Below are 113,391 nucleotides of genomic sequence, written 5' to 3' on the forward strand. Positions count from 1 at the left end.
CGGGTGCGAGGTAGGGAGACAGCTGGTGGAGGCCCCGCTCGAACAGGCGCGCGACGCCTACGCCGAGTTCCGCTGGAAGGACGCCTATGCGCAGTTCCGCGCCGCGCGGGAGGCGGGGGGACTCGGTATCGAGGACCTGGCCGCGCTGGCCGACGCGGCGTGGTGGCTGGGCCGCAACGACGAGTCCCTGACGCTGTCGGAGCAGGTCTACCGCGGCCACCTGCAGTCCGAGGATGCCGCCCGAGCCGCGCAACTCGCTGTGGAGGTCGGCTTCCTCTGGCTGCTCCGGGGCGAGCCGACCATCGGCTCGGGGTGGCTCAGCCGCGCCAACCGCCTCCTCGACGATGTCCCCGAATGCGGGGCGCACGGCTACCTGCGCCACCTTGAGGCGGCCGAAGCATTGGACCAGGGCAGGCTCGCGGACGCGCTCCAGGCGGCCCGGTACATACGCCGGGTGGCCGACCGGTGCGACGATCGCACGCTATACGCGGGGGGACTCGTCACCGAGGGCATCGCTTTCGTCAAACAGGGGCGTGTCGCCGAGGGCCTGGCGGTGCTCGACGAGGCGATGCTGCCGGTGCGCGCGGGAGAGGTCGCGCCCAAATGGGTGGGCAACCTGTACTGCCAGCTGATGAGTCTGTTCATCGAAACGGCCGACGTCCGCCGTGCACGCGACTGGACCGCGGCGACGGAGCGCTGGTGCGACCGGCACAGCAGCCCCGCGATGTTCGCGGGCGTCTGCCGGCTACACCGCGCGCAGCTGCTGCGCCTCGCCGGGGCGTGGCGCGACGCCGAGCAGCATGCGGCGCAGGCGTGCCGGGACCTCGCCGACATGAACGTCGAAGTGGTCGCGGAGGGCCACTACGTGCTCGGAGAGCTGTGTCGACTCCGTGGCGACCTCGCCGGCGCGCAGGCCGCCTACGACAGCGCGGACGAACTCGGCCGGGATCCGCAGCCGGGCCGGGCTCTGCTGCAGCTCGCCCGGGGCAACGGCGCTGCTGCCGACAGGGAGCTGCGCACCGCCCTAGCCGGGACGGACCAGCCGCTCGGTCGGGCGCCCCTGCTCAGCGCGCAGGTCGATGTCGCGGCAGCCGCAGGCGACGCCGACCTGGCCCGCCGAGCCGCCGGCGAACTGGGGGACGTCGCCGACCTCTACGGCACGGCCGGTCTGGTGGCCGCCGCGCGGCAGGCCTGGGGGACGGCACGACTGGTCATGGGCGAGGCGGAGCGCGCCCTGCCGCTGCTGCGGGACGCGACGCGCCGGTGGCGCGCACTGGACGCCCGATACGACGCGGCGCGGGTCCGGTGCCTACTGGCGCGGGCGCTCCACACCCTCGGCGACGGAGACGCGGCGGTGCGCGAGCACGCCACGGCGTCAGCGGCGTTCGCGGAGTTGGGCGCGGCGGACCCGGCGCGTGGGTTCGCCGCAGCTCCCGAGGCCGACGCCGCAGGCGAGGGGGTGCTTCCCGGCGGCCTGTCGCCGCGGGAGGCCGAGGTGCTCACGTGCGTGGCGGCGGGCCTCGCGAACCGCAGGATCGCGGGCACGCTGGCGATCAGCGAGCGGACGGTCGAACGTCACCTCGCCAACATCTTCCGCAAGCTCGGCGTCGCGTCGCGCACCGAAGCGGCGGGCTACGCGTTCGAGCACGGGCTGGTCCACCCGCGCGGCTCATAGCCTGCGCAGCTGCCGGGTTGCCGGCTGGTGCGGTCGGCGCTGCGTGGAAACACCCACGGATCGGCCCGGCGGATGCGTGGTTTCGCGGAAGTCGTCGCGTGTCGCCCACGCGCATGCTGGATCCGACCGGAAGCGACCGACCGCCGACGAACCGGAGGTGTTGTCATGACCGCGACGACGATCGACGAGCAGCGGGTCCAGCAGTGCGTCGAGCGCTTGTTCGGGGCGTACGTGGAAAGCATGCTCGTGCTGATGATCGACCTGGCAGACCGGACCGGCCTGCTGGATGCGCTGGCCGCGGAATCCGGGACGAGCGCGGAGGTGGCCGGCCGCGCGGGTCTCGCCGAGCGCTACACGCGCGAGTGCCTCGGCGCGCTGGTGACCGGAGGTCTCGTCGAGTACGATCCCGCTTCCCAGCGGTACACGCTTCCGCCCGAGCACGCCCTGTGCCTCACCGGGGACGGGGCGACGAACGTGGCTCCGGTGAGCCGGATGCCGACGCTGCTCGCCCACTACGTCGCCGACGCGGCGACCGTGGCCCGCGAGGGCGGCGGCATCCCCTACGATCGGTTCCGGCCGGAATTCACCACGGTTATGGACGGACTCTCCCGCGCGACGTTCGACCAGCATCTCGTCGAATCCATCCTGTCGGCGGCCGACGGTCTGACCACCGGACTCCACCGCGGAATCCGGGTCGCCGACATCGGCTGCGGAACCGGCCACAGCACCGTCGTCCTTGCACGCGAGTTTCCGGAGTCGGAGTTCGTCGGCTACGACTTGAGCGACGACGCACTGGCCGCCGGGCGCGCCGAGGCCGCCGAGGCCGGGATCGCGAACGTCCGGTTCGAAAACCTCGACATCGCCCGGCTCCCCGACGACCCGCCGTTCCATGCGATCGTCGGCTTCGACGTCATCCACGACCAGGCGGACCCGGCCGGCGTCCTCCGCCGGGTGCACCGCGCGCTCGTACCGGGCGGGGTGTTCCTGATGATGGACATCAAGGCCTCCAGCAGGCTCGAGAACAACGTCGCCAATCCGCTGGGGCCACTCCTGTACTCCGTCAGTACGCTGCACTGCATGACGGTCTCGCTCGCCCAGGGCGGAGCCGGGCTCGGCACGGTGTGGGGCGAGGAGCTGGCCCGGCAGATGCTCGCCGAGGCCGGCTTCGCGGACGTCACCGTCCACGAGGTGCCGGACGACCCGCTCAACCAGGTCTATGTGGCGCGTACGGCGACCGCGTGAACCGAACGGGGGCACGTGATCCGGTGGGTGGTGACCTCCAGTGCCCCCGCTCCGGCGACACCGGGGTTCCACGACCGCTGTGGAACCCCGGAAACGCGTTTGCAGCCGAGTGCAGCGCCTGTGCAAGGGCCGGCGTCCTCACCCGCGCTGCGGACCCGATACGAGGGGGACCGGGTTCGCAGGCCCCAACGGGAGGTGGCATGCGGCCGTGTGCGTCGGGTCGGCGCCGTGTGCCTCATTGGGGGGAACCTCCTCGGCGCACACGTCCTCGGCACGCCAGCACCGGGTGCGGAACCGGCATCCGGACGGCGGATCGATCGGCGAAGGCACCTCGCCGCGCAGCAGGATGCGCCGCCGGGAGGTGCTCCCGGAGCCCACGGGGGACGGCGCCGAGGACAGCAGCGCCGCCGTGTAGGGGTGGCTCGGGTTCGCAAAGATCTCCTCGGTGCGGCCCGTCTCGACCACCTTGCCCAGGTACATCACCGTGACCCGGTCGGCGACGTGGCGAACCACCGACAGGTCGTGGGAGATGAACACATACGACACGCCCAGTTCGGCCTGCAGCTCCGCCAGCAGGTTCAGCACCTGCGCCTGCACGGACAGGTCCAGGGCGGACACGGGCTCGTCGCACACGATGGCGTCGGGCTTCATCGCCAGCGCGCGGGCGATTCCGACGCGTTGCCGCTGCCCGCCGGAGAGCTCCTGCGGGTAGCGGCGGGCGTCGCCTTCGCGCAGCCCGACCATCTCCAGCAGCTGCCGCACCCGCCGGTCCCGGCCGCCGCGAGGCACGAGGTCGCGGTGGGTGCGCCAGGGCTCACCGATCAGCTCGGCGACGTTCAGCCGCGGGTTGAGGGAGGCGAACGGGTCCTGGAAGACCATCTGCACCCGCCGACGCCAGGCCAGCAGTTCCCTTCCGCGTAGCGAGAGCGGGTCGACGCCGTCGAAGCGCAGCGTACCCCGATCGGGCCGCTCCAGCAGGAGCAGCACGCGAGCCAGCGTGGACTTGCCGCAGCCCGACTCGCCCACGAGCCCCAGGGTCTCGCCGCGCTCCAGGCTGAGGTCGACTCCGTCGAGGGCGCGCAGCCTGGTGGTGCCGGATGTACTCTTGGGCACCTTGAAGCTTTTTGTCAGGCCGCCGGCCTGAAGCAGGGGCCCCGGCCGCGGCACGGTGTCAGGCATGGGCCGCCTCCTTCCAGTAGTGGCAGGCCGCCGCGCGGCCCGCGCCGGTCTCGGACAGCTCCGGCCGGTGCGTGGCGCAGTCCTCGCGTGCGATCGGGCAGCGGGCGCGGAACGCGCAGCCGGTGGGTACCGCCCGCAGGTCGGGAGGACTTCCGGGGATGAACCGCAGCGGCTCTTCTCGGTTCCGGCTTCCCGGCACCGAGTCCAGGAGTCCGCGCGTGTAGGGGTGCCGGGGGTCGGCGAAGACCTCCCCCACAGGGCCGGACTCCACAAGGGATCCGGCATACATCACGCCTATGTGGTCGGCGTGCTCGGCGGCGACCGCGAGGTCGTGTGTGATAAGGACCAGCGCCGTGTCCTGCTCGCTCCGCAAATCGTGCAGCAGCTGCATGATCTGGGCCTGCACTGTGACGTCGAGGGCCGTGGTGGGCTCGTCGGCGATGAGTACGGAGGGCCGCAGCGCCACCGCCATTGCGATCAGCAGGCGCTGGCGCATGCCGCCGGAGAACTGGTGCGGGTAGGCGTCCGCGCGGGAGCGCGGCTCGGGGATGCCAACCCGCTCCATGAGTTCCACCGCCTTGGTCTTGGCCGCTTTGCGGGACAGCCGCTCGTGGATGCGGAAGGGCTCGGCGAGCTGCGTCCCCACGGTGAACACCGGATTCAGCGCGGTCAGCGCGTCTTGGAACACGATGGCCAGGCCGGGGCCGGCGAGGCGGCGCCGCGCCGCGGCGCTCAGCGACAGCAGGTCGGAACCGTTGAGCCGGATCTCTCCGCCGACGACGTCGGCGACCGGTTCGAGCAGCCCGGCGATCGCCTGCGCCGTCATGCTTTTGCCGCACCCGGACTCGCCCAGCAGCGCCAGCGTCTCGCCGGAGCGCACGGAAAAGCTCACGTCGCGGACGACGTGCGCGGTCCCTTCGGGGGTGCGGATGTCGACCGAGAGCCGATCCACTTCCATCGCCGCCGTGGCGGGCGGCGGCGCCGCTTCCGGTGTCGCGCTCATGCCTGTGCCTCCTCGGTCGGGGCCTCGGCGCGGCGCCTACCGCGCGGCACGGTCAGCCGCCACCGCTGTGCCGGGTCGGTCGCCAACCGCGCCCACGAGGCCAGGGTGGTCGCCGAGATGGTGGTGATGACGATGGCCAGCCCCGGAAAGACCGCGGTCCACCATGCCGTCTGCAACTCCTGGCGGCCCTGCGCCACCATCAGGCCCCAGCTCAGATCCGGCGGCTGGATGCCGATGCCGAGGAAGCTCAACGACGACTCCGTGAGGATCACGAAGCAGAAGTCGAGTGTGGCGACGGTGAGCAGCGTGGGCAGCACGGTCGGCGCGACATGGCGCCGGATGATGTCACCGCTGCCTGCGCCGAAGGTGCGGGCCGCGTCGACGAACAGCCGGCTCTGCAGCTCGGCCGACTCGGCGCGGGCGGTGCGCACGTAGACCGGCAGCCGTGCGATCGCGATGATCAGGACGAGGTTGGCGATGCTGGGCGAGAACACGTAGAGGACGACGACCGCCAGCAGCAGGGAGGGGAAGCTGAGGATCACGTCGGCGATCCGCATCGACACGCTCTCCCGCCAGCCGCGGTGGTAGCCCGCCCACATGCCCCATACCGAACCCAGCGTCAGCGACAGGGCCACGGCGGGTACCGCCACCAACAGGGTGGTTCGAGCGGCGACGACCAGCCGGGCCGCGACGCTGCGGCCCAGCGAGTCGCTGCCGAGCACGAACGGCCAACCGTTTTCCAGAGTGAACGGCGGCAGGCTGGTCGAGCGCAGGTTCTGCTCGGTGGCGAGTTCCCCGAGCAGGAAGGGTCCGATCGCCGCGCCGGCGGCGACGGCCACCAGTACCAGGGCCGCCAGGCAGGCGAAGCGGTCCTTGAGCAGCAGTGCGAACAGTCGCGGCGGCTGCGGCGCCGGCGGCGCCTCGGCCGTGGAGGCCGCGGAAGCGGCGGAGCCGAGCCCGAGATCTGCATCGGCTTCGCTGTGCGTGCCGTCTCTGCGGGCCTCGTTTCCGTTCGTCATGCCATCACCCCCTGGCGGACGCGCGCGTCCAACAGCGCGTAGCAGACGTCGATGAGGATGTTGAGGGCGAAGATCGCCAGCGCGGTCAGCAGCACCGCCGCCTGTAGCACCGCGAAATCACGCTCCAGGATCGAGTCGATCATCAGCTTGCCGATGCCCGGCCAGCCGAAGATCGTTTCGACGACGACAGCGCCGTTGATCATGCTCACGGTCAGATCTCCGGCGACCGTGAGCGCCGGGGCGGCGGCGTTGCGCAACGCGTGGCCGAAGATGACGCGCTTCTCGTCGGCGCCCTTGCTGCGCGCCACTTTGGTGTAAGGGGCCGACAGCGCCGAGACCATGGAGCCGCGCACCACCTGGACGAGGACGCCGAAGGGGCGGATGAGCAGCGTGAGGATCGGCAGCACCCACGCCGCCGCCCCGTCGGTGCCCGAGGTGGGCAGCCAGTTCAGTGTCACGGAGAACACCAGCACCAGCATGATGGCGAACCAGAAGTCCGGCACGCTCGCCGACGTCGACGACAGGAAACTGGCGGCCCGGTCTGCGGGCGAGTTCGGGCGGTAGGCGGCCAGGCTGCCGATCACCACGGCGGCCGCGATGGCGATGAGCATCGTCGTCCCGGCCAACTGCAGCGTCGCCGGGAACGCCTGCAGCACCGCCTGGGCGGCGGGCTGGGCGGTCCGCAGCGACTCGCCGAAGTCCAATCGGGCGATCTGGCCGAGGTAGTCGAGGAACTGCACGATGACCGGCTGGTCGAACCCGTTGCGGGCCGCGAACTCGGCCCGCATCTCGGGCGTCGCGCTGAGCGGCAGGTACAGGTTCGCGGGATCGCCGGTCAACCGCGCCAGGAAGAAGACTCCCAGGATCACCACGAGGAGCGGCAGGGCGCTTGAGACGATACGGCGCCTCAGGAAGGCGAGCATGGACCGGAATACCTCCTCAGTCCGCGGGCTGCATTCCGCGCAGCCGCAGCTCGTCGTTGGTCGCCGAGTCCGGCGTGTAGGACACGTCCGGGGAGATCGCCATGACGCCGGTCATGTGCGCGAGCACCGCGTCGCGGACGACCTCGTCGTTCTGGTAGGCGAGTGCATCGGCGAATGCCTGCTGGCGTGCATCGTCCTGGGCGTTCTCGGCCTCCTCGATCATCGAGTCGAGCTTCTCGGTTCCGTAACTGCTCTGCGCCCCCGAGGAGCCGTAGATCTGCTCCATCGTGAAGGCGGCGTCACCGGCCTGGTTGCCGTGCTGGGCCTGCAGCAGCGTCGGCCCCATGTCGGAGGGGAACGGCCGGAGCAGGTACTCCATCCATGCGTTGACGTCGAGCATCTTGATCTCCACCTCGAGCCCGGCGTCGATCAGGGACCGCTGCACGACCTCCATGGCCTCCGACGCCTTGGGGTAGATGCCGTTGCGGCCGATGATGGTGATGGTCGTGTCGACGGGGACTCCGTCGGCGCGTGCCTCGTCGATCAGGGACTCGGCCTTCTTCGGGTCGTAGGGCCACGGTTCGATACCGTCGTTGTGGCCGGTCACACCCTTGGGAACGATCTGCCCGGCGGGTTGGCCGAGGCCGGAGAAGACGGAGGAGACCAGGCCCTCCTTGTCGATCGCGTAGTTGATGGCACGGCGCACGCGGATGTCGTCGAGCGGCTCCTTGCCGGCGTCGATACGCATGTAGGAGGTCTCGTTGTTCGGATACTCGACCGCGTTGTCACCCGAGCTGTCCTGGGGGGCGAGCCCGACGGCGATGTCGGCCTCGCCCTGGGAGACCATCGCGGCCCGGATGCTGCTTTCGGCGCGCCAGACGTAGCGGGCCGCGGCGTAAGCGGGCTCCTCGCCCCAGTAGTCGTCGTAGCGCTGCAGCTTCAGGTCGACGCCCTGGTTCCATTCCTTGATCTTGTAGGGGCCGGTGCCGATGGGCTCGCGGACCTTGTCTTCGGTGTCGGTGCTGGTCGGCACGATCTCGATGAATGACAGCCGCAGCGGGAGGATCGGGTCGGGCTCGGCTGTGGTCACTTCCAGTGTGTGGTCGCCGACGGCCTCGGCGGTGAGTTCGCTGTCGCCGAAGACGTAGCCGTCGACGTTGCAGCCGATGTCGGAGTCGACGGTGCGGTCGATGGAGAACGCGGCGGCTTCGGCGTCGAAGGCCGTGCCGTCGTGGAAGGTGACTCCCTCGCGCATGGTGAACGTCCACGTGTTGTCGGACGTCTGCTCCCAACCGGTTGCCAGCGCGGGTTCGAGCTCGCCGGTCTTGGCAACGCGCTCGGTGAGCGCCTCGGTGATGTTGGAGCGTGTCACGCGGCCGGTGGCGGTCAGTGAGGCGTCGCAGGGCTCGAGTGTGGGCGGCTCCTCGGGAAGGGCGATACGGACCGTCTCCGCGGATCCGCCGTCGTCGGTGTTCGCGACGGCGCAGGCGGTGCCGGTCAGGAGGAGTCCGAAGGCGGCGAAGACGCCCGGGATTCGCAGCGGCCGGGAACCGGGCGCCGGGGGGAGGTGTGGCATGCGCATGGGTTTCTCCTGGGAGGTGGCTGGAGGAAGTCGCGGGGAAGGTCGGGTGTCTCCGGATGCGGAACACGCGTGATCGGGGTCGGTGTGCCGGTATCCCGGCGGCGCCGGCTACGTGCCGCGCAGGGAGCCGGGCAGCAGCGCCTCAGGTGCGTCCTGGAAGGTGACGGGGCGTTGGAACCGCCGTACCGCGGTCCAGCCGACGGAGGTGTGCGCGCTGTCGGAGGTGGCCGGGTACGGGCCGCCGTGAGTCTGCGCGGCGTTGACGGCCACGCCGGTCGGGAAACCGTTGTGCACAACGCGGCCCGCCAGTTCGGCGAGCTCTGCGGCGAGGGGCGCGAGTCCCGCGTGGTCTTCGGGTTCGGCGTGGATGGTCGCGGTCAGGGAGCCCGGCATCAGCCGCACCGCCTCGAAGAACCGCTCTTCGGACCCGACGTCGACCACCACGGCGACCGGGCCGAAGTGCTCCTCCCGCAACTCCGGCGCCGCCGCCAGGTCGTCGAGCCCCGCCAGCAGCAGGACCGGGGCCGCACGCAGGCCGGGGCCCTCGAAGGCATCCCGCCTCTTCGTCACCACCTCGACTCCGGCGGCGCCGGTGCTGGCCGCAAGCCGATCGGCAAGCGCGTCGCGGGTGGCGGTGTTGAGGAGCACGCCCGGCTCGGCGCCGTCGAGGCGGGCCGCCGCCCTTTCGGCGAACTCGCGGCCCCGCGTGGTGAACACGAGGCCGGGCTTGGTGCACATCTGACCGGCGCCGACGGTCATGGAGGCGGCGAAGCCCTCCGCGATCTCGCCGAGCCGTTCCCGCGCCGCGGCCTCAGTGACGAACACCGGGTTCAGACTGCCCATCTCGGCGAACACCGGGATCGGGCGGGGCCGGGCAGCGGCCAGATCCGTCAGGACGCGGCCCCCGGCGAAGGAGCCGGTGAACCCGACTGCGCGGACCTCCGGCGCGGTGACCAGGGCCGCCCCCGTCTCGTTGCCTGCTCCGTGAAGCAGGGCGAAGGTGCCGGGGTGGGCTCCCGCCGCGGCGACGGCGTCGACGACGGCGCGGCCGACGATCTCGCTCGTGGCCGGGTGCGAGGGGTGCGCCTTCACGAGCACGGGGCATCCCGCCGCCAGCGCCGAGGCGGTGTCGCCGCCGGCGGTGCTGAAGGCGAGCGGGAAGTTCGAAGCGCCGAACACCGCCACCGGGCCGACCGGGAGCAGGACGCGGCGCAGGTCCGGACGGGGCGGATTGGCGTCGGGGGCGGCTTCCACGCGAAGCGCCTCCCGGTAGTCGCCCTCTTCCACGACCCGGGCGAACCCGTTCAGCTGGTTGCGGGTACGGGCCAGTTCGCCTTCGAGGCGCCCTTCGCCGATCCCGGTCTCGGCACCCGCCGCCTCGACGATGCTGTCGCGGGCGGCCTCCAGCCGCTCGGCGACGCCCCGCAGCAGGACCGCCTGCCAGCCTTCGGGCAGGGACCGGTTGGCGTCGTAGGCGGTGCGGGCCAGGTCGGCGGCGCGAGCGACGTCGTCCACACCGCAGGAGGTGAATTCCGGTCCGACCGGTGCAGCAGTGGCCGGGTCGACCGCGCGGAACGCGGCACCCGATCCGCGCAGTTCCTCTCCGCCCAGGAAGCCGGTGCCGGCCGCAGGGAGTGCGTTCTCCGTCGAAGGGTTCATGACGCCACGCACGCGCTCGCGACGGCCAGCCCGCGGTCGATGATGTCGGCCAGTTCGGTCCTGTGTTCAGGAGACGGTTCAGCCAGCGGTGGACGCACGGGCCCGGCCGAGCGCCCGCGGATCTCCAGCCCTGCCTTGACCAGCGAGACGGCGTAGCCGGGGGTGGTGTTGCGCAGCTCGGCGAGCGGCACGTAGAACTCGCGCAGCAGCTCGTCCTGGACGGCCTCGTCGCCGCGCTCCGTGGCGGCGAAGAAGGTGGTCGCGACGGCGGGGGCGAAGGCGAGCACCGCGGAGGAGTAGGCGGCGGCACCGACGGCGCGGTAGGCGCGGGCGAAGGTCTCGGCCGTCGGCATGCCGTTGAGCAGTGGGAGGCGGCCCTCGGTGACGGTCCTGATGCGCTGCAGCAGTTCGATGTCGCCGTGCCCGTCCTTCAGCGCGACGACGCGGTCGCTTCGCGCCAGTTCCGCCGCTGTCTCGGGGGTGAAGACCGCGGTGGAGCGCTGATAGGGGATCAGGCCGAGTCCGGTGGCGCCGAGCAGCTCCCTGTAGTGGGAAAGCAGCCCTCGCTGCGGTCCGACCTGCAGGTAGGGCGGGAGCACAAGCGCGCCGTCGGCGCCCTCGCCCTCGGCCGAGCGGAGGTACTCTTTGGCGACCCGGGCGCCGCCGCCGACGCCTGGCAGTACCGGGACCGTGCCGCCGACGTGCTCGACGGCGGTGCGCACCACCGTACGATGCTCCTCCAGAGTCAGCGAGGCGAACTCACCGGTGCCGCAGGCGACGAACAGCGCTCCGGGGTTGGCCTCGAGCATGTCGTCGAGGTGCTCCTTGAAGCGCGGGAGATCGAGCTCTCCCGCGTCGGTGAAGGGAGTGACCGGAAAGCCGAGCAGTCCGGTGAGGGACTCCCCGAGTTCCGCAGGCGATAACGGCATCAGCGACCTCTTGTCTACATATGGATATATGATCTATGCTGGTAGACCAGCACCGTAAGCTGGTGTTTCAGAGCACGTCAAGGGGAGATATGAGGAAATCCGCAACGACGGGGGCGGAACCCGGCGAGGTCACGGGGGTCCGGACGGTGAAATCTGCCGAACGGGCGATCCTGCTGCTGGAGTACCTGAGCGCCGCCAAAGAGCCGCGCGCGCTCCGCGACGTGGCCGACGACCTGGAAATTCCCCGGGCCAGCGCCTACGCCCTGCTGATGACGCTGGTCCACCGCGGGTGGGTGGAGCCCGACGCGACCGGCTCCGGGTTCCGCCTGGGCATCCGGGCCCTGCGGGTGGGGGCCTCCTATGTGGAGCACGACGACGTCGTGCAACGGGCGCACCGCATCATGGACGAGATGTCGCAGGAGTGGGGGGAGACCGTCCACCTCGCCCGCTTGGACGCCCACGAGATCGTCTACCTGGCGACCTGCATCTCGCGCCATTCTCTCGCGGTCGTCTCCCGTCCCGGCCGCCGACTGCCGTGCTGGGGGACGGGGCTCGGCAAGGCGCTCCTCGCCGAACGTCCGTGGGAGGAAGTCGACGCGCTACTGCCCGAGGCGCTCTCGGCCCGCACCGTCAACACCTTCACCGACCGCGAGGCGCTGCGGGCCGAACTGAAGGCGGTGAAGGAGCGCGATTACGCCATCGACGAGCAGGAGTCCACGATCGGGCTTCGGTGCTTCGCCGTCGCTCTGGACTTCGGCGACGGGGCCGTCCCCAAGGAGGCGCTCAGCTTCTCCGTGCCCATCGTGCGCCTGGACCCTGAACGCGAGCGCGATCTCGTGGCGGCCCTCCTCGATGCCCGCGAACGAATCGTGCGCTGACGCAGCCCGGCGTCGGACAGGTACTCGGCCGGAACCGCAGCGAAGCCGCGGCGTCGGCTGGACTCCGGATCGCCCCGGTGCGCCTCGGCACCGGGGGCGGGTCCAGCAGGCGCCGTACCGACGCCCTGCTCGCCGTGCTGCGCGAGGGCGGGTGGAGCCACCCGCCCACTCGATGAGCCCGGCCGCGAGTCCACTCGCAGCAGCGACGGTGGCGCCGGTGATGAGAGCGGTAGCGACCCCGATCCATCGCAAGGCCGGCCAGAAGCGCCCCGGTGGTGCCGAACACGAGTCCGAACCCGAGACCGGCGATCGAACCTCCCGTGAGTGTGCGCTTGAGGAGAACATGTCGGCGCAGTCGTCCGCTTACCTGCCAATCAGCGGCCCCAGGGGGGTTTCGCGACGATGCAGGACCGGCGGCGCCCAGAACCACGGCAGCGCTCCCCCGCCGCCGGCCCTGGCGGGCGTCGCTGAGCAGGGACAGGGAGGCCGCGACGATCATTCCGTCGACCGACACCGGGAACAGGCCGGCGCGCCAGGCGGGCTCCCCGTGGCGCAGCGCCAGCTCGAACATGTGGGCGTAGGAGACCACCGCCGCGATGGCGGTCAGCAGCAGGACGGTGGCGGTGGTGAAAGAGTAAATCCCGGAAGAATCGGCGAACGCAGCCACGCCTGTCTGCTGTCGCGATCGCCGTCGAAGGCCGGGCGCCGAAACCGCGCGCGGAAGTTGCCGCGCCGCAGTTGCCCGCCCCGCACAGCCGGTGAACACCGCCCCGCCCTTTTTCTTAGCAGGTCACCGCAATCCCGACCGCACCGGAGATGGCGGCGCAGGTGGGCCCGGACGGCCGCCGAGGAGCGGGCCTTGTCGCCCAAACCCAGCGGCGCGAACATCGGGGCATCACCCCGCCGGCCCGGGCTGGTCGCCAGAACCAGGGGGCGAACGGTGCTGGTCGGCCAGCAGGTGGAAACAGGCCCTACAAGCCCTGTCCGTCGGGCCCGCCGCCGGCCGCCGAGCACCGGCGCGGTCGTCTCCCGCACGACGTGCCGCAGCCACCGGCGCCGCTGTCACTCCCGGCCCCTACAGTCCCTCCCATGACGCAACCGACCCCGAAACTCGAGACGCGCGGGGCGGGTGCCGCCAGTGGTGAGTGCGCCCTCACGGCCCGCTGTGCTGAATCGCGGCGCCCGCTGCCCGTTTGCTCTCTGACCTTCTTGACTCAGGTGTTGCCGTGACCTCTGAATCGTTCGACAAACTCAGCCGGTTCCGCACGATGGCCCTCGCTGAGGGCATCCCCGCGGATGATGTCGAGCGGTGGCTCGCCACCGCCCGCCCCTGCGCGAGGCTGGATGGGAAGGGGGACGGGCCGGTCGTGGGTCGGCTCGGCGGCCCGTTGATGCTGCCTGCCGGGGCCCCCGACCCCTGGTTCAGGCTCGCCGCCACCATCGACCTTGCCGCACTGCCCGAGGATGCCACGGATCTCCCTTTGCCCACCGATGGCCACCTGCTGTTGTTCGCCCACCCCGATCCCGATCTGGACGATTTCGGTTACAAATCGCTGGGCAGTGCGCTCCACATCCGCGCCGGTACACCGGTGGAGGAACGCCACGTGGATTTCGGTCCGATACTGGGCGAGCTGTTCGGGGAGGAATTCGGGGAGTTCCCGGAGGGCGAGCTGCGTCTGAGGACCGACCTCTCCCTGCCCATCCACGCCGTGGTTCACGACCCCGGTCCCCCTCCCATCACCATGCGGTTCCCGTCTGATCACCGCACCGTGGAACAAAGGCGGGTTTGGGATCGCGTGCTTGGCGCCTGGGAGAGGAGCATGCCGGACGAGATCGTCCATCCGGGACTCCAGCTCGGCGGATACTCCCGAGACGAGAACAACGAGGAGGACCCCGCCGTTCTGGCTGGGCGGGAGGCGGCAGAAGCGGAGAGCACGGGGGATCTGCCGCCATCCGAGACCGACATACGCCCTGAGGACTGGGTGTGTCTCGCCCAGTGGTGGCACGGTATCGAGGGATTGGAGATGGCTTACTTCTCCTGGTCGATCGCCCGGCAGGATCTGGCCGAAGGACGTTTCGACCGGGTCTTTGCCACCATGACCTGGAACCCCTGACACCCGCCGGGAACGGCAAAATCCTCCCCCACGCCCTGCGGGTTGCTTTCATCGGCCTGGCCCTGGCCGCCTTCGGAGAACGCGGCCAGGGCCACCGCTGAGAAGAGGCTTGCCCCTGAGTAGTGGACACCTCTGACAATGGAAACCAAGGAGCCGTCCACCCGCATGGCCTCACCCATAGGGGCCGCCGGGGCGTTCCGGGCCTTGCTCCGGGAGCGCCCCGGATGCCCGCCCCTCAGCGCTCGTTGCGATGGGAGTTGCGCGACCACGGTCGAGCCGAGCCGACTCTCCTCAATCCCTAATGCCCTCACCAGGGGATTTCGGCGCCTTTCCATTGTGTGAAGGTTCCAGAGGGCGCGTCTCCGTCGAGGAGTGCGACTCGGACGATCTCTCGCGCGGCGTCTTCTACGGTGTCGGTGCCTTGGAAGTTGACGAGCGCGGTGTTCGCGAAGCCGGGTGATACCAGGTTGACCTTGATGTCGGTGCTCTCCTGTTCCACCATCATCGCGAGCGTGATCGCGTTGAGCGCAGTCTTCGACGCGGAATAGACCGGCTCGAATCCGCCGTGAAAGGGGAAATCCGGATCTGCCATGGTCGTCAGCGACCCCATTGCGCTGCTGACGTTGACCACGCGCGCATCCTCGGATCCACGCAGCAACGGCAGCATGGCCTGGTAGACGGCCAGCGGTCCGAAGGCGTTGACCTCCCAGACGGCGCGGATCTCGTCGAGCGGCACGACACTCGGCGCGGAGGACGCCAGCAGCTCCGCCATGTCGCGGATCTCGGTGCGAGTGGTGGAGATCGCGGCATTGTTGACGAGCACGTCGAGCCGGCCCGCGGTGTTGTGGATGACCGCTTCCGCTGACGCGATCGATGCCGTGTCGGTCACGTCCAGCTGTACGGCGGTGGCTCCTGAGCCGATCTCGTGAGCGACGGCCTCGCCCCGGGAGGGATCGCGGGAGCCGACGAACACGCGGAGCCCGGCCGTGGCCAGCTCCTGCGCGACGCGTTTGCCCATCCCCTGGTTCGCTCCGGTGACCAGTGCAATACGTCCCTCGGACATATGCTTCTCCGTACGTTGTCGGTGGCTCGAGAGGGCCGAGTGTGTGGACCGCCCGGGCCCTGGCCTCGGCCGCCGGGCTGGTGCCGGCCCCGCTCGGCGCCTTTCGATCCACCCTGCGCCACGGCGACGGGCTGCGGGGAGACTCGCTCGGGGATGGTCCTCTCAGGACCACCCCGCGATCGGGGAGGGAGAATAGGCACTATGCCGACGAAGCCGAGACAAGAGTTCGGACGCTACCTACGCGCGCGCCGGGCGAGCGTGGCGCCCCAAGCGCAAGCAAGCGAGGCCCGTCGTTCCCGCCGACAGGTGCGCGGGCTGCGCCGCCAGGAACTGGCAGCGGTCGCGGAGATCTCCGTCGAGTACCTGATCCGCCTCGAACAGGGCCGGGTCGCGCATCCTTCGCGAGGAGTGCTGTCCTCCCTCGCCCGTGCGCTCGAGCTGCTACCGGGCCAGCGGGATCATCTCTTCCGTCTCGCAGGCGAGCTGCCGCCCGAGCCGACGAGCCCGAGCGAGCAGGTCAGGCCGGGCCTGTCTCATCTGCTCGAAGGCCTCACGACTCCGGCGACCGTTCACGATGGCCGACTGGATGTCTTGGCTCGCAACAGCGCCGCAACCGAACTTCTCGGACAACCACACGGCACAGGCCCCTACGACCGCAATATCGTCTACCAGGGCTTTGCTCCATCGGCTCGGCGCGTCCTCGGGGAAGAGGGAGCCGCTAGGTACGGACGATGGGCGACAGCGGAGCTGCGGACCGCCATCGCGCGCTACCCGCACGATGCCCGACTCCAGGGCTTGGTCAAGGAGCTGACCGCCACCAGTGCGGATTTCCGCCGCCATTGGGGATGCGGCGAAGTCGCGTGCGAACGATCCGGGATCAAGAGACTGCTCCACCCGGCGAAGGGCTGGCACACGTTCCACAGTGAGATGCTGCACGATGCGCAGCAGGATCACTGGGTCGTCATCTACACCCCCACCACGTAGCCCGCGCCGAATCCCGCCGAGGGCTGCACATAGGCAAGGACCTCGACAATCGCCTTCGCGAGAGAAGGCCCGACCCGAGCAGGGCCCGATAGCCGGCACCGAACGCTGCCGGCGGCACCGCCGCCTCCCGGAATCGACCGGCGCCGAACCCCGCGCCCATTCCAGAGTGGCCGCCGGCCGACGCCTACTCCTGCTGGGCAGCCTGCTCAGCGGCACGGCTGAGCCACCTCGACTCCCCTTGGAAGGCGTCCAGTCGCCCGCGGGAGCCCCGCCCGAACGCCTTCTGGTAGTCCTGTGCCAATCGGCGGTACAGCTGCGCCGCGCCGTGGGCGTCTCCGGCCTGCCCCGTCATCTCCGCGTGCTCCATCCGGGCCTTCAGCGTCTCCGGGTGCGTCGGCCCGAGGCGCCGCGCGAGCTCGCGCGCGTCGTTCTCGATCCTGCGCGCGAAATCGTCAGACGCACCGACAGGCGCGTCGTAGGAAGCGGGGAGTCCGCCACTTTCCCTGCTCGGCACCGCGCCGGGAGCGCTATGGGCGGCCGCCCTGGCGCGCTCGGCCACCACTCGGGCGTCCCCCGGCCGATCATCGGGGTCCTTCTGCAATAGGTCCAGGGCGAGGCGGCTCAGCGGCGGCGGGATTCCCGGCGCCAGCCGTCCGGGCGGCACGACGGTCTCCGACCGGTGGGCACGTTGGAGGTAGACCAGCGGCGCCTGATGGGAGCCGAAGGGCGGCTTCCCGGTGAGCATCTCGTAGAGGACGCACCCCACGGCGTAGAGGTCGGTCCGGGCGTCGCCCCGTTCGCCGCGCCAGCGCTCCGGCGCCGCGTAGCAGGCGGTGAGGTGGACACCCGGTGTTGTTGTGGGGCGCCCCAAAAAGCCCGCAATTCCGAAATCCACCAGCTTCGCGTCGCCCTCGTCGGTGATCATGATGTTCGCCGGTTTGACGTCGCGGTGGACGATTCGCCGCTGGTGCGCCGCCGCGAGGCCGCGGCAGATCTGCTCGATCCACCGCAGCAGCGAGGCGTTGGGCGGCCGCGCCTGCTCGCGGAGTTGGTCGCGCAGAGAGCCGCCGCGCACGTATTCCATAATCAGCCACAGATTCGCACCGGTGAGGATGAAGTCGTGTATCGCCACCACGTAGGGGCTGTTGACGTGCGCCAGGGCGGTGATCTCACGGCGGAGCGCCTGCACCTCGTCGTGGGCCGCGTCGGCCGGGCAGTCCTTTACGGCGACGTCGCGGTCGAGCTTGTGGTCGCGTGCGCGCCATACGCGGCCGTGCCCACCGCGGCCCACGACTTCGGTGAGTTCGAACCTGTCGTCCAGCCACGTGGTGGCGGTCATCGCGCCCCCGCCCCTCCGCCGGGGACGCGGACGGCTACACGGCTCCGGTCCTCAGCGCGTGTGCTTCTCCGCATGTTCGACGGCCTCCTCGACAACGGGTGCAGGACCGGCCGCGGTGTGCCGTGCGGTGTCGCCCCGCCCCGGAGACTCGTGGCCGTCCACACGGGTCCAACCGGGGGAGAGCATGACGGTCGGGGGCGCTGCTGATGCGGAGCGCGTCTCGATCTCGTCCAGGACCGCGACCAGAGCCGGCAAGCCCTGGGTCTCTGCCCGCGCCCACAGCATCCGGCATTCCTCGTGTTCGCGCACCACCGCTTCAAGCCGCTCCTGAGCCTCGCGGGTGCGGCTCGCGCGGTAGTAGTCGTTCTCGGCTTCGATGGGCGGGACACGCTTGCGCAGCCGCCCCAGCGCCAAGCGCGCGGCGCCGACAGTGAGCAACGCGGCCAGGACGGCGGAGATCACGTACCCCGAGCCGACGAACAGCGGCATGCCGAGGGTCACCGCCACGAACAGTACGAGGCAGCCGAGAACCACTGCGACATTCAACGTGCGGCGCATCCGCCGCACATTGAGAAGATGGTCGCCAAGCTCGGCCGCCAGCTTCTTTCCGGAGACCGGGGAGGCGGGGTCGGTGGGCAGGGCGTGCTGCCAGTGGCCGACATGCACGACGACGTCCGCGGGCCGCCGTTGGCGGGAACGCATCGAGACGGTCTCGCCCGCGGCCGTGATCCAGTCGCGCGCGCAGCTCACAGCCAGGCGCTTGGCCTCCGCGCCCAACTGCGTGTGCTCGGCCGCGCTGGGGAACGCCGCGTGCGTCAAGAGCGTGGGTAGGTCCATCGTGGTATTGGCGGCCGGGCTGCGGTCGCCTTCGGCGGCCCGCACCACGTCGCCCCCGTACTCGATGATCCTTTTCTGCACGTCGATTTCGCGCTGGAGGGCCGCCTCGTCGTCGGACTGCTGGTTGACCAGGTGGTCGAGCGCGCTGTGCACGATGCCGTCGCCGTAGGCACCGGTCACGATGCCGTTCGCAGTGCCCAGTAGCTCCTCGCGCAGCCGGTCGGCCACGTAGAGGCAGGAACGGGATTGGCGGTAGGCCTCGGCCACCTTCGGCCAGTCGGAGGCGCATTCGGCGAGAGTCGGCGTCGCGTCGTCCAGATGCGGAGTCTCATCGGCGAACAGCTCGATCAGCTTGGCGACCTGGACGCGGTTGGTTTCGTCGGTGAACATTTCGCGACGCCAGCGGCTCAGCGCCTCCTCGGCGTGCGTACGGCAGCTACGCCCCAGCGCGCCGCTCGCAACGGCGTCGAGCAGCACCAGGAAGTCGCGGTCGAGCGCCTCCGGGTCGACGGTCTGCAGGTATCCCTCCAGCCAGAAGGCCGCCCCCTTTTCGTCGTCGGCCCGTGTAAGCGCCAGAGCCATGAACAGCCGCGTCCGCGCTTCGTCCAGAGGCAGGGCCGTACGGCTGGCGAGTTCGTAGCGCTCGTGGTCCTTCAGGTAGGTCGAGGCGAACATCAGGGCCGCCGGCGCGAGCCAGTACCCGGGCGTAGCCAGCGCGACCTGGGTGGTGTACTCCCGCAGGGAGTCGCGATCGATGAACCCGGACTGGACGGCGTCCATGGCGATCTCGTTGATGACGCTCTCGGCCAGTCGGCGGGCTCGTGCCCTGTCGCCGAAGCGGCGCTCCATCTGCTGGGTGAGCTCCCCGATGCGGTGGTGGGCGAGCTGGACGGTGCGTTCGCGGTCGAACTCCGCGCTGAGGCGCTGGAGCGCCTCCAGCGTCTTCTTCGCCGTGGCGGCGGTGGTGCCGAGATCGCGTTCGAGCCGGGCCAGGCGTAGGGACACGTCCGCGCGCAGAGAGTTGATCTCGGAGGCGATGCGGCCGGTGTCAGGGACGGAGGAATTGGTCATGAGGCCTCCTCTTCCGCGGACCGCTCATCGAGGCGGCGCCCTGAGGGATGTGCGAAGGTGCCGACCCTGGTAAGCCGGATCCTATTCCAACTCTGAGACCCGCCGCTCCCGGAATGGGGTGGCATGGAACCCGCATTCGCTGTGCGACTGTCCGTCCGTTTCCGCGTTTTCGTCGGTCGCTCGAACTTCTCATTCCGAATGGGACAGGTGTCGGGCGTTGTTGCTGCTCGGATCGCTGTAGGAGCCGTCGGCCGGAATCGCGAGGGTTCGGCGCCGACCTCGACCTCCTGCGGGAAGAGCCGACCCTGTTCTCTTCCGCCTCGGGCGCGACAAAGCGCTCGCCAAGCGCGTCGCTTCGACAGCAGCGCCCTCAAACGAAAAGGACAGGATGTAATCATGCTTATGTCCGGCGCCGGAGTAGGGGCTGGACTGCCCGGGCCCCGCGTGGGCGCGGAGCAACCGAATGAGCGGCGCGTTTACGGGACAGCCTGTTCACTCCAGCCGAATCGGACGAACCGCACGCCACACCTCCTCGGGGGCGCGGCCTTGGTCGATGTCGCGGGCGACGGCGGATCCGGGGCGCTCCGGGGGGAAGGGCCGGGGCGCCCCGGCGGCTCTTACTCCGCCCGCAGGTTGTCCGGGCGGACGAGCCGGGTCAGGACCGGCAGGCTGAGCAGGACGATGCCGAGAACGACCGCGGCCGCCACGGCGGCGATGGCGGCGATCGCGGCCGGGTCGAACTCCACGGGGTAGTCGAGTACGCGCAGCAGTAGCCCGGCGAGGGTGGCGCCGACCGCGACGGCGACGAGCAGACCCGTGGCGAGCGGTATCGCCGCCTGGTAGAGCACCGACACCGCAAGCGTCCGCTTTCGCACCCCCGAGGCGGCGAGCACCGCCAGGGGCCGCCTGCTCTCGCGCAGCTGCTCGACCGTGGAGATCAGCAGCCCCAGCCCGATGACGGCCAGGGACGCCGAGACCACCGCGGTCAGCACGCCCCTGATCGGGTCGATGACCTCGGCGCCGCCCGGCATCCGGTTGACCTTGGTGTGGGCCAGTGGGCTGATTCCGCGGAGCGCGGTGCGAACCTCGTCCAGGGACTCCTGTGTGGCGGGCTTGAGGTCGAAGGCCAGGTGGACGGCGGTCGGCGGAAGGCCCGCGCCGCTGACGGCCCCCGGCGTGGCCAGCACACCGCCGCCCGAACCGGCCGGCGCGCTCACTCCGGCCCCCTCGGCGGCGTCGTCGGGCTCCGGTGGCGGGACCGTGCGGGTGGCGGCGGGCAGCGTCCACGAGACCTCGGCGCCGAGGCCGGAGATCCGCAGCCGGTCGCCGGCCGCCGCGCGGGCACCGCCGTCTACGACGAAGACGTCCCCGTCGGAGCACGCACCGACGCGGGCGTGCTCGCGCAGCGCCGCGCAATCGCCGACCCGCACCGGCACCTCCCCGGCCGGGGCCGTCGCGGTGAGGTACTCGGTGACCGCACGCACGTCGCGGACCTGCGGCAGCGCTCCCAGTTGAGCGGCGGCTTCGGCAGCGGCCGCGGGCGACCGGTCCGGGATCTTCGCCGAGTAGAGGGGCTCGCCCGGGGTCATCGGGCGGGGGTCGGCGAGGTCCTGCTCCACCCCGGCGAACACCGTCTGCAGCGCGATGACGCCCGCGACGGCCACCACCACACCGGCCACGATGCGCGTTTCCGCGACTCCGTCCGCGCGCAGTCGGCGCACGGCCAGCAGCCGCGCCACACCGCCGCGGCGCGCCCGGGACACCATCATCTGGAACAGCCAGGGGGTCACCGCGGCGGCGCCCAGCAGGAACAGCACCATCCCGGAGACGGTCAGCAACTGGACGGAGCCCGAGCCGAACCCCTCGCTCCCGGTCGCGGCGGGGGCCAGCAGCGCGGCGCCGACCGCGAGCGGCGCGGCACGCCACCACAGCCTGCGGCGCGGCCGGGATGCGCGACGCGTCACCCCGAGCGGGTCGGCGGCCGCCCGCGCGGTGGAGACGAGGGTGACGGCGACCGCGAGCCCGACCACCCCGACCGACACCACGGCCGCGAGAAGGGGGTGGGGCACGATGTCGGCGGCGAACACGTCGATACCGCCCGGCCGCAGCGGCGGCACGGCCTGGCGCAACGGCACGAAGAGCCCGACGCCGACGGCGAGCCCGGCCAGGGCGCCGACGAGGGTCTCGCCGCACGCGGTGCGTGCGGCGGCCCACCGGTCCGCGCCGATCAGCCGCAGCGCCGCGAGCCTGCGGTCGCGCTGGTCGGCGCCGAAGCGCAGCGCTGCCGCCACGAACACGCCCAGCGGGAGCAGGGCGACGACCGTGGCCAGCACCAGCAGCAGCAGGATGGCCGGGTCGGCCGCGGAGTCGGCGCGCGGCCTGGAGAAGTCGTCTATTCGCGTGACCAGCGCCGCCCTCATGTCCGTGGAGAGGACACCGTCGTCGGCGCCGGCGTAGTAGGCGAACTCGTGCGGGCCGAGCAGCCCCGCGTCGCCGATGGTGCCGACGACGCGGTAGTCGAGCCGCTCCCGCAGGAGCCGGTGTTCAGGCGAATCCAGCAGCCGTGCCAGGGCGGGCGAGACCACCATCTCGCCGGGGCCGGGGAGTTCGGCGACGCCGGGCGGCCGGGGCGGGCGCGGGCCCTCGGGCTCGACGATCTGGCCGTAGATCCGGTGGTCGGCGTATTCCGTGGTCGCATAGGCGATGAGCAGCGTCTCGGCCGAGGGCTCGGTGATCCGTGGCGCCGCCATGTCGTAGGAGCGCGCCTCGTCGCGCTGCTTGCGCGCGTCCAGGAGGGTCGGTACGGATGCCGCGGCGAGCAGCAGGGCCACCGCCGCCCCGACGGCCACGGCGATCAGCCCGAGCCGCGCCCAGGAGTCGCGGCCGCCCGACACCGACATCCGCGCGCCGAGGGCGGCCTCGCGGAACCAGCGCAGCGGCGCCGCCTGGCGGCGCGCCCCCCGCCCGGTCATCCGGCGGCGTCCGGAACGAGATCGCGAGTGCGGCCGTCGCGGACGCCGACTTCGCGATCGGCGTAGGCGGCGACTCGGGCCTCGTGGGTGACGAGCACGACCGCGGTGCCGCTGCCGCGTGCGGCGTCGGCAAGCAGCCGCATCACCTTCTCCTCGTTGAGGGAGTCGAGCGCGCCCGTTGGCTCATCGGCGAACAGCACAGCGGGTTCGATGATGAGCGCCCTGGCCAGGCTGACACGCTGTCCCTCACCGCCGGAGACCTCGCCGGGGCGCTGCGTGGCGGTGTGATCGACGCCCAGGCGCGCCAGCCAATCCGCTGCGCGGCGGTGGGCCTTCTTGCGGGAGACGCCGTTGAGGCGCAGCGGCAGGGCTGTGTTCTCCAGGCAGCTCAGCTCGGGGACGAGCCCCCCGGTCTGGAACAGGAAGCCGAAGTCGCCGCGGCGCAACGCGCTGCGCTCGCTCTCCGACATCGCGCCCAGGTCGCGGCCCCGGTAGCGGACCGTCCCGCTGTCGGGGCGGATGATCCCGCCCAGGCAGTGCAGCAGGGTGGTCTTGCCGGAACCGGAGGAGCCCATGATCGCCACGATCTCGCCGGGAGCGGCGTCGAAGGAAGCGCTGTGCAGGGCTGTTGTGGGGCCGTAGGACTTGGCCAGGTCCTGTGCGGTCAGGAGGGCTCGGCCGGGGCTCTCGGAGGAGGCGGTGCGGCTCATGCGCGGACCTCCCGGGCGAGTTCGTCCAGGCGGGCGGCGGTCAGTTCCAGCCAGCGCAGGTCGGCCTCCAGGTGGAAGAGGGCGTGGTCGCAGATCAGGATCTCGGCCAGGTCTCCGCCGGCCTTGCGCCGGGTGAGGTCGCGCATGGCTTCGAGGTGGGCTCCGCGCTGCGCGTCCAGCAGGTCGGCGGCGGGACGGCCGGCCAGCAGGGCGAGGACCACCTTGGCGTAGAGCGTGCTCTGCAGGTACTGCTGGGGCGCTTCGGGTGTGGCCAGCCAGGCGTCGAGATCGGTGACGCCTGCGTCGGTGATGGCGTAGCGCTTGCGCTCGGGCCCGGCCCCGGACTCGGTGGCGGCGACCTCGACCAGCCCTTTCTTCAGCAGACGCGCGAGCGCCGCGTAGACCTGCCCGTAGTGCATCGGCCGGTCGATCCCGAAGCGCTCGTCGTAGGCGCGCTTGATGTCGTAGCCGTGAGCGGGGCCGTTCTCCAGCAGCCCGAGCACGGTGTGTGCGAAAGACATGGCGGCACTATACACCCCATCTATACATCGCGTGTATAGAAAGGTGCCGAATGTGGAGCGGATCCCTCCCCGCCTCGTCTCGCGGCTCGCCCCACAGCGTGCAGGCGGACCGGCACCCGACTTGGCGGGCTGATCCCCGTGCGCGGGACGGCATGGACGCGCTCACCGTCCGCGCGCTCGCTCCCCGGCTCGACGTCGGAGCCCCGGCGCTGTACTGGCATGTCCGCAACAAGCAGGAGCTGCTCGACGAGATGAGCACCTTCGTCATGCGCCGCGTCACCGACGCGCTCTCGAAGGTTCCTCCCGGAGCGAGCTGGCGCGACGATGTAGCCGCCTACGCCCGCGTCCTGCGCTCGGAGTACCTGCTCTACCGCGACGGGGCGCGCATCTTCAGCGGCACGCGGATCGCCGACCCGGACGTGGTGAAGGCGAAGGAGCCCTGGCTCGCGCGCTTGACGGCGGCCGGTTTCACGCTCGCCGCGGCAGACGACGCCCTCGACCTGGTCACCGCATTCGTGGTCGGCTTCGTCATCGAGGAGCAGGAGCGGAACCGATCGACCGAGACCGGCCCGGACCGCTACTCGCTCGCCGAGCGCGACGCGTGGCTGGGCGACGGGGCCGAACTCGTCAAGGCCGCGGGGCACCTCCGCGACGACGGCGACCCGCGATTCGAACGTCAGCTCACCGCCTTACTCGACGGGCTCGCCTAGACCCGGCGAGCGGCGCTCGTTCCCCTACGCTTCAGCAGGCTGCGGCGGCGAGAGCCCTTCGAGCCGCGCGCGCGAAATAGCCACCGCGCGGACGGCGTTGTGGCCTGCACCATGGACGAAGCAGCCGAACCCGAGCGCCCCGGAACGGACCACCGCGCGGCAGCGGAGCGGATTCGCCAGGCCAGAGCCGAAGCGGAGGGACTGGCCGAATCCCTGATGCGCCAGTGGGACGGCGTCGTCGAGGCGGCCGCGTTGACGGGCAACGACGACGAGCACGATCCCGAGGGACCCACGATCGCCTACGAACGCCAGCAGCTCCAGGCCATGCGGGACCACGTGCGCGGCGAGCTCACTGATCTCGAACGGGCCGCCCAGCGGCTGCGCGACGGCGTGTACTGGACGTGTGAGGGCTGCGGAGGTCCGATCGCCGCGGCGCGCCTCAGCGCGCGCCCCACCGCCCGAACGTGTATCGGCTGCGCGTCCCCGGGCACCGCGCAGACCCGCCACCGGAGGTGATCGGCAGCGCTCCCCGCACCGGCGTCCCCGCGTCCTCTGCTCGCCGGTCGTGGCGGAGCGGGCGCTGCGCGCCCCGCAACGACGGCAGGACTCTCCCGGCGAACCGGAGCATCGCCCTGGCCACCGGCGCTGAGCACGGGCTGATCCGGGCACGGCACCACCTCCGGCGCGCGGGTGGCGCGGTGCCGGGCACCGAACCCGCCGGCGAGCGCGCACTCACCGAGTCCGCGGCCCGGCCCCCGCCGTCTGGCGGCTCGACGCCACCCGGATCGGCGCGTTGTCGAATTCACCGCCGTGCGGAGCACGCGGCGGAGGCGGTTCGGCCTGGAGGCCTTCGGCTGACCGGGGCGCGGCTTCACCAGCTGAGCGCGGCCTTCACAGGCAGGTGGTCGCTGCCGGTGGTCGACAGCACCCGCGCGCTCTCCGCCTCCACGCCGCGCACGAGGATGTGGTCGATCCGCGCCACCGGGAACGCCGCCGGCCAGCTGAAGCCGAACCCGGCCCCGGCCTCGTCGTGGGCCGAGTGCAGTCGCGCGGTGAGGCCGTCGAACGCGCGGTCGTCCATGGTGCCGTTGAGGTCGCCGAGCACGACCATCCGCTCGTTCTGCTCGGCGGCGACGGCCTTGGCGAGCGCCTCGGCGTTCCTGTCCCGCGAGTCCGTCCAGAATCCTCCCCTGGGCATGACCCGTACGGACCCCAGGTGCGCCACGTACACCGCCAGCGGCCCCCGGTCCGTGGTCACCGTGGCGCGCAGCGCCCGGGTGTAGCCCATCGTGACCTCGTCCGGCTTGGTCTCCGCCAGCGGCCCGGCGTCCATCTTGATGTCGACCGGCGCGGTGTCGGCGAGCGGCAGCTTGCTCCAGAGGCCGACCGTGCCCTGCACCGTGTGGTGGGGGTACGCCTCCGCCAGCTCCTTCCCGTACACCGGCTGCGCCTGTGCGGTGATCTCCTCCAGCGCCAGCAGGTCCGCCCCGGTGGCGGCCAGGTCGCGGGCGGTGCCGGCCGGGTCGGGGTTGGCGGCGCCGACGTTGTGGCTGACCACCGTGATGTCGCCGCCCGCGTGGGACTTGTCGGCGAGCAGCCCGCCGAAGAGGTTCAGCCAGACCAGCGCCGGCACCAGCAGCGCGGCCACCGCCGCGGCGGAGCGGCGCCACAGCGCCCCCGCCAGCAGCACCGGGATGAACAGGCCGAACCACGGCAGGAAGGTCTCCACGAGGCTGCCGAGGCCCGCGAGCCGATTGGGGATCTGCGCGTGCAGCAGCAGGAGCAGGCTCAGCAGCAGCGCCAGCGCCGCGAGCACCGGGCCGCGCTTCCAGGGCCCGGGCCGGGTAGCGGTGCGAAGTGCCCTGCGGAGGCGCCCGTGCCGGGTGTCCGAGCCGGTCCCGCCGCGATCGGCCTGTTCCTGTCGGGCCTCCGCCGTGTCCGGGCGCGTCTCCGTCTGTCCGCGTCGACTGTCGGTCACTGCTGCGTCCGTCCTCGGGTCGTCGGTGGTCCGGCGCTCGGCCGCGTCCTTCGCGCCCATGGCGGAGTTCGCGTCGTCTCGCAAGCCACGGCGGCGCGGAGCGGCCGATGCGTCCGGGGATCTCGCTACGCCGACGATATGCGGAGGTTCGCAGCCTTCACGGCACGCCTGCGCCTACCGGGTGGCTGCGACGGCCGGTACGGGCGAAACGGCACCGGTCACGCCTCGATGAGGCCCGTGCCGGAAAGCCAGCGGGTGATATCCGGCTCCGCGTCGGCGACCTCCTCCCCGCGGAGGGCGAGTCCCTCGCCGATGACCGCCCGGCCGACGTAGAGGTCCGCGTAGTCGTCGAAGACCCGGCCCTCGCCGATCGCATAGGTCACGAACGGGTGCATCGTCTTGCCGGACAGGTCGAAACCGTCGAGGAACGTGTGCATGATCATCGGGGCGCGGCTGTTCCAGACCGGGCATCCCAGCAGGACCGTGTCGAAGCGGGCGGGATCGGGCAGGCTGCCCGTTATCAGCGGGCGGGCGTCACGGTCCTGCTCCCGCTGGCTTCGCGCCACCGTGGTGTCGAAGTCGTGCGGGTAGGGCTCGGCCTCCTCGATGCGGAACACCTCCACATCGGACAGGGCGGCGACGGTGTCGGCCACCTGCTGGGTGTTGCCGACCGCGAGATCTCTGCGACGCCCGAACCAGTAGTTCTCCCCGGCACGGGAGAAGTAGGCGAGCAGGGTGGCTGAGGCCTCCGCCGGTTCCATGGACGGCTTCCTTTCGGGTGTAATGCGCGAGGTTCCAGGCGCCGAAGAGGCCGCGGGACGGCTGGAGTAGGCGCTGGGAGCCGTCCTCGGCGGGCCCGATGCGCTCCCCGATCGCCGAAGGGTCGCGCCATGTTCCCCTCCCCGCGGCAGCCGGTTCAGGCGGCCGGGTCGGCCGGCCCTGGTCGGCCCGCCGGTGTCCCGTCCTAGATTGGCCCATATCCCCACGTCAGGCGGGTGCGCCTCGCCGACGCGGGCCCGATGGACCTCCGCGTGTTCTCGGTGCCGGGCCCCCGGGCGCCGCTGCGCCGGCGGGTTCCGCGTTCCTCGCCGCGGTGTGCGGGCCGCTGCTGAGCGAGGTCACGATCCCCGGCCGCGCGCTGCGCCCCGGCGTCCGAGGAGGCTCGACGGTGTCGCCCGCCGGGCCCGCAGGGGCTCCGCCGGTGCGTCAACGCCGTATCGCGCCGACACCGGTGAGGACGGCAGCGAGCGGCGCGTGTCCTCCCGGGGCCGGCGCGCGCTGCTGCTGGGCGATGCGATCGTCTGCCCGGTCCGGCTCGACGAGCCCACGCGGCAGTCGATCGGAGACGTCGACCCCGACCTCGCCCGGCGGGTCCGCGAGCGGCTGTTCCGCGAGCTCGAGGACGAGGCCACGCTCGGTTCCGGCGCGCATTTCCCCGAGCGGTTCGAGCGCGTGCTGGCCGGGCAGGCACGGCGCTGGTTCACCTGAACCGGCCGCGGTCAACGCCCCGTGCGCCCGACCGGCGAGGGCGACGGCACGCCGGGGCGAGGGCTGCGGCGCCGCTCCCCTGCTTCGGCGACCGGCGCTCGCCGGGCGACCGCACCGCCGTCCGGTGGTCGTCCTCCGCGACCGCGGAATCGGCCGCCCGCCGGACTCCGGACGCCGGAGGAGGCGCGGGTCATGCGGTTCCGATCCCGATCCGGTCGAGGTCCATGCCGACCACCAGCCGAGACCGGAGTAGCCCTTGCCGGCATCCTCCCACCGCCTCACAGGCGAGGTGGAGGGACAGAAGTCGGCGATCGGTGGTCGCGGGGAGGGTCACTTCGGTGTGAACGCGGCGGCGTAGTCGTGGGCGAAGTCGGTGATGTCGCGTGCTGCGTGCCCGGTGAGGTCGGCGACCGACGTGTGCACCTCGGCGGCCTCCCCGCGGGCGTAGTGGGCGTAGTCCTCGACCAGACCGGCGAGCTGCCACGGCGGGAGCACGCCCTCCAGTGCGGCGGCGAAGTGGTCGGCGGGTGCGTCCTGGAATGCGATGTCGCGCCCGGTGGCGGTGGACAGCGCCTGAGCGATCTGGTCGTGGGTCACGGCCCGGGGCCCGGTCAGGGTGTAGGTGCGGCCGGTGTGCCCCGTGCCGGTCAGTACCGTCGCCGCGGCCTCCGCGATGTCCCTGGTGTCGACGGCGCTGACGGCGGCACCGCTGACAGGCGCGGCGAACCGGCCCTGGGCGATGGTCCCGGCGAAGGCGAGCAGCGCCTGCATGTAGAGGTTGGGGCGCAGCACTGTGTGGTCCAGGCCCAACTGCTGCACGTATGCCTCGACTTCGGCGTGCCAGCGCAGGAACCGCACCGGTGAGTCGGGGCGCGCCGCGTACTGGGAGAGCACCACGAGCCGGTGCACGCCGGCGCCGCGCGCCAACGCGGCGAACCGGGTCTGCAGCGGGGCGGCGTCCTCTGCCGACGGGCTGTTGAGGAAGGCCGCGTCGACGTCTTTCAGCGCGGCGGTGACCGACTCCGGGTTGCGCAGGTCGGCGACGACGTTCTCGGCGCCGGGAACGGGGCGGTCGGGATCGCGGATCATGGCGCGGACGTCGGCGCCGCGGGCTTGCAGCTCGGGGACCAGGGTCGATCCGATGGTTCCGGTCGCACCGGTCACGAGCACAGTAGGGGCGTTCATCGTCGGGTGTTCCTTCCGTCGTGTCGCCGAGGCGTGGTTCTCGGCAAGGCCTGTCCCGGGGTCAGCGCGCGTCCGTGCGGCCGGAGGCCGGCCGCGGGTCGGGGGCGGGCGAGCGACAAAGCGATGGCGATGCAGGCGAGCGCGCCGAGGAACGCGGTCGTGAACGAGATGTCCGCGCCCGCGTGCGTCCCCGCGGCGCCGACGGCGATCCGGCGAGGGCGGCGAGCCCGATCGCGCCGCCCAACTGCTGTGCGGCGTCGACCAGTCCGCTCATCAGGGCCTGATTCCCCTTCGGCGCTGTCGCGCACCGCCGTCGCGGTGGCGTTGACGGAGGCGAGCCCCGGGCCGCCGCCGATCGCCGCCTTCGCCGCTGTGCCCGCCCGGCCGGGCGGGCACAGCGGCGAAGGCGGTTCATCGCTCATCGAGTCGTCATCGTCAGGGGTGGCGGGTTCCGCGTTCCGGCGGCGGCGACGGCCGCGCCCGGGGGTGCGGGGCGAACCCGGTACCGAGCCGCGGGCGAGGCGGTAAGCCGCCGTGCCGTGGGATCGTGTCGCCATGCCATGACGATCGCGCAGACGCACCCGCGTTCGCGTCGGTGACAATCACCTACTTCACCGAGGCGCCGCCGACTGCTGCGGCCGACGACCGTCCGGGCTCAACCGCCGCTTCGGCCACTGCAGCCGCGGCCGGCCTTCGATGTCGGATCCGGGTCGGGCGCCGGTTGCGGGGCAGGCGGGCGCCTCCGGCTCGGCGGTCTCGGCACCGGCTGTACGCGCCGACTGCTCATCCCCGCCGGGCGCGGTGCGTACGCCGCGGGCGTCGATGCGGGACCTGCGCGTTGGCGAAGCGCAGGCGCCCATCAAGGCGAAGGCCGCGCGGCGTGGAGCACCCGCGACAGCGGGGGCCTGCGGCCGCAGTACCAGCCCTACGGGTTGGGTCGGATCCGGGCGCGCGCCGCGGTACGCACCCGATAGCGCGAGAAGCGCCGGTGCCCGCCCGCCGAACGCAGCGGTTCGATCAGCCCGCCCGAACCCGGCGCGCGCGGGAACGCCGGCGTGGTGCCCGCCACCTCCGCCGCCCGCCCCCTCGTGTAGGCGGGAGAGTCGTCGTCATCAAGGCGACCTGCGGCGTCGGAACCGGTCACCGCACACCGTCGACGTCTCCGCGGGCACACCGAGGGCCCCGGCGCCACTGCGGCGCCGGGGCCCGAGAGTTCAACACCATCTACGCACCGGCCCCAGCGGGACCGGCCTGCCGATTCCCGCGCCTGCGGCGCCGGGAATGCGGGGATCGCGGTTGTCTGACCGTGGACCACCTCTTTCGAACCAGGGTCCTGCGGTACCCGCGCGGCGACGTTCCTCGCGCGGGCGATCCTGATGGCATCCGCTCCTCTCGTCGTCCTCACAACGGCGACTGCTTCGACAACTTCTGCTTCACTACTGCGGTTGCGATCCTGCGCTTGCGCTATTCGCCTACTGCGGTCCTACCGGCCCCCGGCGCCGTGCCGCACGTGTGCGCCGGTCGGGCCGACCTGCTCCGCCGATGTCTGCCGGCGGCCGTTCGCGGCCCGCTTTCTCGGCCACAGCAGGAAAATTAGCACCCTCCCCGGCGCATGTCTACTCCGGCCGCAACAGTTTTTCGGTTGTTGCGAGGGAAGACCACGACACGCTTACCCCGGCCGGTGCAGGGCAGCGCCCGGCCGGGGCAAGCGGGCGCCGGGGCGCCGGGCGGATCACAGGCGGCCGGCGGAACCGGCGGCCCGGGCAGCCGGACACGATCCGACCCACGCCCTCCGCACCCGTCGACCCATCGGCCTTCGCGCCACCGCAGGACGCAGGGCGGGATATATGGACTTCTCGTCCATATCATGGTTATATGGACGGACAGTCCACATCACGAATCTCAGCCGAGTGGAGCACCCCATGACCAGCACCACCGCGCGCGTCGCTCTCGTCACCGGCGGCTCCGGCGGCATCGGCAGCAGTGTCGTCGAGCGCCTCGTCCAGGACGGCTTCGCCGTCGCGGTCCACTACTCCGGCAACGCTTCTCGCGCCGAGGAGCTGGCGGCGAAGGTCCGCGGTACCGGAGGACAGGCGATCACGGTCGGCGGCGACGTCGCCGACGAGGCCGCGATGGCGGCCGGGTTCGACACGATCGAGGAGGAGTGGGGCGGCCTCGACGTCGTCGTCAACACCGCCGGGATCATGCTGCTCTCGCCGATCGCGACCCTCGACCTGGCCGACCTCGACCGCATGCACCGGACCAACATCCGCGGCACCTTCGTCGTCTCCCAGCTCGCGGCCAACCGGCTCCGGGCGGGCGGCGCGCTGATCAACTTCTCCACGACCGTGACCCGTACGCGGTTCCCGACCTATGGCGGCTACGTCGCCTCCAAGGCCGCGGTCGAGAGCATGACCCTGGTCCTGGCCCGCGAGCTGCGCGGGAGGGACATCACCGTCAACGCCGTCGCCCCCGGTCCCACCGCCACTCCGCTCTTCCTTGACGGCAAGGACCAGCAGACCGTCGACGAGCTCGCCAAGGCCGCCCCGCTCGAGCGCCTGGGCACGCCCGACGACGTCGCCGAGGCGGTCGCGTTCCTCGCCGGCCCGGCCCGCTGGGTCAACGGCCAGGTCGTCTACGTGAACGGCGGGCTCGCCTGAGGCCCCGGCTCGTCTCCTGCGCGGCCGCCCGCGGAAACCGGCACGGTCTCCGACGAGATCGCCCGGACCGAGGCGCTGCCCAGGGGCGAGCGGCCGACCGGGTTGACATCCACCCCGCGGGCGACGGCTCCGACGAGGTCTCGGAGATGGCCGACCGGATCCGCCGCGTGCAGGCGGTGGGAGCCGGGCCCGGGCGGGGCGGCCTGTCAGGCGGCGGCCCGGTCGGTGACGCGCCGGATGGCCCGAACGGCGAGGTCGGGCTGATCGACGTGGACGCGCGGGGCCGGGCTCGGATCGGGCACCCGCGACCGGCCGGACAGACGGCGGCGGTCGGCGTCACCGCCGGTCAGAGGCATCCGACCGGGGAGCCCCCCGGGTTCCGGGTGCGGCGGACAGGCCTCCGACGAGCAGGTCGACGATGTGGCCGGCCAGTTCCTCCACCTCTTCGGCGGGCTGGTCCTCGATCTTCCGGTACCACATGTCGACGGCGTTCAGGCTGCTCAGCAGGGTCCGGGCGGCCAGCGAGACGTCGACCTGGCGGAGCGAGCCGTCCGCCATGCCCTCGGCCACGACCCGGCGGAACATGTGCTCGTAGTCGCGCCTGAGCCCGTTGAGGGCGCTCAGCGCGTCGCGCTGGCGGATCTTCAGCTCCGAGGAGTCTTGAGCGCGTACGCCCTGGTGGACCACGTGGTGGTACGCGAGGTCCGTCATGAGGTTGAGGAGATGGGCGCGGGACATCGCCGCGAGTCGCTCACGCCCGCTGCCGCCGCTCGCCGCATGGGGCTCGACGCGTTCGCGGACCCGCCGCATCCCCTCTTCGTAGACGGCCAGGAACACGTCGAACTTCGACCGGAAGTGGTAGTAGATCAGCCCTTTGGTGGCTCCGACCTGATCGGCGATGTCATCGAGCGTGGCGCTGGAGAAGCCCCGACGCATGAAGGCTTCGGCGCCCGCGTCCAGGATGCGGTGCCTGGCCTCCGGCGTCCTTCCAACGGCCCCGGTGTCGTGAGCGCTGATGCTCAACGGTCCCCCTCCTCGCGGCCGGCGGTGGCCCCCACCGCCTTTACCGCTGAGAGTGCCCACACTGGCGAATGGTTGACTATTGTGTCCTGGGACACATAATACTGCGTAGTATGACATGCCTGCACGGGGGAGGTCGGGCTCTAGGAGGATTGAGGTTCACATGAACTCAGCGATCGTGTTCATCCTGATCTACTTCGCGCTCATGCTCGGTATCGGCTACTGGGCGAGGTCGAAGGTGAAGTCGTCGAGGGACTTCCTGGTCGCGGGCCAGACACTGGGCTTCCTGGTGATGGCGGTCGGTACGTTCGCCTCCATCCAGAGCGGCTTCGGCATGATCGGCCACACCGCCAACACCTACGCCTGGGGCCTGCAGGCGATCGTCGCGGCGGCGCTCTTCGTGCCGCTGGCCTTCGCCCTGTCCTGGTTCCTGCTCGGAAGCCGGCTGTACCGGCTGGCCCGGGAGCACGACGTCTACTCGATTCCCGACGTCATCCGACTCAGGTACCCGGGCCGCTCGGCGCATCTGGCCATGTCGGTCGCCATGTTCATCGGAGCGGTCGCCTACATGACCGCCCAGGTGACCGCCATCGGCGTGATCGTCGCCCTGATCTTCGACACCTCGACGACCACCGGCGCCCTGATCGGCTCGCTCGTGGTCGCCCTCTACACGATCGTCGGCGGGATGCTCGCCGGCGCCTGGACGGACTTCATCCAGGGCCTGCTCATGGTGGCCACGTCCATCGGCGTCTTCTTCGTCGCCACCAGCACCCTCGGCGGCTGGGGGGCGATGCTCGAAAGCATCGCGGCCCAGGACGTCTCGTTCCTGCGCATCGACGCGACCCAGCCGCTGACGTGGATCTGGGCCTTCGTGATCCTGGCCGTCCTCGGCGCCGCGGCACAACCGCAGCTGATCACCAAGTTCCTGATGCTGCGCTCGCCCACCGAGCTGAAGTGGGGCGCCCTGGTCGCGGGAGTGGCATACGCCGTGACGACCCTCTTCGCCCTCGGCGTCGGGCTGGCGACGCGCGGACTGACCATGGCCGGGCGGGCACCCGAACTGGACAACATCGACAACACCGCCACCTGGTTCCTGGACAACATGGTCTCTCCGACGTTCGCGGGATTCGTGCTCGCCGGACTGCTCGCCGCAATCATGTCCAGCGCCAACTCCTTCATCGCCGTCGGAGCGTCGGCCCTGATGCGCGACGTCACCGGGGCGCTGGGTATCCGCGTCCGCAGGGAACTCCTCTGGGCGCGCGTGGCCAGTGCACTCGTCGTCGCGTGTTCGCTGGTCTTCGCGCTCTACCTCTCCCAGGTGGTCTTCATCCTCGGCGCCATCGGCTGGGCGGCGTTCGCGGCCGCCATCTTCGGGCCGCTGGTCCTGGGCCTGTACTGGCGCCGCGCCACGGCGACGGCGACCACCGCAGCGGTCGTCTTCGGCATCGTCGCCAACCTCGCGCTGACCGTGCTGACAGCCGAGGGCGTGGTCACCCTGCCGGCGTACCTGCTGTCCGGCGGAGCGGTCGTCTGCCTCGGGATCCTCCTCTTCGTCGCCGTCTCGGTGGCGGCGCCCTCCCGGACGTCGTCGGAGAGGTTCGTCGAGCTGGCCGGCGACCGCCCGGCGGGCCTGGGCCGCGTCGACTCCCTGGTCGCCGCCACCTTCGCCACCATCGCGGCCGCGACCGCCGGAATGCTTTTGGACCAGTGGTACCTGGTCTACTACGCCGTCCCCGTGCTGGCGACGGTGTTCATGCTGATGGGCTCGCTCAACAGGCGCGACCTCTGGTCGCCGTCCATGGTCGGCCAGGTGGCGGTCTTCGGCGCCGCACTCGCGGCGCTGTTCGCCGTCTCCCACGCGGCGCTGGGCGGCGAGGGCACCCTCGGCGGCCTGCCCACCTCCACGGCGGTCTTCCTCTACGTGATCTGGCCGGTGACCGCGGTGGTGGCGCCGCTCCTCTACACGACCCTCTACCGCACGTGGCTCCGCCACGACCTCGAAGAGAGTCCGGGCCGCGAATCCGCGCAGACGACGCGCGCCGGCGAGTAGGGGGCCTGCCATGAGACCGGGGACCACGACCCCTGGACCGGGCACGGCGCGCACCGGCCTGGTGCTTGCGGTCGCCGCCGTCATCCTGTGCACCGCGGCGGCCGCCCGGCCGGCCGTCGAGGACGCTGGGCCGCAGGGGAAGCGCCCGCAGTGCGCGGAGCTCGAAGGCCGGGAGATCCCCGCATCCGCCATCAGCCTGCCCACACGGGGCGGCAGCGTCACCGCCGCTTCGGCGGTGACGGAGGCCGTCGGCCGCGAGAGCGTGAGCTACTGCCGTATCGACGCCGCGCTCCACCCTGTCGACACCTCGGCCCCGGACATCGGGATGCGCCTCGCCGTACCGGTGGAATGGAACCGCAAGACGATGATGTTCGGAGGCGGCGGCTACAACGGCACCGTCCCCGACGTCACAGCGGGTGTGCCCTTCGGGCCGGCGGACGAGCCGACCCCGCTGGCCCGCGGGTATGCGACCTACGCCGGCGACTCGGGGCACCAGGCGGATCCGGCGATGCACCCGGTTCCGTCACTGGACGGCTCCTTCGCCGTGAACGACGAGGCGCTGCGGAACTTCGCGACCGGCGATGCGCTCAAGAAGACCCACGACGCGGCTCTGTTCCTGATCCGGCAGAGCCGCCGCGCCGAACCGAAGCACGCGTACTTCGCCGGCGGATCGACGGGGGGCCGCGAGGCGCTGGCCGCGGTCCAGCGGTGGCCCAGGGCCTTCGACGGCGTCATCTCGGCCTATCCGGCATGGAACAACCTGGCGGAGGCGCTCTACCTCGGCTACGCGACGCAGCTTCTGGCGGAACCCGGCGCCTTCCCCGGGCCCGAGAAGCAGGGCCTGCTCTACGACAGCGCCGTCGGGGCCTGCGACGGCCTCGACGGCCTGGAGGACGGGATCGTCTCGAACGTGCGGGCCTGCGACTTCGATCCCCGCGAGCTGCGGTGCCCGGGCGGCGAGGACACCGGAACGGCGTGCCTCTCCGACCGCCAGATCGGTTCGGTGCGCGCCATCTCCTCGGAGTGGGCCTGGCCCTACGAGATCGCCAGCGGCGAGCGCAGCTATCCGGGCTTTCCGTTCCTGTCGGGCGCGGACATGCGGACACCGCTGCTGGGGTTCGGCACCACCGCTCCCGCGGACCCCATGCCGCTGACCAGCGGCTACGGGATGCAGTACTGGGACCAGTGGGTCAAGTACTTCCTGACCCGCGATCCCGGCCGCAGCGCACTGTCCGTCGACCCGCGCCACCCGGGGAAGTGGCGGGAGCGGATCAGCCGCCTCTCGGCTCTGCAGGACCTCAACGACGCGGACCTGCGGCCGTTCCGGCGCGCGGGCGGCAGACTGCTGCTGATCCACGGTGCGGCGGACGAGCTCGTCTCCCACCGGTCGACGAACGACTACTACGAGCGGGTGGTCGCCACGGTAGGGCCGCGGAAGACGAAGAGGTTCATGCGCTACTACCTCGTGCCGGGTGCGAACCACGCCAACGTCGGCGATCCCGCCTTCGCCGCCGCCTGGGACTCGGTCACCGCTCTCGAGCGGTGGGTCGAGAACCGCCGGCCGCCCACCGATCCCGTCGTCACCGCCGGCGACGACGGCAGGTCCCGGCCCCTGTGCGAGTACCCCCTGTGGCCGCGCTACCGCTCGGGTGACCCCGCCAGCGCCGACAGCTTCGTGTGCACGCGGTGACGCCGGCGGCGGGGCGGCTTCGGGACGCCGCTCCGCCGCCGGCGTCGGCATAGCCCGCCGCAGCGTGCGGGGTCTGCGGGCGCGGTGCCGGGGCTAGCCGCCGGCGTTGGTTCGCAGACCCCGACGCGTGAGGCCCCGGGTCGGCCGCCTTCAGGGCCGACCCGGGCGCGGGCCGCGGCTCACCTTCCGTGCGCGGCGGTACCGGAGTGCTCGGCCAGGACGTCGGCCAGCGGTGTGCGGATGCGGCAGTTCTCGAACAGGAAGGAACGCATCAGCGTGTCGATCTCCTCGTCGGTGACCCCGCGGAAGAGCTCGGCGAACTCCTCCACCATCGGCTCCGAGAGCAGGATGTGCCGCACGAGCTGCTGGATGTCGCGCGAGGCCCCGAACGGGAACGGCGCGTAGTCGGGGAACTCCCGCGCGAACAGGTCCCGGATCGGTTGCATGACCTCGGTGATGCCCTCCTCCGTTCCGCCCCAGGAGTCGGCGCCCAGCCGCGCCTTCTTGCGCAGCATCGGCTCGACCCGGCGCATCCACGGGGAGTCGGGCGCGGCGTAGGCCACCCCCTGCAGGCCGATGTCCTTGTAGAGCCAGACGGCCCAGCTGGCCCCGTAGCGCTGGTAGATCTCCAGCTGGTCGCGGAGCACCCGGTAGCGCATCGCGTCGGCCTCGGGGTCGCCGGTGTAGACGGGGCCGAACTCGCCCACCCATACGTGCAGGCCGCGCGACAGCATGTAGGCGCTGCGCCGCCGGAAGGTCTCCTCCAGCACGTCGCGGTCGACGTAGGTGCCGCGGCTCACCCCCGGGTAGGGGCCTCCGTCGACGAAACCGGGAAGCGCGTAGTCGTGGTTGGTGTAGACCACGTTCTCCCAGGGCTCACCGAAGATGTGGAAGTCCTGGGAGTAGCGGTTGCCTTCCAGGAAGATCACGTGGTCGGGGTCGTGGGCGCGGATCGCCTCGTAGAGCCGCGCGTAGAACGGCATGATCATCTCTTCGCTCGGATCCGCCGGCTCGTTGATCGGGTTGTAGCCCGCCACCCACGGGTTGTTGCGGTAGCGGCGGGCGATGGCCTCCCACAGGTGCACCGCGCGGTCCTGGAAGTGCCTGTGCTCCCAGAGCAGGGCGCGGTGGGTGGGGTTGTCGGAGTGCCAGTGCTGGTTCTGGCAGCCGGGCAGCGCGTGCAGGTCGATGATCGTGTAGATGCCGTGGCGTGCGCACAGGTCGACGACCCGGTCCAGGTGGTGGAACCCCGACTCGTCGATCTCGAAGGGGCGCATGTCGTCCTCGAAGTGCCGGTAGTTGATCGGCAGCCGGACGAGGTTGAGCCCCAGAGAGGCGATGTAGCGCGCGTCCTCCTCGGTGAAGAAGTACTCCAGGAACCGGTCGAAGAACAGGTGGTACTGCCGCTCCCCCAGCACCCGCCGGACGGAGCGGCGGTGCGCCTCCTCGTTCGCCGGGTAGCCGGTGATGAAGTTCTCCATGTTCATCCACCCGCCGAGGCCGAATCCGCGCAGGACGACAGTGGTGCCGTTGCGGTCCACGAGCGTCGAGCCGCGGACGGACAGCAGGGCGTCGCCAGTCAAACCTGACTCCTCTCAACCGTGGGCCGGCCGCCGCGGGCGTGGTCACCCGCTACGCGCCGACCCGTTCGAATCACCTTCCGAAGCCGGCGGTCAGACCTCCCAGGAGCTGCCGGCGGGCGACGATGTAGAGCACCACGATCGGCAGCGTGGACAGGAGCACCGCGGCCATCAGGCCGGGGACGTCGACGCCGTACTGGCCTTGGAACTGCTGCAGGGCCAGCGGGATCGTCCGCACGTTCGCGCTCTGTGTCAGCACCAGCGGGAACAGGAAGTTGTTCCACGCCTGCAGCGCGTTGTAGATGACGACGGTGACCAGGGCCGGCCGCGAGAGCGGGAGCACGAGGGTGCGCAGGGCCCGGCGGTGCCCCCCGCCGTCGATCCTCATCGCGTCGAAGAGGTCGTTGGGGATGTCGCGGATGAAGTTCACCAGGATCAGCACCGTCAGCGGGATGCCGAACGCCACCTGGGGCGGGATGAGGGCGTAGAGGGTGTCGTACAGCCCCAGCTCCACGATCAGCAGGTACACGGGGATGATCGCCGCCTGCAGCGGGATCGCCAGCCCCATCAGGAAGGTGGTGAAGACCGCGCGGACGGCCCGGCTGCTGATGCGCGCGATCACGTAGGCGGCCAGGAAGCTGACGAAGACGATCAGGCCGACCGACAGGGTGACCACGAACAGGCTGTTGAGGAAGTAGAGCGCGAGCCCGCTGCGCAGGACCTCCGTGTAGTTGCCCACGACCGGGTCCAGCGGCGGGAGCCACGGGCTGCCTTCGAGGTAGTCGCCCTGCTCCCGCAGGCTGCTGATGAACATGTAGTAGACGGGGTAGAACGCCGCCGCGAACCAGACGAGCCCCATCAGCGGAACCAGCGGGAAGGACCGCCGCGGTCGGTGCCCGGCGGCCCGCCGGGCGCGGGCGTCGGACGGGTCGGCGGTACCGCCGTGTGTGCCTGCCAAGGCTCACGCTCCCTCTGCCTGGCTCTCCATGCGCGAGTACCCCGAGATCCGCAGCAGCGCGAGGGACAGGACGAGCCCGAGCGCGACCAGCAGGACCGCGATCGCACTGCCGTAGCCGATCCGGGTCTCCTGGAAAGCGGTGATGTACATGTGCAGCGGCAGGATCCGGGTGGAGTTCTCGGGGCCCCCGCCGGTGAGGATGAAGAAGATGTCGAAGTAGGTGATCGATCCGTTGACGATGAGGATCGACGAGGTGATGAGGGTGTACTTGAGCTGCGGCAGGGTGATGGAGAAGAACTGCCGGAGCGTGCCCGCGCCGTCGATGCGCGCGGCCTCGTAGAGCTGCTGCGGGATCTGACGCACCGCCGCCTGGTAGAGCAGCGTGTGCAACGGGATGAACTGCCAGGCGATCACGATGATGACCGCGTAGATCGCCGTGCCGGGGTCGCCCAGCCAGGGCTGGGCGAGGGCGTCGGCGCCCACCGAGCGCAGCAGGGAGTTCAGCGCGCCCTGGGGGCTGAGGATCGCCTGCCAGATGAGGCCGACGGCCACGGCCGAGAACAGCAGCGGCAGGAAGTAGGCGATCCCCAGGAGGGCGCGGTAGCGCTGGTAGCCGGCCAGGAAGACCCCCAGCAGGATGCTGGCCGGGGTCTGCAGCAGCCAGGACAGGACGATCACCAGCAGGGTCAGCCGGAGGGAGTCCAGGGTCAGCGGGTCGGTGAGCGCCCGGGCCCAGTTATCCAGCCCGATCCACTGCGGCGGGGTGATCCCGTTCCACTGCAGGAAGCTCAGGCACACGGCCGCGACCAGCGGCCCGAGGGCGAAGACGGAGAAGAACAGCAGCGCCGGCATCAGCAGCAGCGGCGCTTTCCGATCACGTGGTTCAGACACGAGTCTCCCCTGTGTCGGGGGCGGGAGGCGGCGTGGGTGGCCCGCTGTACGCGGGCGCGGGGGCGAGCGTGCTCAGCGCTTCGGGATGCGGTTCATGTTCTGTGCGAACTGATCGGGGGTGATACTCCGCGCGAACACGCGGCCGAGGTTGGTCAGCAGTTCCTGGGCCACCTCGGGTGGCAGTGCCTGGTCCCAGGACAGGTCGAAGTAGGAGGCGCCCCGCACCAACCGGTAGATGAACAGCAGCCATTCGGAGCGGTCGCTTCGGGCCAGCCGGTCCTCGATGCCCTCGACCGGCGGCGCCAGTCCCAGGTCGATCAACCGGTCGACCATGTACTCGTTCATGACCGCCTCCTCCAGGAACGCGACAGCCCGGTCGCGGTTGCGGGAGGCGCTGCTCAGTGCGTAGAAGTTGGTGAGGTTTCCGGCCACGGCGCCGGCGTCGCCGCCGGCGCCCTCGACGGCGGGGAAGGGGAACCAGCCCAGGCTGTCGCCGGCGAAGTCCGGGGCGTCGGTGACGAAGCGCTGGTAGTTCCACGCGCCTTGGAGCAGCATGCCCGCCTGCCCCGAGTACACGAGCTGGGTGTCCTGGTTGGTGTCGGCGTCCAGGGCCGCGAACCCGTCCGGGAAGGCGCCGGCGTCGACGAGCTCCTGGATCATGGCGACCGCCTGCCGGAAGGCCGGGTGCGACCACGCGCCGGACTCGCCGGCCACGACGGCCCTGAAGGGCTCGCGCCCGCCCACGCGGTTGACGAGGTACTCCAGGTACATCATGTTCGTCCACAGGTTCTGGCCCGCGAGGGAGATCGGGGTCAGGCCCGCGCCGGAGAGGACGCCGACGACCTCCAGCAAATCGCTCCAGCTCTCCGGCGGGCTGAGGCCGTGCTCGGCGAAGAGGTCCTTGTTGTAGAAGAAGACCTTCGGCGCGGTGCCCGACTTGGGGACGCTGTAGACGCGCCCGTCGAAGGTCACCGCCTCCATCACCGACGGGAAGTAGCGGTCGGTGGCGACCGACGGGGGGATCGCCGCGGCCTCTCCGGCGTCGACGAAGGCCTTGAGCTGGCCGCCGCCCCAGTTGTAGAACACCTCGGGCGGCGTTCCGGAGATCATCGACGTCCGCAAACGGTTCTTGTAGGGGTCGTTCTGGAAGAACTGGGCGGCCACGGGCGCGCCGTCGGCGCGGCGGTTGAACCTCCTCACCACGTCTTCGAGCAGCTTCTGCTCACTGCCGGTGGAGATGTCCCAGATCGCGGCTCCTGCGCTCAGCCGAGAACTGCCGACGCCGAACCCGCATCCGGGAAGCAGCAGGGCGAGTGAGGCCGCCGATCCCGCGGAGAGCAGGCGGCGGCGGGAGAGTTCCCTGGCCATGTGTGTCCTTCGTGCTCGTGTGAGGGCATCGCTCCGCCGATGGGTGGATGAGGGCGACGGTGCGGCCGACGACGCAAAGCCATCGACCTGTGACGCACCTAATTTGTACTGGAAGTAAACTAATTCGCAGCCGGAGCGGGGGTCAAGGGGGTGGTGTGGTCCCCGTCACCGGTCGCCGCGACACGGACCCCCAGGGCCGGGCCCCGGCACGGCCCGCCCGTCCCCTCGGGAGCGGCCGGGGAGCCGACCACCGGAGCGCGGCGGTCGGCGCGCGCGGCGGCGGCCGCGCTGAGCGCGGGCACCGGACACCGCTGCGGCGCCGACCTCGGCGGGGTCGGCGCCGCAGCGGGTTCAGCACATCTCGCCGGGGAGCTTGCGAGCGTCGCCGATGAGCGGGCGCCCGGGCTAGGTCCGGTCGATGCGGGGGGTGCGGTTTCGGGGGTCGGCGGCGGCGAGCCGCCAGTGGCCGCCGATCTGGTTGTGCGGCGGGCGGTCCGGGTCGCGCTCGCCCTCGGCGGCCCGGATCGTCTCGGCGTAGGCCTCCGAGTCGTCCTGCGGCTCGTAGCCCAGCGCCCGGGCGGCCTCCAGCGAGGTCCACCGCCGGGTGTTGTCCGAGACGCCCCAGACGACGCGGAACCCGGGCGAGGGGGCGTTGAGGCACGCCTCGAACAGGCGTGCACCGTCGTCGGGCGACATCCAGTGGTCGAGCATGCGCGCGTTGGTCGGCTTCTCGAAGCACGTGCCGATGCGCACGGCGATCACGTCCATGCCGAAGCTGTCGTGGTAGAGGCTGCCGAGTGCCTCCAGGGCCACCTTGCTCACGCCGTAGAAGGTGTCGGGGCGGGGGAAGGCGTAGTCGGGCACCTCGGGCACGCGGGGGTGGAAGCCCACGGCGTGGTTGGAGCTGGCCAGGACCACCCGCGGGACCCCGGCCAGGCGCGCCTGCTCCAGGACGACGTAGCTGCCGTGGATGTTGACGTCGAGGATGTCCTCCCACGGACCCTCCAGGCTGTGGCCGCCCAGGTGGATCACCGCGGAGACGTCGCGCATCGCCTCGGCCACCGCCGCCGCGTCGGTGACGCTGGCGGTGACGACCTCCTCGTGGGGAGCGGGGTCGGCCGGAGTCGCGACGTCGAGCAGCCGCAGCTCGCGTCCGGGCCGGGCGAGCCGGGGGCGCATCAGGCTCGCGAGTCCTCCGGCCGCGCCGGTGATGAGAATCCGCTCGGTCATGGGCAGTCCCTTCCAGACGGGGTCAGCGGGTGAGCAGCTCGGAGATGCGGCGGGAGGCGTCGATGAGGGTGTCCACGATGTGCCGGCTGTGGTCCTCGTCCAGCCGCGCCAGCGGAACCGAGCAGCTCAGCGCGTCGGTCACCGGGTCGTTGTAGGTCAGCACCACCGCTCGGCAGCCCAGGCCGAGGTTGGTCTGCTCGGACTCCTTCGAGTAGTGCATCCGGCGGAACTCGTCCAGCTCGGCGAGGATCGCCCGGCGGTCGGTCAGGCCGCGCGGACTGAGCGCCTCCGGGTGTTCGGGGACCAGGTCCGCGCCGTCCGGGCGCTGGGAGAGGATCGCCCGCCCCAGCGCGGTGGCGTAGGCCGGCAGCCGCCGCCCGACGCGGGAGACCGTGCGCAGCTGGTGCCGCGACTCGCGGCTGGCCAGGTAGACGATGCTGCCGCCGTCGAGCCGCGCCAGGTGCACGGTCTCGTTGACCTCGCTGCGCACCTCTTCGAGGATCGGCGCGGCGGCGCGGACCACCGGGTCGCGGTCGAGGTAGGAGGTACCGGCCAGCAGGGCGCGCACGCCCACCCGGTAGAGCGATCCGCGCGCGTCCGTCTCGACCCACCGCCGCTCCACCATGGTCTGCAGCAGCACGTACAGGCTGGACTTGGGATAGCCGAGCTCGTCGTGCAGCTCGGCGAGCGACAGCGGCGTGGCCGATCTCGCCAGCACCTCCAGGACCTCGAGTGTCCGGTCAGCGGATTTCACCGTCATGACGTGGCCCTTCGTCGCAGGATCACCCGTTACGCCCCCTTGACACCGGATATCGAAAATTTTACATTTCTAGCCATCTTTTACAAGGGAGATTTTCATTCATATATGTGAATTGAGATGAAATGCAGTTAGACGGCCTACTGTTCTTCCCGGTCACGCCATTCGACCCGGCAGGCGACCTGGCGCCCGAGGTGCTCGCCGACCACGTCGCCGACGGCGTCGACGCCGGTGCAGGCGGCGTCTTCGCTGCGTGCGGGACCGGCGAGTTCCACGCCCTGGACCTCGCCGAGTACCGGCGGCTCGTCGGTGCCGCCGTGCGGGCGGCGTCCGGGCGCGTGCCGGTGCTCAGCGGCGCCGGCGGCCCGCTCCCCCACGCCCGGGCCTGCGCCCGGGCCGCCGCCGAGGCCGGGGCCGACGGCCTGCTGGTGATGCCGCCGTACCTGGTGCAGGGGCCGGGAGGAGGGCTGGAGTCCTATGTCCGCCAGGTCGCCGAGGCCTCCCCGCTGCCGGTGGTCATCTACCAGCGCAACAATGCGCGCTTCTCGCCCGAAGACGTCGCGCGCCTGGCCAAGGAGCCGTTCGTCGCGGGCTTCAAGGACGGCCTGGGCGACATCGAGCACGCGCAGCGGATCGTGCTGGAGGTGCGCGAGGCCGTCGGCGACGAGTTCCTGTTGTTCAACGGCCTGCCGACGGCGGAACTCTCCGCCCCCGCCTACCGGGCGGTCGGCTTCGACCTGTACTCCTCGGCCGCCTTCGCCTTCGTCCCCGAGGTCGCCGGAGCGTTCCACACGGCTCTGCGCAACGACGACCATGCGGCGGTGCAGCGGCTGCTCTCCGGGTTCTACCGCCCGTTCGCCGAACTGCGCGACCGCGTCCCCGGCTATGCGGTGTCCCTGGTCAAGGCCGGGGCCCGGCTGCGGGGCCGCGCGGTCGGCCCCGTCCGCGCGCCGCTGACCGACCCCGGCCCCGAGCATCTGGACGTCCTGCAGCGCATCATCGACGACGGCCTGCGACTGGTCAGGGGGTGACCGTGCGCATCAGCGGCATCACCGTGACTCCGGTGGCCTTCCACGACCCGCCGCTGCTCAACGCCACCGGCGTGCACGAGCAGTGGGCGCTGCGGGGCGTCGTGGAGGTCGCCACCGACGACGGCCTCACCGGACTCGGCGAGACCTACGGCGACGAGGCGCACCTGGCGATGGTGCGGGCCGCCGCCGACGCGCTCCTGGGCACCGACCCCTACGACCTCCACCGCGTCGGCACCCTGGTCGCCGAATGCGTGGGCTCCGCGGTCGTCACCCACCAGCACGGCCTCACCGGTGCGGGCAGCAACCAGAAGACCGCCGACGGCGTGTTCTCCCCCTTCGAGGTCGCCTGCCTGGACATCCAGGGCAAGGCGGCCGGCCGGCCCGTGGTCGACCTGCTGGGCGGACCGGTGCGTTCGGCCGTGCCCTACAGCGCCTACCTGTTCTACAAGTGGGCCGCCCACCCGGGGGCCCCGGAGGACCCCTTCGGTGCGGCCCTCGACCCCGGCGGGATCGTCGCCCAGGCGCGGCGCCTGGTCGCCGACTACGGGTTCGGCTCCATCAAGCTCAAGGGCGGCGTGTTCCCTCCGGACGAGGAGGTCGCGGCGGTCCGCGCCCTCGCCGAGGCGTTTCCCGGCATGCCGCTGCGGCTGGACCCCAACGCGGCGTGGACCCCGCAGACCTCGGTGCGCGTCGCCGCCGAGCTCGCCGGGGTGCTGGAGTACCTGGAGGACCCCACCTCCGGTATCGACGGCATGGCCGAGGTCGCGTCCCGCTCACCCATGCCCCTGGCCACCAACATGTGCGTGGTCACCCCCGACCACCTGCCCCCGGCCGTCGCCCAGGGCGCGATCGGCGTCCTGCTCATCGACCACCACTACTGGGGCGGCCTGCGGCGCTCCACCCAGATGGCCGCGCTGTGCCAGACCTTCGGCATCGAGCTGTCCATGCACTCCAACTCCCACCTCGGCATCAGCCTGGCCGCCATGACCCACCTGGCCGCCGCCGTGCCGAACGTCAACCACGCGTGCGACACCCACACGCCCTGGCAGAACGGGCAGGACGTGGTCGCCGCCGGCGCGCTGCGCTTCAGCGGCGGCGCGGTCGCCGTCCCCGAGGCGCCGGGGCTGGGCGTGGACCTGGACCGCGACGCGCTGGCGGCCATGCACGAGCAGTACCTGCGCTGCGGGATCACCCGGCGCGACGACACCACCTACATGCGGCGCTTCCAGCCCGACTACCAGCCGAAGACGAGGTTCTGGTGAATACCGTCTACGCCTACCCCTGGGACGTGGTCGGCGACCCCGGCGCACCCGACCGCCTGGCCGGACTCGGTGCCGGGTCCGTCGCGGTCGCCGCCTCCTACCACACCGCCCGTGCCGCCACCCCCCGCCATCCCGGCCACCGGTTCGTCCACGCCCGGCACGCCGCCTGCTACGTGCCCGTCACGCCCGAGGCGTGGCAGGGCAGCAGGCTCGTGCCCGGCCGCCCGGACTGGGTCGCCGGGGACGACTCCTTCGCGGCGGCGCGCACGGCCCTGCGCGCCGCCGGCCTGGCCGTGCCCGCGTGGGTCGTGCTGACCCACAACTCGCTCCTCGGCGCGGCCCACCCGGACCTGACCGTGCGCAACGCCTTCGGCGAGCACTACGAGTACGCCCTGTGCCCCGCATCCGCCGAGGTCCGCGACTACTGCGCGCGGCTCGTCGCCGAGGTGGTCGCCCTCGGCGAACCCGACGGCCTCATCCTGGAGGCCTGCGGCCCGCTCGGCGTCCGCCACGGCGGCCACCACGAGAAGACCGAGGGCGCGGAGTACACCCCGGTCCAGCTCGACCTGCTGTCGCTGTGCTGCTGCGCGGCCTGCGACCGGCGCTACCGCGACGCCGGCGTCGATCCGGCCGACCTGGTCCGCCGGGTCCGCGCCGGGGTCGACGCCGCCGAGCCCCCGCCCTCGGTGGAGGAGGCGCTCGGACCGCTCGCCGCCCCCGTGCGCCGGGTGCGCACCGGGCTCGCCGCCGAGCTGCGCTCGCTGCTGCTGGGCCGGGCCCGCGAACTGCGTCCGGGAATCCGCGTCGCCGTCCACGCCTCCGCCGACGCGTGGGCGACCGGGCCGTTCGCCACCGTCGCCGACGACCCGGGCGGCCCCGCCGCCGACTGCCTCGTGGGCACCTGCTGGACCCCCGACGAGGAGGCCGCCGCCGGGCTGGCCGGGCTGGCCGCCCAGGCGCGGCCCGCGGACGCGGACGTGGGTGCCTACGTGCTCGCGCTGCCGCCGCGGCCGGCCGACCCGGCCGACCTGGAGCGGCGCCTGGACCTGTACGCGGACGCGGGCGCCACGGAGTTCCACGTCTACCACGGCGGCCTGGCCTCGGCCCGCCGCCTGGCGCAGATCCGCCGCGCCCTCGCCGAATGCGCCGCGCCCGCAGGGGGTCGATAGCCCGTGCCGCCCAAGTTCCAGTCGATCGCGCGCGGAGTTCTGCGCGTGCTCGACCGCACGACCGACACCCTCGCGCTCACGGCACTGGCCGCGGTGGTGCTGGTGGTCACCTGGCAGGTGTTCGGCCGCTACGTGCTGCAGGCCAGTCCGCGCTGGGGGTCGGAGGTGGCGCTCATCCTGCTGGCCTGGGTGGGCTATCTCGGCATCGCCATCGGCCTGCGGGAGCACACGCACATCGGCGTCACCTTCATCACCGACCGGCTCCCGCCCAGGCTGCGGACCGCGGTGGAGACGCTGACCCCGCTGGCGTTCCTCGCCTTCGCCCTCTACCTGGTGTTCCAGGGCTGGCAGTTCACCGTGTCCACCGCGGGCACCAGCCTCCCGGCGACCGGCCTGCCCTCCTCGGTGCAGTACGCCGTCATGCCGGTGACGGGCGTGCTCGTGGCCGTGTACAGCCTGCTGCAGCTCGTCGGGATCGACACCCGCCGGGACACGCGCCCGAGCGGCGGGGAGGACGGCGCCCACGACATCGCCGCGGCGCCCGGAAGCGAGGCGGTGCCCATCTCCGGGGACGGACTGACCGCCGGCGCGGCCCGCTCGGCCGGGCCCGCGCAGACACGGGGCGCCGAGACGACCGGGGCGGAACCGGCTCCCGAGGAGGACGACGATGATCGGTGACCCTCTGGCCGTGGCCATCCTCATCGGGGTGTTCGTGGCCGCCCTGGCGCTGCGCATCCCGATCGCCCTCGGGCTGGCCCTGGCATCGCTGTGCACCGCGCTCTACCTGCAGATCCCCCTTCCGGTGGTGGGCCAGCAGATCGTCAACGCGCTGCTGACCTTCCCGCTGCTGGCGATCCCCTTCTTCGTACTCGCCGGCGAGATCATGGGGGCGGGCGGGATATCCCGCCGGCTCATCGACCTCGCGAACCTGATGATCGGGCGGCTCCGCGGCGGCATGGCGATGCTCAACGTCATGGCCAGCACCTTCTTCGGCGGCATCTCCGGATCGGCGGTGGCCGACACCTCCTCGATCGGCTCGGTCATGGTGCCCGTGATGAAGCGCACCGGCTACGACGCCCGGTTCTCCGTCGGGGTCACCGTGTCCAGTTCGATCCAGGGCGTGCTGATCCCGCCGAGCCACAACATGATCATCTACTCGCTGGCCGCGGGCGGCAGCGTGTCCATCGGTGCACTGTTCCTCGCCGGGGTCCTGCCGGGCCTGCTGCTCGCCCTCGCGCTGCTGGGGCTGACCTACTACCTCTCCTGGCGCCGCAAGTACCCCAAGGGCGAACGCGTCCCCCTGCGGGAGTGGCCCCGGGTGATCTGGCAGGGCTCGCTCGGTCTGCTCACGCCGGTGATCATCATCGGCGGCGTGATGACCGGCGTGTTCACCGCCACGGAGTCCGCTGCCATCGCCTGCGTGTGGGCGCTGGTCGTCTCGCTGGTGGTCTACCGGGAGCTGACCCCGCGCGGGTTGATCGGTGTCCTCAACCGGGCCACGCGCACGCTGTCCTCGGTGCTGTTCCTCATCGCCTCGGCGGGGGCCTTCGGCTACCTGATGACCCAGCTCCGCATCCCCGCCGCGCTGACCCAGAGCCTGACCGGCATGTCCGACAACCCGATCGTGGTGCTGCTGCTCATCAACCTGATGCTGCTCGCGCTCGGAACCGTGATGGACATGGCGCCCCTCATCCTGATCACCACCCCGATCCTCCTGCCGGTGGCGACGAGCGTGGGCATGGACCCCGTCCAGTTCGGCGTCATGCTCATGCTCAACCTGGGCCTGGGCCTGATTACGCCCCCGGTCGGCGGCGTCCTGTTCGTCGGCGCCGCGGTGGGCGACATCCGGGTGGAGGACGCCACACGCGGCGTCCTCCCGTTCTACGCGCCCATGCTTCTGGTGCTGCTGGCCATCACCTTCGTCCCCGCCCTCTCGCTCTGGCTGCCGTCCCTGGCGGGCCTCTAGCGGGCCCGTCCCCCTCTCCCCCCGAGGAGTTCCTCATGAAGAAGCAGACACGTTCCCTACGAACCCTTGCCGCGCTGGGACTGGTCGGTGCGCTCGCCCTCACCGGCTGCGGCGGTGGCGGCGAGAGCGGCGGCAGCCAACAGTGGTCGCTGGGCGAGACCCACCCGAAGGACTACCCGACCACCCAGGCCGACATCTGGTTCGCCGACCACGTCCGCGAGCGGACCGACGGCCGCATCGACATCAGCGTCCGGCACTCGGCCCAGCTCGGCGAGGAGCGCGAGGTCATCGAGCAGGTGCAGATGGGCGCCGCGCAGATGACCCGGGTCAGCACGGCGCCCGTGGCGGAGTTCGTGCCCGCGTTCGGGGTGTTCTCGATGCCCTACCTCTTCGACGACGAGGAGCACCTGTGGCGGTTCCTCGAGGGCGACTACGCCCAGGGCATGCTGGGCGACCTCCGCGAGAGCGGCTTTGTGGGCCTGGCCTACTACGAGGCCGGCGCCCGCAACTTCTACACCGTGGACAAGCCCATCACCTCCCCTGAGGACCTGGAGGGCCTGGACATCCGCGTCATCGAGGGGTCCGTCAACGCCGACATGGTCGAGGCCATGGGCGGGTCCCCCGTGACCATGGACTACGGCGAGGTCTACAGCTCCCTGGAGACCGGCGTCCTCGACGGCGCCGAGAACAACGAGCCCAGCTACGTCAGCAGCGGCCACTACGAGCTGGCCAAGCACTTCACCATGGACGCCCACCAGCGCATCCCCGAGGTGCTGATGATCAACGCCGACGTGTTCGACTCCCTCAGCGAGAAGGATCAGCAACTGCTGCGCGACGTCGCGCAGGAGTCCGTCGCCGAGCAGCGCAAGCTGTGGGACCAGGAGGTCGAGGAGTCCCTCGCGGAGATGAAGGACGCCGGGATCAAGATCCACGACGTGGAGACCACCGAGTTCCAGGAGTCGGTGTCCGGCCTGCTGGACGAGGCCCGCAAGGGCGAGTACAGCGAGGTCATGGCCGCCATCGACGAGGTCCGCGAGAGCTGAGGCCCCCTCCGGCGCACGGGAGGCGGGGCGCGCCGCCCCGCCTCCCGCCCGGACCGCCGCCGGGGCACCGGCCCCGCCACGCAGCGCAGCGACCCGTTCCCCTTCTTCCTGTCGTCTTTCCCGCCGCGAAGGGACACCGCCGCACATGCCCACCAGCACCTCCGCCCACTCCGCTCTGGTCGCCGCCGGCCCCGCCACGGTGGACCGCGTCAGCGGGGTTCGGCTGTCCTCGGTCACCCTGCCCCTGGAGGCCCCGATCAGCGACGCCAAGGTCCTCACCGGCCGGCAGCGTCCGATGACCGAGGTGGCGATGCTGTTCGCCGAGATCTCCACCGAGTCGGGACTCGAAGGGGTGGGCTTCAGCTACTCCAAGCGGGCCGGAGGGCCGGGCCAGTTCGCCCACGCCGCGGAGATCGCCCCCGCCCTGCTGGGCGAGGACCCCAGCGACATCGCCAAGATCTGGGAGAAGCTCGCGTGGGCGGGGGCCTCGGTCGGCCGCGGCGGGCTCGCGGTCCAGGCCATCGCCGCCTTCGACATCGCCCTGTGGGACCTCAAGGCCAAGCGTGCGGGTCTCCCGCTGGCCAAACTCCTCGGTGCCCACCGGGACTCGGTGCGCTGCTACAACACCTCCGGCGGCTTTCTGAACGCGCCGGTGGAAGAGGTCCTGGAGAAGGCGAGCGCGGCGGTGGAGGCCGGGATCGGCGGCGTCAAGCTCAAGGTCGGCCACCCCGACAGCGCCGTGGACATCGCCCGGGTCCGCGCGGTGCGCGAGCACCTGGGGCCCGGGGTGCCCCTCATGGTCGACGCCAACCAGCAGTGGGACCGCGCCACCGCGCGGCGGATGTGCCGCGCCCTGGAGGAGTTCGACCTGGTGTGGATCGAGGAGCCCCTGGACGCGCAGGACTTCACCGGCCACGCCGCGCTGGCCGCCGGCTGCGCCACCCCGGTCGCCACCGGCGAGATGCTGACCAGCGTGGCCGAGCACGCCGAGCTCGTCCGCACAGGCGGTGCGGACATCGTGCAGCCCGACGCGCCCCGAATCGGCGGGATCACGCAGTTCCTCAAGGTGATGGCCATGGCCGACCAGCGCGGGCTGGAGCTGGCTCCGCACTTCGCCATGGAGATCCACATCCACCTGGCCGCCGCGTTTGCGCGCGAGCCGTGGGTCGAGCACTTCGAATGGCTCGACCCGCTGTTCAACGAGCACCTGGAGATCGCCGACGGGCGCATGCACCTGTCCGCCCGCCCCGGCCTGGGTGTCACCCTCAGCGACCGCGCTCGCGCCTGGACCGTCGACAGCACCGCGGTGGGGTGACGCCCACGGCGTTCAATCGGCCCGCCCCCGGCCCCGGCCCCCGGGCGCAGCGGTTCGCCGCCCGACCTCCCCCGCCGCCGGCGGCCGGGCCGCCGGCGCGGCCGCAAACCGCCGGCGGGCGGAGCCTCCTGGTAGAGTTGTTCAAGTGAACAGTTCATTTGAACAAGTCCCGCCGGAACGGGCGCACTCCGGCGGGACGCGGCAGCGGCTGCTCGCTGCCGCCGCCGCTCTGATCGCCGAGGTGGGCTGGGGCCGGGTGACCACGCGGGCGGTGGCCGAACGGGCCGGGTTGCCGCTGGGGGCGGTGAGCTACCACTTCCGCGGCAAGCGGGAACTGCTCGCCCAGGCCGCGCTGGAGACGGTCGAATCCGCGTTGCCGATCGGCGAGCTGGCGGCCGTGGAGACCCTGACCCAGCTCATCGAGCTGATCACCGCATCGGTCGCCCGCCGCGAGGACTCCGAGCGGGTGCTCTCCGGTGTGCTGGTGGAGACCTTGCGCGAGGCGGGGCGGAATCCGGAGCTGACCGAGCGCGTGACCGCGCTGCTGGCCGAGTACCGGCGCGTGCTGAGCAGGCTGATACGTGCCGAGCAGGAGCGGGGCGCCGTGCGCGCCGACGCGGACCCCGACGCGGTGGCGGCCCTGCTGGCGGCCTCCGGCGACGGCCTGGTGCTGCACGCACTCCTGGACTCCACCACCGACACCGCCGGCGCCTTCGGTGCGCTGCGCGCCCTGCTGGAGACCTAGACCCGACCGCGCACCGGGAGGACGACGATGAACCGAGAACCGGACGCCGTGCTGTACCCCTTCGCCACAGCCGATCGGCCCCCTGCAGCGCAGGTGGGCGGCAAGGGCGCGTCGCTGATCGAGATGACCCGCGCCGGACTGCCGGTGCCGCCGGGGTTCGTGCTGACCACGGCGTTCTTCAGGCCGTGGCTCGAACACCTGCGCGCCGCCCCTGCGTGGCGCGGCTTCGCCGAGGCCGTCGGCGCCGACGGCCCCTCCGACGACGACCTGCGCACGCGCGCCGCCGACCTGCAGGCCGCGGGCGAGGACCTGGCGCTGACCTCCGAGCAGGAGCGCCGCCTGTCCGAGGCGCTGGACGGGCTGGCGGGCGCGGACCCCGGGCCCGGCGGCGCGCCGGGGACGCGGCTGCTGGCCGTGCGCTCGTCGGCCCCGCACGAGGACCTCGCCGGAGCGTCCTTCGCCGGGGTCTACGAGAGCGTCCTGGGTGTCCGGCCGGACGAGCTGGCCGCGGCTCTGCGCACGGTGTTCCTCTCCGCTGTGGGCTTCCCGGCGGTCTCCTACAAGCGCCGGCGCGGCTTCGACCCCGCCGCGGCGGAGATCGCGGTGGTCGTGCAGTGCCAGCTCGACAGCGCCTCGGCGGGAGTCGCCTTCTCGCTGAACCCGCAGAACAACGACTACGACGAGGTCGTGATCCAGGCCAACTGGGGCTTGGGCGAGACCGTGGTCGCAGGCAGCGTCACACCGGACCGGTTCGTGGTGGACAAGGCGACGGGGCGCCTGCTCGAAACCAGGCCGGGCGCCAAGGAGACCGCGCTGTGGTCGCGGCCCGAGGGCGGCTCGGCGGAGAGGCGCGGCGAGGGCGGCGGCGACCCCTCGCGGTGCGCTCTGACAGCCGAGCAGGCCGCGGCCCTCGCGCGGATGGTCGCGCGCGCCGAGGCGCTCACCGCCGCCCCGGTCGACGTCGAATGGGCCTACACCGCTGACGGCGAACTCTCGCTCCTGCAGGCGCGCCCGGTCACCGCCTACTTCCCGGTGCCGGAGGAGCTGCGCACCGCACCGGGGGCTCCCCGGCGGCTCTACCTGGACACCACGCTGCTCGAGGAGGGGATGCAGGAGCCGCTGTCGGTGCTCGGCGAGCAGTGGATGGCCGAAGCCGTCGTCGAGATGATCCGGCAGGTGACGGGGCGCCGGTTCTCGACGCGGGAGAGCGGCGGCCTCATGCACACGGTGGGCGGCCGGTGGTACCTGAACGCGTCGAACGTGCTGTGGCTGGGCACCGAGCGGCTGGCCGCGTCGCTGGCGACGCTCGACGTCCACGCGGCGCGGACCGTGCGCAACGTCGACGCGCGGTACTACCGCAGGGCCGCGAAGAGGCCGGCCCCGGCGGACGCGGCACGGACGGTCGCGGGCACCGTCGCCCACGCCTCGGGCCTTGTCGCCAGAACGCTGGGCGCGCTGGCGGCTCCCGAGCGGGCGCGGCGGCGCTACGCGGGCGCCGTCGACCGGCACCGCCGCCACCTGGACGACGTGGAACGCACCGCGCCCTCGCTCCGGCACCTGGGCGAGCAGACCATGAAGCCGGCCGTGCGCCTGCTCGTCCGCGAGGGCCTGCCCCTCACCGCCGCGGCGGAGGCGGCGACGTCCCTGCTCACGGCGCTCTACCGGCGCTCCCCGGCCGAGCAGAGGCGGTCTCTCGGCACCGCGCTGCGCTCGATGCCCGACAACACCACGATCGAGATGGGCCTGGCTCTCTACGACCTGGCGCGGTCGCTGGAGGAGCACGCGGGACCCGACGCCTACACCGATCCCGCGGCGCTGGCCCGCCGCATCGGTGAGCGGGATCTGCCGCCGGCGTTCCTGGACCGGTGGGACGCGTTCATGGCCGACTACGGGTTCCGCGGGCCCGACGAACTGGACCTCGCCACGCCCCGCTACGCCGACGACCCCCGGCCGGTACTGGAGCAGATGCGCCACTACGTGCTGCTCGACGAGGAGACGCGGGAGAACCCGCGGCAGGCCGGCGAGCGGCGCCGGCGCGAACGGCGCGACGCCTACCGCCGGCTCCTCGACGGGACCCGCAGCCCCCTGAAGGCGCGGCTCGTGAAACGGCTGTACCGCACCGCCGAGGCTCTCGGCGGCCTCCGGGAGATCCACAAGTACCAGCTGGTCAGGGACGGCTACCGGGTGCGCCGGCGCGCCCTCGCGGCCGGTCGCGAACTCGCCGAGGCCGGTCTGCTGGACACAGCCGAGCAGGTCTTCGACCTGACCTGGGAGGACCTCGCCGAAGCAGCCCGGACACCCGGCACGCCGGAGGCGGACCTGCGCGCCCGCGCCCGCGGCAACACCCGCTACCGCAGGCTCGTCCGGCGGATGCCGGGCACCCGGTTCCCGGTCGCGGTGGACTCCCGCGGCCGCATACCCCGTCCCGCGCCCCGGGCGGCGGCCGCGAACGCGCTGGTCGGAGAGGGGGTCTCTCCCGGACTGGCGTCGGGGCCGGCGAAGGTGCTGAGCACGGTCGGCGAGAAGCCCGTGCTGCCCGGCGAGGTGCTCATCGCCCGGGCCACGGATCCCGGCTGGACTCCCCTCTTCGTCAACGCCGCGGGCATCGTCCTGGAGACCGGCGGCAGCTTCCAGCACGGCGCGCTCGTCGCCCGCGAGTACGGCAAACCCTGCATCGTCGGCATCGAGGACGCGACCCGGCGGATCGCCGACGGCCAGGCCGTCGAGATCGACGGCACGGCCGGGACTCTGACCGTCGTCTCCGACCCCGCGGAGTCGCGGCCCTGAAGTCCCGCCCCGGCCGCACCCCGCGGCCTCGGCCGGGCCGGCCGTGTGGCGCGCTGCCGGGCCACACGGCCGCGGTCGCCGCCGGGCTCGCATGCGCCGCCGGTCGGGGCGAGCCCGCGGCCGGCGGGGAGCGGTTCGTGGCGCTTGATCGATCCGGCGGGCGGCGCGGCCGTGCCGCCGGGGGCACGGCACGCCGCAGCCCCCGATCCGCGGGGGGACGTGGGCGCCCGATGGAACGGGAGAACGATACGCCAGGAGATCATGGATTCATCTTCACAAGGATTCAGAGAATTGTGTATCGTCGGCGTATGCTGACCCTCGCCACCGACGTCGACGCCCTCTCCCGCTTCGGCCGCGCCCTGGCCGACCCCATCCGCTGCCGCATCCTCCTGCGGCTCCGGCAGGGGCCCGCCCACCCCGCCGACCTCGCCGACGCCCTCGACATCAGCCGCACCCGCCTGTCCAACCACCTCGCCTGCCTGCGCGACTGCGGCCTGGTCGTCGCCGTGCCCCAGGGCCGCCGCGTCCGCTACGAGATCGCCGACCCCCGCCTGGGCCACGCCATCGACGACCTGCGCTCAGCGGTGCTCGCCGTGGCCGACGACACCACCTGCCCGGAGGCCGACGAGAAGGACTGCTGCTGATGGCCCACCAGATCACGCCGCGGGTATCGGACCGGCGCCGGGAGGTACTGACCCGTCGCATCCGCCTGCTGGTGGCCGCCACCATCGCCTACAACGTGGTCGAGGCCGTCATCGCCCTCACCGCCGGAACGCTGGCCTCCTCCACCGCCCTCATCGGCTTCGGCCTCGACTCGGTCATCGAGGTCTCCTCGGCGGCGGCTGTGGCCTGGCAGTTCTCCGCGCGCGAAGCCGCACTCCGCCAGCGGCGCGAACGCCGTGCGCTGCGCATCATCGCGGTGTCGTTCTTCGCGCTGGCCGCCTACGTCTCCTTCGAGGCCGTGCGCTCCCTGCTGGGTGCGGGCGAGGCCGAGCCCTCGCTGACCGGCATCGTTCTGGCGGGACTGTCGGTGGTGATCATGCCCGTGCTGTCGCTGACCCAGCGCCGCACCGGTCGCGAGCTGTCCTCGGCGTCGGCGGTGGCCGACTCCAAGCAGACCCTGCTGTGCACCTACCTCTCCGCCGCCCTGCTGGCCGGCCTGCTGGCCAACGCCCTGCTGGGTTGGGCCTGGGCCGATCCGCTGGTCGCCCTCACCATCGCCGCGGTCGCAGTCAAGGAGGGCCGCGAGGCCTGGAAGGGCGACGCCTGCTGCGCCCCGGGCGGCATCGCCGCCGCCGTCGGCACCCCCGCCCCCACCCACACTCACACCGGCGCCGCGACCGGCACCGCGAGCGGCACGGCCGAAGACGCCTGCGGGTGCGAGCCCGGCTGCTCCTGCTGCGCCCGCGACTGAGGCGAGCGCACACCCGGCGCCCGTACCCGATGCCGCGGTGGGGGCATCCGGGCTCAGCGCCCTGGTCGCCGCAGGCCCCGGCGGCCTCACCCCGGCTCAGCTTTGCCCGGTGGCGGTGAGATAGACGAGCGCGACGTTGAGGGCGACCACGGCCGCCGCGACCGCGACGGCGGCGGCCGTGACCCCGCGCCCGTTCACGTGCCGTCCCATGACGTCGCGCCGGGCGGTGAGGACGACGAGGGGAACCAGCGCGAAGGGAATGCCGAAGGACAGCACCACCTGCGACAGGACCAGGGCCCGGGTGGGGTCCAGCCCCAGGGCGAGCACCGCCAGGGCCGGCAGGAGTGTGATCAGCCTGCGTGCGAACAGCGGGATGCGCCGGCGCAGCAGGCCGTCCATCACCACGGCGCCCGCGTAGCAGCCCACCGCCGTCGAGGAGAGCCCGGACGCCAGCAGCCCGACCGCGAACAGCAGCCCGACGGCCGGACCCAGGTTCGCGCTCACGGCGGCGTGGGCGCCCTCCAGCGACTCGCCCGTCTCGCTGCCCTGCAGCGCACTCGCGGCCAGCAGCAGTATGGCGAGGTTGACCGCGCCGGCGAGCAGCATGGCGGCCCCGACGTCGACCTTGTTGGCATCGAGCAGCCGCTGCAGGAGCGGCCCGCGCCGGCGTCCGTGCCGGTCGCGCGCCAGTGCCGAGTGCACGTAGACCGCGTGCGGCATCACCGTGGCCCCCAGCATGCCGGCCGCCAGCAGGACGCTCTCGGTCCCCGCGAACCGCGGGGCGAGCCCGCCCAGGGCGCCGGAGGCCGAGGGCGGCTCCACGACCAGTCCCGCCATGAACCCCAGCGCGATCACGCCGAGCAGTCCGGTGATGGCGCGCTCGAAGGGGCGCTGCCCGTAGCGGTTCTGCATCGCCAGCAGCCCCAGCGAGACCACCCCGGTGATCACGCCGCCGAGGAGCAGCGGGACGTCGAAGAGGATGCGCAGCGCGATCGCCCCGCCCAGCACCTCGGCCAGATCGGTGGCCATGGCCACCAGCTCCGCCTGTGCCCAGTAGCCCAGCCGGGCGGCGCGCGGCAAGCGCTCGCGCAGCGCCTCCGGCAGGGACCGGCCGGTCACCAGCCCGAGCTTGGCGGAGAGGTACTGCACCAGGAAGGCCATGGCGTTGGCGGCCACGATGACCCACACCAGCAGGTAGCCGTAGGTCGCGCCGGCGGCGACGTTCGTGGCGACGTTGCCGGGATCGACATAGGCGATCGCGGCGACGAACGCCGGACCGAGCAGAGCGACGCCCGAACGCAGGCGCGACGTCGTCGAGCGTGCCGCGCCGGTCGGGGAGTCGAGCAGTCCCACGCCAGTCCTCCGTGCCAGAGCGATCGGAAAAGTTCGGCAGGGCCAACTTAATGCCACGGGTTGCCGAACTGGAAACGCCCCCCGGCACACCGGCCGTGCGGGGCCGGGCACGCTGCTCTCCGCCGCAGACCACCGGCGTCCCGCGGACGGCAGCGGCCCGCGGCGGTACCGTGGGCCCGAACCGGCACCCGCTACCCAGTGAGCACGCCATGTCCCAGCCGACTCCCGCGCCCCCTCCGGCGGCGGCCATCGCGGCGGCCGCCTCCAGCGAAGTGCGCTCCTGCACCCCGCTGGGCTCCTCGCACGCGTGGACCCTGCACCGCGGCGAACTGGCCGACGGGCGCCCCTTCTTCGCCAAGGTCGCCGACGGCTGCGCCGAGGCGCTGGGCTCGGAGGCCGCCGGGCTGCGCTGGCTCGCCGAGGCGCCCGGAGGTGCCGCCGTGCCTGAGGTTCTCGCCGCCGACGAGGGCGTACTGGTGCTGGAACTCGTCCGCGAGCACCGCGCGGACGCTGAGGCCGCCGCCGAGCTGGGTCGGCGCCTGGCGCTCACCCACCGGGCCGGGGCACCGTCCTTCGGCGCGTCGCGGCCCGGGTGGCTGGCCACACTGCCCTTGGACAACACACCGGGCGAACGGTGGCCCGAGTGGTACGCGCGGCGCCGCCTGCTGCCCTACCTGCGCGACGCCCGCGACCGGGCGCACCTGGACTCTGAAGACGTGGCGCTCCTGGAGCGCGTCCTCTCCCGCGTCGCCGCCCTCGCGGGCCCCGACGAGCCCCCGGCCCGCATCCACGGCGACCTGTGGGGCGGCAACGTGCTCTGGGGGCCTGAGGGGGCGGTGCTGATCGACCCCGCCGCCCACGGCGGGCACCGCGAGACCGACCTGGCCATGCTGGAGCTGTTCGGCGCGCCCCACCTGGACCGGATCCTCGCCGCCTACCACGAGGCCTATCCCCTGGCCGAGGGCCGGCGGGCCCGCGTCCCGCTGCACCAGCTGCACCCGCTGCTCGCCCACGTGTGCCTGTTCGGGCGCAGCTACCGCACCCCGCTACTCGACGCCGCGCGGCGCCTGCTCTAGGAAGCCGCCCCCGCGGCACCCGCGGGGGCGTTCCGGCCGACGCGGCCGCCGCGCGGTTCGACGAGCACGTGTCCACCTCGGCCCTAGCGTTCGGCGCGGGAGCCCAGCGCCCAGATGTTCATGGCCGACAGCAGTTCGCGCGGATCCCAGACGACCCACTCCTCGGCCAGCAGCGCGCCCTCGAACCGGCAGAAGGACGCCCCGGTCACGGTCACCATCCGGTCCGTGGGCGGCACGCCCATGAACTCGCCGGTGTGGGTCCCCCGGCTCTGCCAGCGGAGCGCGAGGAGCGCGCCCTCCTCGACGGTTTCGAGGATCTCGGTACGCAGGTCGGGAAACGCTTTCTGAGAGGCGGCGATGGCGGACCTGACCGATTCGAGGCCCTCCGAGCCGCTCTTGGTGTGGCGCACGTAGCCGCTGGTGAGCAGGCCCTCGAAGGTGTCGATGTCACCGTTTCCCCATGCGGCGCGCCAGGCGTTGAGCAGGTTCCGGCGCCGGTCGTCGTTCATGCCCCGCTCCTAACCCGCAACCGCTGCGCTGTCGGACAGACCGGCGTACCGGCCGAACTCGCCGGCCTGGAAGAGCAGCGGCTCCCCCGCGGCCGACTCCATCGAGACCACGCCGCCGACGACCATGAAGTGGTCGCCGACCACGATCTCCGCCTGCACCTCGCAGTCGATCCAGGCGATCGACTCCGGCAGGTGCGGGGTCCCCAGTGGGCCGCTCGTGTACCTCAGGCCCTCGAACTTGCCGGCCCCCTTGCGGGAAAGCGCGCGGCACACGTGGGTCTGGGCGCTGGCGAGGACGTTCGCCGTGAAGTACTGCCGGCGCCGGATCCTGGGCCACGTCGAGGACGCCTCGCCGACGCTGAAGGTCACCAGCGGCGGTGTCAGCGAGAGCGAAGCCAGCGTCCCGACGATGAAGCCGAGCTCCTCGCCGTCCTTGTCCAGGCCGGTGACCGCCGCCACGCCGGTGGGCAGCCGCCCCATGACACTGCGGTAGTGCTGCTGGGAGATCGGGGACTCGACCGTCAACATGGACCACACCTCCTGTCGATGCGTGGGCTTTGCTTCTAGGCGCCGACGCCCTGCGGTCGGCGCTCGCGGTGGCCCGCTCCGGGGTGGTCGTCGCGGAGCCGGGTCACACCGGGTCCGTAGAGCTTCTCCCGCAGGGTGGAGCCGTCGTAGTCGTCCCACACGAGCTCGCGGCGCTGCAGCTCGGGGACGACCAGTTCGATGAAGTCGGCGATGTCCCTGTGCTTGAGGGCGTGGCCGATGTTGAAGCCGCTGACCCCGGTCCGGCGCATCCACTCCTCCAGCTGCACCGCCACGGTGGCCGGCGAGCCCACCAGCGTCGGGCCGGTCCCGCCCACGCCGATGTACTCGGCGATGTCGCGCGGGGTCCAGTCGCGGTCGGGGTCGGCCTTGGAGAAGATGTCGACCATGGTCTGCCCGGCCTCGGTTTTGACGTTCCGCAGCGGGACGTCGGGGTCGAACCGCGCCATGTCGAGGCCGGTCCAGCCGCTGTAGCGGGCCATCGCGCCCGCATAGCTCACCAGGCGCCGGTACTCCTCGTAGCGCTGGTGCGCCTGCTCGTCGGTCGGCGCGCAGACGACGGTCAGCATCTGCAGGACCCGGACGCTCTGCGGGTCCCGCCCCGCCGCCTCCGCCTGCGACCGCAGGTCGTCGACCTGCCGCTTCAGTGCGCTCATCGAGGTGGCGTTGGCGAAGACCGCCTCCGCGCTCGCCGCCGCCAGGGCCCGCCCCTTCGACGAACCGCCGGCCTGGAAGAGCGCGGGGGTGCGCTGCGGCGACGGCTCGCACAGGAAGAAGCCCGGCACGGTGAAGTAGGTGCCCCGGTGCTCGATCGCGTGGATGCGCGAGGGGTCCGCATAGACACCGCCCGCGCGGTCGCGGCGGACGGCGCCCTCCTCCCAGGACCGCTCCCAGAGCTTGTAGCACACCTCCAGGTACTCCGCGGCCATGTCGTAGCGCTCGTCGTGCGGGACCTGGCGTCCGGTGCCCATGTTCCGCGCCGCGCTCTCGGCGTAGGAGGTGACCAGGTTCCAGCCGATGCGTCCGGAGGTGAGGTGGTCCAGGGTGGTGAAGCGCCGCGCCAGCGCGTAGGGGTGTTCGTAGGAGGTGGAGGCGGTGATGCCGAACCCCAGGTGGGTGGTGGCGCTCGCCATCGCCGGCACCACCAGGGCCGGGTCGTTGACCGGTATCTGCGCCGCGTCGCGCAGGGCCGCGTCCGCACTCCCCTCGTAGACGTCGTGGTAGCCGACGTTGTCGGCCAGGAACAGGCCGTCGAACCGGCCCTCCTCCAGCAGCTTCGCGTACTCCGTCCAGTACCGGACGTCGGTGTAGCGCGCACCCCGGTCGTCCGGGTGCCGCCACAGTCCCGCCGACAGGTGCGCCGGCCCGTTGAAGTCGAAGGCGAACAGCCGCATCCGCTCGTGGGACATTGACCCCCCTAGTGTTCAATAAATGAACATATACGTCAATATATGAACGCCATGAACCGCACAGTACGGTCGGCCGCTCCGCGCCGTCAAGATGCGACGCAGAGGATTTCCACCGGCTGCCACCCGACCGGAAACCCGGTCGGGAAACCACTGCCACCAGCGGTTTCTTCGGCAGTGCAGGCGCGAGGGGCCGCAGGGCCGCCGCCTCGCGGCGGCCGCAGCGCACCACCGAGCAGGGCCGCGCACTCCGCCGCGGGCCGGAACGCGCACTCCCACCGACCCACGCCCGTACCGTCCAGTTTTGGCATGTCCAGAATCAGTAATGAACGCGGTGCTCAGGGGCGCACGCCGCTCGGGCGGCGCCGTACCGGCGCCCGCGGCACGGCTCTCGCACCCCACAGGGTGGGGTGTAAGCCGCGCCTCACAGGCGGAGAGCCCTGCAGCCGGGGGCAGGGCCGCGGCGGCTTCGTCGGTGCTCGGCAGGGGCATCGACCTCTCCGCCCATGGCGCACTGTTGTTCCTGTTCTCATACAGAACGCTGCGTCCAATTACTGCGACACTGTGACGACCATCGCGGCCAAGGACAGCAGCCGCAAACCGCCTCATCGGTACGCCCTCTCCCGCGAACCGCGAGAACCACGCCTTGACGGCCTCGACTACGCTTCCTTAAACTGAACAATACGTCCGTATATTGAACGTCAATATGTGCAGCTGAATCCCGGTTCCGGGTGCGTCGTCCGGACCTCCCGCCGACGATCGACGGTTCGTTCCCCTCCTTCGCCTTCGACGGGCAGACGCCCGTCCGCGGGCCGCCGGTCGCGCGGCCGCCCGGAGCCGAAGGCCCGCCTCCGTCGGCTTCGGCACCGGGAGCCGAAGCATCCGAGAGAGGCACGCCATGCAGGAGAAGACCGACGTCGTCATCGTCGGGGCCGGGATCGCCGGCCTGGTCGCGGCGCGCGAACTGGGCCGGAGCGGGCTGCGCGTCACCGTGTTGGAGGCCCGCGAGCGCCTGGGCGGGCGCGTGTGGACCGACGAGCGCCTCGGCCGCCCCCTGGAGATCGGCGGCACGTGGGTGCACTGGGTGCAGCCGCACGTATGGGCGGAGATCACCCGCCACGGGCTGCCCGTCACACGCGGGCCGCGCCCCGAAGAGGCCTACTGGCTGGCCGGAGACGAGGTGCGCACGGGCTCGCTCGACGCGTTCATGGAGCTCATCGACCCGGGCATGCGCCGCCTCATGGCCGGGACGATGCGAGCGATCCCCCGGCCGGACATGCCGACCGCGGCGCCCGGGATCGGCGCCCTCGACGGCGCCACCGTGCAGGAGAAGCTGGACGAGCTCGACCTGCCCGTGGAGGAGCGCAACGCCAACGAGGCCGCCTGGGTCGGCCACCTCAACGCCCCACTGGACCAGGCCGGCTTCAGCAGCGCCCTGCGGTGGACCGCGGCCACCGCCGGGTCCTGGCACCTGATGCACGAGGCCTCGGCCGTGTTCCGACTGGCCGGCGGTACCCGCGCCCTGGTCTCGGCGATCGCCGCCGAAACCCGCGCCGACATCCGCACCTCCTGCCCCGTCGAGCGGATCGGCCACGGCCCCGGCGGGGCGGTGGTCACCACCGCGGGCGGCGCCGAGATCGCGGCGGAGCGGGTCGTCGTGACGCTGCCGCAGAACATCCTCCCGGACCTGGCCCTGTCCCCCGCGCTCCCGGAGGACAAGCTCGCCGCCGGCCGGGAGAGGACCGCGTCCCAGGGCGTGAAGGTGTGGATCCGGGTGCGCGGCCCGGTCGCCCCCTTCTTCGCCTACTCCTCCGCGCACCACCCGCTGTCCGTCGTGCGCACCGAGTTCCTCGGGGAGGACGACGCCGTCCTGGTCTCCTTCGGGGCGGACTCGCGGCGGATCTCCCCCCACGATCGCGACGCGGTCCAGAAGGCCCTCCGCGTCTGGCGGGACGACCTGGAGGTCCTCGAGGTCACCGGGCACGACTGGATGGCCGACCCGCGCTCCGGGGAAACCTGGCTCATCCACCGCCCCCACCAGCTCACCCGCCACCGGGACCGGCAGCGCAGCGCCGAAGGCGTCGTGCACTTCGCCGGAAGCGACCACGCCGACCTGTGGCCCGGGTTCATCGACGGCGCGATCGAGAGCGGCCTGCGCACGGCCGCCGACGTCGCCGCCGCGGCCGGTCGGACGACTGGCGCGACCGAGCCGCCCCGTACCTGACGACAGGGCCAGACCACCGTCCTGGCCGCCATCGAGAACCTGCCCGCAGCCGAAACCGGTGCCCAGGAGGCTCGACCGGGCCCTCGCACCCGCCACGCGCGCCGCCGCGCTCGACTCCGAGCGGGACGCCCTGCTCGCCGCGGTGCGGCCGCCGCACCGGGAGTGGAGGTCCGCTCCACGGTGGGTTCGACGCCGCCGCGGACGACGTGCCCGCCGCCGGCGCGACACCGCTCCGGGCGCACGCGCGCGACCTGCCGACCAGGCGTCCCCTGCTGGAGACGACGCTCGGCCCGACGGCCACCGTCGTCGAGTACCCCTTCCGGGAGGAGCTTCACCGGGTGCCGGTGCGGCTCCCCGGCGGCCTCGCCGCCACGGTCCGCACCTCCGCCCGGCCCGGAGACACCGGGTCCGCGGAGGTCCGCGCGCTGCCAGCGCCGGCGGCGGCGCCGAACCCGCCCCCGGCCCGGGCCCCTCGGGCCGCGGCCCGAGGGATGCCCGCCCGGGCGGCCGCGAAAGCGGCGCTTTCGCGGCCGTGCGAAACAGGGGAATCGACCGCTCCATTCACGGCGAATTCCGCGGGGCAGGCGATGCATTCCCGTCCATTCTCCTGCGCACTCGAGGAAATCACACCGGCGGCCTTTTCCGCCGGCGGCGCTCGGAAAGGCGATCGGTTCGGCCGCGCAGGCACACGCCGCAGGCGGGACCGGCGTGCGGTGCCGCAGAGGACGGAGCCACCACCGGTGACGCGCTCGCAACACGTCGTCCCTGGTCCTCCCGATACAGTGGCAACTGCAATGCGTCCCGCAATAAGCGGGCGAGAACAAGCTGGAGGACCAACCCATGGGCGACTCACCCGAACCGGCGGACATGACCAACAAGTCCGTGGTCAAAGCCGTCCGCCTGCTTCGGGAACTCGCCAGGCATCCGAACGGCGCGACGGCGACGACCCTGGCCGCCGCGACGCGCATCGCCCGCCCCACGGCGTTTCGGCTCCTCCACAGCCTGGAGCAGAACGGCTTCGTCGACCGGGTGGACAACAACTACATCCTCGGCTGGGAACTGGCGCGGCTCGGCAAGATCGCCGACCCTTACTCAGGGCTCGTGAAGCGGGTCCATCCCCTGCTGGACGACCTCGCCGCCGAACTCGGCGAGACGGTGACGATGTCGGTCACCGTGGGCGACGACGGCCTGGAGCTGATCGCCCAGGCCGACAGCGCACACCTGGTCGGCGTCGCGATGGGCAAGCAGGTGGGCCGGCACTTCCCGCTGCACGCGAGCTCGACCGGCAAGGTGCTGCTGGCGGAGATGCCGCAGGACAAGGTCACCTCGCTCCTTCCGGAGAAGCTCGAGTCCTTCGCGCCCCGAACCATCACCGACCGCGATGCGCTTCTGAAGGAACTCGGCGAGGTCCGGGAGCAGGGCTACTCGGTGATCGACAACGAGTTCGAGGAGGGCCTGCTCTCGCTGTCGCGTCCGGTGCGCGACTCCTCGGGCAACCTCGCCGCCATCCTCACCGTCGACGGACCGCGCTACCGGTTCGGCCGTGACCGCATCCCCGACGCACTGCAGCACATGCAGGCCACGGTGACCCGGATCTCCGACCTGCTCTGGGGCGACGCACCGGAGTAGGTACTCCGCGCCGCGGGGAGGCCGCCCACCGGCCCTCAGCCGGCGCCGCGGTCGGTGGCGGCCGGCTCCGGGCGGCCCGCTCCGCGCGGGGCCGCCCCGTGGAGCGCCTGGTCGACCAGGCGCTCGGCGATGGACTCGTCGAAGGGCACCCTGAGCACGAGCAGTCGGTGGTAGCAGGCGCCCCACAGCTGGTCCACGATGATGTCGAGGTCCGCGTCCTCGCGCAGCTGGCCCTGCCGCCGAGCGATGCGCAGACGCTGGCGCGCGAGTTCGCGCCGAGGCAGCGCGTAACTCTCCGACCAGGCCTGGGCGAGGCTCTCGTCCATCTGGGCGGCGCCGATGAGCTCGGACAGGGGCTTCTCCGCGCCGTCGTCCTTCAGCCAGCGCACGAACGAGCGGAGCTGGGCGACCAGGTCGGCGCGCACATCACCGGTGTCGGGAAAGTCCAGCAACCGCCGGCTCTGGGCGAAGTACGCCTCGGCCGCGAGCGCACCCGGCGACGGCCACCACTTGTAGAGGGTCGTCTTGCTGGCCCCCGCTTCCGCCGCCACGCGGTCGAACCTGACCGCCTGCATGCCGTCTCGCAGCAGAATGCGCCCGGCTGCGGTGAGCACGTCGGAGCGCACCTCCGCGGCCGGCCGACGGCCCCGGCCCCGTTGCACGGCAGAGCTTTCGGACATCGCCACCCCACTTATGGACAGACTGTGCATTTCTGCGTATCGTCGTATGTGAACAACTAGTCCATATCGTAGCGGAGGATCGGATGACGGCCGACAGCACAGCGCGGCTCGCGCTCGTCAGCGCCGGCAGGCCGATCGCCCCCACGGGCCCGCCGGGACGGCTCGGCTCCGCCGAGGAATCGCCGAGACCGGCGCGTTCCTCGCAGGGCCCCGCGCGCCGGGTGAGCGGACGGATCCGCCACGTCAGCGCGGAGCCGCCTGAAGGGACCCGCCAGAAGGAAGGGAACCGAAGATGTCCATCGCAGTGATCACCGGTGCCGCCACCGGCATCGGGCGCGTGACCGCCGAGACCCTCGCCGCGGCAGGCCACACCGTCTACGCGACGATGCGCGACCCCGGCGACCGCAACGCCGCCGCCGCGGCCGAGCTCCGGGCCCGCGCCCGGTCGCACGACCGCGACCTGCACGTCGCCGAACTCGACGTGACGTCCCAGGCCTCGGCCGACAGCGCCGTGGAGCGCATCGTCGGCGAGACGGGCGCGATCGACGTCGTCGTGCACAACGCCGGGCACCTGTCCATCGGGTACGTCGAGGCGTTCACCGACGACGACATCGCCCACCTGCTCGACGTCAACGCGATCGGGGCGCACCGGGTGAACCGCGCGGTCCTGCCGCACATGCGCCGGCGCCGCTCGGGAACGCTCGTCTACGTCGGCAGCACCATCCTCGTGACCACCCCGCCCTTCCTCGGCCCCTATGTGGCCTCCAAGGCGGCGTTCGACGCGCTCGCCGTCGTGACCTCCTACGAGGCGTCGCAGTTCGGCATCGAGACCTCGATCGTCATGCCGGGGGCGATCACGCAGGGCACGCAGCACTTCCCCAACGCGTCGAGGGCCACCGACGAGAACGTGGCCGCCCAGTACGCCGAGCTGGACCCGCTCGTCGAACGGACCCACGAAGCGCACGAGCGGCTCTTCGAGCCGGGGACGACCGCCGACCCGCAGGAGGTGGCCGAGGAGATCCGGCGCGTCCTGGCCCTTCCCGCCGGAGGCAGGCCGTTCCGGTCCGTGGTGGACGCCGCCCGTGCGGGGGCCGACCACGTCATGGCCTTCAGCGACCTGACGCGCGAGGCCTTCGTCCGGCGCCTCGGCTTCGCCGAGACGTTGGAGCTCAAGCGATGAGCGGCCACGGGACAGGGCGGACGGCCGCGGGCGCGCGATCGCTATCGCGCGCAGCGATCCTCGCGGCGTCGGTCGCCGTCGCGGCGAGCGGGTGCTCCGGCGTGCCGGACGGTCGCGTGGCGGTTCCCTCCCCCTCCGCAGCCGCCGACACCGCCCCGGCCGGCGCGGTCGCCGACCTCGGCGAGCCGGAGGAGCTGACGACGGGGCTGGAGGCGCCCTGGGGGCTCACCTTCCTCCCGGACGGATCGGCGCTCGTGTCCGAGCGCATCAGCGGTGAGATCCTGCGCGTCCCCCCGGAAGGGGGCGATCCGCGCACAGTCGGCGCCGTCCCCGACGTGGAGGTGAGCTCGGAAGGGGGCCTGCTCGGCATCGTCGCCTCCCCCGTCTTCGCGGACGACCGCACCGTCTTCGCCTCCGTCTCCGGGCAGGACCAGAACCGCGTCGTCGCACTCACCGTGGCCGACGACTACGGCTCCCTGACCGTCGACCGGGTGCTGCTCGACGGCATCCAGACCGCCGACCGCCACCACGGCGGCCGTCTCGTCGTCGGGCCCGACGGGCACCTGTGGATCGGGACGGGTGACGCGTTCGAACCCGAGAACGCCGCCACCGGCGACTCGCTCAACGGGAAGATCCTGCGCATCGCCCTCGACGGCTCGATCCCCGGCGACAACCCCGATCCGGCGTCGCCGATCTACTCCAGCGGCCACCGCAACGTCCAGGGGATCGCGTTCGGGCCCGACGGCACGCCCTACGCCTCCGAGCTCGGCCACCGCACCTGGGACGAGGTCAACGTCCTCCGCGCGGGCGCCGACTACGGATGGCCGGAGACCGAGGGCATCGCGGGATCCACGGGGGAGGCTCCGATCGCCACCCTCCGCCCCGACGACGCCAGCCCCTCCGGCGTCGCCTTCGCCGAGGGATCGCTGTGGATCGGCGCCCTGGGCGGCCGGCGGCTCTGGCAGCTTCCCGTCGAGGGCGGCGCCGCGACCGCCGAACCGATCGACCACCTCGTCGGCGACCACGGCCGCATCCGCACCGTCGAAGCCGCCCCGGACGGCGCCCTCTGGCTCATCACGTCGAACACCGACCGCGCCACCTGGGGCGGTACCGACCCGCGTCCGGGCGACGACCGGATCCTCCGCGTCGAGGTGGACCGGGGCTGACAACGGGTGCGCGACACGGACCGTTCCGCGCCGACGCGGCCGAGCGCCGATATGCCCCCCTTAGCGCAGGGGTATTCGGGGTAGCGGGCCCGGTGGCGCGGCGGGGCGACGTCGAGGGCCCCGAACAGACCTGGGAGCGATGATGCGTGTCGCGGCCGTACGAACCGTGCTGCCGGAGCACTACTACAGCCAAGAGGAGATCACCGACGCGGTCGCGCGGTGGACACAGGCCGACGAGCGCCTTCTGCGCCGGTTCCACGCCGCCACCCGGGTCGCCGGGCGGCCGCTGGTGTGGCCGGTCGAGGCCTACCGCGACCTGGACGACTTCGGCACCGCCAACGACGCCTTCATCGACAACGCGCTCGACCTCGGCGAACGCGCGATGCGGGAGGCCCTCGCGCGGGCCCGGACGGACGCGGACGAGGTGGACCAGATCATCGTGTGCTCCTCCACCGGCGTGGCCACCCCGACCCTCGACGTCCGCCTGGCCCAGCGCGTCGGGCTGCGCCCCGACGTCAGACGCGTCCCCGTGTTCGGGCTGGGCTGCTCCGGAGGCGCCGCCGGCCTGGGGCAGCTGCACGACTACCTGCGCGGCCGGCCGGAGCAGGCGGCCGTGCTCGTGTGCGTCGAACTCTGCTCGCTGACTCTGCAGCGCGACGACACCTCCACCGCCAACCTGGTGGCCAGCGGACTGTTCGGCGACGGGGCCGCGGCCGTGGTGGCGCTGGGGGAGCAGGCGGCCGAGCGCGGGGACAGGGCCTGGGACGGCCCCCGGGTCGTGGCCTCCCGCAGCAAGCTCTACCCCGACACGGAACGCCTGATGGGCTGGGACATCGGCGAGCACGGCTTCCGCACGATCCTGGCCGCCGATCTGGCGGACCAGGTGGAGGCCGTCCTCGCCGACGACGTCGCCTCGTTCCTCGGCGACCACGGCCTCTCGCCGAAGGAGGTGTCCTCGTGGGTGTGCCACCCCGGCGGCCCCAAGGTCATCGAGAGGATCAGCGACGTTCTCGGCCTCCACCACGGCGAGCTGGACCTCACCTGGCGCTCGCTCAGGCGGCTGGGCAACCTGTCGTCGGTGTCGGTGCTCGATGTGCTGGAGGAGACGATCGCCGACCGCCGCCCGCCCGAGGGCGAGCCCGGCCTGCTGATGGCCCTCGGGCCCGGGTTCTCCGCCGACCTGGTCCTGCTGCGCTGGTGAGCTGCAGCCGGCGCGCCCCGAGCCGGAACGGGCGGACTGGACGGGTGACGGCATATCACCCGTCCCGCACCGCACATTCACCTCAGCAGTAGTACGTGTAGCTCTCCGCCTTGTTGTCGAAGCCCTGCCGCTCCAGATTGCCCCAGCGGCCGGGGCCGAGGTCCACATATCCGCCGGCGAACCCGTCCAGGTCCCAGAGGCGGATGGTGCAACCGGTCTCGTTGATAACGGACGAAATCTCGTTGTCGCCGTCCCACCCGTCGATGTCGCACCCCTCGGGCGGACACTGACCGCGCGTGGTCTGGACGTACAGCGACCCGGTGAAGTCGGGGTCCTCCCACATGCGCACCTCTCCGGGCGCCGCCGTCATCGGCGCGACGGGCGCTGTATCCGGGGTGGAGGCGAACGCGCTCGGCGCCGAAACCACGCCGGCCGCCACCATGATTCCCGCCGCACCGAGAACCCGTGTTTTTCTGCCAAGCAAGATGACACCTTCCCTTCGAGGTGTTCGACTTGATCCGGCAGAGAAAACGCTAGGAGTCCGAGGTTGGGCACTAGTTGGACAATGGTTGCGCCGAATCGGGACGATTCCGATTCTTCGGCATAATCTGTTCCGCCGACTCCGCTATTCGCGCCCGTACCCGCGGCGTTTTCCGCCCCTGCTCATCGGCGGCCGGCACCGTCGGCCGGCGGGCGGGAGGCTCACGCGCTGGCCCCGTCCTCGGCGCGTGCCGCGGCCCGCCGCCGCACCACCACGACGGCCAGCACCCCGGCTGCAGCGAACGCGCCGAGCGCGACGGCGATGTAGGCCGACACCCCCGCGGCCGAGTTCTCCGTGGACCCGCCGACGACCACGTCGGTGGACTCGAGCACCGCCGCGCCCACGAAGTTCAGCACCACCGAGCCGATCGCCACCATGACCATGACCAGGCTGGACACCCCGCCCTGGCGGTCGGCGGGTGCCAGGGCTCCCGCCATGTTGAAGCCGGAGGTCACCAGCGCGCCCGCCGCCAGACCCAGCAAGAAGACGAAGAACACCGCCGCGGCGAACACGGAGGCGCCGAGGAACATCCCCACGGTCCCCACCGTTCCGAGCGCCACGCCGGCGGCCAGTGCCGGGGCGGGTCCGATGCGTGTCGCGAGCGCTCCGGCCACGGGTCCGCCGACCATGATCCCGACCGCCGGCACGGCGAGCACCATTGCCAGCGACCCCTGGTCGGCGAGCCCGTACCCGAGCCCCAGAGCGGCCGGCACGTCGGCGACGATGGAGACGAGCTGCAGCATGCTCTGGTATGCGCCCGTCCCCAGGACGACCACCAGCAGCGTGAGCACGAGGGGCCCGCCGAGGTTCCTGACGTCGATCACGGGTTCGGGCTTGCGGCTCGAAACCAGGAACCACCGGGCCAGTGCTGCCGTACCTCCGCCGAGCAGGGCGAGTGGGCCGGGGGCGAACCAGCCGAGCTGCGATCCCAGGCTGATGTAGCTGAGCGCCATCACCAGGCCGCCGCCGAGCAGCAGGGCCCCGGAGAAGTCGATCCGGCCCGGCGTCCTGATCCGGGACTCGGGGATGAGGAAGCGCACGCAGACCGCCGTGCCCAGGGCGAGGCCCGCCGACAGCAGGAACAGGCTCCGGAACCCGAACTGCGCGGCCAGCGCCTCGACGAAGAAGGAGTCGGCGATGCTGAGGACCGCGGAACCGGAGGTCACGACGCCGACGACGACCATGCCGATGCGGGAGGCGCAGATGTCGCGGACGAGCGCCACCGTGAGGAACATGGCCGCCACGGCCGCGCCGTGCAGCATGCGCCCGACGATGAACACCCAGATGTTGGGCGCGGCCGCGCACGCGAGGGCGCCGGCGCAGCTGATGAGCAGTGTCACCCCCAGCACCTTCCGCTTCCCGTGGACGTCGGCGCTCTTGCCGAGCAGCGGCGCCCACATCGCCCCCGCCAGCATGGCGCTGGCGTTGAGCCAGGCCGCCTGGTCGGTGTCGAAGTGGTCGAGCATCCGGGAGAGGACGACCAGCGGCGCGCCGATGGCCGTGTCGGCCATGAAGTTCACCGTGACCAGCACGGCCGCCTGGACGGCGAGCAGCGCGTTCCAGCGCGTGTGCCGACCGCCGCCGGCCGGTTCGGTGCCGGTGGTGCTGCTGTCGTGCATGGGGCCCTTTCGTGGTGTCTGGGTGCGTCTCGTGGTGTCTGGTGCGCCGCGGACAGGCGGCGGCTCCCCTGGGGGAGTGCCGCGGGCGCGGCCTAGTAGGGCCGGACTCGGTTGCCGCTCGACCGGAACGGAGCCAGGTGCTCGATGAGGGCCGCCTCCCGGCTCGCGGGGATTCGGGCGATGATGTGGCCGTCGGTCCTGATGAGGATGAGCTCGCCGCGGCGGGGCCGGTAGGCGCGCTGGAAGTCGCCCTCGGCGTCGACGATGGCGCTGTCCGGCCCCGGCCCGATGCGGTGCACGTGCATGTGGGTCGGTTTGGCGTTGTCGAAGATCACCGGCCGGGTGTGCTCGTAGGCGATCAGGGACCAGTGCGGCCCGCGCAGGAGGTCGAAGAGGTCGCCGCTGAAGTCCGCGCCCTCCAGCCCTCTCGCGTTGGGAGCCCGGTCGCCGGGCGCCGGTCCGGAGGCGGGCTGCTCGCCTTCGCGGTAGACGAGCGGACTCGCTCGGTAGTCGATCCCCAGTCCGCTGTTCCGGCCGCCTTCACCGATCCCGGCCAGGGCCGAGCTCAGGCCGTCCGCACTGCCCCGATCGACCTGTTCCAGGGTCCGCGTCATCTTGTCCGCGCTCATCTCCAGCACGGTGCGGGCGACCGGCATGCGTTCGGCGCCGTAGGTGTCCAGCAGGGCCGTGCGCGCGCCGTCGAGGACGCTGGTGATCTTCCAGCCGAGGTTGTAGGCGTCCTGGATGCCGGTGTTCATGCCCTGGCCCCCGGCGGCGGAGTGCACGTGGGCGGCGTCGCCGGCGAGCAGGACGCGGCCCTGGCGGTACCGCTCCACCATGCGGGCGTTGACCTGGTAGACCGACAGCCAGCTCGCGCTGTCCAGCGCCACGGCTCCCGCTCCGGCGCGTTCGTCGAACAGCCGCTGGTAGAGCTCCAGGGAGGGGGTGTGCGCCTCCTGGCCGGGCAGGATGGGGCTCTGGAACTGCCACAGGCGGGCGCCGAGCGGGGTGAGGCCCAGCATGCCGTGTTCGGAGGGCCAGATGTGCATGCGGTCGCGGTCGAGGTCGGGGCCGGTGACGTCGCCGAGGTACCAGCGCTGCCGTTCGCCGGTCCTGCCGACCAGGGGGAGGCCGACGAGCCTGCGGGTGCCGCTCCTGCCGCCGTCGGCGGCCACGACGAAGCGGGCGCGGACGGTCCGCTCGCCGTCGGGGGCTGCCAGGGTGACGGTGGCACCGTCGCCGTCCTGGTCGAGTCCGACGGCCTCGCGGCCGAACTCGACGCTTGTGCCGAGCTCCGCGAGCCGGTGCCGCAATGCGTGCTCGACGTCGAACTGGCCGATCCACAGCGCGTCGGGGTAGGGCGTGCGGAACGCGTCGTCGGCCCGAACCGAGATCGACGGCTTGTCCACGACCGCTCCGGAGGGTTCGTGGAACCGCATGGGCAGCCGGGCGACCCCGTGCCGCAGGACGTGGTCGACGGCGCCGAGGTCGTCGAGCACTTCGAGGGACCGGGGCTGGACGGTCTTGGCCCGGGTGGCGCGGTTTGGCTCGGGGTCCCGCTCGACGACGCGGTGGTCGACGCCGCGGCGGGCGAGGTCGCAGGCCAGGGTCAGGCCGGTGGGCCCGGCTCCGATGATGAGGACGTCGGTGTCGGATGCGTCGGTCATGGTGTCCTTCCGGCTTTCGGTGCACGGCGGCGGGTGCGGGAGCGGCGGCCGGCCCGGTAGGGCGCGGCCGGGCGCCCGCTCGGGGGCGAGGGGATCATCGGGAATCGCCGGCGCCGGGAGCGGCGGCCGGTGCCGGAGGGGGTGCGCCCTCACGGCCGGTGGAGCCGGTCCCGGGTGGCGGAAGTGCGGACTTGCGGACGACTCCCTGCTGGGCGACCAGGACGATGTTGTCCGGCTCGGCCAGGACGCCGATGTCGCGCAGCGGGTCGCCCGCGCAGACGACGACGTCGGCGAGCATGCCCGGCCGCAGGGCGCCCAGCCGGTCCTCGACCCCCAGCAGGCGCGCGCTGGTGGAGGTCGCGGCGCGGATCGCCTCCATCGGGGCCATGCCCAGCTCCACCAGGTGGGCCAGCTCGGCGAGGTTCCTGCCGTGGGCGGAGATCCCGGCGTCGGTGCCCATGGCGACGGTCACCTTCCGCCCGATCGCCGCGGCGATGTTCTCCTTGGTGCGCTCGTTCCAGCGCATCTTCTTCTCGTAGCGCCACGGCGGGCCCGTGGCCGCGTCCAGCGGCTCGAAGACGGTGGCCAGGGTCGGCACGAGGACCGCCCCGCGCTCGCCGAGCAGGTCGCAGCCCTGCTCGTCGATGCCGAAGCCGTGCTCGACGGAGGCGGCGCCGCCGCGGATCGCGGCGAGGACGCCCGCCCCGCCCTGGGCGTGTGCGGCGACCGCGCGCCCGCGGTGCCGGCGCGCCTCGTCCACGGCCGCGGCGACCTCCTCCTCGAGCAGGTCCTCGTCGTCGGGGTCGTCGCCCGCGCTGCTCATGCCGCCGCTGGTGCAGATCTTGACCAGGTCGGCGCCGGCGCGCAGCAGCCGGCGCGCGGCCAGGCGCACCTCGTCCGCGTCGTCGGCCAGTGCGCAGAAGTCGAAGCCGAGGTCGACCCCGCCGGGCAGGGTGGTGTCGGCGTGTCCGCCGGTGTGGCTGATGATGCCCACGGACGTCTGCAGGCGCGGTCCGGCGACGAGTCCGCTGCCGACCGCGTCGCGGAACCCGGCGGGAAGCGCGCCCAGATCGCGCGCCGACGTGATCCCGGCGTCCAGGGTGCGGCGCAGCCGCTCGGCCGTCTGCAGCGTGCGCAGGGCGGGGCTCGTCATGAGCGCCTCGTCCACGATCGACCGGTTCGAGGGCATGCCCAGGTGCACGTGGCAGTCGAAGAACCCGGGCAGAAGGGTCCCTCCCCGGCCGTCGACGGAGCGGACGTCCGGGGAGGGGGCGGGCGCCCCGCTCGCGGGGCCGGCGTAGGCGATCCGGCCGTCGGCGCCGGCGTCGAGCACGGCGTCGGCCACGACCGCCGAACCGAGTCCGTCGACGAGCCGGACGTTGTGCACGCGCAGCGCCGCACTGCTGTCGATCTCCATGACAGGTCCTGTTCCGCAGCGATCTCGTTCTGACCGTCGTGACGCTACGGTGATCTCGCATGAGAACGCCGAAGTTGCATGTTCTCGTCGAAATCGTGCTGTCTGTGCATGAAAGGTGCTGTCGCCGAGCATGGGAGAACCGAACTTCGACGAACTCGACGTCGCCGTGGTGGACGCCGTGCGGTCGGCTCCGCGCGCGAGCTGGCGGGAGCTGGCGCCGGTGCTGGGGGTCGACCCGGCGACTGTCGGCCGGCGCTGGTCGCGGATGCAGTCCGCAGGGGCGGCGTGGGTCACCGCCCACCCGGCCGGCGGTGCGACGCCGACCTGCGCCCTGGTGGAGATCAGCTGCGCGCCGGGGCGGTCGGGCGAGGTGGCCGGCGTCCTGGCCGGCGACGTCGAGGCGGCCACCGTCAAGCTGACGGCCGGCGCGCGCGACGCGCTCGTGCTGGCGCAGGCACCCGACCTCGGCGCGCTGTCGGACTACCTGCTCGACCGGGTGGGACGGGTCCCGGGCCTGACGGACGTGCGCAGCCACCTCATGACGCGGTCGGCCCTGGAGGGCAGCCGCTGGCGCGAGGGCGCCCTGGACTCGGAGCAGCGCACCCGGCTGCACACCCGCGCCGGCAGCCGGCCCGACCCGGGCGCCGCCCTGCAGGAGCCCGACCGCCGCATCGTCCGAGCGCTGAGCGCCGACGGCCGGATGCGCTTCGAGCGGCTCGCCGAACAGGTCGGCCTGGGACCCGTCGCCGTGCGGCGCCGCCTGGCGCGGCTGGAGGAGACGGGACTGGTCATCCTGCGGTGCGATGCCTCCCGGCACCTGTCCGGGCGTCCGGTCGCCGCCGTCTACTTCGGCTCGCTGGACGTCGACGAACTGGAGAACGCCGAAGGGCGGATCCGCACGCTGCCGGGGGTCCGGGCCTGCAGCCTCGTCGCCGGCCCCTACAACGTCGTGGTCGACGCGTGGCTGCACTCGGCTGCGGAGGCGCACGACCTCGAACGGCGGATGCGGCGGGTGCTGCCCGCGCTGCGGATCGAGGACAGGTCGATCGTCCTGCGGCCGGTCAAGCTGCTCGGCCGCATCCTGGACGCCGAGGGGAGGTCGGTGCGCTCCGTGCCGCTGCTGGCCGACGACCGCTGACCGGTGCGGTCCGCCCGGAGCCGCATCCGGGTGCCCGGAGCGGTAGGTTTATAACAGCCGTCATAATCACTGCCTCGCCGTCCGGGAGACCCCCATGCCCCGCCGACACCGCACCGACGCCCGCGCATCCGCCCACGACGGGCCCGCGCACGACGCCGACACCGTGCGGGAACTGCTGTTCCGCCGCACCGGCGCGCTGGAGTGGGGCCGGCGCGGCTCGCCCGCACTGCAGGAGCCGACCGACGCGATCGTGCGCCCCTTCGTCGCCGGGCGCTGCGACGGCGACACCCTGCCCCTGCACCGCCCCGTCTCACGGGCGATGCAGGCCGGGATCGCCGTGGGCGCCGTGGACCCGGTCGTGGGCAGGATCTGCGGCCGGGTGCCGTTCCAGGGCCCGTTCGCGATCGGCCACGAGTGCGTCGCCGAGGTCGTCGCCGTCGGGAGGGACGTCCACCGGGTGCGCCGGGGCCGACGGGTCGTTGTTCCCTGGGCGGTCTCCTGCGGAACGTGCGCGCGCTGCCTGCGCGGCCTGACCTCCAAGTGCACCACCGCCGCCCGCTCCACCCTGGCGGCCTTCGGGTTCGGCCCCGCCAGCGGGGACTGGGGCGGCATGGTCACCGACACCTTCCGCGTCCCCTTCGCCGACCACATGCTCGTGGAGGTCCCCGACACGGTCCCGTCGCTGCGGGTGGCCGCGGCCGGCGACAACCTCGCCGACGCGTGGCGCACCGTCGCCGGGCCTCTGGCCCGACGCCCCGAGGGCACGGTCCTGGTGCTGGGCGGCGGAGCCAAGAGCATCGGGCTCTACGCCGCGGGTCTGGCAGCGGCCCTGGGCGCGGCCGAGGTCGACTACCTGGACGACTCCCCCACGCGCCGGGAGATCGCCGCCTCGTTCGGCGCCCGGACCCGCCCCCTGAGCGCACGGGGCACGCTGCCGCGGCGCGGGGGGTACGACGTGGCGGTCGAGGCGACCTCGCGCTCCTTCGGGCTGCAGCGGGCCGTGCGCGCCCTGGCACCCGGCGGGGTGTGCACCGCGGTGGGCTACTACGTCGCCCCCGCCACGCGCGTGCCGCTGATGCGGATGTATGCCACCGACGCCATGCTGCACCTGGGCGTCTCCCACCCGCGCGCGGTCCTGCCGGACCTGCTGGACTTCGTCGCCCGCACGGGCTTTCCGGCCGAGCGTGTCACGACCCTCACCGCCGACTGGGAGCGGGCCCCGCACGCCTATGCCGCACACACCACCAAGGTCGTCCTGCAGCGCGCCCCGCTGGGACCCGGGCCCGTCGAACGAGCGGACTAGAACCGCGGTCGGCGCCCGCCGGCCGCGGACCGAGCGCCGTCCATGCGGCACCGCGCCGCTCGGGGCCGCCGCGCCGGGAGCGCCGCCGGCCGCTGCTGCGCCGCGGACGCGACCACCCCCGGTCCGGAAAGGGAGCTTCCGCAGCGGTCAGTCGGACCATCGGCGTGTCCGCTCCTCACATTCGCTGGGGCAGTCGACATGAGCAGCGTCAACGCTCGACCATGACGAGCGTTGCAGACACCGAGGAGGCGCACAGATGAGCGGGAGCGGCCCGCAGGCGCGCAGGCGGATCGTGGCCGGTGCGGCCGACATGATCAGCCGGCGCGGGCTCAACGCCACGAGCATCCGCGAGACGGCCAAGCACGCCGAGGCGCCGCTCGGCTCGACCTACCACTACTTCCCGGACGGCAAGGAGCAACTGGCCGCCGAAGCCGTGCGCTACGCCGGGGAGCGGGTGGCCCGCCGGCTGGGCTGGGAACTGCGCGCGGGCCCGGTCGCCGGTCTGGAGGCGTTCCTCGCGCTGTGGCGCACGGTCCTCCTCGAATCCGGCTTCCGCGCCGGCTGCCCGGTACTCGCCGTCTCCGTCGAGGAGCCCCCGTCCGATGAGGCGCCCGCTCCCCTGGCGGCCGCCGCCGAGGCCTTCGACTCGTGGGAGGAACTGCTGTCCGCCTCGCTGCGCGAGCACGGCGCCCCGCCCGAGCAGAGCGACCAGACCGCGGCGCTCGTCGTCGCCGCCGTGGAGGGCGCCGTGGCCATGTGCCGCGCGAAGCGCAGCACACTGCCCCTCGACCGGGTCGCGGAGCGGCTCCACGCGCTGATGCGCGGCTCACTCGGCGGCTGAGCCGCGCCGGCGGCGGCTCTCCCGGCTCCCGGCGGGCTCGGGCGCCTTTGGGCGCTCCGGCCCGGCGGCGCGCCCCTTCCTCAGCGGCTCACCGCGGTCTCCCGCTCGATGCGGGACAGCTTCTCCGGATTGCGGACGGTGTAGATCGCGGTGATCCGGTTGTCCTCGACCCGCAGGCTCATGACGCTGTCGATCCTGCCGTCCAGCAGGAGCGCGAGGGCCGGCCGGCCGTTGACGTGGACGGGGGCGACCGTCAACGCGGCGCCGACCCGGTCCAGGCCGACCTTCAGCACGCGGGCGACCTGGTCGGCTCCCGTGATCGGCCGCGGCAGCGCCTGCTTGACCCCGCCGCCGTCGGCCAGGGCGACGACGTCCGGCGCGAGCAGGTCGACCAGCCCCTGGAGGTCGCCGGTCTCGACGGCGCGCTGGAAGGCCGCGGTCACGGTTCGCGTCTCCTCCGGCGATGCGGCGCCGCGGGGACGGCGCGCGGCGACGTGGGAACGGGCCCGGTGGGCGATCTGGCGTACCGCGGGCCCGCTCTTTCCAAGGGCGTGCGCGATCTCGCCGTAGCCGAAGTCGAACACCTCGCGCAGCACGAACACCGCCCGCTCGGTCGGCGTCAGCGTCTCCAGCACCAGCAGCATCGCCGTCGATATGCTCTCGGCCAACTCGACGTCCTCGGCCACGTCGGGCGCGGTCAGCAGCGGTTCGGGCAGCCAGGGGCCGACGTAGGTCTCCCTGCGCCTGCCGAGGGTGCGCAGCCGGGTGAGCGCCTGCCGGGTGGTGATTCTCACCAGGTACGCGCGCCGGTCGCGCACTTCGGCGAGGTCGACGCCGACCCACCGCAGCCAGGTCTCCTGGAGGACGTCCTCGGCGTCGGCGGCCGAGCCGAGCAGTTCGTAGGCGACGGTGAAGAGCAGGTTGCGATGGGCCACGAACGCCGCCGTCGCGGGGTCCGCGCCGTCGTCCCTGTCCGTCCCGCGGTCCGGGCCTGAGCGGTTCATGCCGTGCTCCTGTCGCTTCTCGTGAGCGTGTCCGCCCACGAGACGCCGGCCCCCGCGGTTCTGTGACACCGCATCGGGGCGGTGTCACAAGTATCGGGTCGCGGGCGTCCTATGCGCGAACGGATACGCCCCGTCCCCTGTCCAGGAGACCTGATGGATTTCGCGCTGTGGATCGTCGCCGGACTGCTGGCCCTCGCCTTCGGGGCCGGCGGTGCGGGCAAGATCGTCGTTCCCAAGGAGAAGATCACCGCGATCAAGACCGGCCGGTGGGCCGAGGACTGGAGCCCCCGCGCCCTAAAGGCGATCGGCGCTCTGGAGCTCCTCGCGGCGGCGGGTCTGATCCTGCCCGCCGCACTCGGCGTCATGCCGGTCCTGGTACCGCTGGCCGCCGTCGGCCTCGTGCTGGTCATGGTCGGCGCGATCGTCGTGCACGCGCGCCGCGGCGAGAACGGGCAGATCCTGGTGAACCTGGCCTACCTCGCCCTGGCGGCCTTCGTGGCGTGGGGCCGGTTCGGACCGGAGGCCTTCATCGGCTGACGCGTTCGGAGCGGGCCGGACCGGGGCGGGCCGGGCGGGCCGTGCCGGGGCGGCCCGCGGACGCCGCCCCGGTCCGGCTACGCGTCCGCCCCGCCCGCCACGTCCGCCAGGTGCGGGCGCAGTGCCTCCAACGCGTGCGGGATCGACAGCGGCGTCGGGGTGTTGAGCGCGACGATCGTGGGGTAGTCCAGGACGGCGACCGTACCGGGAAGCTCGTCGAACCCGGGGATGTCGCCCAGTTCGCTCTCGTCGCCGCCGTTGACGAGGAAGGCCACGAAGTCGGCGCGCAGCAGGTCGGAGCGCTCGGTGCTCACGCCGATCCGCGCGTCGCCGGTCTCCTCTCCCCTGCGCTTGACCTGCGGGTACATCCGCATGCCCAGGTCGTGGAAGAACGTGCTCGACCCGTCCTGCTCGTCGGCGACGATGTACAGCTTGTCGCCGACGACGTACTGGGCGAGGGCGAACGTCCGGCCCTTCAGCTGCGGCATGTCCGCCGCGGCCGCCTCGACCTCGTCCTGGACCGACGCGACGACCTCGTCGGCCGCCGCGGGCTCGTCGAGGACCTTGCCGGCGATGCCGACCAGGTCCGCCCAGGGCATGACCTGGCGCTCGTCGAGTGAGGCGATCGTGGGGGCGATGCGCGAGAGCAGCCGGTAGCTCTTGCGGTCGGGGATCGTGTAAGTGCCGACGATCAGGTCCGGTTCGAGCGCGGCGATCCGCTCGATCGGAAGCCCGTCCGCGACCGACAGCGACTCGGCGTCCCCGGAGAAATCCTGCCAGGGGACGCCCGATTCGGGCATCGCCGTGTCGGCCGGATAACCGACCGGTTCGACGCCCATGGAGAGCATGACGTCGGTCCACTGCAGGTCGAGGGTGACGACGCGCTTGGGCACCGCTTCGACGGTGGTGGTGTCGAACCGGTGCTCCACCTCGACCGGTTCGGGCAGGGACGGCCCGTCGGCGGAGGGCTCGGAGTCAGGGGCGCCGCACGCGGCGGCACCGAGCACGAGGGCGGCCGCGAGCGCGATCGGGCGGACGAGGCTACGGGGGACGATTTTCATGAGGTGAGGCTAACCTCAGCCGATCGCCCTGTAAACCGCCGATCCCCCGCCGTGGCCTGGGCCGTTCAGTCCGCACACCCCACCGGCGCCGCCCCCGCCCGCGTCCGGCACTCCCTTGAAGACCGCATTGGGGTTCATTTAGGTTAATCTAACCTAAGCGACTTGGAGGGCGTGTCATGACCTCGGTGCGGGAGGAGATCCGGCGGCTCAGCAAGCAGGGACAACCGTTCAACTGCCGGGTGCGGGTCGAGTCGGTCGCCGCGGTCTCCGACGGCTTCACCCGGGTCGCGGTCGTCGGCGACGAGCTGGCCGGCTACCGCGACGCGCTGCCGGCCGACGCCTTCAAGCTCCTGCTCCCTCCGGAGGGCCGCGGCGGCGTGGAGTTCCCGGAGCGGGGCGAGGACGGGCTGCCGTACTGGCCGCCGGACGCCCGGCCGCCGGTGTTCCGCGCGTTCACCGTCCGCCGCTTCGACCCCGGCAGCCGGCGGATCACCTTCGACGTCCTGCGCCACGACGGGTTCACCCGGCGGTGGCTGGACAGCGCCGCCGTCGGCGACACGATCGGCCTGGCCGGGATGCGCCGCGAGTTCCACGCCGGCACCGGCGTCGACCACCACCTGCTGATCGGCGACGCGAGCGCCCTGCCCGCGATCGCGGCGATCACCGAGTCGCTGCCGCCGCGGGTACCGGCCTCGGTCTACCTCGCGGCCGGACACGCCTCCGACCGGGACCTGCTGCGGCCGCGCGCGAACGTCGCCGTGCACTGGGTGACGGGCGGCTCGCCCACCGGCTCCGGATCGCCGCTGGAGCGGGCCGTACGCGACGGCGGGCGGACCGGCGGGCGCGTCCAGGCCTGGCTCGCCGCCGAAGCGGGGGTCATGCGCGAAGTGCGGCGCCTCCTCCTCGGTGAGCTCGGTGTCGGGCGCACCGACCTGCACTCCGCCGCCTACTGGAAGTCGGGCCTGGACGGCACGCGGCTGGACGGGGTGGGCCTGCGGCGCTACCAGCAGGAGGTGGCCGCCGGCGCCGACCCGGCGGACCCCGACACCCGCGACACCGTCGAACTCGACTACTAGATCGTTGGCGGAGGCTTGCCGAACCGGCTGCGGACGTGGCGAAGGGCGCCCATGCTCGAGCTGTGAACGCGAACCTGGACGCCCCGGCTGCGCCGGCGCATCGAGGCCGTCATCCGGACGCCGAAGAGCCGGCTCGGGCTGCAACGCCACGCCGCCCGCACCACTGCGGGCCTGTGGGCGCGAGTGTGCCGGCGCATCTGCGCGCTCAACGCGGCGATCCCGCACAACCTGATCGGCGCCCCCGGTCAAGCGGTCCCTGATCGCTTGTGACCATCGACCCCGGGCGCCCGACAACTCCCATCGACGATCCAGCCGTCCGGCCACCGCCCCGCTCACTCGGCCCCCGCTCCCCCGTTTCCCCGCGCCGACCGCCGGCGGCGGCCTCCGGCGCGCCAGCCGACCGGCGGGGATGTGGGCAGGCTCTCGTACGCGGCGAGTGATCATGACACTCACGTAACTGTAGGCTTGTGGCGCGCCGAGCCCTCCGCGGCTCGCGCCCCTCTTCGCCTCGACACCCTGGACCGCGGACCGCGGCGACGGCGCCGCTCCCGCGGTCGTCTCGCGCGCCCGTACGGCCGCGCGAAGGCGCCGAGGCGCCGCGTTCCCATCCCAGGTATCCGCCCGCCGCGCGCCGCGGCGTGTCCGGGCCGCGGGCACAGCGCCCGCGGCCGGCCGCGCCGCGGACGCGACCCACGACGAGATTGGCTTCATGACCGCCCAGCAGACCCGACCCCGCCCGCGCCTTCCGCTCCCGTCCCTGTCCGTCTCGCGACTGCGCACCGAGGTCCTGGCCGGCCTCGTCGTCGCCCTGGCCCTGATCCCCGAGGCGATCTCCTTCTCGATCATCGCCGGCGTCGACCCCCGCATCGGGCTGTTCGCGTCCTTCACCATGGCGGTCTCCATCGCCTTCCTCGGCGGGCGCCCGGCCATGATCTCGGCGGCCACCGGGGCCATGGCGCTGGTCGTGGCGCCGCTGGCACGCGAGCACGGCGTCGACCACCTCCTGGCCGCCACCATCCTGGCCGGGCTCTTCCAGGTGGTCCTGGGCCTGGCGGGCGTGGCCAAACTGATGCGGTTCGTGCCGCCCAGCGTCATGACCGGGTTCGTCAACGCCCTGGCCATCCTCATCTTCCTGGCTCAGGTGCCGCACTTCGCGGGCGAGGGCTGGCCGGTCTACGCGCTCATCGCGGCCGGGCTGGCGATCATCTTCGTGCTGCCGCGGCTGACCACGGCGGTGCCGGCGCCGCTGGTGGCCATCATCGTGCTCACCGGCGTGACCGTGGCCTCCGGCCTCGCGGTGCCCACGGTCGGCGACATGGGGAAGCTGCCCGAGAGCATGCCGGTGCCGCTGCTGCCCGATGTCCCGCTCATCTGGGAGACGCTGAAGGTCATCGCGCCCTACTCCGCGACGCTGGCGCTGGTGGGGCTGATGGAGTCGCTGATGACCGCCAAGCTGGTCGACGACATCACCGAGACCCGCTCGGCCAAGGGCCGCGAGGCCCGCGGCCAGGGCTGGGCCAACATCATCACCGGCTTCTTCGGCGGTATGGCCTCCTGCGCGATGATCGGCCAGACCATGATCAACGTGCGCTCGGGCGCCCGCACCCGGTTGTCCACGTTCCTGGCCGGAGCCTTCCTGCTCGTCCTGGTGGTGGCGCTGGGCGACGTCGTCGCCGTCATCCCCATGGCGGCCCTGGTCGCCGTGATGATCTTCGTGTCGATCGCCACCATGGACTGGCACAGCATCGCCCCCGCCACCCTGCGGCGCATGCCCTGGACCGAGACCGCGATCATGGTGGTCACCGTCGCGGTGGTGGTGGCCACGCACAACCTCGCCATCGGCGTGATCGTGGGCGTACTGGCCTCCACGGCGCTGTTCGCCCGCGGCGTGGCCCACCTCTCCGGGGTGACCAGCGTGCTCGACCCCGAGGGCGGGGTGCGGGTCTACTCCGTGCGCGGCGACCTCTTCTTCGCCTCCAGCAACGAGCTGACCGCCGAGTTCGACTACACCGAGGAGGGGGTGGACCGGGTCGTCGTCGACCTGTCCCGCGCGCACATGTGGGACTCCTCGGCGGTGGCGGCCCTGGACCACGCTGTCGACAAGTTCGCCAAGCACGGCATCACCGCCGAGATCACCGGGCTGAACATCCCCAGCGAGGAACTGCACAAGGACCTCTCCGGCAACCTCAGCGCCGCACACTGAGCCCCCGCCCCGCGTCCGCCGGCCGGTGGTCCCGGCCGACGCCGGGGCGGCCTCCCTCAGGCGGTTTCGAGCAGGGCCGCCGCGAGCTCGCTGTCGACGACCAGCGTGTGCACGAGCCCGGCCCGGACCGCGGCGCGGGTGGCCTCGGCGCGGAAGGCGCCGTGGCTGGAGACGATGCGGTGCGGCACGGCCTGCAGCTCCTCGGCCGTAACACCGATGACCCGCTCGCTCAGCGAGGCGGCGACGATGCGGCCCGCGGTGTCGAAAAGGCGCCCGGAGATCTCGCCGCAGGCCCCGGCCGCCGCGATCTCCTCCTGCTCCTGCGGTGAGAGCAGGTCGTAGACGGCCGACGCCGAGGGGTGCCAGGCGCCCACCGACATCACAGCGAGGTCCAGCGATCGCGCCCGCTTGAGCACGTCGTCGATCTCGGGCTGGCGGAGCAGACCGCCGGCCGTCTCGGCGTCGGCGACGACCAGCGGCGCGTAGATGGTGTGGGCGTCGCCGCGGGCCACCTGCGCCAGCCGGCGGGTGATCTCGACCGAGCCCGGCACCCCCGCCGGCGGGTAGATGGCGCCGGCGAGCTGGACCACCGAGCACGGCCGCAGCTGCGCCAAGGCGTCGGCCATGGCGACGGTGGTGCTGCTCCAGGCGACCCCCAGCGCGTCTCCGGCCTTCACCGCCGCGGCCACCTCCTCGGCCAGGGCGCGGCCGACGTACTCCACGGCCATGTGCGGCGAGGACGGCGCCGAGGCGACCACCACGGCCTTGGCCAGCCCCAGGCGCTCCTGCAGGGCCGCGGCCAGCTCGCGGTCGCGGCTTCCGGGCGCGCCGATCTCGATCCGCACGAGCCCGTCGCGGCGGGCGTCCTGCAGCAGGCGCGCGACCTGGAAGCGGCTGAGCCCGAACGCCTTTGCGATGGCCACCTTGGACTCGTCGCGGTGGTAGTAGCGGCGGGCGATGGCGATCTGGACCGCGACGTCGTCGCCGGATTCGAGCGCCCTCGACTCGGTCTCGGAGAGGTCGCTGCCCCCGGTCGCCACGGCTTTCACTCCCTCACTCCGTCGCACGTGTTCCCTCCGCCAAATCTTGACACGGCCGACGGCGTCCATGAGCATGTGCTCTACATCATATCTCAGGTGAGCGCACAAATCCGCTCATTTGAGCCTAGGAGTGTTGTACATGAGTCAGACCAAACCCCCCGCCAAGGCGAACACCACCGTCCGCGCCCTCGTCGCCTCCGCTTCGGGCTCGTTCCTGGAGTGGTACGACTTCTACCTGTTCGGCATCGCCGCGTCGCTGGTCTTCCCGCAGCTCTTCTTCCCCGACTCCTCCGAGACGGCCGGCATCCTGGAGTCCTTCGGCGTGTTCGCCGCCGGGTTCGTGATGCGCCCGATCGGCGCCGTGCTGTTCGGCCACTTCGGCGACCGGATCGGCCGGCGCCGCATGCTGCTGATCACGATCCTGCTGATGGGCGGCTGCACGTTCGTGATCGGCCTGCTCCCCACGCACGCCGCCATCGGCACTGCCGCGCCGCTGCTGCTGATGGTCCTGCGCCTCCTGCAGGGCCTCGGCATCGGCGGCGAGTTCGGCGGCGGCGCACTCGTCGCGCTGGAGAACGCGCCCACCGGCCGGCGCGGCGTCATGGGCAGCGTCCACCAGATGGGCACCCCGTGCGGTCTGCTGGTGGCCACCGGCGTCTTCTCGCTGGTGCAGCTGCTACCCGAGCCCGACCTGCACAGCTGGGGCTGGCGGGTTCCGTTCCTGCTCGGCGGCCTGTTCCTCGCCGTCGCCTACTACATCCGCCGGAACCTGTCCGAGACCGAGGTCTTCCGCGGTGAGGCCGACCGCCCCCGGCCCCTGCCGGTGCTGTCGCTGCTGCGCGAGCACCCGAAGAACACGCTGCTGGCGGTCGGCGCCCGGATGGCCGACGCGGTGACCTTCAACGTGATCAACGTGTTCGGCATCGCCTACGCGACCACCCACCTCGGCCTGAGCGGGGCGATGATGCTGAACGGCTTCACCATCGCCGCGGCGGTGGAGATCGCCACGATCCCCGTCATCGGCCACATATCGGACCGGATCGGCCGGCGACCGGTCTACATGTTCGGCATCGCCGTCTGCCTGGTCACCGCGGTCGCCTACTTCCCGCTGCTGGCGACCGGCAACACGCTGATCGTCTGGGCCACCATCGTCGTCGCGCTGGCCGTGGGCACCGGCTGCATGTTCGCCATCCAGGGCACGCTGTTCGCCGAGATGTTCGGCACCCGCACGCGCTACACCGGGCTCGGCGTGGTCTACCAGTCCTCGGCGCTCATCGGCGGAGCCCCCACGCCCGCGATCGCGACCGCGCTGGCGGCGGCGTTCGGCCAGTCCTACTGGCCCGTCGCGGTCTACATGGGCGCGATGTGCCTGCTGAGCCTCGTCTGCGTCGGCCTCGCGGCCGAGACCCACCGCAGCGGACTGGTCGCCACCGCCACCCGATGACCCAGCACCCGCACCGCACGCACGGCCGCCGCGGCGGCCGCCCACGCGCAACCGAAAGGCCCGGAAACGCATGAGCAGCGACGAGACCCGTCCCAACATCGTCTTCGTGATCACCGACCAGCAGCGGTTCGACACCGTCGCCGCGCTCGGCCACGGCCACGTCGACACCCCCAACCTCGACCGCCTGGTACGGGAGGGGACGGCGTTCACCGCCACCTATGTCACCGCGCCCTCCTGCTCGCCCTCGCGGGCGAGCCTGTTCACCGGCGTCTACCCGCACTCGCTGGGCGTCCTGCGCAACGAGGAGCGGTGGCGCCACTCGTGGGTGGAGACCCTCGCCGACTCGGGCTACCGCTGCGTCAACGTCGGCAAGATGCACACCCACCCCTGGGAGACACCGCTGGGCTTCCACGAGCGCACCGTCGTGGAGAACAAGGACCGCGACCACCCCAGCGTGCCGTTCTTCCACGACCAGCTCGACAAGGCCTTCTGGATCCGCGGCGAGACCAAGCCGACCCGCACCACCTACCGCGAACGGGCCGACTACCGCGAGCGCCTGGGCGCCTTCGAATGGGAGCTCGACGAGGACATGCACCCCGACGTCTTCGTCGGCGGCAACGCCGTGTGGTGGCTGGACACCTACCCCGGCGACGAGCCGTTCTTCCTGCAGATCGGATTCCCCGGACCGCACCCGCCCTACGACCCGGTGCCGCGCCACCTCGACGCCTACCGCGACCGCGACATGCCGCGCCCCCTGCGAAGCGACGAGGACCTCGCCGCCCAGCCGGAGGCGCTCGGGCGCCTCCGGCGCGAGCACCAGGAGGTCGACCACGACGCGGTCGTGCACCTGCCCGAGCCCACGGCCGAGCAGTCGCTCCGCCAGCGGCGGCACTACCACGCGAACGTGACCATGATCGACGAGCAGCTCGGCCTGCTCGTCGACGCGCTCGAACGGCGCGGGGTACTGGAGGACACCGTCATCGTCTTCACCTCCGACCACGGCGACTGCCTCGGCGACCACGGCCACAGCCAGAAGTGGACCATGTACGAGGGCAGCGTGCGGGTGCCCGCGGTCGTGTGGGGGCCGGGCCGGGTGCAGGCCGGCCGGCGGGTCGACGGCCTCACCTCGATGATGGACCTGGGACCCACGGTCCTGGAGCTGGCCGAAATCGCCCCGCCCGCGTGGATGGAGGCGCGGTCGCTGCTCCCGGCGCTGCGGGGAGAGGAGTGGTCCGGGCGCGAACTCGTCTTCTCCGAGCACGCGCGGGACCACATCCTCAAGGGCACCGAGCTGATGACGATGGTGCGCGACGCACGCTGGAAGCTCGTGGAGTTCGTCGACTCCGAGGAGGGGCAGCTCTTCGACCTCGCCGCCGACCCCGGCGAGGCGGTCGACCTGTGGGACTCGCCCTCCGCGGAGCCGGCGGCGGCCAAGCGGAGGCTGCGCCGCGAGGTGGCCCGCTGGCGGGCGCACAGCGCCCTGCACACCGCGGACATGCACCGCGATCACCGGTGAGGCGCCGGCGGTAGGCGGCGCGGAGCGGGCCGGCGCGCACGGACGAAGGGCGGGGGCCGCCGCCGCGCCCCGCTCCGGCCGCGCGCCCGGCGCGTCAGGGCTTGCGGCCGACCCCGGCCAGGGACGGCGCGTCGGAGTCGGTCCCCACCTCCGTGGGGTCGGGGCGCCACCGCGGGCAGGGCACCAGGCCCGGCTCGACGATCTCCAGGCCCTCGAAGAGCGACGCGATCCACTCCGGGCTGCGGTGCCGGTAGGGCAGCGGCGCGTTGGCGTTGTACTCCTCCAGCGCGGCCAGCACACCCGGGTCGGTGTCGGTGCCGTCCCACAGCGCGAGGTAGCTGCCGCTGGGCAGGGCCTCGACGAGGGCGCGGATGATCCGCGGCACCTCGTCGGCGTCGATGTGGCCCAGGACGCCCATCAGCACCAGGGCGATCGGCCGGTCGAAGTCGAGGCGCCCGCGGACCGCGGCGACGATGGATTCGGGGTCGCGGATGTCGGCGTGGATGTAGTCGGTCGTGCCCTCGGCCGTCCCGACGAGCAGGGCGTTGGCGTGTGCCAGCACCAGCGGGTCGTTGTCGACGTAGACGACGGTCGACTCGGACGCGTGGGCCTGGGCGACCTCGTGTGTGTTGTTGGCGGTGGGCATACCCGTCCCCAGGTCGAGGAACTGGCGGATGCCGGCCTCGCGGGCGAGGTAGGTGACCGCGCGCATGAGGAAGCCGCGGCCCTGGCGGGCGAAGGCGGGCACCTGGGGGAAGCGCTGGAGGAACTGGTCGCCGGCCTCGCGGTCGGCGGCGTAGTTGTCCTTGCCGCCCAGCCAGTAGTTCCAGACCCGGGCGGAGTGCGGGACGGAGGTGTCGATGGAGGTGGGGGCCGAGCCGTGCTCGGGTTCCGGCGAGGGGGTGTCGGCGTTCATCGGTCCTTCCCGGGGTGGCAGGCGCGTGAGGCGGGCGTGCCCCGATGTCGGGGGGCGGGGGTCGGGGTCCGAAATATCCGCCACACGGCGTATTCGGGCCCTCATCCTATGAGCAGGCGGCAACCGCCGGCCCATCCCGGACCCCCTCGCGGCGACCGCTTCCGGCCGCCGGCGCGGCCCCCGGCCGACCGGAGGGCCGATCGGCGCGGTCAGCGGCTTGCCCGCCCGTTGCGCGCGCCGTTGAACGGCGCGAAAGGACCCGCCCGCGACGCCGGCACAACCCGCACCCGCACCCGGGACGCGGTGGACGGCGCCCCCGAGGCCGCCTGCGCCGGTTCGGGCTCTCCCGGATCCGCTTCCGCGCCATGGCCCACCGCGGCGAACCTCCCGGAGTGGCCGCGTCGGGCTGGTGACCCGCCCGGGCGGCCTCGGCCAGGAGCCCATGGCCGCGAGCACGGCCGGCCATCCGGCTCCGCTCCCCTGCGGGCACCGGCTGCACCGAGGCCACCTGCAAGAAGGGGGCGCGCCCCATCGGCGAGGTATAAGCACAGCTTATGCGGGCCTCGCAATCCGACGTCTACCGCAATTCGCCCAGCTCGTGTTGCATGGCCGGGTCTGTGTCGCGGCCCACAGGGCGGGGGTGCGGTGTTGCGCGCCCGCCGGCTCCGACGGTCTGCGGTCGACCCCCGCCGCCCCCGTCGGAGCCGGAGCGGGAGCCGCGTATATCCGGCGGTCCCGCGCCCCGCGCGGGACCGCCGGGTGCGTTCGCGACCGGATTCTGGAACCCCCTCTCCAGGGACCGAAACGGAAACGAGTCGATGACTGACACCTTGATCGTGCTGCACACCGCGATTGCGATCCTCGGGGTGGTTGCTGATTCTCGCGGCAGGCGTCGAACCGGTGATCGCGCTGGTCATCGGTTCGATCTACCTGGGGCTGGCCGCCGGCCTCGGCTTCGAGGACACGATGACCACCGTCGCCGGAGGCTTCGGCGACATCATGACCGAGGTCGGGCTGCTGATCGGCTTCGGCGTCCTGCTGGGGTCGCTGCTGTTCTCCATGGGCGCACTGCAGAAGCTCGTGGAGCTGCTGCTGCGGGCGCTGGGCCCCACACGCCTGCCCTACGCGCTCAGCGCCGTACTGAGCACGGTCTTCCCGTCGATCTACGTCGACGTGCAACTGGTACTCGCCGCGCCGCTGGCGCGCTCCGCCGCCCCCCGCCTGGGCCGCCACGGCATCGCGATGATGGGCGGCGCGCTGACCGCGGGCATCCTGGTCGGCTACGTCTTCGTGGTGCCCGGACTGGGCACCGTGTCGATCGCGGGCCTGCTGAACCTGCCGCGGCCGGCGCGGCCTCTCCGGCGGGCTGCGCTCACTCGCCGATCGGGATCGTCATCATCGCGACGGCAACGGCGGTGAAGACCACGGCGTAGGCCGCGATCATACCGAGCCGCAGCCAGGTGCAGGCGCGGCGGTGCGGAAAGCACCAGACCGCGATCACCGGGACCAGGCTGCAGAGGGCGGTGATCGCGGCGGCGTTGTAGTGCTGCTCGGCGCGCGGGCAGCCGCCCGGAGAGCACGGGTCGAACGCCATGACCCCCAAGACCATGAGGAAGAGGAGCAGAAAGGACCCGGGAACGGCCAGCAGGGTCAGAACCACGGGCGCGATCCACCAGTGCGGACTGTGCCGGTCGCCGTGGGCCTGCTGCGGGGAAGGGAGCTGCGCAGGAGTCATGCCCCGATTCCAGCGCATCGTCGGGTCCGGGGGCGTGAGTGGCCGTACTCAGGTCCGGGGTGCCGGGCGGGCTCGGACCGGGGGTGGAACGACCTCGGGTTGAACGAGACCGCGCGCCTTTACGGCGTAGATTTCTTGCGCGACCGGTCGGCCGTCGCCCGTCGGCGCCCGCGAGGGGCCCTCATCCGGATGCCGGCCCACCGCCGTTTCGCCGGCGGGGGTTGTCCACGGCCCCTTCGGTTCTCGTCCCCTGCGTCGAAGGCGCCGTCCCGGCCCCGGCCCGGTGCCAGGACCGGGTGCGCAGCCTGCTGCATCAGGGCGTGGACGCGGCCGAGACCGCCTTCGGCGAGCTCTCCCCCACCGACGTGGCCGGGCACACCGGATCCGGCCCGAGATTGACGGTCCCGGTCGGCCGTGGTGATATCGAAACATGCTGATGTCACCGGAGGACGCGGTCGCCGAGGCCGCCGTCGGCCTGTTCGGCGACCCGCTGCGGGCCCGGATCGTGCGGCTGCTCGCCACCGAGCAGATGTGCACGTGCCATCTGATCGAGCAGACCGGCGCCCGGCAGACGACCGTCAGCCACCACCTCCGGCTGCTGCGCCGGGCCGGGCTCGTCGAGACCGAGCCCCGCGGGCGCTACACCTACTACCGCCTGCGCCCCGAGGCGGTGGCCGAGGCCGCCGACGGCCTGCGCGAGCTGGCCGCCCAGGCGGCCGGCGCCCGGGACCGCTACCGCCCGTGCTGAGGTCCCCGAGCGATCCGCGCGCGCGAGCGTCCGCGTGAGCGCGACCTCCCGCCTGCCCGCCGTCACCCCCGAGCGGGCACGCCCAGCTCGGCCAGCAGCGCCTCGATCCGGCGGCGGATCTCGTCGCGGACCGGGCGGACCTCCTCCAGGGGCCGGCCGGCGGGGTCGTCCAACTCCCAGTCCAAATAGCGCTTGCCGGGGAAGATCGGGCAGGTGTCGCCGCAGCCCATGGTGACCACGACGTCGCTGGCCTCCACCGCGTCGGCGGTCAGCACCTTGGGCTGCTCGGCGGTGATGTCGATGCCGAGTTCGGCCATGGCCTCGACCGCGACCGGGTTGACCGACTCGGCGGGCTCGGACCCGGCGGAGCGGACCTCGACCCGCCCCTTTGCGAGGTGGCCGAGGAGTCCGGCCGCCATCTGCGAGCGACCGGCGTTGTGGACGCAGACGAAGAGCACACTCGGTTTGCCTGACACGGGACCCGCCTTTCCGGACCGACCTGCAGCGGCATGCGGCGGGACCCGCGAGCGGCCGCCGCGCTCCGAACTTATCAGCTGAAGTTGATATCAGCTTGCTTCGATGTAATGTGGCTCCCACCGACACAGCGCCGCCGCCCAGGAGGAGAGTCAGCATGACCCGACCGGACACGGGAGCCGCGCCGCCCGGTACGGCCGAAGCCCGCCGGCTGTCGGCCCTGGACCGCTACCTGCCGGTGTGGATCGGGCTGGCCATGGCCGCCGGCCTCCTGCTGGGGCGCTGGGTCCCCGGGCTGCAGGGCGCACTGGAGGCGGTCGAGGCGGGCGGCGTCTCCGTGCCGATCGCCGTCGGCCTGCTGGTGATGATGTACCCCGTTCTCGCCAAGGTCCGCTACGACCGCCTGGGCACCGTCACCCGCGACACCCGGCTGGTGGCCTGGTCGCTGGTGCTCAACTGGCTGGTGGGTCCGGCAGTGATGTTCGCGCTGGCTTGGATCTTCTTGGCCGACCTGCCCGCGTTCCGCACCGGGCTGATCATCGTCGGCCTGGCCCGCTGCATCGCGATGGTCGTGATCTGGAACGACCTGGCGTGCGGCGACCGCGAGGCCGCGGCTGTCCTGGTCGCCCTCAACTCGGTGTTCCAGGTGCTGGCCTTCGGCCTGCTCGGCTGGTTCTACCTGGAGGCGCTGCCGGGATGGCTGGGGCTGGACGCCAGCGGCATCGACGTCTCCGCCTGGGAGATCGCCATGATGGTGCTGGTCTTCCTCGGCATCCCGCTGGCCGCCGGCTACCTCACCCGCACTCTCGGCGAGCGCGCCAAGGGGCGGACCTGGTACGAACAGCGGTTCCTGCCCCGCATCGGCCCCTTCGCCCTGTACGGCCTGCTGTTCACCATCGTCGTGCTGTTCGCCCTGCAGGGCGAGGCCATCACCTCCAGCCCGGTGGACGTGGCGCGCATCGCCCTGCCGCTGCTCGTCTACTTCGTGCTGATGTGGGGGCTGTCCATGCTGCTGGGACGGGCGGTGCGGCTGCCCTACGCGCGTTCGGCCACCCTGGCCTTCACCGCCGCCGGCAACAACTTCGAACTGGCCATCGCCGTGGCCGTGGGGGTCTTCGGCATCACCTCCGGCCAGGCGCTGGCGGGCGTCGTCGGCCCGCTGGTCGAGGTGCCCGCCCTGGTCGGGCTCGTCTACGTCTCCCTGTGGGCACGGCGGTTCTTCCCCGCACCCGCGCCCGAGCCCGTCGCAGCGGACGCCGACCGCGCCTGACCGGAACACGGCCGCCGCTGCTTCCCGGTCACTCCCCGGCCCGGTCCGCACGCTCCCCGCCGAGGACCCGCATCGCCACCGGCCGCCCGGGGAGCGCGGGGCCGCTGCCCGGGCGCAGGCCGGCGACGGCGACGGCGAGGGCGCGCTCGATGAACTCCGGGACGTGCTCCTCGGCCAGCGCGGGCAGCGGGCGCGCGAGGGCCATGATCATCAGCATGATCTCGTCGGCCGCGACGTCGGAGCGGACCTGGCCGTGCCGCTGCGCCGCGGCGACCAGGTCGCCGACGGCCGCGGCGACCTCATCGCGGGCCCGGCTCAGCTCCGGGTCGGTGGCCAGGTCGGGGAACATGGGCAGCAGCATCGGCATCAGGACGCCGGCCCGCAGCGCCGCCGCGGTCTCGACGAAGGTGCGCCAGGCTCCGGCGGGGTCGTCGGCGATGGCGTCCCGGGCGCGGCGCGCCGCCCGGCACATGGAGTCCACCCCGTCCAGCACGATGGCGCGCACCAGCGCCGACCGGTCGGGGAAGTTGCGGTACAGGGTCGCGATGCTGACACCCGCCCGCTGGGCGACCGCATCCAGCGCGGCGTCGGCGCCCCGCTCGATGAACACCTCCCGCGCCGCACGCAGCAGCTCCTCGCGGTTGCGCCGCGCGTCGATTCTCACCGCTCACCTCCACTCGGTGCCGTGCCCCACGACGCCTTGCCGTGACCGCAGCCTAACCGTAGGCTGACTCTACGGATTTCCGTAGGACTATCCTACGGTTATCGGCGGGCGGGATCGAGAATCCGCCGATTCCCCGAGACGGCAGGGAAAGGAACGCAATTGCTGAAGGTCATCGGAGCCGGGCTGCCGCGCACGGGCACCAGTTCGCTCAAGGCCGCCTTGGAGCGCCTCGGGTTCGGCCCCTGCTACCACATGTTCGAGCTGATGAGCCACCCCGAGCACATCGAAAGGTGGAAGCCCGTCCTGCAGGACGGGCCGACCGACTGGGACGGGGTGTTCGAGGGGTACGAGGCGGCAGTGGACTTCCCCGCCTCGATCTACTGGCAGGAGCTGAGCCGGACCTACCCGGACGCGAAGATCATCCTCACCGTGCGCGACCCGAGACGCTGGCACGAGAGCGTCCGCAACGCCTTCCCCGACCCGTCCCGGCTCGACGCGGAGGGCCTCCCCGAGCCGATGCGGGGCATGGCCGACTTCCTGCCGGCGTTGACGGAGGCGGCCCAGGAGCGGCTGGAGCTGGGCTGGGCACCGAGCCTCACCTTGACCGAGGACGAGGCGGTGGAGGTGTTCAACACCCACACCGAGCAGGTCCGCGCGGCGGCGCCGGCCGACCGCCTCCTGGTGTTCTCCGCCCGCGACGGCTGGGGGCCGCTGTGCGACTTCCTCGGCGTCGACGCTCCGGACGAGCCGTTCCCCCACCTCAACGACACCGAGACGATGCAGCGCATGTTCGCCGCCATGCAGGAGTCGCAGACGGTGGTCAGCCCCTTCGACACCTGAGGCGCGCCAAGCGCCCGAAGCGCTCCGCTACGGGCGGCTGCCGCCGCGACCTCGACGGTTGGCGGTCCCCGCCGCCGGCCGCGGTCGGCGGCGGGATTCGAGCCCCTACCAGCGCCTCGACCGCACGAGGGCGGTGACGCGTGCGGCGGCGATCGCCAGGCAGGTGAAAGCGGCGAATGCGAGGAAGGACAACTCGGCCGGGATCGCGTAGAAGCGCTGCAGCCAGGTGCCGTCCCGCCCGCCCAGCAGAAAGTCGACGGCGGGCTGGAAGGCGGCCAGCAGGGCCGCCGGGACGAGGTAGACGAGCAGCCGGGCGGCGGCCCGCCACAGCGGGCGCCGCCGGCGGCGCTGCGCCCAGGCGCCGCTGCGCAGCAGTCCGCGGACGCCCAGCGCTGCCGTGGCCACCGTGAGAGCGCCGAATACGGCGTCGACCTTCCACAGCGACGACCCGCCTTCCGGGGGCGTGCGGCCCTCGGCCAGCGCCAGCAGGCCCTCGGCGAGGCCCCACGCGTCCTCCTCGGTCAGCGCGATCCCGGTGTTGAGCAGCACCGCGACGCCGTAGCCGGTTTCGGGCACCAGGAACTGGTAGGAGGAGTAGGTGGACAGGGCGCCGCCGTGCCAGATCTGCGGCAGGCGGGCGCGGTCGCCCTCCTCGGGTTCGCGCCGCATCCAGCCCAGCGCGTAGCGGCCGTCGCGGGAGGAGGGTGTGTGCATCTCGGCGACGCTCTCAGCGGACACCACGCGCTCGCCCGCGGCCGAGAGCCCGCCGCGCTGCTGCAGGACAAGCCAGCGCGCCATGTCCTCGGCTGTGGACACCATCCCGCCGGACCCGGCACTGAAGTGGTCGGGTTCGGGCACGGCGATGTCCGCCCCGTAAGCACGGACGAACCCGTCCTCCAGTCCCGGGCTCGGCGCCCCCGCCGTCTCCAGCGCGACGGTGTCGTCCATCCCCGCGGGAGCGAGCACCTTCCGGCTCATGTAGGCGCCGAACGGGCGCCCGCTGACCTCCTCCACCAGCCGCGCGGCGACGTGGTAATTGGGGTTGTGGTAGTTCCACTCGCTGCCGGGATCGGCGGAGAGCCCGGCAGCGCGCAGCCGCGCGACGGCCTCCTTCAGGGAGTCGGGCCGACGGGGGCGCGAGGCATCGGGCAGCGTCTGGTCGGACATCCCCGAGCTCTGGTCGAGGAGGTGGCGGACGGTGATCCGCGCGCCGCGCGGATCGGCGATCCGAAACTCCGGCAGGTAGCGCCGCACCGGCCGGTCCAGCTCTACCTCGCCCGCCTCGACGAGCTGCATCACGGCCAGTGCGGTGAACGACTTGCTCAGCGAGGCGATCCGCATCGGCGAGTCGGCGGTCAGCGGTGCGCCGTCGGAGGCGCGACCGTAGCCGGCGGTGAGCACCGCCTCGTCCCCCTTGGTGACGGCGACGGCGGCCCCCGGCAGGCCGGTGCGCTCCACGTAGCGCTCGGCGAAGGCGTCCAGCCGCGCGGCACTCGTGCCGCCCTCCTGCGCGAGCGCGGCCGGACCGGGCGCCGCGAGCGCGGCCAGGGCGCACCCGGCGGCCGCGCCGACTGCGCGGCGGCGCGCTCCAGTCGGTGCCCGCCGGCGCGGCTGCCTCGGGCGGGCTCGTGTGAACAGCATGGACTTTCCTCCCACGTGGTCCGGATGCGTGCCCGGAAACGCTAGGCAGCAGGCGGCCGGCCGCGCATCGTGCGAAGGTGCCCGATCCCGCCCGCACCTTCGTGGCATCCGGAGCCGCACCACCCCCGCCTCCGTGGCGCCCTGTCCCCTCAAATCCCCCACTGACGGGCGAAGATACCGGCGCGGCTGTTCTGTACGGTTGGCACCGTGCAGCCGCTCGACGACACACCAGGCCCCTTTCCCGCTGCGCGCACCGCCGGCGCGGGCCGGCGGGAGACCGCTCTGTGGGCGGCCCTCGTGCTGTGCGCGGCCGCGGACACCGGCGCCGCACTCGCCGGAGGCGGCCCGGTGTCGGTCGCCGCCCCGGCCGTTGGCGTCCTGGCCTTCCTCTGCGGCCGCCTCTCCGCGCGAGACCGGCTCGCCCTGGTCCTCTTGGCGGCTGCGCTACCCGTGCTCCGGCCGGCCGCCGCGCTGCTGGGCCGGGCAACAGTGACGGAGGCCTTTGCCACGGCGGCCTCCGCCGTACTCGTCGCGGTGCTGCCCTGGCTGCTGGGCCGCTACCTGCGGCGCCGCGCCGAAGCGGCCTCGTTCGGCTGGCGCCGCGCCGAACTGCTGGAGCGCGAGCGGGACCTGGTGGCCGAGCGCGAGCGGCTGCGCGAGCGCGCCCGCATCGCCCAGGAGATGCACGACTCCCTGGGCCACGAGCTGAGCCTGGTCGTGGTACGCGCCGGTGCGATGCAGGTGGCGCCGGACTACGGAGAGCGGGACCTGCGGCGCGCGGCCGGCGAGGTGCGGTCCGGCGCCGCCGCGGCCGTCGAGCGGCTGCAGGAGATCATCGGGATCCTGCGGGAGACCGGCGACCCGCTGGCGGGGGACCCGCTGAGCCAGAGCGCCGGGGAGCTGGTCGACCGCGCCCGCGACGCGGGCATGGACGTCGAGGTGCGCGGTGCCGGGCTGCTCGACCGCCGCCTCGGTCCGGAGCAGCGTGCGCTGAGCCGGGTGGTCCAGGAGGCACTGACCAACGCGGCCAAGCACGCCCCGGGCGCCGCGGTGCGCATCGACGCCGAGGAAGGCGCTGAGGGCGGGTGCACGGTGCGGGTGCGCAGCGGACCGCCGCGCGGCGCTCCGAGCGCGGACGGGGCCTCCGGCGGCAGCGGGCTGGCCGGGTTGGCGCGGCGGCTGCACCCGCTGGGCGGCACGGTCGAGTACGGCGACCGCGGCGACGGCGGATTCGAGGTGGTCGCGCACGTGCCCGCGGCCGCGGCCGGGGACCGCCGCGCGGGCGGAGGAAGCTCCGCCGACCTGGCGTCGCGCTACTCCGCCTCCCAGCGGCGCGCGCTGGGCGCGGCGGTACTGGCCCCGACGGCGCTGCTCGGCGTGCTGGCGGCGGCGTGGCTGGGATACTACGGCTACGTGTCCGCCGGCTCGGTCCTGGAGCCGGCGGAGTTCGCCCGCCTGCGCGTCGGGCAGGAGCAGCGGCGGGTCGAGGAGGTCCTTCCGGCGATGCGAATGCTCGACCCGCCGTCCGAGCGCAGCAGTGCGCCCGCCGACGGCGCCCGGTGTCGCTACTACCGCTCGGAGGTCACCCTGCCCGGCGCGGCTACCACCGCCTACCAGCTGTGCTTCGCCGAGGGCCAGCTGGTCGCCAAGTCGGCGGTGCCCGTCGGTGACGGCGACGGAGCAGAGGGGGGCGCCCGGTGATCCGGGTCGTGCTCGCCGACGACGAGGCCCTGATCCGGGCGGGCATCGCCACCATCCTCTCCGCGGACCCCGATATCGAGGTGGTCGCCGAGGCGGGTACGGGGAGCCGGGCCGTCGAGCTGACCGGGCTGCACCGCCCCGACGTCGCGCTCGTCGACATCCAGATGCCCGAGAGCGACGGGCTGAGCGCGGTGCCGCGGATCCTGCGCGCGTCGCCGCGTACGGCGGTCGCCATCCTGACGACGTTCGGCCGGGACGACTACATCACCCGCGCGCTGGACGGGGGTGCGAGCGGGTTCCTGCTCAAGACCGCCGAGCCGCAGGAGCTGATGGCCGGGGTCCGCGCGGTGGCCGACGGCGGCGCGTTCCTGTCCCCCCAGGTCGCCCGGCGCGTGGTCGCCCGTCTGCGGAACCGGCCGGAGCCTCCTGCGGCCGAGGCCCGCGAGCGCGTCGGCGTGCTGAGCCGCCGTGAGCGGGACGTGCTCGCCCTGCTCGCGGCGGGCGCCTCCAACGCCGAGATCGCGCGGGAGCTGCACCTGGCCGAGGACACCGTCAAGGCGCACGTCAGCGCGATCCTCTCCCGCCTGGGGCTGCGGAACCGGGTGCAGGCCGCCATCCTGGCGCACGAGGCGGGCCTGCGGCGGACGTGAGCGGCGGCGCGCGCCGACCGGGTCGGCGGCCGTCCCGGCCCGGGGGACGGGGACAGAGCGGCCGCGGCGGCCGGTGCTTCAGGCACCGCCGCCGACGGTGATGGCGAACCCCTCCAGGATCGAGTGGACGCCGAGCACGGCGACGCGGACGCTGCCGCCGACGCCGCGGATCTGCACCATGAGCACCGGCGACTGCAGGAACAGGAAGAACGCACCCCCAGCGGCGGGAAAGCGGCAGGCGAGGATGCGGAGGGTGCGGTCCCGGGCCGCGGGGCCGGTCCAGTCGATCGCGCCGATCAGGCCGCAGGTGCGGGGGACGGCGGCGCGGACGGGAACCTCGTGCGCACCGACGGCGGGGTGCACCTCGGGGGCCCGCTACAAGGTCCGCACCGCTGACGGCGCGGAGGTCCCGGTGTCAACGGGGCGCCGGCCGACTCAGGGGCCGGCGCGCGCCCCTGCGCCGCCGCCCGGTGTTCGAAGCGCCCGAGGGCGGACCGGTCCGGCGCAGGACCGCCTTCTTCGCGGGCGAACTGCGCCTGCCGACGGCACCGGGCCGCCCGGTCGCCGACGAGGTCCACCGGGGCTCGCGGGCCGAGCCGGCGCACCGCCTTCTCTCGGGCGGCGTTCACCTCCGCAGCAGCGCGGCCAGCTCGCGCGTCCGCGGCCAGCGGCCCCAGGCCACCAGGGCGAAGACGGCGCCCAGCACGACGGTCTGCACCGCGAAGGACTGGTAGCCGGGGGTGAGCAGGTTACTGGCCGTCGCTCCGACCATCACCCCCAGCAGCCCCAGCGCGGCCAGCCCGCACAGCCGCGGTATCAGCAGGCCCACGGCGCCGGCGACCTCGCAGGCACCGGTGACGTACCGCAGCCACTGCCCCAGGCCGATGTCGGTGAACAGGCGGACCGCGTCCTCGCTGCCCGCCAGCTTCGTGGCGCCCTGGAAGAGGAAGAAGGCGGCGAGCAGGATCTGCACCGCCCACAGCACGATGTTCAGAGTGCGGCCGCGCCGCCGCGAACCGCTGCCGGCCTCGCTCGGACTCACGCAACCGCCCCCTGTCTCCCCCGCAGGGGAAAGGCGCGCCGCGTTCCCTCGGCGGCGATCGCGGGCGGTGCCGCCGTCAGGCGGTCGCCGCGATCGGGGCCGGATCCCGCGGCGCCGAACCGTCGGTGCGGCCACCCTATCGCGCGGAAGCCGGGCTGCGGCGGCGAACCGGGGCGCGAGACGCGGCCACCGCGGGAGGGGGCGGACCCGGCGCAGACGGAGGCGGGCGCCGCGCCGTCCCCTGCCTGCTCCGGAGGGGACCCGTCGCGAACCGGGAGCCGAGCCGCCGGATTCCGCGCTCTCGGGGAATCCGTGGGAAGCACCGGTGCCCGACCCGGCATCGGGGCATCGAACCGCATTCGGCTTCTCCCCACGTTTGGGCACACGGCCGGCCGATCCCGATCCCGCACGCAGCCAAGGCGACGACGCGGCCCGCTCGGGCCCGCCGCCTCCCGCGCGCTCGCCCACCGGGGCGGCTCGCCCGGGAAAACGGCCGGGGTCCGCTCAGCCGCGGCAGGCCGGTGCCGGCTCGGCGCGGCCCGACGCGAGATCCTCCTCGACCATGGCGAGCAGCGCGCGGGCGGCGGTGCCGGCGGCGCTGCCGACCGCGGTGACGGCCGCGGTGCGCCACAGCGGCGCGTTCTCGATCGGGACGAAGCACGCCTCGGAGGTCTTGGCCGAGAAGTGCTCGGGCACCAGGGCGATGCCCAGCCCCTGGGCGGCGAACGCGAGCAGCGAGTGGACGTCGTTGACCTCCACCGCGACGCGGCGGCGCGCGTCGGCCCCCGCGAGCATGGCGTCGACCTCCTCGCGGATGCCCCACCCGGGGCCGAAGTCGACGAACGTCGCGCCGTCGAGCTCGCCCAGCCCGACGCGGCCGCGCTCGGCCAGCGCATGGGTGGGCGCGCAGGCGAGCACCATCGGCTCCGCGCCGATGGGCAGCGCCTCCAGGTCCTCGGTGGAGCCCGCGCCGGTGGAGGTGAAGGCGATGTCGACCGCGCCGCGGCGGACGCCCTCCAGCAGCGCCGCGGCGCCGTCCTGCTGGAGCCGGATCTCGACACCGGCGTGCTTGCCGTGGAAGCGCCCCAGCAGCGCCGGCACGTCGGGGTCCGCCAGGCACTGCAGGCTGCCCACGGTCAGGGTGCCGCGCAGCAGGCCCTGGACGGCGGCGACCGCGTCGTGGGCGCCGGAGACCTTCGCGAGCACGTGCCGCGCCTCGGGCAGCAGGGCGCGGCCGGCGTCGGTCAGCTCCACCCGGCGGGTGCTGCGCACGAAGAGGCGGGCGCCCAGTTCGCGTTCGAGGGAGCGGATCGACGCCGACAGCCCGGACTGGGCCACGAGCACCCGCTGCGCCGCTCGGGTGAAGTGGCGCTCCTCGGCCACCGCCACGAAGTACTCCAGCTGGCGCAGCTCCACGATTGATCACCGCAATCGAACAGTTCCATCGCTTTGTTTTCTTGGACAGCTTAGTGGGGTCGGCGCGAAGCTGGGAGCGCCGCGGAGGGCGGAGCAACGGCCGGCCTCCGGGGCGCACCGCATACGCCAGCCACCTTTCGGGAGATCCGGAACATGCACAACCGCAGTATCGGAGGACGCACGGTCAGCGCCATCGGGCTCGGCGCCATGCCGATGTCGATCGAGGGGCGGCCCGACCGCGCCCGCGCGACCGCGACCGTCCATGCGGCCCTGGACGAGGGCATCACCCTCATCGACACCGCCGACGCCTACCACCGCGAGGCGGGCGAGGTCGGCCACAACGAGTCCCTCATCGCCGAGGCGCTTGCCGCCGCCGGCCCGGCCGCAGACGGTGTGCTCGTCGCCACCAAGGGCGGGCACCTGCGGCCCGGAGACGGCACCTGGACCCTGGACGGCCGCCCCGAGTACCTGAAGCGGGCGTGCGAGGCGTCCCTGCGCCGGCTCGGTGTCGAGGCCATCGGCCTCTACCAGTTCCACCGTCCCGACCCCGGCGTGGACTACGCCGAGTCGGTCGGGGCGCTGGCCGAGCTTCTGGACGAGGGCAAGATCCTGATGGCGGGGATCTCCAACGCCGACCCCGGCGAGATCCGCACCGCGCACAAGGTGCTCGGCGGGCGCCTGGCCTCGGTGCAGAACCAGTTCTCGCCGAAGTTCCGCTCCAGCGAGCCCGAGCTGCGGCTGTGCGAGGAGCTCGGCGTCGCGTTCCTGCCCTGGAGCCCGCTGGGCGGCATCCGGGAGGCCGCCGACCTGGGTTCCCACTACTCGGCGTTCGCGGCGGTGGCCGAGGACCGCGGCGTCAGCCCGCAGCGGGTCTGCCTGGCCTGGATGCTGGCGAAGTCGCCGGTCGTGGTGCCCATCCCGGGCTCCTCGCGGCCGGAGACCGTGCACGACAGCGCGCTCGGCGCCGACCTGCGGCTGAGCGAGGAGGAGATCGCCCGCCTCGACCGCGCCTGAGGCCCCGCCCGGGGCCCGGCCGGGCGCGTGCGGTCGGCGCCGTGCGGGCGCGCGGGACGAAGGTGCCTCTAGGGGGTCGTCGAGCTGCCAGGGCCACCGGGGGCCGGTAGAACGCCCCGTCGCGCAGCATCGCGGACAGAGCGTCCCAGCGCCGCCGCGCCGGGGACAGCAGGGCGCGAACCGTGCTCCTCCGCGGCGCTGCTGCGACCTCGTCGGCCGCCTCGTGGTTCTCGGCGGTCCAGGACCGCGGCCGCGGCAGAGCTGTCGGTGGGAGGGTCGATGGCGGACGCGGTGCGCGGCATCCGACCCTCGGGATCGGCCCCGCCGGCGGCCGTGGAATGGGCGAGCGTACCCGCGGCGCGGAAGGCCGACACCGCGGCGTGGCTGTGGTGCTCGCCCCGGTCGATCGTGCGGTCGCAGCAGGCCCGCGAGGGCGGGTGGGACCCGGATGCGAACGCCGCCGGGAACCGCGCCCGTTCGAGCTGCTCGGTGCCGCGCCGGGAGGGGCGCTCGCCGCGGATGGAGCCGCCCGAGGCCCGCGTGGCCGGGGCCGGACCCGCATAGGAGGCAAGAGGGGCCGCGCCGCGGGCGCGTTGCGCGGGCGGCTGTCCACCCGGGGCCCGCAGGTCCTACCATCGGATCACGCGGGCTCCGGCCCGCCCGTCCCCGACCCCCGCTCCCCCGGTCCGGCCGGCGTCCGGACACGCCGAGGAGGCCCCGCCCGTGTTCACCACCAGACCGACCCTGCAGGGCACCTACGGCATGGCGGCCTCCACGCACTGGCTGGCCTCCGGCACCGCCATGGCCGTCCTCGAGGACGGCGGCAACGCGTTCGACGCCGCGGTCGCCGCCGGCTTCGTGCTCCAGGTCGTCGAGCCGCACCTGAACGGCCCCGCCGGCGAGGTGCCGATCGTCCTCGCGCCGGCCGGCGGCCGCCCGCTGGTGCTGTGCGGTCAGGGCCCGGCCCCCGCCGGGGCCACGGTGGACCACTACACCGGGCTGGGCCTGGACCTGGTGCCCGGCACCGGCCCACTCGCCGCGGCCGTTCCCGGCGCCTTCGACGCCTGGATGCTGCTGCTGCGCGACTACGGCACCAAGCCGCTCGCCGACGTGCTCTCCTACGCCATCGGCTACGCCGAGCGCGGCCATCCCGCCGTCGAACGCGTCGGCGAGACCGTCGAGACGGTGCGGGAGCTGTTCGAGTCGGAATGGCCGAGTTCCGCGGAGCTGTACCTGCCCGGCGGCCGCACGCCGCGGCCGGGCGCCCTGCTGCGCAACCCCGCGCTCGCGGCCACCTGGCGGCGGCTCCTCGGTGAGGCGCGGGCCGCGGGAGGGGACCGCGAGAACACCGTCGAGGCCGCCCGCCGCGTCTGGCGGGAGGGCTTCGTCGCCGAGGAGCTGGCCGCCTTCGCCGCCCGGCCCGCCATGGACTCCTCCGGCGAGCGCCACGCCGGCGTGCTGACCGGTGAGGACCTGGCCTCGTTCGCCGCCTCCTACGAGGAGCCGGTCGGCTACGACTGGAACGGCTGGCGCGTGTGCAAGGCAGGCCCGTGGAGCCAGGGCCCGGTCTTCCTCCAGCAGCTCGCCCTCCTGCCGCAGGACCCCGGCGCTCTCGGCTACGGCACACCCGAGTACGTGCACACTCTGACCGAGGGCACCAAGCTGGCCATGGCCGACCGGGAGGCCTGGTACGGCGACGCCGCCGACGTCCCCCTCGCCGACCTCCTCTCCGAGGACTACAACCGCGCGCGCCGCTCCCTCGTCGGCGAGACGGCCTCCCACGAGCTGCGCCCGGGCTCTCCCGGCGGCCGCACGCCGCGGCTGAGCCGCAACGCGCTGTCCCGCACCGGCGACGCGGCGCCGGCGGCGGGCGCGGGAGAGCCGACCGTGGCCCGGGACGGCGGGACCCGCGGCGACACCTGCCACGTCGACGTCGTCGACCGGCACGGCAACATGGTCGCGGCCACCCCCAGCGGGGGCTGGCTGCACTCCAACCCGGTGGTGCCCGCGCTCGGGTTCCCCCTGGGCACGCGGCTGCAGATGACCTGGCTGGAGCCGGGGCTGCCCAACTCGCTGACCCCCGGCCGCAGGCCGCGCACCACGCTCACGCCCTCCCTCGCGCTGCGCGGCGGCGAGCCGGTGATGGCCTTCGGCACCCCGGGCGGCGACCAGCAGGACCAGTGGAGCCTGCACTTCTTCCTGGCGGTGGCGCTGCGCCGAGCGGTGCGCGGCGGGTTCGACCTGCAGGGGGCGATCGACGCGCCCAACTGGCACACCGAGAGCTTCCCGGGCTCCTTCTACCCGCGCGCGTGGCGGCCGGGCTCGATCACCGTCGAGTCCCGCATGGCCGAGGCGGCGGTCGCCGAGCTGCGCCGGCGCGGGCACGACGTGACCGTGGGCGAGGCGTGGTCGGAGGGCCGGCTGTGCGCCGTCGCACGCGACCCGGAGACGGGGGTCGTCTCCGCGGCGGCCAACCCGCGCGGCATGCAGGGCTACGCGGCGGGCCGCTGAGGCGGTGCCCGTTCAGGTCGAATGGGTGGTCGCGAGATAGACCGTGTTGGCCGCGTCGCGCTCCTGCAGCGGGTTGGGGAAGGCGACGACCTCGGCGCGCACCTCGGCGAAGACCTCGCCGAGGAGGGCGGAGAACCGCGCCTCGGGCGGGTCGTTGGACCACAGCGCGAAGACGCCTCCGGGGTGCAGCAGAAGGGACAGGCGGCGCAGGCCCTCCACCGTGTAGAAGTCGGCGTGGCTCTCGTCGAGCAGGTGGCTCGGCGAGTGGTCGATGTCGACGAGGACCGCGTGGAAGCGGCGCCCGGGCTCCTGGGGGTCGACACCGTCCTTCGAGCCGCTCATCGCGAAGAAGTCGCCGTGCACGAACCGGCAGCGGGGGTCGCCCGTCAGCCGGACCCCCGCCGGGATCAGCCCGCGCTCGTGCCACTCGATCACCTCGCCCAGCGCCTCGACGACCACGAGCGAGGCCACCTCCGGCTGGTCGAGGACCGCTTCGGCGGTGAACCCCAGACCGAGGCCGCCGACCGCCACGTCCACCGGGCCCCCCTCCGGCTCGCCCAGGGCGAGCCGGGCCATCTCCTCCTCGGCGACGGTGAACAGGCTCGACATGAGGAAGTCGTCGCCGAGCTTGATCTCGTGCACGTCGGCACGGAACACGGGGTCCCATCTGCGGCGCAGCACGAGGTCGCCCATCGGTGTCGGGCGCCAGTCCAGTTCCTCGAAACGACGGCCCACGGCCCGCTCCCTTCACGCTCCGCATGCCCGCGCCACGCCGGCGCGGGTCCCCGCGGATCAGCGGGCGAATGCAGCGGGCACTCCGCGGTACGGCGCCTCCCGCGAGCACGCGCACGCCTCCGCGGCTCCCGACACTATCCCCGTCGGGGCGCATCGGCTCCGCCGGCGGCGGATGTGCGTCCTCGGCGCAGCGCCCGGCCCGGCACCGGGGGCGCGGACCCGGCTCAACCGCGCGGCGGTGCCGCCTTGGGGCGGCCCAGCCGGGCGCCGCCGACCGCCAGGTCGGCGACCGCGCCGACGGTGGCGAACTCTACGCCGTGGCCCGCGACGCGGTCCAGCCACTCCTCCAGACGCAGCAGCCGGTGGCCGCGGCCGATCACCTGGGGGTGGAAGGTGACGGTGAGCACCCCCTGCTCGGTCTCGCGCAGCATGTAGCGCAGGTCCAGCTCCCAGTCGGCGAACATGCGCTCGGCGTCGCCCAGGCCCGGCAGGGTCCGCGCGGGCGAGCTGAGGAACTCCAGGTGCGGCAGGTCGTCGAGGCTCCAGCTGACCGGCACCTCCACCAGCGGGGTCTCCTCGCCCCACACCGTGCCCTCGGCGTCCACCCGGTCGCCGGTGCGGCACCGGTAGGGCGCGTAGTCGTGGCCCATCATGGAGCTGTCGTAGCGCAGCCCGCGCTCGTTCAGCAGCGCCACGGTGTTCTCCGACAGGTCCCAGGCCGGGGCCCGGAACCCGCGGGGCTCGGTGCCGGCGACCTCCCGCAGCGCCTCGACCGAGCGGTCGAGCACGGCCCGCTCGGCGTCCTCCTCCAGGACGGCGACGTTCTCGTGGGCGTAGCCGTGCAGGGCGATCTCGTGCCCGCCGTCGCGGATACGGCGGCACAGCTCGGGATAGGTGCGCGCGGTGTGGCCGGGAACGAACCAGGTGGCCGCCAGCCCGCGCCGCGCCAGCACCTCCAGCAGCCGGGGCACCGCCACCGCCGCGAACTCCCCGCGCGAGCGCGGGGTCGCCGTGAGCTGGCCGCGGTCGACCCAGACCGACAGCGCGTCGAAGTCGAAGGTGAGGCAGACGTATCCGTGCGGCATCGCGCTCCTCCTCTCAGGCCTCCGGGAGCGCGGCGTTGCCGGCCCCCACTCCCCCGTCGACGGTGACGGTCGTGCCGGTGATCCACTCGGCGCCGTCGGAGCACAGGTAGGCCACGGCCGAGGCGACGTCGTCGGGCACGCCGGGCCGCGGCCAGGGCCGCCCGGCCTCCACGGCGCGGACGTAGTCGGGCGCGAGCGGGTTGACGTCGCTACCGACCTCGATGAACCCCGGTGAGACGGCGTTGGCGCGGATGCGGTGCTCGGCGAACTCCAGGGCGAGCGCCTTGGTGAGCATGGTCAGCCCCGCCTTGGACGTGCAGTAGTGCGCCGCTCCCCGCCGCGCCCGCTCGCCCGCCCCGGAGGTGATGTTGACGATGTCGCCGGGACGTCCCGCCGCGACCAGGGCCCGGGCGAACTCGGTCGACAGGGCGAAGGGTCCGTCGAGGTTGGCGGCGAGCACGCCCCGCCACTCTGCGTCGGTCATCTCCAGCAGGGGACGGCTGGGGTAGACGCCGGCCGCGTTCACCAGCACGTCCAGCCCGTCGGCGCGCTCCCAGGCGGTGCGGACGCAGGCGCGGGCCGCTTCGGGGTCGGCGACGTCGGCCGCGACGGTGCTGACGCGCTCGGGCGCCGCGAGCCGCGCGGCCGCCGCCGCGCACCGCTCCTCGTCGCGCTCGCTGAGCACGACCGCGGCTCCCTCGGCCAGGAACCGGCGGGCGACGGCCGCTCCGATCCCTCCCGACGCTCCGGTGACCAGCACTGTGCGGCTCACGTTTCCTCCCATGTCCGGCGGCGGGTGATGCTGCGGCGCAGGTCCAGGTACTCCGGTACGGACATGCGCGGCGGTGTTTCGCGCAGTACCCGGCGGGCCTCCGCGGCTCCGTCGCAGAGCAGGTCGACGACGGTGCCGGCGAGGTAGAGCGCCGGCTCGACGGCGGCGGCGCGGTGGTCGACGACGCGGTAGTCGGTGCTGTGGTGGTCGCCGGCGGCGCCGCCGCAGTAGGGGTGGGACACCGGCATGACGTGGGCGAGGTCGCCCATGTCGGTGCAGGCGCCCAGGTGGCGGCCGCGGGCGGTCGGCGCGTCCCCCACGACGGGCCCGGCGTTGCGGGCGACGACGTCGTCCAGCGCCGGGGCCGGATGCAGCGGCAGGTAGGCGAGCAGCGTGTCGGTCTCGACCCGCGCGCCCAGGGCCAGCGCGCCGGCGCGCGCGCAGCGGGCCACGGTCTCGGCGGCGCGGCGCAGCGCGTCGACGCCGGCGGCGCGGACCATCGCGTGCAGCACGGCGGAGGAGGGCACCGAGCCCAGCGCGCTCCCTCCCCCGGTGACCAGGTAGTTGACCCGCACGCTCTCGTCCTCGGGGAAGGCCTCGCGCTGGGCGTCGATCGCGTGGGCGGCCAGAGTGGCGGCCTTGAGGGCGTTGACGCCCAGCCAGGGGGTCGACCCCGCGTGTGCGGAGCGGCCGCCGAAGCGGGCCCGCACGAGGCAGGACCCGTTGAGCGTGTCACCCACGGAGAAGCGCGGACCGCCGCCGCGCCCGGTGTGCGCGAGCAGGGCCATGTCGACGCCGTCGAACGCTCCCGTGCGCAGCAGCTCGGCCTTGCCGACGGGGAACTCCGCGCGGTCGGCCCGCTCCGCCCCATCGGGGCCGTCCGCGCCGCCGGGGGCGCCGGCCGCGGCGTCGAGTAGGGCGTCGGCGTCGCCCAGCTCCTCGGCGGGCGCGGCGATCAGCGCGACCGAGCCGTCCAGCTCGGCCATCACCTCGCGCAGGCCGAGCGCGGCACCGGCGACAGCGGCGATCTGGGCGTGGTGGCCGCAGGCGTGGGCCGCTCCGGTCGCCGGGTCGGCCAACGGGTGCTCGGGCAGGGCCAGGGCGTCCAGCTCGCCGACGAGCGCGATGCGCGGGCCGTCGTCGCGGCCGCGCAGCACGGCCGCGACCCCGGTGCCGGCGAGCCCGGTGCGCGGCGTGAGCCCGAGGTCCTCCAGCCAGGAGCCGAAGCGCGCCGCGGTGGCGTACTCGGCGTAGCCGGGTTCGGGAGTGCGCATCAGCTCGTCGCTGAGGGACGCGATCGCGTCGGCGCGGCGTTCCATGGCCGCATACGCCGCCCGCTTCAGGCCCGCGGCGGTGCTCACGCGCACTCCGCGGCCGTGCGCGCAGCGGGGCCGCGGCGGGGCCGGCGTCCGGCTCCGCGCGGGGGCGGGGCGGCGCGGCGGTCCTGCGCGGAACGCGCCCTGGACGCGCCGCGCTCGCGTCGGTTGCTCACGGCGCCAGTATGGCGGCGGAGGGCGGGCCCGGGCCTCATGCCCGGCTCTGAACTTCGGCCGCCCCCCTTGTGCGCAGGTCCAAACCCGACCGGCGCAGGCACAGGGCCGCGACCAGCCGCTCGTCGGGATCGTCGAGGTCGATTCCGCAGATCTGACCCATCCGGCGCAGCCGGTAGCGCAGGGTGTTGGGATGGACGTGCAACGCGCGGGAGGCCGCGATCACGTCGCCGAACGCGTCGAGGTAGGCGGCCAGGCTGGCGGCGTAGTCGGTGTGGTGCCGGCGGTCGTAGGCGAGCAGGTCGGGCACCGGCCCGTCGGCGAAGCGCGCGTCCTCGGCCACCCGGTCGGCCAGCACGAGTGCGCCGACGGCGGCGCGCACCTCGCCGGGATGCACGACGCAGGTGTGCGCGCCGCCCCGGCCGCGCAGCACGCGCAGCACCAGGTCGGCCTCGGCGAGGGACTCGGGGGCCCGCCCGGCGTCGGCCGCGACCGTGCCCAGCGCGCCCAGCACCGCGCAGCCGGCCGCCGCGGCCGCGCGCTCGACCACCTCGCGGACGGCACCGGCCAGCTCTGCGCCGCCGCGCCCCTCCACCCCGCACAGCAGCACGTCGACGCGTCCGCGCGAGGCCACCGGGACGGCCGGGTGGTCCAGAGCGGGCAGGTGCACGCTGAGCAGGTCGGCGAACGCGCGGGTGTCGTGCGGCCGGCCGTCGGCGAAGACGCAGCTGAGGACAGCCGCGGGCCGGTCCCGGTCGACGTCGAGCCACTCCAGCGCCTCGTCCTCGGCGGTGCCGTTCAGCAGCCTGCGGGCGGCCGACTCGGCGGCGCGGCGGCGGGTCTGGGTGCGCACGCCCATCCGCGAGAGGTACTGGCCGGCCGACGCCGCGGCCCGGCGCAGCACGACGGGCGCGTCCTCGGGCAGGGGTCCGCCGCGCTCGGCCACCCAGATCGACCCGAGGATCTCGTCGCCCGAGCGCACCGCCACGGCCATGCGGCGGTTGATCCCGTGCTCGGGGACGGCGGGGATGTCGACGACGTCGCCGTCGCGCCACAGCCGCCGGTAGACGCCCTGCTCGCGCAGCCGGGAGCGGTACCAGGCGGGGCCGCGCTGGTCGAGGGCCGCCTGCCGGCGCATCGCGTCGTCGGAGTCGGCGAGCCGGGAGGAGGCGAGCACCTCCTGCTGCGGGTTGAAGATCATCACCGAGCCCCCGACCGACTCGCACAGCGCGTTGGCGAAGTCGGCGAGCTCGCGCACGGGCGGGGCGGAGGCCTCGGCGTCCAGGCCCGCGCCCGAGGTGGTGAGCAGGCCGCGCAGCTGGCCGGAGAACTCCGCCCAGCCGGTACCCGACTCCAGCGCGAGCAGCGCCACACCTGCGTGCCGGGCGAGCGTGCCCAGCCGCTCGCGCGCTTCGGCGGAGCCGCGCACGACCACCGCGGCCGCGCCGCGCCGGGCCGCCTCCTCCAGCACATCGGGGGCGCCCGCGGCGTCGACGCCCACGGCCAGCAGCAGGTCGCCGGGTTCGGCGGCGAACTCCGCGGCGGAGTCGTGGATCACGACGCCGTTGCAGCGCACCGCGGGGTCGGGCGGTTCGGCCCACACCGACAGCAGGTTCGCCCCGATGGCGTCGACGACCGTGTTCAGCATCGGTCCGTGCACGTGGCCCCCACCTCCTTGTCGCAGACGACAAGTTCCGTGCGGTTCTTCATACCAGCGGATCATTACAGCGCGATGATCACTCGCCGAAACTGTCGGCTACGCGTCTTCGAGGAGGCAACGTCCATGGTCGAGGAGTTCACCGCGGCACTGCGCTCGCTGGTCGACGAGGAGTCGCCATCGGCCGACACCGCCGCGGTCGAGCGGTGCGGCGACCGCCTGGCCGCAGTCGGCGAGGCGGTCACCGGCGCAGCGCCGGAGCGCCTCGCGCTGTCGGGCGGGCCCTCGGCGCTGGTCTGGCGCCGCGGAGACGCGCGGGCTCCCGGCCGTGTGCTGCTGCTGGGCCACCGCGACACGGTGTGGCCGCTGGGCACGGCGGCAGAGCGCCCGTTCACGGTCGAGGACGGCAGGGCCCGCGGCCCCGGCGTCTTCGACATGAAGGCGGGACTGCTCGTCGGCCTGCACGCCTTGGCCCGGCTGGCGCCGCACGTGCCGGTCACGCTGCTGGTGACCGGCGACGAGGAGGTGGGCTCGGCCGCCAGCCGCGAGCTGATCGAGGCCGAGGCGCGGGCGTGCGGGGCCGTGCTCGTGCTGGAGGGGGCCGCCGAGGGCGGGGCGCTCAAGCGCGCCCGCAAGGGGTGGTCCATCTACACCCTGCACTGCCGGGGGGTCTCGGCCCACGCCGGTCTGGAACCGCACAAGGGGCGCAACGCCCTCGTGCGGATGGCCGAACTGGTCGCCGAGTCGGGGCGGCTCGGCGCGCCCGAGCGCGGGCTGACGGTCACCCCGACGCTCGCGCGGGCGGGCCAGACCGTCAACACCGTCCCCGACCGCGCCGAGCTGCACCTGGACGTGCGCGCCCGCACTGCCGCCGACCAGCGCAGCGCCGACGAGAGCATCCGCCGCCTGGCCGAAGCGCCGACCGGGGTCGAGGTGCGCGTCGAGGGCGGGATCAACCGCCCGCCGATGGAGGAGAGCGCGGCGGCCGCCCTGCTGGAGCGGGCGGCGCGGCACGCCCGCGAGCTGGGCGCACGGCCGCCGGAGTCGGCCGCCGTCGGCGGCATCTCCGACGCCAACCTCGTGGCCGCGCTGGGAGTCCCCGTCCTCGACGGCCTGGGCGCGGTCGGGGGCGGGCCGCACGCCGAACACGAATGGGTGGACGTCGACGCCACCCTGCACCGGATACCACTGGTCACGGCGCTGGTGGACGGCCTGGCCGCACACCCGCTGCCGGGGCCCGAAGGGATGTGAGAACCATGCCGCAACCCGAGACCCGGCCCGGCGACTCCGACTTCGAGGAGGACCCGCGCTACCGCACCGCCAAACGGGAGCTCTTCATCGCGCTGGCCTACTGGGTCGCGTTCACCGCCGCCGTCACCGCGACGGCCTGGCTGCTGGGCGGCGGCAAGGCCGCCGACGAGATCTCCTTCGTCCTGGGCTTTCCCGCCTGGTTCTTCTGGTCGGTACCGGTGACCTGCCTGCTCTTCTCCGGTGTCGCCTTCATCCTCGTGCACCGCTTCTTCACCGACATCCCCCTCTCCGCCGGCGGCGACGCCGGGGAGCCCGACGAGAGGTAGCCGACCATGCGCTGGGGCGTCATCATCCCGATCCTGCTCTACGCCGTTGTGCTCCTGGTGATCGCCTGGTGGAGCTTCCAGCGGCGCCGGGCGGTCGCCGAAGGCCACAAGACCGAGCACTACTACATGGGCGGGCGCTCGCTGGGCTGGCTGCTGCTGATGTTCACGCTGCTGGCGAGCGGCGCCAGCGCCGGCACGTTCATCGGCGGCCCCGGCCTGGTCTACGGCCAGGGCTACGGCTGGATCCTGGTGTCGGTCTTCCAGGTGCCCACCGCCTTCATCGCGCTGGCGGTGCTGGGCAAGAAGTTCGCCATCGTCGGGCGCAAGCTGGGCGCGCTGTCGATCGTGGACATGCTGCGGCACCGCTACGAGAGCCCGGCCGTGGTGGTCGTCAGCTCGCTGGGCATCGTCGTGTTCCTGACCGCCTACATGGTGCCGCAGTTCGTCGGCGGCACCAGGCTCCTGGAGGCGGCGACCGGCGCCGACTACCGGGTGCTGCTGGTGTGCCTGGCGGCGCTGATCGCGCTCTACACGGCCTTCGGGGGCTTCCTCGCCGACGCGATGAGCGACGTGCTGCAGGGCGTGATCATGCTGGTGGGCGCGGTGGTCGTGTGGGTGGCGCTGCTGACCGCGGCCGGGGGCATGGGCCCGGTCAACGAACAGGTGATGAGCACCGCACCGGAGCTGTTCACGCTGCCCGGTCCCGCCGGGTTCACGCCGCAGATGATCGCCTCCTACTCGCTGCAGCTGGGCCTGATGTTCGGCGTGCTGCCGCACCTGGCCGTGCGGGCGATGAGCTACCGCGACTCCCGTTCGGTGCACACCGCGATGAAGGTCGGCCCGCTGGTGATGACCGTCATCACCTTGGGCTTTCTGACCATGGGCATGATCGCGCGCTACTTCCAGCCGGACATGGAGGTCGGCGACCTGGCGCTGCCGACGACGATCATCGAGGTGCTGCCGGCGGGGCTCGCCGGTGTGCTGTTCGCCGCGCCGCTGGCAGCGGTGATGTCGACGGTGGACGCGATGATCCTGGTGGTCAGCGGCACCATCGTGCGCGACCTCTATGTGACCTACGTCAACCCGCGCACTAGCGACAGCCGCATCTCCGCGGTCACCTCGGCGACCACGCTGGGGCTCACCGCGATCGTGCTGGTGCTGGCCCTGAATCCGCCGGACTACCTGGAGCTGCTGGTCATCTACGCCATCGGCGGACTGGAGGTGGCGTTCTTCTTCCCGCTGGTGCTGGGGCTGTACTGGAAGCGCGCCAACGCCCTCGGCGCGGGCCTGGGGATGGCGGGCGGCATGGTCTGGTACACGCTCGTCAACAACTGGGCTCCCGAACTCGCCCTGGGCATGTTCCCGATCGCGACGTCCTCGGCCGTCGCCCTGGCACTGTTCCTGCTGGGCAGCTACCTGGGCCCGCCCCCGCGGCGCGAGGTGCTGGTGAAGTTCTGGGGCACCCAGGCCGAGATCGACCGGCTGGGCGAGCCCGTCAGGCCGCTGCGCTAGGGCCGGCCCGGTCGGGGCTCCTTCCGACCCGCTCGAGACCCGAACGCCCCCTCACGCGGCGGCCGGGGCGCGGCTTCCCTCTCGCGCCCCGGCCGCCGCATTTCCGTTCGGGGCCGGCCGCTGCGCGCCGGTTGGGCCGCGGGGTGCCGGGTAGCGGGGCGCCGACCGCCGCGGGCGGGCCGCCCGGCGGCCGGGCGGCCCGCCGGCGCAGCGAAGGTGAAGGAGGGCGAGCATGAGCCGGGCGTCGCAGAAAACGGTGCCCGACGCGACGCGGGGCCCCGCCCGCGTCGTCGCCGGGATCGTCGGAGCGGTCTTCCTGCTGGTGGGGGTGCTGGGGTTCGTCCCCTTCGCGACCGCCCAGTACGGCACGCTGGAGTGGGCGGGACCCGGATCGCACGCGATGCTGCTGGGCGTCTTCCGGGTGTCCGTGCTGCACAACGTCGTGCACCTGGTGTTCGGGGCGGCCGGCCTGGCGGCGGCCCTCCTCCCGGCGGCGGCCCGGGTGTACCTGATCGGCGGCGGCGCGGTGTACCTGGTGCTGTGGGTCTACGGGATGGTGGTCGACCC

The 113,391-nt window shown here is 72.9% G+C and carries 98 protein-coding genes and 3 pseudogenes (1 of these 101 only partly in view); 50 read left to right on the forward strand and 51 right to left on the reverse strand.

The genetic code is table 11. The annotated features are described in order from the left end of the window. Nucleotides 1–25 precede the first annotated feature (25 nt). Nucleotides 26–1,675: a LuxR C-terminal-related transcriptional regulator gene (locus ABD284_RS01245; protein WP_344139999.1), complete on the forward strand. Its 1,650-nt coding sequence runs from the start codon at nucleotides 26–28 to the stop codon at nucleotides 1,673–1,675. A gap of 165 nt (nucleotides 1,676–1,840) precedes the next feature. Further along, nucleotides 1,841–2,917 carry a methyltransferase domain-containing protein gene (locus ABD284_RS01250; protein WP_344140001.1) on the forward strand — a complete coding sequence of 359 codons (1,077 nt, stop codon included), beginning with the start codon at nucleotides 1,841–1,843 and terminating at the stop codon, nucleotides 2,915–2,917. A 138-nt stretch (nucleotides 2,918–3,055) separates the two neighbouring features. Here ABD284_RS01250 and ABD284_RS01255 read toward each other — a convergent pair whose 3' ends face one another. The 7 genes from ABD284_RS01255 to ABD284_RS01285 all read right to left on the reverse strand — a co-directional run bounded on the left by ABD284_RS01255 (nucleotide 3,056) and on the right by ABD284_RS01285 (nucleotide 11,211). Next, nucleotides 3,056–4,030 (reverse strand): ABC transporter ATP-binding protein, encoded by a 975-nt coding sequence (locus ABD284_RS01255; RefSeq protein WP_344140003.1) that lies wholly within the window; start codon nucleotides 4,028–4,030, stop codon nucleotides 3,056–3,058. Nucleotides 4,031–4,088: 58 nt separating this feature from the next. Further along, entirely contained in the window at nucleotides 4,089–5,099 is a 1,011-nt protein-coding gene (locus tag ABD284_RS01260; RefSeq protein WP_344140006.1) for an ABC transporter ATP-binding protein, read from the reverse strand. Further along, nucleotides 5,096–6,118 carry an ABC transporter permease gene (locus tag ABD284_RS01265; RefSeq protein WP_344140009.1) on the reverse strand — a complete coding sequence of 341 codons (1,023 nt, stop codon included), beginning with the start codon at nucleotides 6,116–6,118 and terminating at the stop codon, nucleotides 5,096–5,098. Before ABD284_RS01265 ends, ABD284_RS01260 begins: the two co-directional genes overlap by 4 nt. After that, nucleotides 6,115–7,041: an ABC transporter permease gene (locus ABD284_RS01270; RefSeq protein ID WP_344140012.1), complete on the reverse strand. Its 927-nt coding sequence runs from the start codon at nucleotides 7,039–7,041 to the stop codon at nucleotides 6,115–6,117. The genes ABD284_RS01265 and ABD284_RS01270 overlap by 4 nt, the downstream gene beginning before the upstream one ends. A 16-nt stretch (nucleotides 7,042–7,057) precedes the next feature. Next, the gene (locus ABD284_RS01275) at nucleotides 7,058–8,623 is read right to left on the reverse strand and encodes an ABC transporter substrate-binding protein (RefSeq protein ID WP_344140015.1); all 1,566 of its coding nucleotides are present in this window, start codon (nucleotides 8,621–8,623) and stop codon (nucleotides 7,058–7,060) included. A 108-nt stretch (nucleotides 8,624–8,731) separates the two neighbouring features. Further along, nucleotides 8,732–10,282: an aldehyde dehydrogenase (NADP(+)) gene (locus ABD284_RS01280; RefSeq protein ID WP_344140018.1), complete on the reverse strand. Its 1,551-nt coding sequence runs from the start codon at nucleotides 10,280–10,282 to the stop codon at nucleotides 8,732–8,734. Beyond that, nucleotides 10,279–11,211 (reverse strand): 5-dehydro-4-deoxyglucarate dehydratase, encoded by a 933-nt coding sequence (locus tag ABD284_RS01285; protein WP_344140021.1) that lies wholly within the window; start codon nucleotides 11,209–11,211, stop codon nucleotides 10,279–10,281. The genes ABD284_RS01280 and ABD284_RS01285 overlap by 4 nt, the downstream gene beginning before the upstream one ends. A gap of 146 nt (nucleotides 11,212–11,357) precedes the next feature. Here ABD284_RS01285 and ABD284_RS01290 point away from each other — a divergent pair, with 146 nt between their 5' ends. Beyond that, the gene (locus tag ABD284_RS01290) at nucleotides 11,358–12,089 is read left to right on the forward strand and encodes an IclR family transcriptional regulator (protein ID WP_344140024.1); all 732 of its coding nucleotides are present in this window, start codon (nucleotides 11,358–11,360) and stop codon (nucleotides 12,087–12,089) included. Here the strand turns inward: ABD284_RS01290 and ABD284_RS01295 are convergent. Then, nucleotides 11,995–12,660: a DUF2637 domain-containing protein gene (locus tag ABD284_RS01295; RefSeq protein WP_386699318.1), complete on the reverse strand. Its 666-nt coding sequence runs from the start codon at nucleotides 12,658–12,660 to the stop codon at nucleotides 11,995–11,997. The two genes, ABD284_RS01290 and ABD284_RS01295, sit on opposite strands and share 95 nt — an antisense overlap. A 655-nt stretch (nucleotides 12,661–13,315) precedes the next feature. On the opposite strand from ABD284_RS01295, the gene ABD284_RS01300 reads away from it, so the two are divergent. Then, nucleotides 13,316–14,203, forward strand: coding sequence for a YwqG family protein (locus ABD284_RS01300; RefSeq protein ID WP_344140031.1), 888 nt, complete (start codon nucleotides 13,316–13,318; stop codon nucleotides 14,201–14,203). A 307-nt stretch (nucleotides 14,204–14,510) separates the two neighbouring features. On the opposite strand, the gene ABD284_RS01305 is transcribed toward ABD284_RS01300, so the two are convergent. Then, nucleotides 14,511–15,266, reverse strand: a complete 756-nt coding sequence (locus ABD284_RS01305; protein WP_344140034.1) for an SDR family NAD(P)-dependent oxidoreductase — start codon at nucleotides 15,264–15,266, stop codon at nucleotides 14,511–14,513. A gap of 201 nt (nucleotides 15,267–15,467) precedes the next feature. Here ABD284_RS01305 and ABD284_RS01310 point away from each other — a divergent pair, with 201 nt between their 5' ends. Then, a complete protein-coding gene (locus tag ABD284_RS01310) occupies nucleotides 15,468–16,250 on the forward strand; it encodes a helix-turn-helix domain-containing protein (protein WP_344140037.1) in 783 nt (260 codons plus the stop codon). 184 nt (nucleotides 16,251–16,434) lie between these two features. On the opposite strand, the gene ABD284_RS01315 is transcribed toward ABD284_RS01310, so the two are convergent. The 5 genes from ABD284_RS01315 to ABD284_RS01335 form a co-directional block, all read right to left on the reverse strand. Beyond that, nucleotides 16,435–17,589 carry a serine/threonine-protein kinase gene (locus tag ABD284_RS01315; protein WP_344140040.1) on the reverse strand — a complete coding sequence of 385 codons (1,155 nt, stop codon included), beginning with the start codon at nucleotides 17,587–17,589 and terminating at the stop codon, nucleotides 16,435–16,437. 51 nt (nucleotides 17,590–17,640) lie between these two features. Next, on the reverse strand, nucleotides 17,641–19,497 hold the full coding sequence (locus ABD284_RS01320) for a hypothetical protein (RefSeq protein WP_344140042.1): 1,857 nt from the start codon (nucleotides 19,495–19,497) through the stop codon (nucleotides 17,641–17,643). Between the two features lie 617 nt (nucleotides 19,498–20,114). Beyond that, nucleotides 20,115–22,469: an FtsX-like permease family protein gene (locus ABD284_RS01325; protein WP_344140044.1), complete on the reverse strand. Its 2,355-nt coding sequence runs from the start codon at nucleotides 22,467–22,469 to the stop codon at nucleotides 20,115–20,117. Beyond that, a complete protein-coding gene (locus tag ABD284_RS01330; RefSeq protein ID WP_344140047.1) occupies nucleotides 22,466–23,179 on the reverse strand; it encodes an ABC transporter ATP-binding protein in 714 nt (237 codons plus the stop codon). The genes ABD284_RS01325 and ABD284_RS01330 overlap by 4 nt, the downstream gene beginning before the upstream one ends. Next, nucleotides 23,176–23,700, reverse strand: a complete 525-nt coding sequence (locus tag ABD284_RS01335; protein ID WP_344140050.1) for a PadR family transcriptional regulator — start codon at nucleotides 23,698–23,700, stop codon at nucleotides 23,176–23,178. Before ABD284_RS01335 ends, ABD284_RS01330 begins: the two co-directional genes overlap by 4 nt. A gap of 152 nt (nucleotides 23,701–23,852) precedes the next feature. Between ABD284_RS01335 and ABD284_RS01340 the strand changes: the two genes are divergently transcribed. Both ABD284_RS01340 and ABD284_RS01345 read left to right on the forward strand, forming a co-directional pair. Next, nucleotides 23,853–24,410, forward strand: coding sequence for a TetR/AcrR family transcriptional regulator C-terminal domain-containing protein (locus ABD284_RS01340; RefSeq protein ID WP_344140053.1), 558 nt, complete (start codon nucleotides 23,853–23,855; stop codon nucleotides 24,408–24,410). 111 nt (nucleotides 24,411–24,521) lie between these two features. After that, nucleotides 24,522–24,926, forward strand: a complete 405-nt coding sequence (locus ABD284_RS01345) for a TraR/DksA family transcriptional regulator (protein WP_344140056.1) — start codon at nucleotides 24,522–24,524, stop codon at nucleotides 24,924–24,926. A 355-nt stretch (nucleotides 24,927–25,281) separates the two neighbouring features. Here ABD284_RS01345 and ABD284_RS01350 read toward each other — a convergent pair whose 3' ends face one another. Both ABD284_RS01350 and ABD284_RS01355 read right to left on the reverse strand, forming a co-directional pair. Continuing rightward, complete coding sequence (locus ABD284_RS01350; RefSeq protein WP_344140059.1) at nucleotides 25,282–26,226, reverse strand: endonuclease/exonuclease/phosphatase family protein; 945 nt, start codon at nucleotides 26,224–26,226, stop codon at nucleotides 25,282–25,284. 380 nt (nucleotides 26,227–26,606) lie between these two features. After that, entirely contained in the window at nucleotides 26,607–27,149 is a 543-nt protein-coding gene (locus ABD284_RS01355) for a flavodoxin (RefSeq protein ID WP_344140062.1), read from the reverse strand. Nucleotides 27,150–27,642: 493 nt separating this feature from the next. Here ABD284_RS01355 and ABD284_RS01360 point away from each other — a divergent pair, with 493 nt between their 5' ends. After that, the gene (locus ABD284_RS01360; protein WP_344140065.1) at nucleotides 27,643–27,876 is read left to right on the forward strand and encodes an MBL fold metallo-hydrolase; all 234 of its coding nucleotides are present in this window, start codon (nucleotides 27,643–27,645) and stop codon (nucleotides 27,874–27,876) included. Nucleotides 27,877–28,206: 330 nt separating this feature from the next. Here the strand turns inward: ABD284_RS01360 and ABD284_RS01365 are convergent, their stop codons facing one another. Both ABD284_RS01365 and ABD284_RS01370 read right to left on the reverse strand, forming a co-directional pair. Next, nucleotides 28,207–29,061, reverse strand: coding sequence for an SDR family oxidoreductase (locus ABD284_RS01365; protein WP_344140068.1), 855 nt, complete (start codon nucleotides 29,059–29,061; stop codon nucleotides 28,207–28,209). Nucleotides 29,062–30,004: 943 nt separating this feature from the next. Beyond that, nucleotides 30,005–30,205, reverse strand: a pseudogene (locus ABD284_RS01370) (MerR family transcriptional regulator); the annotation flags it as partial. A gap of 778 nt (nucleotides 30,206–30,983) precedes the next feature. Between ABD284_RS01370 and ABD284_RS01375 the strand changes: the two are divergent. Then, nucleotides 30,984–31,721 carry an SDR family oxidoreductase gene (locus ABD284_RS01375; RefSeq protein ID WP_344140071.1) on the forward strand — a complete coding sequence of 246 codons (738 nt, stop codon included), beginning with the start codon at nucleotides 30,984–30,986 and terminating at the stop codon, nucleotides 31,719–31,721. 336 nt (nucleotides 31,722–32,057) lie between these two features. Here the strand turns inward: ABD284_RS01375 and ABD284_RS01380 are convergent, their stop codons facing one another. Beyond that, complete coding sequence (locus tag ABD284_RS01380; protein WP_344140074.1) at nucleotides 32,058–32,744, reverse strand: TetR-type transcription factor C-terminal domain-containing protein; 687 nt, start codon at nucleotides 32,742–32,744, stop codon at nucleotides 32,058–32,060. Nucleotides 32,745–32,904: 160 nt separating this feature from the next. Here ABD284_RS01380 and ABD284_RS01385 point away from each other — a divergent pair, with 160 nt between their 5' ends. Next, nucleotides 32,905–34,791, forward strand: coding sequence for a sodium:solute symporter family protein (locus ABD284_RS01385; protein ID WP_344140077.1), 1,887 nt, complete (start codon nucleotides 32,905–32,907; stop codon nucleotides 34,789–34,791). A gap of 10 nt (nucleotides 34,792–34,801) precedes the next feature. Further along, on the forward strand, nucleotides 34,802–36,481 hold the full coding sequence (locus ABD284_RS01390; RefSeq protein WP_344140080.1) for a tannase/feruloyl esterase family alpha/beta hydrolase: 1,680 nt from the start codon (nucleotides 34,802–34,804) through the stop codon (nucleotides 36,479–36,481). Nucleotides 36,482–36,660: 179 nt separating this feature from the next. On the opposite strand, the gene ABD284_RS01395 is transcribed toward ABD284_RS01390, so the two are convergent. The 6 genes from ABD284_RS01395 to ABD284_RS01420 form a co-directional block, all read right to left on the reverse strand. Then, nucleotides 36,661–38,064, reverse strand: a complete 1,404-nt coding sequence (locus ABD284_RS01395; protein ID WP_344140082.1) for a glycoside hydrolase family 5 protein — start codon at nucleotides 38,062–38,064, stop codon at nucleotides 36,661–36,663. Nucleotides 38,065–38,134: 70 nt separating this feature from the next. Continuing rightward, nucleotides 38,135–39,019, reverse strand: coding sequence for a carbohydrate ABC transporter permease (locus ABD284_RS01400; protein ID WP_344140084.1), 885 nt, complete (start codon nucleotides 39,017–39,019; stop codon nucleotides 38,135–38,137). A 3-nt stretch (nucleotides 39,020–39,022) separates the two neighbouring features. Further along, nucleotides 39,023–39,910, reverse strand: a complete 888-nt coding sequence (locus ABD284_RS01405; RefSeq protein ID WP_344140086.1) for a carbohydrate ABC transporter permease — start codon at nucleotides 39,908–39,910, stop codon at nucleotides 39,023–39,025. Between the two features lie 72 nt (nucleotides 39,911–39,982). Next, nucleotides 39,983–41,278 (reverse strand): extracellular solute-binding protein, encoded by a 1,296-nt coding sequence (locus ABD284_RS01410; RefSeq protein ID WP_344140089.1) that lies wholly within the window; start codon nucleotides 41,276–41,278, stop codon nucleotides 39,983–39,985. Between the two features lie 405 nt (nucleotides 41,279–41,683). After that, nucleotides 41,684–42,508: an NAD-dependent epimerase/dehydratase family protein gene (locus ABD284_RS01415; RefSeq protein ID WP_344140091.1), complete on the reverse strand. Its 825-nt coding sequence runs from the start codon at nucleotides 42,506–42,508 to the stop codon at nucleotides 41,684–41,686. Between the two features lie 22 nt (nucleotides 42,509–42,530). Beyond that, nucleotides 42,531–43,268, reverse strand: a complete 738-nt coding sequence (locus ABD284_RS01420; protein ID WP_344140093.1) for an IclR family transcriptional regulator — start codon at nucleotides 43,266–43,268, stop codon at nucleotides 42,531–42,533. A 122-nt stretch (nucleotides 43,269–43,390) separates the two neighbouring features. Between ABD284_RS01420 and ABD284_RS01425 the strand changes: the two genes are divergently transcribed. The 11 genes from ABD284_RS01425 to ABD284_RS01475 all read left to right on the forward strand — a co-directional run bounded on the left by ABD284_RS01425 (nucleotide 43,391) and on the right by ABD284_RS01475 (nucleotide 55,997). After that, on the forward strand, nucleotides 43,391–44,296 hold the full coding sequence (locus ABD284_RS01425) for a 5-dehydro-4-deoxyglucarate dehydratase (RefSeq protein ID WP_344140096.1): 906 nt from the start codon (nucleotides 43,391–43,393) through the stop codon (nucleotides 44,294–44,296). Between the two features lie 2 nt (nucleotides 44,297–44,298). Further along, nucleotides 44,299–45,558 (forward strand): glucarate dehydratase family protein, encoded by a 1,260-nt coding sequence (locus tag ABD284_RS01430; protein WP_344140098.1) that lies wholly within the window; start codon nucleotides 44,299–44,301, stop codon nucleotides 45,556–45,558. After that, on the forward strand, nucleotides 45,555–46,727 hold the full coding sequence (locus ABD284_RS01435; protein ID WP_344140100.1) for a hypothetical protein: 1,173 nt from the start codon (nucleotides 45,555–45,557) through the stop codon (nucleotides 46,725–46,727). Before ABD284_RS01430 ends, ABD284_RS01435 begins: the two co-directional genes overlap by 4 nt. Nucleotides 46,728–46,730: 3 nt before the next feature. Then, nucleotides 46,731–47,405, forward strand: a complete 675-nt coding sequence (locus tag ABD284_RS01440) for a TRAP transporter small permease (protein ID WP_344140102.1) — start codon at nucleotides 46,731–46,733, stop codon at nucleotides 47,403–47,405. Further along, nucleotides 47,395–48,693, forward strand: a complete 1,299-nt coding sequence (locus ABD284_RS01445; protein WP_344140104.1) for a TRAP transporter large permease — start codon at nucleotides 47,395–47,397, stop codon at nucleotides 48,691–48,693. Before ABD284_RS01440 ends, ABD284_RS01445 begins: the two co-directional genes overlap by 11 nt. 35 nt (nucleotides 48,694–48,728) lie before the next feature. Further along, entirely contained in the window at nucleotides 48,729–49,736 is a 1,008-nt protein-coding gene (locus ABD284_RS01450; protein ID WP_344140106.1) for a TRAP transporter substrate-binding protein, read from the forward strand. Nucleotides 49,737–49,881: 145 nt separating this feature from the next. Then, nucleotides 49,882–51,051 (forward strand): L-talarate/galactarate dehydratase, encoded by a 1,170-nt coding sequence (locus tag ABD284_RS01455; protein ID WP_344140108.1) that lies wholly within the window; start codon nucleotides 49,882–49,884, stop codon nucleotides 51,049–51,051. A 145-nt stretch (nucleotides 51,052–51,196) separates the two neighbouring features. Then, the gene (locus tag ABD284_RS01460) at nucleotides 51,197–51,796 is read left to right on the forward strand and encodes a TetR/AcrR family transcriptional regulator (RefSeq protein WP_344140110.1); all 600 of its coding nucleotides are present in this window, start codon (nucleotides 51,197–51,199) and stop codon (nucleotides 51,794–51,796) included. A 27-nt stretch (nucleotides 51,797–51,823) separates the two neighbouring features. After that, nucleotides 51,824–54,583, forward strand: a complete 2,760-nt coding sequence (locus ABD284_RS01465; protein WP_344140112.1) for a PEP/pyruvate-binding domain-containing protein — start codon at nucleotides 51,824–51,826, stop codon at nucleotides 54,581–54,583. A 308-nt stretch (nucleotides 54,584–54,891) separates the two neighbouring features. Further along, a complete protein-coding gene (locus ABD284_RS01470) occupies nucleotides 54,892–55,227 on the forward strand; it encodes an ArsR/SmtB family transcription factor (RefSeq protein WP_344140114.1) in 336 nt (111 codons plus the stop codon). Then, nucleotides 55,227–55,997, forward strand: coding sequence for a cation efflux transmembrane domain-containing protein (locus tag ABD284_RS01475; protein ID WP_344140116.1), 771 nt, complete (start codon nucleotides 55,227–55,229; stop codon nucleotides 55,995–55,997). The genes ABD284_RS01470 and ABD284_RS01475 overlap by 1 nt, the downstream gene beginning before the upstream one ends. A 96-nt stretch (nucleotides 55,998–56,093) precedes the next feature. Here ABD284_RS01475 and ABD284_RS01480 read toward each other — a convergent pair whose 3' ends face one another. Further along, the gene (locus ABD284_RS01480; RefSeq protein ID WP_344140118.1) at nucleotides 56,094–57,350 is read right to left on the reverse strand and encodes an Nramp family divalent metal transporter; all 1,257 of its coding nucleotides are present in this window, start codon (nucleotides 57,348–57,350) and stop codon (nucleotides 56,094–56,096) included. Nucleotides 57,351–57,559: 209 nt separating this feature from the next. Between ABD284_RS01480 and ABD284_RS01485 the strand changes: the two genes are divergently transcribed. Continuing rightward, a complete protein-coding gene (locus ABD284_RS01485) occupies nucleotides 57,560–58,426 on the forward strand; it encodes a fructosamine kinase family protein (protein WP_344140120.1) in 867 nt (288 codons plus the stop codon). An 83-nt stretch (nucleotides 58,427–58,509) separates the two neighbouring features. Here the strand turns inward: ABD284_RS01485 and ABD284_RS01490 are convergent, their stop codons facing one another. The 3 genes from ABD284_RS01490 to ABD284_RS01500 are packed head-to-tail and all read right to left on the reverse strand — an operon-like array spanning nucleotide 58,510 to nucleotide 60,890. Next, a complete protein-coding gene (locus tag ABD284_RS01490) occupies nucleotides 58,510–58,935 on the reverse strand; it encodes an ester cyclase (RefSeq protein WP_344140122.1) in 426 nt (141 codons plus the stop codon). Nucleotides 58,936–58,944: 9 nt separating this feature from the next. After that, nucleotides 58,945–59,463 (reverse strand): flavin reductase family protein, encoded by a 519-nt coding sequence (locus tag ABD284_RS01495; protein ID WP_344140124.1) that lies wholly within the window; start codon nucleotides 59,461–59,463, stop codon nucleotides 58,945–58,947. Between the two features lie 35 nt (nucleotides 59,464–59,498). Then, nucleotides 59,499–60,890, reverse strand: a complete 1,392-nt coding sequence (locus ABD284_RS01500) for an LLM class flavin-dependent oxidoreductase (protein WP_344140126.1) — start codon at nucleotides 60,888–60,890, stop codon at nucleotides 59,499–59,501. 895 nt (nucleotides 60,891–61,785) lie between these two features. Here ABD284_RS01500 and ABD284_RS01505 point away from each other — a divergent pair. Then, entirely contained in the window at nucleotides 61,786–63,111 is a 1,326-nt protein-coding gene (locus tag ABD284_RS01505; protein ID WP_344140128.1) for a flavin monoamine oxidase family protein, read from the forward strand. Nucleotides 63,112–63,951: 840 nt separating this feature from the next. Further along, nucleotides 63,952–64,740 (forward strand): IclR family transcriptional regulator, encoded by a 789-nt coding sequence (locus ABD284_RS01510; RefSeq protein ID WP_344140130.1) that lies wholly within the window; start codon nucleotides 63,952–63,954, stop codon nucleotides 64,738–64,740. A 35-nt stretch (nucleotides 64,741–64,775) separates the two neighbouring features. Here the strand turns inward: ABD284_RS01510 and ABD284_RS01515 are convergent, their stop codons facing one another. After that, the gene (locus tag ABD284_RS01515) at nucleotides 64,776–65,354 is read right to left on the reverse strand and encodes a TetR/AcrR family transcriptional regulator (protein WP_344140132.1); all 579 of its coding nucleotides are present in this window, start codon (nucleotides 65,352–65,354) and stop codon (nucleotides 64,776–64,778) included. A gap of 358 nt (nucleotides 65,355–65,712) precedes the next feature. On the opposite strand from ABD284_RS01515, the gene ABD284_RS01520 reads away from it, so the two are divergent. From ABD284_RS01520 to ABD284_RS01530, 3 genes are all read left to right on the forward strand, one after another. Then, on the forward strand, nucleotides 65,713–66,600 hold the full coding sequence (locus tag ABD284_RS01520; RefSeq protein ID WP_344140134.1) for an SDR family NAD(P)-dependent oxidoreductase: 888 nt from the start codon (nucleotides 65,713–65,715) through the stop codon (nucleotides 66,598–66,600). A 116-nt stretch (nucleotides 66,601–66,716) separates the two neighbouring features. Beyond that, entirely contained in the window at nucleotides 66,717–67,766 is a 1,050-nt protein-coding gene (locus ABD284_RS01525) for a PQQ-dependent sugar dehydrogenase (protein WP_344140136.1), read from the forward strand. Between the two features lie 139 nt (nucleotides 67,767–67,905). Next, nucleotides 67,906–68,967, forward strand: coding sequence for a type III polyketide synthase (locus tag ABD284_RS01530; RefSeq protein WP_344140138.1), 1,062 nt, complete (start codon nucleotides 67,906–67,908; stop codon nucleotides 68,965–68,967). A gap of 82 nt (nucleotides 68,968–69,049) precedes the next feature. Here the strand turns inward: ABD284_RS01530 and ABD284_RS01535 are convergent, their stop codons facing one another. The 4 genes from ABD284_RS01535 to ABD284_RS01550 form a co-directional block, all read right to left on the reverse strand. Next, complete coding sequence (locus ABD284_RS01535) at nucleotides 69,050–69,451, reverse strand: peptidase inhibitor family I36 protein (RefSeq protein ID WP_344140140.1); 402 nt, start codon at nucleotides 69,449–69,451, stop codon at nucleotides 69,050–69,052. 218 nt (nucleotides 69,452–69,669) lie between these two features. Further along, complete coding sequence (locus ABD284_RS01540) at nucleotides 69,670–71,127, reverse strand: MFS transporter (protein ID WP_344140143.1); 1,458 nt, start codon at nucleotides 71,125–71,127, stop codon at nucleotides 69,670–69,672. A gap of 92 nt (nucleotides 71,128–71,219) precedes the next feature. Beyond that, complete coding sequence (locus ABD284_RS01545) at nucleotides 71,220–72,794, reverse strand: FAD-dependent oxidoreductase (protein WP_344140145.1); 1,575 nt, start codon at nucleotides 72,792–72,794, stop codon at nucleotides 71,220–71,222. A 94-nt stretch (nucleotides 72,795–72,888) separates the two neighbouring features. After that, nucleotides 72,889–74,211, reverse strand: a complete 1,323-nt coding sequence (locus ABD284_RS01550) for a metal-dependent hydrolase family protein (protein ID WP_344140147.1) — start codon at nucleotides 74,209–74,211, stop codon at nucleotides 72,889–72,891. 130 nt (nucleotides 74,212–74,341) lie between these two features. Here ABD284_RS01550 and ABD284_RS01555 point away from each other — a divergent pair, with 130 nt between their 5' ends. The 3 genes from ABD284_RS01555 (at nucleotide 74,342) to ABD284_RS01565 (ending at nucleotide 77,493) form a co-directional block, all read left to right on the forward strand. After that, entirely contained in the window at nucleotides 74,342–75,349 is a 1,008-nt protein-coding gene (locus ABD284_RS01555) for an Lrp/AsnC family transcriptional regulator (protein ID WP_344140149.1), read from the forward strand. Between the two features lie 94 nt (nucleotides 75,350–75,443). Continuing rightward, nucleotides 75,444–76,652, forward strand: coding sequence for an alcohol dehydrogenase catalytic domain-containing protein (locus ABD284_RS01560; protein WP_344140151.1), 1,209 nt, complete (start codon nucleotides 75,444–75,446; stop codon nucleotides 76,650–76,652). 256 nt (nucleotides 76,653–76,908) lie between these two features. Next, entirely contained in the window at nucleotides 76,909–77,493 is a 585-nt protein-coding gene (locus ABD284_RS01565; RefSeq protein WP_344140153.1) for a TetR/AcrR family transcriptional regulator, read from the forward strand. Between the two features lie 80 nt (nucleotides 77,494–77,573). On the opposite strand, the gene ABD284_RS01570 is transcribed toward ABD284_RS01565, so the two are convergent. Further along, a complete protein-coding gene (locus tag ABD284_RS01570) occupies nucleotides 77,574–78,497 on the reverse strand; it encodes an RNA polymerase sigma-70 factor (protein ID WP_344140155.1) in 924 nt (307 codons plus the stop codon). A 153-nt stretch (nucleotides 78,498–78,650) separates the two neighbouring features. Here ABD284_RS01570 and ABD284_RS01575 point away from each other — a divergent pair, with 153 nt between their 5' ends. Next, nucleotides 78,651–79,034: a DoxX family protein gene (locus tag ABD284_RS01575; protein WP_344140157.1), complete on the forward strand. Its 384-nt coding sequence runs from the start codon at nucleotides 78,651–78,653 to the stop codon at nucleotides 79,032–79,034. 77 nt (nucleotides 79,035–79,111) lie between these two features. Here the strand turns inward: ABD284_RS01575 and ABD284_RS01580 are convergent, their stop codons facing one another. Beyond that, nucleotides 79,112–80,095, reverse strand: coding sequence for an ABC transporter substrate-binding protein (locus ABD284_RS01580; protein WP_344140159.1), 984 nt, complete (start codon nucleotides 80,093–80,095; stop codon nucleotides 79,112–79,114). Between the two features lie 176 nt (nucleotides 80,096–80,271). Between ABD284_RS01580 and ABD284_RS01585 the strand changes: the two genes are divergently transcribed. From ABD284_RS01585 to ABD284_RS01590, 3 genes and pseudogenes are all read left to right on the forward strand, one after another. Beyond that, complete coding sequence (locus ABD284_RS01585) at nucleotides 80,272–81,171, forward strand: siderophore-interacting protein (protein WP_344140161.1); 900 nt, start codon at nucleotides 80,272–80,274, stop codon at nucleotides 81,169–81,171. Nucleotides 81,172–81,258: 87 nt separating this feature from the next. Next, nucleotides 81,259–81,445 (forward strand): annotated as a pseudogene (locus tag ABD284_RS25725) (IS982 family transposase); the annotation flags it as partial. 435 nt (nucleotides 81,446–81,880) lie between these two features. Continuing rightward, nucleotides 81,881–83,374, forward strand: coding sequence for a SulP family inorganic anion transporter (locus tag ABD284_RS01590; protein WP_344140163.1), 1,494 nt, complete (start codon nucleotides 81,881–81,883; stop codon nucleotides 83,372–83,374). 56 nt (nucleotides 83,375–83,430) lie between these two features. Here ABD284_RS01590 and ABD284_RS01595 read toward each other — a convergent pair whose 3' ends face one another. Next, on the reverse strand, nucleotides 83,431–84,414 hold the full coding sequence (locus ABD284_RS01595; RefSeq protein WP_344140165.1) for a sugar-binding transcriptional regulator: 984 nt from the start codon (nucleotides 84,412–84,414) through the stop codon (nucleotides 83,431–83,433). Nucleotides 84,415–84,553: 139 nt separating this feature from the next. Here ABD284_RS01595 and ABD284_RS01600 point away from each other — a divergent pair, with 139 nt between their 5' ends. Both ABD284_RS01600 and ABD284_RS01605 read left to right on the forward strand, forming a co-directional pair. Next, nucleotides 84,554–85,858: an MFS transporter gene (locus tag ABD284_RS01600; protein WP_344140167.1), complete on the forward strand. Its 1,305-nt coding sequence runs from the start codon at nucleotides 84,554–84,556 to the stop codon at nucleotides 85,856–85,858. Nucleotides 85,859–85,928: 70 nt separating this feature from the next. After that, nucleotides 85,929–87,374 carry a sulfatase family protein gene (locus ABD284_RS01605; RefSeq protein WP_344140169.1) on the forward strand — a complete coding sequence of 482 codons (1,446 nt, stop codon included), beginning with the start codon at nucleotides 85,929–85,931 and terminating at the stop codon, nucleotides 87,372–87,374. A gap of 94 nt (nucleotides 87,375–87,468) precedes the next feature. Here ABD284_RS01605 and ABD284_RS01610 read toward each other — a convergent pair whose 3' ends face one another. Then, entirely contained in the window at nucleotides 87,469–88,290 is an 822-nt protein-coding gene (locus ABD284_RS01610; RefSeq protein ID WP_344140171.1) for an SAM-dependent methyltransferase, read from the reverse strand. A gap of 261 nt (nucleotides 88,291–88,551) precedes the next feature. Between ABD284_RS01610 and ABD284_RS01615 the strand changes: the two are divergent. Together ABD284_RS01615 and ABD284_RS01620 are read left to right on the forward strand one after the other, a co-directional pair. Further along, nucleotides 88,552–88,703: pseudogene (locus tag ABD284_RS01615) on the forward strand (30S ribosomal protein S14); the annotation flags it as partial. A gap of 457 nt (nucleotides 88,704–89,160) precedes the next feature. Beyond that, complete coding sequence (locus ABD284_RS01620) at nucleotides 89,161–89,709, forward strand: GntT/GntP/DsdX family permease (protein ID WP_344140173.1); 549 nt, start codon at nucleotides 89,161–89,163, stop codon at nucleotides 89,707–89,709. Here ABD284_RS01620 and ABD284_RS01625 read toward each other — a convergent pair. Then, nucleotides 89,663–90,025 (reverse strand): hypothetical protein, encoded by a 363-nt coding sequence (locus ABD284_RS01625; RefSeq protein WP_344140175.1) that lies wholly within the window; start codon nucleotides 90,023–90,025, stop codon nucleotides 89,663–89,665. The two genes, ABD284_RS01620 and ABD284_RS01625, sit on opposite strands and share 47 nt — an antisense overlap. Before the next feature lie 430 nt (nucleotides 90,026–90,455). On the opposite strand from ABD284_RS01625, the gene ABD284_RS01630 reads away from it, so the two are divergent. Further along, complete coding sequence (locus tag ABD284_RS01630) at nucleotides 90,456–90,773, forward strand: ArsR/SmtB family transcription factor (RefSeq protein ID WP_344140177.1); 318 nt, start codon at nucleotides 90,456–90,458, stop codon at nucleotides 90,771–90,773. Between the two features lie 62 nt (nucleotides 90,774–90,835). Here ABD284_RS01630 and ABD284_RS01635 read toward each other — a convergent pair whose 3' ends face one another. After that, nucleotides 90,836–91,249 (reverse strand): arsenate reductase ArsC, encoded by a 414-nt coding sequence (locus tag ABD284_RS01635; protein WP_344140179.1) that lies wholly within the window; start codon nucleotides 91,247–91,249, stop codon nucleotides 90,836–90,838. A gap of 155 nt (nucleotides 91,250–91,404) precedes the next feature. Here ABD284_RS01635 and arsB point away from each other — a divergent pair, with 155 nt between their 5' ends. After that, nucleotides 91,405–92,517, forward strand: a complete 1,113-nt coding sequence (arsB, locus tag ABD284_RS01640; RefSeq protein ID WP_344140181.1) for an ACR3 family arsenite efflux transporter — start codon at nucleotides 91,405–91,407, stop codon at nucleotides 92,515–92,517. A 28-nt stretch (nucleotides 92,518–92,545) separates the two neighbouring features. Here the strand turns inward: arsB and ABD284_RS01645 are convergent, their stop codons facing one another. Further along, nucleotides 92,546–93,181, reverse strand: a complete 636-nt coding sequence (locus ABD284_RS01645; protein ID WP_344140183.1) for a TetR/AcrR family transcriptional regulator — start codon at nucleotides 93,179–93,181, stop codon at nucleotides 92,546–92,548. A 159-nt stretch (nucleotides 93,182–93,340) separates the two neighbouring features. On the opposite strand from ABD284_RS01645, the gene ABD284_RS01650 reads away from it, so the two are divergent. Then, nucleotides 93,341–94,021, forward strand: coding sequence for a sulfotransferase family protein (locus tag ABD284_RS01650; RefSeq protein ID WP_344140185.1), 681 nt, complete (start codon nucleotides 93,341–93,343; stop codon nucleotides 94,019–94,021). Between the two features lie 105 nt (nucleotides 94,022–94,126). On the opposite strand, the gene ABD284_RS01655 is transcribed toward ABD284_RS01650, so the two are convergent. Further along, on the reverse strand, nucleotides 94,127–95,662 hold the full coding sequence (locus ABD284_RS01655) for a serine hydrolase domain-containing protein (RefSeq protein ID WP_344140187.1): 1,536 nt from the start codon (nucleotides 95,660–95,662) through the stop codon (nucleotides 94,127–94,129). Nucleotides 95,663–95,869: 207 nt separating this feature from the next. On the opposite strand from ABD284_RS01655, the gene ABD284_RS01660 reads away from it, so the two are divergent. Further along, entirely contained in the window at nucleotides 95,870–97,363 is a 1,494-nt protein-coding gene (locus ABD284_RS01660) for a sensor histidine kinase (protein ID WP_344140189.1), read from the forward strand. After that, the gene (locus ABD284_RS01665) at nucleotides 97,360–98,013 is read left to right on the forward strand and encodes a response regulator (RefSeq protein ID WP_344140191.1); all 654 of its coding nucleotides are present in this window, start codon (nucleotides 97,360–97,362) and stop codon (nucleotides 98,011–98,013) included. The genes ABD284_RS01660 and ABD284_RS01665 overlap by 4 nt, the downstream gene beginning before the upstream one ends. A 78-nt stretch (nucleotides 98,014–98,091) precedes the next feature. Here ABD284_RS01665 and ABD284_RS01670 read toward each other — a convergent pair whose 3' ends face one another. The 3 genes from ABD284_RS01670 to ABD284_RS01680 form a co-directional block, all read right to left on the reverse strand. After that, nucleotides 98,092–98,376 (reverse strand): hypothetical protein, encoded by a 285-nt coding sequence (locus ABD284_RS01670; protein WP_344140193.1) that lies wholly within the window; start codon nucleotides 98,374–98,376, stop codon nucleotides 98,092–98,094. Between the two features lie 262 nt (nucleotides 98,377–98,638). Beyond that, nucleotides 98,639–99,055, reverse strand: coding sequence for a DoxX family protein (locus tag ABD284_RS01675; protein ID WP_344140196.1), 417 nt, complete (start codon nucleotides 99,053–99,055; stop codon nucleotides 98,639–98,641). A gap of 504 nt (nucleotides 99,056–99,559) precedes the next feature. Then, nucleotides 99,560–100,471, reverse strand: a complete 912-nt coding sequence (locus ABD284_RS01680; protein ID WP_344140198.1) for a LysR family transcriptional regulator — start codon at nucleotides 100,469–100,471, stop codon at nucleotides 99,560–99,562. Between the two features lie 153 nt (nucleotides 100,472–100,624). Between ABD284_RS01680 and ABD284_RS01685 the strand changes: the two genes are divergently transcribed. Beyond that, nucleotides 100,625–101,485 (forward strand): aldo/keto reductase, encoded by an 861-nt coding sequence (locus ABD284_RS01685; RefSeq protein ID WP_344140200.1) that lies wholly within the window; start codon nucleotides 100,625–100,627, stop codon nucleotides 101,483–101,485. Nucleotides 101,486–101,553: 68 nt separating this feature from the next. Here the strand turns inward: ABD284_RS01685 and ABD284_RS25730 are convergent, their stop codons facing one another. Then, nucleotides 101,554–102,111, reverse strand: a complete 558-nt coding sequence (locus tag ABD284_RS25730) for a transposase (protein ID WP_386699320.1) — start codon at nucleotides 102,109–102,111, stop codon at nucleotides 101,554–101,556. 136 nt (nucleotides 102,112–102,247) lie between these two features. Here ABD284_RS25730 and ABD284_RS01695 point away from each other — a divergent pair, with 136 nt between their 5' ends. Continuing rightward, on the forward strand, nucleotides 102,248–103,996 hold the full coding sequence (locus ABD284_RS01695) for a gamma-glutamyltransferase family protein (protein WP_425573272.1): 1,749 nt from the start codon (nucleotides 102,248–102,250) through the stop codon (nucleotides 103,994–103,996). A gap of 12 nt (nucleotides 103,997–104,008) precedes the next feature. Here the strand turns inward: ABD284_RS01695 and ABD284_RS01700 are convergent, their stop codons facing one another. The 5 genes from ABD284_RS01700 to ABD284_RS01720 all read right to left on the reverse strand — a co-directional run bounded on the left by ABD284_RS01700 (nucleotide 104,009) and on the right by ABD284_RS01720 (nucleotide 109,738). Next, the gene (locus tag ABD284_RS01700) at nucleotides 104,009–104,731 is read right to left on the reverse strand and encodes a polyamine aminopropyltransferase (RefSeq protein ID WP_344140204.1); all 723 of its coding nucleotides are present in this window, start codon (nucleotides 104,729–104,731) and stop codon (nucleotides 104,009–104,011) included. A gap of 224 nt (nucleotides 104,732–104,955) precedes the next feature. Beyond that, a complete protein-coding gene (locus ABD284_RS01705; RefSeq protein ID WP_344140206.1) occupies nucleotides 104,956–105,816 on the reverse strand; it encodes a polysaccharide deacetylase family protein in 861 nt (286 codons plus the stop codon). Between the two features lie 13 nt (nucleotides 105,817–105,829). Beyond that, nucleotides 105,830–106,588 (reverse strand): SDR family NAD(P)-dependent oxidoreductase, encoded by a 759-nt coding sequence (locus tag ABD284_RS01710; RefSeq protein ID WP_344140208.1) that lies wholly within the window; start codon nucleotides 106,586–106,588, stop codon nucleotides 105,830–105,832. Further along, the gene (locus ABD284_RS01715) at nucleotides 106,585–107,949 is read right to left on the reverse strand and encodes a M20/M25/M40 family metallo-hydrolase (protein ID WP_344140210.1); all 1,365 of its coding nucleotides are present in this window, start codon (nucleotides 107,947–107,949) and stop codon (nucleotides 106,585–106,587) included. The genes ABD284_RS01710 and ABD284_RS01715 overlap by 4 nt, the downstream gene beginning before the upstream one ends. Nucleotides 107,950–108,115: 166 nt before the next feature. After that, on the reverse strand, nucleotides 108,116–109,738 hold the full coding sequence (locus tag ABD284_RS01720; RefSeq protein ID WP_344140212.1) for a PucR family transcriptional regulator: 1,623 nt from the start codon (nucleotides 109,736–109,738) through the stop codon (nucleotides 108,116–108,118). A gap of 72 nt (nucleotides 109,739–109,810) precedes the next feature. On the opposite strand from ABD284_RS01720, the gene ABD284_RS01725 reads away from it, so the two are divergent. The 4 genes from ABD284_RS01725 to ABD284_RS01740 all read left to right on the forward strand — a co-directional run. Further along, a complete protein-coding gene (locus ABD284_RS01725) occupies nucleotides 109,811–110,986 on the forward strand; it encodes a M20 family metallopeptidase (RefSeq protein WP_344140214.1) in 1,176 nt (391 codons plus the stop codon). Between the two features lie 5 nt (nucleotides 110,987–110,991). Beyond that, nucleotides 110,992–111,312: a DUF997 family protein gene (locus tag ABD284_RS01730; RefSeq protein ID WP_344140216.1), complete on the forward strand. Its 321-nt coding sequence runs from the start codon at nucleotides 110,992–110,994 to the stop codon at nucleotides 111,310–111,312. Between the two features lie 6 nt (nucleotides 111,313–111,318). After that, entirely contained in the window at nucleotides 111,319–112,824 is a 1,506-nt protein-coding gene (panF, locus tag ABD284_RS01735; RefSeq protein WP_344140218.1) for a sodium/pantothenate symporter, read from the forward strand. A 232-nt stretch (nucleotides 112,825–113,056) separates the two neighbouring features. Beyond that, nucleotides 113,057–113,391, forward strand: partial view of a DUF4383 domain-containing protein gene (locus ABD284_RS01740; RefSeq protein WP_344140220.1) — the 5' portion only. 121 nt of this gene lie beyond the right edge of the window; the window shows 335 of its 456 coding nt (coding positions 1–335); the start codon lies at nucleotides 113,057–113,059; its stop codon lies beyond the right edge, outside the window.

The sequence above is a fragment of the Streptomonospora arabica genome (genome assembly GCF_039531585.1).
In the GTDB taxonomy this organism is placed as follows: Bacteria; Actinomycetota; Actinomycetes; order Streptosporangiales; family Streptosporangiaceae; genus Streptomonospora; species Streptomonospora halophila.

What these genes read in the sequence shown, in the direction of transcription:
- ABD284_RS01250 (WP_344140001.1), top strand. Translation starts at nt 1,841, where the DNA reads ATGACCGCGACGACGATCGACGAGCAGCGGGTCCAGCAGTGCGTCGAG.
- ABD284_RS01260 (WP_344140006.1), bottom strand. Translation starts at nt 5,099, where the DNA reads ATGAGCGCGACACCGGAAGCGGCGCCGCCGCCCGCCACGGCGGCGATG.
- ABD284_RS01265 (WP_344140009.1), bottom strand. Translation starts at nt 6,118, where the DNA reads ATGACGAACGGAAACGAGGCCCGCAGAGACGGCACGCACAGCGAAGCC.
- ABD284_RS01270 (WP_344140012.1), bottom strand. Translation starts at nt 7,041, where the DNA reads ATGCTCGCCTTCCTGAGGCGCCGTATCGTCTCAAGCGCCCTGCCGCTC.
- ABD284_RS01275 (WP_344140015.1), bottom strand. Translation starts at nt 8,623, where the DNA reads ATGCGCATGCCACACCTCCCCCCGGCGCCCGGTTCCCGGCCGCTGCGA.
- ABD284_RS01280 (WP_344140018.1), bottom strand. Translation starts at nt 10,282, where the DNA reads ATGAACCCTTCGACGGAGAACGCACTCCCTGCGGCCGGCACCGGCTTC.
- ABD284_RS01285 (WP_344140021.1), bottom strand. Translation starts at nt 11,211, where the DNA reads ATGCCGTTATCGCCTGCGGAACTCGGGGAGTCCCTCACCGGACTGCTC.
- ABD284_RS01295 (WP_386699318.1), bottom strand. Translation starts at nt 12,660, where the DNA reads ATGTTCGAGCTGGCGCTGCGCCACGGGGAGCCCGCCTGGCGCGCCGGC.
- ABD284_RS01305 (WP_344140034.1), bottom strand. Translation starts at nt 15,266, where the DNA reads ATGTCCGAGGGACGTATTGCACTGGTCACCGGAGCGAACCAGGGGATG.
- ABD284_RS01310 (WP_344140037.1), top strand. Translation starts at nt 15,468, where the DNA reads ATGCCGACGAAGCCGAGACAAGAGTTCGGACGCTACCTACGCGCGCGC.
- ABD284_RS01315 (WP_344140040.1), bottom strand. Translation starts at nt 17,589, where the DNA reads ATGACCGCCACCACGTGGCTGGACGACAGGTTCGAACTCACCGAAGTC.
- ABD284_RS01320 (WP_344140042.1), bottom strand. Translation starts at nt 19,497, where the DNA reads ATGACCAATTCCTCCGTCCCTGACACCGGCCGCATCGCCTCCGAGATC.
- ABD284_RS01325 (WP_344140044.1), bottom strand. Translation starts at nt 22,469, where the DNA reads ATGACCGGGCGGGGGGCGCGCCGCCAGGCGGCGCCGCTGCGCTGGTTC.
- ABD284_RS01330 (WP_344140047.1), bottom strand. Translation starts at nt 23,179, where the DNA reads ATGAGCCGCACCGCCTCCTCCGAGAGCCCCGGCCGAGCCCTCCTGACC.
- ABD284_RS01335 (WP_344140050.1), bottom strand. Translation starts at nt 23,700, where the DNA reads ATGTCTTTCGCACACACCGTGCTCGGGCTGCTGGAGAACGGCCCCGCT.
- ABD284_RS01340 (WP_344140053.1), top strand. Translation starts at nt 23,853, where the DNA reads ATGGACGCGCTCACCGTCCGCGCGCTCGCTCCCCGGCTCGACGTCGGA.
- ABD284_RS01345 (WP_344140056.1), top strand. Translation starts at nt 24,522, where the DNA reads ATGGACGAAGCAGCCGAACCCGAGCGCCCCGGAACGGACCACCGCGCG.
- ABD284_RS01355 (WP_344140062.1), bottom strand. Translation starts at nt 27,149, where the DNA reads ATGGAACCGGCGGAGGCCTCAGCCACCCTGCTCGCCTACTTCTCCCGT.
- ABD284_RS01365 (WP_344140068.1), bottom strand. Translation starts at nt 29,061, where the DNA reads ATGAACGCCCCTACTGTGCTCGTGACCGGTGCGACCGGAACCATCGGA.
- ABD284_RS01375 (WP_344140071.1), top strand. Translation starts at nt 30,984, where the DNA reads ATGACCAGCACCACCGCGCGCGTCGCTCTCGTCACCGGCGGCTCCGGC.
- ABD284_RS01385 (WP_344140077.1), top strand. Translation starts at nt 32,905, where the DNA reads ATGAACTCAGCGATCGTGTTCATCCTGATCTACTTCGCGCTCATGCTC.
- ABD284_RS01390 (WP_344140080.1), top strand. Translation starts at nt 34,802, where the DNA reads ATGAGACCGGGGACCACGACCCCTGGACCGGGCACGGCGCGCACCGGC.
- ABD284_RS01410 (WP_344140089.1), bottom strand. Translation starts at nt 41,278, where the DNA reads ATGGCCAGGGAACTCTCCCGCCGCCGCCTGCTCTCCGCGGGATCGGCG.
- ABD284_RS01415 (WP_344140091.1), bottom strand. Translation starts at nt 42,508, where the DNA reads ATGACCGAGCGGATTCTCATCACCGGCGCGGCCGGAGGACTCGCGAGC.
- ABD284_RS01420 (WP_344140093.1), bottom strand. Translation starts at nt 43,268, where the DNA reads ATGACGGTGAAATCCGCTGACCGGACACTCGAGGTCCTGGAGGTGCTG.
- ABD284_RS01425 (WP_344140096.1), top strand. Translation starts at nt 43,391, where the DNA reads ATGCAGTTAGACGGCCTACTGTTCTTCCCGGTCACGCCATTCGACCCG.
- ABD284_RS01445 (WP_344140104.1), top strand. Translation starts at nt 47,395, where the DNA reads ATGATCGGTGACCCTCTGGCCGTGGCCATCCTCATCGGGGTGTTCGTG.
- ABD284_RS01450 (WP_344140106.1), top strand. Translation starts at nt 48,729, where the DNA reads ATGAAGAAGCAGACACGTTCCCTACGAACCCTTGCCGCGCTGGGACTG.
- ABD284_RS01455 (WP_344140108.1), top strand. Translation starts at nt 49,882, where the DNA reads ATGCCCACCAGCACCTCCGCCCACTCCGCTCTGGTCGCCGCCGGCCCC.
- ABD284_RS01465 (WP_344140112.1), top strand. Translation starts at nt 51,824, where the DNA reads ATGAACCGAGAACCGGACGCCGTGCTGTACCCCTTCGCCACAGCCGAT.
- ABD284_RS01470 (WP_344140114.1), top strand. Translation starts at nt 54,892, where the DNA reads ATGCTGACCCTCGCCACCGACGTCGACGCCCTCTCCCGCTTCGGCCGC.
- ABD284_RS01475 (WP_344140116.1), top strand. Translation starts at nt 55,227, where the DNA reads ATGGCCCACCAGATCACGCCGCGGGTATCGGACCGGCGCCGGGAGGTA.
- ABD284_RS01485 (WP_344140120.1), top strand. Translation starts at nt 57,560, where the DNA reads ATGTCCCAGCCGACTCCCGCGCCCCCTCCGGCGGCGGCCATCGCGGCG.
- ABD284_RS01490 (WP_344140122.1), bottom strand. Translation starts at nt 58,935, where the DNA reads ATGAACGACGACCGGCGCCGGAACCTGCTCAACGCCTGGCGCGCCGCA.
- ABD284_RS01495 (WP_344140124.1), bottom strand. Translation starts at nt 59,463, where the DNA reads ATGTTGACGGTCGAGTCCCCGATCTCCCAGCAGCACTACCGCAGTGTC.
- ABD284_RS01500 (WP_344140126.1), bottom strand. Translation starts at nt 60,890, where the DNA reads ATGTCCCACGAGCGGATGCGGCTGTTCGCCTTCGACTTCAACGGGCCG.
- ABD284_RS01505 (WP_344140128.1), top strand. Translation starts at nt 61,786, where the DNA reads ATGCAGGAGAAGACCGACGTCGTCATCGTCGGGGCCGGGATCGCCGGC.
- ABD284_RS01510 (WP_344140130.1), top strand. Translation starts at nt 63,952, where the DNA reads ATGGGCGACTCACCCGAACCGGCGGACATGACCAACAAGTCCGTGGTC.
- ABD284_RS01520 (WP_344140134.1), top strand. Translation starts at nt 65,713, where the DNA reads ATGTCCATCGCAGTGATCACCGGTGCCGCCACCGGCATCGGGCGCGTG.
- ABD284_RS01530 (WP_344140138.1), top strand. Translation starts at nt 67,906, where the DNA reads ATGATGCGTGTCGCGGCCGTACGAACCGTGCTGCCGGAGCACTACTAC.
- ABD284_RS01540 (WP_344140143.1), bottom strand. Translation starts at nt 71,127, where the DNA reads ATGCACGACAGCAGCACCACCGGCACCGAACCGGCCGGCGGCGGTCGG.
- ABD284_RS01545 (WP_344140145.1), bottom strand. Translation starts at nt 72,794, where the DNA reads ATGACCGACGCATCCGACACCGACGTCCTCATCATCGGAGCCGGGCCC.
- ABD284_RS01550 (WP_344140147.1), bottom strand. Translation starts at nt 74,211, where the DNA reads ATGGAGATCGACAGCAGTGCGGCGCTGCGCGTGCACAACGTCCGGCTC.
- ABD284_RS01555 (WP_344140149.1), top strand. Translation starts at nt 74,342, where the DNA reads ATGGGAGAACCGAACTTCGACGAACTCGACGTCGCCGTGGTGGACGCC.
- ABD284_RS01560 (WP_344140151.1), top strand. Translation starts at nt 75,444, where the DNA reads ATGCCCCGCCGACACCGCACCGACGCCCGCGCATCCGCCCACGACGGG.
- ABD284_RS01565 (WP_344140153.1), top strand. Translation starts at nt 76,909, where the DNA reads ATGAGCGGGAGCGGCCCGCAGGCGCGCAGGCGGATCGTGGCCGGTGCG.
- ABD284_RS01570 (WP_344140155.1), bottom strand. Translation starts at nt 78,497, where the DNA reads ATGAACCGCTCAGGCCCGGACCGCGGGACGGACAGGGACGACGGCGCG.
- ABD284_RS01575 (WP_344140157.1), top strand. Translation starts at nt 78,651, where the DNA reads ATGGATTTCGCGCTGTGGATCGTCGCCGGACTGCTGGCCCTCGCCTTC.
- ABD284_RS01580 (WP_344140159.1), bottom strand. Translation starts at nt 80,095, where the DNA reads ATGAAAATCGTCCCCCGTAGCCTCGTCCGCCCGATCGCGCTCGCGGCC.
- ABD284_RS01585 (WP_344140161.1), top strand. Translation starts at nt 80,272, where the DNA reads ATGACCTCGGTGCGGGAGGAGATCCGGCGGCTCAGCAAGCAGGGACAA.
- ABD284_RS01590 (WP_344140163.1), top strand. Translation starts at nt 81,881, where the DNA reads ATGACCGCCCAGCAGACCCGACCCCGCCCGCGCCTTCCGCTCCCGTCC.
- ABD284_RS01600 (WP_344140167.1), top strand. Translation starts at nt 84,554, where the DNA reads ATGAGTCAGACCAAACCCCCCGCCAAGGCGAACACCACCGTCCGCGCC.
- ABD284_RS01605 (WP_344140169.1), top strand. Translation starts at nt 85,929, where the DNA reads ATGAGCAGCGACGAGACCCGTCCCAACATCGTCTTCGTGATCACCGAC.
- ABD284_RS01610 (WP_344140171.1), bottom strand. Translation starts at nt 88,290, where the DNA reads ATGAACGCCGACACCCCCTCGCCGGAACCCGAGCACGGCTCGGCCCCC.
- ABD284_RS01625 (WP_344140175.1), bottom strand. Translation starts at nt 90,025, where the DNA reads ATGACTCCTGCGCAGCTCCCTTCCCCGCAGCAGGCCCACGGCGACCGG.
- ABD284_RS01630 (WP_344140177.1), top strand. Translation starts at nt 90,456, where the DNA reads ATGCTGATGTCACCGGAGGACGCGGTCGCCGAGGCCGCCGTCGGCCTG.
- arsB (WP_344140181.1), top strand. Translation starts at nt 91,405, where the DNA reads ATGACCCGACCGGACACGGGAGCCGCGCCGCCCGGTACGGCCGAAGCC.
- ABD284_RS01655 (WP_344140187.1), bottom strand. Translation starts at nt 95,662, where the DNA reads ATGCTGTTCACACGAGCCCGCCCGAGGCAGCCGCGCCGGCGGGCACCG.
- ABD284_RS01685 (WP_344140200.1), top strand. Translation starts at nt 100,625, where the DNA reads ATGCACAACCGCAGTATCGGAGGACGCACGGTCAGCGCCATCGGGCTC.
- ABD284_RS01695 (WP_425573272.1), top strand. Translation starts at nt 102,248, where the DNA reads ATGGCGGCCTCCACGCACTGGCTGGCCTCCGGCACCGCCATGGCCGTC.
- ABD284_RS01705 (WP_344140206.1), bottom strand. Translation starts at nt 105,816, where the DNA reads ATGCCGCACGGATACGTCTGCCTCACCTTCGACTTCGACGCGCTGTCG.
- ABD284_RS01725 (WP_344140214.1), top strand. Translation starts at nt 109,811, where the DNA reads ATGATCACTCGCCGAAACTGTCGGCTACGCGTCTTCGAGGAGGCAACG.
- ABD284_RS01730 (WP_344140216.1), top strand. Translation starts at nt 110,992, where the DNA reads ATGCCGCAACCCGAGACCCGGCCCGGCGACTCCGACTTCGAGGAGGAC.
- panF (WP_344140218.1), top strand. Translation starts at nt 111,319, where the DNA reads ATGCGCTGGGGCGTCATCATCCCGATCCTGCTCTACGCCGTTGTGCTC.